Source organism: Amycolatopsis sp. NPDC026612 (genome assembly GCF_040638285.1).
GTDB lineage: Bacteria > Actinomycetota > Actinomycetes > Mycobacteriales > Pseudonocardiaceae > Amycolatopsis.
The window spans coordinates 1-115,343 of the sequence record NZ_JBEZYB010000014.1; the positions used below are offsets into that span (position 1 = coordinate 1).

At 71.5% G+C, this 115,343-nt stretch carries 91 protein-coding genes, 1 tRNA gene and 1 pseudogene (1 of these 93 running past the window's edge); 57 read left to right on the forward strand and 36 right to left on the reverse strand.

Annotated features, from left to right (window positions below; genetic code table 11):
- The first annotated feature begins 130 nt into the window (after positions 1-130).
- Genes AB0F15_RS15960 through AB0F15_RS15985 form a run of 6 tightly spaced genes read left to right on the forward strand, consistent with a single transcriptional unit; the run spans position 131 to position 33,259 of the window.
- Positions 131-9,316: an amino acid adenylation domain-containing protein gene (locus AB0F15_RS15960; RefSeq protein ID WP_360270501.1), complete on the forward strand. Its 9,186-nt coding sequence runs from the start codon at positions 131-133 to the stop codon at positions 9,314-9,316.
- Positions 9,317-9,345: 29 nt separating this feature from the next.
- Positions 9,346-9,546: an MbtH family NRPS accessory protein gene (locus AB0F15_RS15965; protein ID WP_103352220.1), complete on the forward strand. Its 201-nt coding sequence runs from the start codon at positions 9,346-9,348 to the stop codon at positions 9,544-9,546.
- Positions 9,547-9,596: 50 nt separating this feature from the next.
- The gene (locus AB0F15_RS15970) at positions 9,597-10,949 is read left to right on the forward strand and encodes a serine hydrolase domain-containing protein (RefSeq protein ID WP_360270504.1); all 1,353 of its coding nucleotides are present in this window, start codon (positions 9,597-9,599) and stop codon (positions 10,947-10,949) included.
- Positions 10,950-11,004: 55 nt separating this feature from the next.
- Positions 11,005-30,795 (forward strand): non-ribosomal peptide synthase/polyketide synthase, encoded by a 19,791-nt coding sequence (locus AB0F15_RS15975; RefSeq protein ID WP_360270506.1) that lies wholly within the window; start codon positions 11,005-11,007, stop codon positions 30,793-30,795.
- A complete protein-coding gene (locus AB0F15_RS15980) occupies positions 30,792-32,057 on the forward strand; it encodes an MFS transporter (protein ID WP_360270508.1) in 1,266 nt (421 codons plus the stop codon). The genes AB0F15_RS15975 and AB0F15_RS15980 overlap by 4 nt, the downstream gene beginning before the upstream one ends.
- A complete protein-coding gene (locus AB0F15_RS15985; RefSeq protein WP_360270510.1) occupies positions 32,054-33,259 on the forward strand; it encodes a cytochrome P450 in 1,206 nt (401 codons plus the stop codon). Before AB0F15_RS15980 ends, AB0F15_RS15985 begins: the two co-directional genes overlap by 4 nt.
- On the opposite strand, the gene AB0F15_RS15990 is transcribed toward AB0F15_RS15985, so the two are convergent.
- Positions 33,219-34,436: an MFS transporter gene (locus AB0F15_RS15990; RefSeq protein WP_360270512.1), complete on the reverse strand. Its 1,218-nt coding sequence runs from the start codon at positions 34,434-34,436 to the stop codon at positions 33,219-33,221. The two genes, AB0F15_RS15985 and AB0F15_RS15990, sit on opposite strands and share 41 nt — an antisense overlap.
- A 73-nt stretch (positions 34,437-34,509) precedes the next feature.
- Here AB0F15_RS15990 and AB0F15_RS15995 point away from each other — a divergent pair, with 73 nt between their 5' ends.
- The gene (locus AB0F15_RS15995; protein ID WP_360270514.1) at positions 34,510-35,034 is read left to right on the forward strand and encodes an ABATE domain-containing protein; all 525 of its coding nucleotides are present in this window, start codon (positions 34,510-34,512) and stop codon (positions 35,032-35,034) included.
- A gap of 100 nt (positions 35,035-35,134) precedes the next feature.
- On the forward strand, positions 35,135-35,953 hold the full coding sequence (locus AB0F15_RS16000; protein WP_360270516.1) for a hypothetical protein: 819 nt from the start codon (positions 35,135-35,137) through the stop codon (positions 35,951-35,953).
- A gap of 220 nt (positions 35,954-36,173) precedes the next feature.
- Here AB0F15_RS16000 and AB0F15_RS16005 read toward each other — a convergent pair whose 3' ends face one another.
- Positions 36,174-36,845: a lytic polysaccharide monooxygenase gene (locus AB0F15_RS16005; protein ID WP_360270518.1), complete on the reverse strand. Its 672-nt coding sequence runs from the start codon at positions 36,843-36,845 to the stop codon at positions 36,174-36,176.
- 306 nt (positions 36,846-37,151) lie between these two features.
- The gene (locus tag AB0F15_RS16010) at positions 37,152-37,274 is read right to left on the reverse strand and encodes a hypothetical protein (RefSeq protein WP_360270520.1); all 123 of its coding nucleotides are present in this window, start codon (positions 37,272-37,274) and stop codon (positions 37,152-37,154) included.
- 242 nt (positions 37,275-37,516) lie between these two features.
- Here AB0F15_RS16010 and AB0F15_RS16015 point away from each other — a divergent pair, with 242 nt between their 5' ends.
- Positions 37,517-37,813, forward strand: coding sequence for a hypothetical protein (locus AB0F15_RS16015; protein WP_360270522.1), 297 nt, complete (start codon positions 37,517-37,519; stop codon positions 37,811-37,813).
- 239 nt (positions 37,814-38,052) lie between these two features.
- On the opposite strand, the gene AB0F15_RS16020 is transcribed toward AB0F15_RS16015, so the two are convergent.
- The 5 genes from AB0F15_RS16020 to AB0F15_RS16040 form a co-directional block, all read right to left on the reverse strand.
- A complete protein-coding gene (locus tag AB0F15_RS16020; RefSeq protein ID WP_360270524.1) occupies positions 38,053-38,859 on the reverse strand; it encodes an MBL fold metallo-hydrolase in 807 nt (268 codons plus the stop codon).
- Between the two features lie 68 nt (positions 38,860-38,927).
- Complete coding sequence (locus tag AB0F15_RS16025) at positions 38,928-39,572, reverse strand: DUF3618 domain-containing protein (RefSeq protein WP_360270526.1); 645 nt, start codon at positions 39,570-39,572, stop codon at positions 38,928-38,930.
- On the reverse strand, positions 39,569-39,997 hold the full coding sequence (locus tag AB0F15_RS16030) for a phage holin family protein (protein ID WP_360270528.1): 429 nt from the start codon (positions 39,995-39,997) through the stop codon (positions 39,569-39,571). The genes AB0F15_RS16025 and AB0F15_RS16030 overlap by 4 nt, the downstream gene beginning before the upstream one ends.
- Entirely contained in the window at positions 39,997-40,764 is a 768-nt protein-coding gene (locus AB0F15_RS16035; RefSeq protein ID WP_360270529.1) for a hypothetical protein, read from the reverse strand. Before AB0F15_RS16035 ends, AB0F15_RS16030 begins: the two co-directional genes overlap by 1 nt.
- A gap of 145 nt (positions 40,765-40,909) precedes the next feature.
- Positions 40,910-41,710, reverse strand: a complete 801-nt coding sequence (locus AB0F15_RS16040) for a MerR family transcriptional regulator (RefSeq protein ID WP_360270531.1) — start codon at positions 41,708-41,710, stop codon at positions 40,910-40,912.
- Between the two features lie 109 nt (positions 41,711-41,819).
- Here AB0F15_RS16040 and AB0F15_RS16045 point away from each other — a divergent pair, with 109 nt between their 5' ends.
- From AB0F15_RS16045 to AB0F15_RS16055, 3 genes are read left to right on the forward strand one after another with little or no spacing between them, the layout of a single operon-like run.
- Positions 41,820-42,200: an anti-sigma factor antagonist gene (locus AB0F15_RS16045; RefSeq protein WP_360270533.1), complete on the forward strand. Its 381-nt coding sequence runs from the start codon at positions 41,820-41,822 to the stop codon at positions 42,198-42,200.
- Positions 42,201-42,241: 41 nt separating this feature from the next.
- On the forward strand, positions 42,242-43,051 hold the full coding sequence (locus tag AB0F15_RS16050; RefSeq protein ID WP_360270535.1) for a nucleotidyltransferase family protein: 810 nt from the start codon (positions 42,242-42,244) through the stop codon (positions 43,049-43,051).
- Positions 43,048-43,779 (forward strand): metallophosphoesterase, encoded by a 732-nt coding sequence (locus AB0F15_RS16055; protein WP_360270537.1) that lies wholly within the window; start codon positions 43,048-43,050, stop codon positions 43,777-43,779. The genes AB0F15_RS16050 and AB0F15_RS16055 overlap by 4 nt, the downstream gene beginning before the upstream one ends.
- 197 nt (positions 43,780-43,976) lie before the next feature.
- Here AB0F15_RS16055 and AB0F15_RS16060 read toward each other — a convergent pair whose 3' ends face one another.
- Positions 43,977-44,585 carry a GDSL-type esterase/lipase family protein gene (locus AB0F15_RS16060; protein ID WP_360270539.1) on the reverse strand — a complete coding sequence of 203 codons (609 nt, stop codon included), beginning with the start codon at positions 44,583-44,585 and terminating at the stop codon, positions 43,977-43,979.
- Between the two features lie 54 nt (positions 44,586-44,639).
- Between AB0F15_RS16060 and AB0F15_RS16065 the strand changes: the two genes are divergently transcribed.
- The 3 genes from AB0F15_RS16065 to AB0F15_RS16075 all read left to right on the forward strand — a co-directional run bounded on the left by AB0F15_RS16065 (position 44,640) and on the right by AB0F15_RS16075 (position 47,117).
- Positions 44,640-45,467, forward strand: coding sequence for an alpha/beta fold hydrolase (locus tag AB0F15_RS16065; RefSeq protein ID WP_360270541.1), 828 nt, complete (start codon positions 44,640-44,642; stop codon positions 45,465-45,467).
- A 130-nt stretch (positions 45,468-45,597) separates the two neighbouring features.
- Positions 45,598-46,350 carry an SDR family oxidoreductase gene (locus AB0F15_RS16070; protein WP_360270543.1) on the forward strand — a complete coding sequence of 251 codons (753 nt, stop codon included), beginning with the start codon at positions 45,598-45,600 and terminating at the stop codon, positions 46,348-46,350.
- Positions 46,347-47,117: an SDR family oxidoreductase gene (locus AB0F15_RS16075; RefSeq protein ID WP_360270544.1), complete on the forward strand. Its 771-nt coding sequence runs from the start codon at positions 46,347-46,349 to the stop codon at positions 47,115-47,117. Before AB0F15_RS16070 ends, AB0F15_RS16075 begins: the two co-directional genes overlap by 4 nt.
- A 608-nt stretch (positions 47,118-47,725) precedes the next feature.
- Here the strand turns inward: AB0F15_RS16075 and AB0F15_RS16080 are convergent.
- Positions 47,726-48,709: a hypothetical protein gene (locus AB0F15_RS16080; RefSeq protein WP_360270546.1), complete on the reverse strand. Its 984-nt coding sequence runs from the start codon at positions 48,707-48,709 to the stop codon at positions 47,726-47,728.
- 216 nt (positions 48,710-48,925) lie between these two features.
- On the opposite strand from AB0F15_RS16080, the gene AB0F15_RS16085 reads away from it, so the two are divergent.
- From AB0F15_RS16085 to AB0F15_RS16125, 9 genes are all read left to right on the forward strand, one after another.
- Entirely contained in the window at positions 48,926-49,321 is a 396-nt protein-coding gene (locus AB0F15_RS16085; protein WP_360270707.1) for a GntR family transcriptional regulator, read from the forward strand.
- A gap of 10 nt (positions 49,322-49,331) precedes the next feature.
- A complete protein-coding gene (locus AB0F15_RS16090) occupies positions 49,332-50,216 on the forward strand; it encodes an ABC transporter ATP-binding protein (RefSeq protein WP_360270548.1) in 885 nt (294 codons plus the stop codon).
- Positions 50,213-51,184: a transporter gene (locus AB0F15_RS16095; protein WP_360270549.1), complete on the forward strand. Its 972-nt coding sequence runs from the start codon at positions 50,213-50,215 to the stop codon at positions 51,182-51,184. The genes AB0F15_RS16090 and AB0F15_RS16095 overlap by 4 nt, the downstream gene beginning before the upstream one ends.
- 89 nt (positions 51,185-51,273) lie before the next feature.
- Positions 51,274-52,767 carry a trypsin-like peptidase domain-containing protein gene (locus AB0F15_RS16100; RefSeq protein ID WP_360270551.1) on the forward strand — a complete coding sequence of 498 codons (1,494 nt, stop codon included), beginning with the start codon at positions 51,274-51,276 and terminating at the stop codon, positions 52,765-52,767.
- Positions 52,764-54,947 carry a tetratricopeptide repeat protein gene (locus AB0F15_RS16105; RefSeq protein WP_360270553.1) on the forward strand — a complete coding sequence of 728 codons (2,184 nt, stop codon included), beginning with the start codon at positions 52,764-52,766 and terminating at the stop codon, positions 54,945-54,947. Before AB0F15_RS16100 ends, AB0F15_RS16105 begins: the two co-directional genes overlap by 4 nt.
- Positions 54,948-54,951: 4 nt before the next feature.
- Positions 54,952-56,367, forward strand: a complete 1,416-nt coding sequence (locus tag AB0F15_RS16110) for a VWA domain-containing protein (RefSeq protein ID WP_360270555.1) — start codon at positions 54,952-54,954, stop codon at positions 56,365-56,367.
- A complete protein-coding gene (locus tag AB0F15_RS16115) occupies positions 56,364-57,488 on the forward strand; it encodes a hypothetical protein (protein WP_360270556.1) in 1,125 nt (374 codons plus the stop codon). Before AB0F15_RS16110 ends, AB0F15_RS16115 begins: the two co-directional genes overlap by 4 nt.
- Before the next feature lie 125 nt (positions 57,489-57,613).
- Entirely contained in the window at positions 57,614-58,879 is a 1,266-nt protein-coding gene (locus AB0F15_RS16120) for an ABC transporter substrate-binding protein (protein WP_360270558.1), read from the forward strand.
- A 30-nt stretch (positions 58,880-58,909) separates the two neighbouring features.
- Complete coding sequence (locus AB0F15_RS16125; protein WP_360270560.1) at positions 58,910-59,260, forward strand: CU044_2847 family protein; 351 nt, start codon at positions 58,910-58,912, stop codon at positions 59,258-59,260.
- Between the two features lie 4 nt (positions 59,261-59,264).
- On the opposite strand, the gene AB0F15_RS16130 is transcribed toward AB0F15_RS16125, so the two are convergent.
- Both AB0F15_RS16130 and AB0F15_RS16135 read right to left on the reverse strand, forming a co-directional pair.
- A complete protein-coding gene (locus tag AB0F15_RS16130; RefSeq protein ID WP_360270561.1) occupies positions 59,265-60,119 on the reverse strand; it encodes an SAM-dependent methyltransferase in 855 nt (284 codons plus the stop codon).
- 84 nt (positions 60,120-60,203) lie between these two features.
- Positions 60,204-60,395 carry a hypothetical protein gene (locus AB0F15_RS16135; protein ID WP_360270563.1) on the reverse strand — a complete coding sequence of 64 codons (192 nt, stop codon included), beginning with the start codon at positions 60,393-60,395 and terminating at the stop codon, positions 60,204-60,206.
- Positions 60,396-60,548: 153 nt separating this feature from the next.
- Between AB0F15_RS16135 and AB0F15_RS16140 the strand changes: the two genes are divergently transcribed.
- Positions 60,549-61,331, forward strand: coding sequence for a TIM barrel protein (locus AB0F15_RS16140; protein WP_360270565.1), 783 nt, complete (start codon positions 60,549-60,551; stop codon positions 61,329-61,331).
- A complete protein-coding gene (locus AB0F15_RS16145; RefSeq protein WP_360270567.1) occupies positions 61,328-62,428 on the forward strand; it encodes a Gfo/Idh/MocA family oxidoreductase in 1,101 nt (366 codons plus the stop codon). The genes AB0F15_RS16140 and AB0F15_RS16145 overlap by 4 nt, the downstream gene beginning before the upstream one ends.
- Here the strand turns inward: AB0F15_RS16145 and AB0F15_RS16150 are convergent.
- The gene (locus AB0F15_RS16150; protein WP_360270569.1) at positions 62,425-63,012 is read right to left on the reverse strand and encodes a TetR/AcrR family transcriptional regulator; all 588 of its coding nucleotides are present in this window, start codon (positions 63,010-63,012) and stop codon (positions 62,425-62,427) included. The genes AB0F15_RS16145 and AB0F15_RS16150 overlap by 4 nt on opposite strands.
- 123 nt (positions 63,013-63,135) lie before the next feature.
- Between AB0F15_RS16150 and AB0F15_RS16155 the strand changes: the two genes are divergently transcribed.
- Entirely contained in the window at positions 63,136-63,918 is a 783-nt protein-coding gene (locus AB0F15_RS16155; RefSeq protein ID WP_360270571.1) for a DeoR/GlpR family DNA-binding transcription regulator, read from the forward strand.
- Complete coding sequence (locus AB0F15_RS16160; protein WP_360270572.1) at positions 63,915-65,132, forward strand: MFS transporter; 1,218 nt, start codon at positions 63,915-63,917, stop codon at positions 65,130-65,132. The genes AB0F15_RS16155 and AB0F15_RS16160 overlap by 4 nt, the downstream gene beginning before the upstream one ends.
- Positions 65,133-65,195: 63 nt before the next feature.
- On the opposite strand, the gene AB0F15_RS16165 is transcribed toward AB0F15_RS16160, so the two are convergent.
- Entirely contained in the window at positions 65,196-65,741 is a 546-nt protein-coding gene (locus tag AB0F15_RS16165) for an SEFIR domain-containing protein (protein ID WP_360270574.1), read from the reverse strand.
- 175 nt (positions 65,742-65,916) lie between these two features.
- Between AB0F15_RS16165 and AB0F15_RS16170 the strand changes: the two genes are divergently transcribed.
- Both AB0F15_RS16170 and AB0F15_RS16175 read left to right on the forward strand, forming a co-directional pair.
- Positions 65,917-66,075, forward strand: a complete 159-nt coding sequence (locus AB0F15_RS16170; protein ID WP_360270576.1) for a hypothetical protein — start codon at positions 65,917-65,919, stop codon at positions 66,073-66,075.
- A gap of 52 nt (positions 66,076-66,127) precedes the next feature.
- Positions 66,128-66,574 (forward strand): nitroreductase family deazaflavin-dependent oxidoreductase, encoded by a 447-nt coding sequence (locus AB0F15_RS16175; RefSeq protein WP_360270578.1) that lies wholly within the window; start codon positions 66,128-66,130, stop codon positions 66,572-66,574.
- Positions 66,575-66,742: 168 nt separating this feature from the next.
- Here AB0F15_RS16175 and AB0F15_RS16180 read toward each other — a convergent pair.
- A pseudogene (locus tag AB0F15_RS16180) lies at positions 66,743-66,886 on the reverse strand (ANTAR domain-containing protein); the annotation flags it as partial.
- 245 nt (positions 66,887-67,131) lie between these two features.
- Positions 67,132-67,563 carry an Hsp20/alpha crystallin family protein gene (locus tag AB0F15_RS16185; protein ID WP_360270580.1) on the reverse strand — a complete coding sequence of 144 codons (432 nt, stop codon included), beginning with the start codon at positions 67,561-67,563 and terminating at the stop codon, positions 67,132-67,134.
- Between the two features lie 106 nt (positions 67,564-67,669).
- Here AB0F15_RS16185 and AB0F15_RS16190 point away from each other — a divergent pair, with 106 nt between their 5' ends.
- The 3 genes from AB0F15_RS16190 to AB0F15_RS16200 all read left to right on the forward strand — a co-directional run bounded on the left by AB0F15_RS16190 (position 67,670) and on the right by AB0F15_RS16200 (position 68,790).
- The gene (locus AB0F15_RS16190; RefSeq protein ID WP_360270581.1) at positions 67,670-68,278 is read left to right on the forward strand and encodes an HSP18 transcriptional regulator; all 609 of its coding nucleotides are present in this window, start codon (positions 67,670-67,672) and stop codon (positions 68,276-68,278) included.
- A 72-nt stretch (positions 68,279-68,350) separates the two neighbouring features.
- Positions 68,351-68,587: a DUF6480 family protein gene (locus AB0F15_RS16195; RefSeq protein WP_360270583.1), complete on the forward strand. Its 237-nt coding sequence runs from the start codon at positions 68,351-68,353 to the stop codon at positions 68,585-68,587.
- Positions 68,588-68,616: 29 nt separating this feature from the next.
- Entirely contained in the window at positions 68,617-68,790 is a 174-nt protein-coding gene (locus AB0F15_RS16200) for a hypothetical protein (protein ID WP_360270585.1), read from the forward strand.
- Here the strand turns inward: AB0F15_RS16200 and AB0F15_RS16205 are convergent.
- Both AB0F15_RS16205 and AB0F15_RS16210 read right to left on the reverse strand, forming a co-directional pair.
- Positions 68,787-68,921: a hypothetical protein gene (locus tag AB0F15_RS16205; protein ID WP_360270586.1), complete on the reverse strand. Its 135-nt coding sequence runs from the start codon at positions 68,919-68,921 to the stop codon at positions 68,787-68,789. The two genes, AB0F15_RS16200 and AB0F15_RS16205, sit on opposite strands and share 4 nt — an antisense overlap.
- Before the next feature lie 50 nt (positions 68,922-68,971).
- Entirely contained in the window at positions 68,972-69,433 is a 462-nt protein-coding gene (locus AB0F15_RS16210; RefSeq protein WP_360270587.1) for a cellulose-binding domain-containing protein, read from the reverse strand.
- Between the two features lie 680 nt (positions 69,434-70,113).
- Between AB0F15_RS16210 and AB0F15_RS16215 the strand changes: the two genes are divergently transcribed.
- Positions 70,114-70,197 (forward strand) — tRNA-Leu (locus AB0F15_RS16215).
- On the opposite strand, the gene AB0F15_RS16220 is transcribed toward AB0F15_RS16215, so the two are convergent.
- The 7 genes from AB0F15_RS16220 to AB0F15_RS16250 are packed head-to-tail and all read right to left on the reverse strand — an operon-like array spanning position 70,179 to position 75,753.
- A complete protein-coding gene (locus tag AB0F15_RS16220; protein ID WP_360270589.1) occupies positions 70,179-71,933 on the reverse strand; it encodes a recombinase family protein in 1,755 nt (584 codons plus the stop codon). The genes AB0F15_RS16215 and AB0F15_RS16220 overlap by 19 nt on opposite strands.
- Positions 71,923-72,087, reverse strand: a complete 165-nt coding sequence (locus AB0F15_RS16225; RefSeq protein ID WP_360270591.1) for a hypothetical protein — start codon at positions 72,085-72,087, stop codon at positions 71,923-71,925. Before AB0F15_RS16225 ends, AB0F15_RS16220 begins: the two co-directional genes overlap by 11 nt.
- Positions 72,084-74,219: a cell division protein FtsK gene (locus tag AB0F15_RS16230; protein ID WP_360270593.1), complete on the reverse strand. Its 2,136-nt coding sequence runs from the start codon at positions 74,217-74,219 to the stop codon at positions 72,084-72,086. Before AB0F15_RS16230 ends, AB0F15_RS16225 begins: the two co-directional genes overlap by 4 nt.
- Entirely contained in the window at positions 74,212-74,910 is a 699-nt protein-coding gene (locus AB0F15_RS16235) for a hypothetical protein (RefSeq protein WP_360270595.1), read from the reverse strand. The genes AB0F15_RS16230 and AB0F15_RS16235 overlap by 8 nt, the downstream gene beginning before the upstream one ends.
- Entirely contained in the window at positions 74,907-75,236 is a 330-nt protein-coding gene (locus AB0F15_RS16240; RefSeq protein ID WP_360270597.1) for a hypothetical protein, read from the reverse strand. Before AB0F15_RS16240 ends, AB0F15_RS16235 begins: the two co-directional genes overlap by 4 nt.
- Complete coding sequence (locus AB0F15_RS16245) at positions 75,233-75,568, reverse strand: WhiB family transcriptional regulator (protein WP_360270598.1); 336 nt, start codon at positions 75,566-75,568, stop codon at positions 75,233-75,235. Before AB0F15_RS16245 ends, AB0F15_RS16240 begins: the two co-directional genes overlap by 4 nt.
- A complete protein-coding gene (locus AB0F15_RS16250; protein ID WP_360270600.1) occupies positions 75,565-75,753 on the reverse strand; it encodes an excisionase family DNA-binding protein in 189 nt (62 codons plus the stop codon). The genes AB0F15_RS16245 and AB0F15_RS16250 overlap by 4 nt, the downstream gene beginning before the upstream one ends.
- A 156-nt stretch (positions 75,754-75,909) precedes the next feature.
- Here AB0F15_RS16250 and AB0F15_RS16255 point away from each other — a divergent pair, with 156 nt between their 5' ends.
- The 3 genes from AB0F15_RS16255 to AB0F15_RS16265 all read left to right on the forward strand — a co-directional run bounded on the left by AB0F15_RS16255 (position 75,910) and on the right by AB0F15_RS16265 (position 78,320).
- Positions 75,910-76,290 (forward strand): XRE family transcriptional regulator, encoded by a 381-nt coding sequence (locus tag AB0F15_RS16255; RefSeq protein WP_360270602.1) that lies wholly within the window; start codon positions 75,910-75,912, stop codon positions 76,288-76,290.
- Positions 76,291-76,413: 123 nt separating this feature from the next.
- Entirely contained in the window at positions 76,414-77,973 is a 1,560-nt protein-coding gene (locus tag AB0F15_RS16260) for a transcriptional regulator (RefSeq protein WP_360270603.1), read from the forward strand.
- Entirely contained in the window at positions 77,970-78,320 is a 351-nt protein-coding gene (locus AB0F15_RS16265) for a signal peptidase I (RefSeq protein WP_360270605.1), read from the forward strand. The genes AB0F15_RS16260 and AB0F15_RS16265 overlap by 4 nt, the downstream gene beginning before the upstream one ends.
- On the opposite strand, the gene AB0F15_RS16270 is transcribed toward AB0F15_RS16265, so the two are convergent.
- A complete protein-coding gene (locus AB0F15_RS16270; protein ID WP_360270607.1) occupies positions 78,309-79,787 on the reverse strand; it encodes a helix-turn-helix domain-containing protein in 1,479 nt (492 codons plus the stop codon). The two genes, AB0F15_RS16265 and AB0F15_RS16270, sit on opposite strands and share 12 nt — an antisense overlap.
- A 615-nt stretch (positions 79,788-80,402) precedes the next feature.
- Between AB0F15_RS16270 and AB0F15_RS16275 the strand changes: the two genes are divergently transcribed.
- The 5 genes from AB0F15_RS16275 (at position 80,403) to AB0F15_RS16295 (ending at position 84,527) form a co-directional block, all read left to right on the forward strand.
- Positions 80,403-80,648, forward strand: coding sequence for a hypothetical protein (locus AB0F15_RS16275; protein WP_360270609.1), 246 nt, complete (start codon positions 80,403-80,405; stop codon positions 80,646-80,648).
- A complete protein-coding gene (locus AB0F15_RS16280; protein ID WP_360270611.1) occupies positions 80,645-80,998 on the forward strand; it encodes a MarR family transcriptional regulator in 354 nt (117 codons plus the stop codon). Before AB0F15_RS16275 ends, AB0F15_RS16280 begins: the two co-directional genes overlap by 4 nt.
- 1,042 nt (positions 80,999-82,040) lie before the next feature.
- Positions 82,041-82,697 carry a DUF262 domain-containing protein gene (locus tag AB0F15_RS16285; protein ID WP_360270613.1) on the forward strand — a complete coding sequence of 219 codons (657 nt, stop codon included), beginning with the start codon at positions 82,041-82,043 and terminating at the stop codon, positions 82,695-82,697.
- Positions 82,694-83,758, forward strand: coding sequence for a DUF1524 domain-containing protein (locus tag AB0F15_RS16290; RefSeq protein ID WP_360270615.1), 1,065 nt, complete (start codon positions 82,694-82,696; stop codon positions 83,756-83,758). Before AB0F15_RS16285 ends, AB0F15_RS16290 begins: the two co-directional genes overlap by 4 nt.
- A 271-nt stretch (positions 83,759-84,029) precedes the next feature.
- Entirely contained in the window at positions 84,030-84,527 is a 498-nt protein-coding gene (locus AB0F15_RS16295; protein ID WP_360270617.1) for a hypothetical protein, read from the forward strand.
- Positions 84,528-84,644: 117 nt separating this feature from the next.
- Here AB0F15_RS16295 and AB0F15_RS16300 read toward each other — a convergent pair whose 3' ends face one another.
- Both AB0F15_RS16300 and AB0F15_RS16305 read right to left on the reverse strand, forming a co-directional pair.
- Positions 84,645-86,747, reverse strand: a complete 2,103-nt coding sequence (locus AB0F15_RS16300) for a tetratricopeptide repeat protein (protein ID WP_360270619.1) — start codon at positions 86,745-86,747, stop codon at positions 84,645-84,647.
- Positions 86,748-87,136: 389 nt separating this feature from the next.
- Complete coding sequence (locus tag AB0F15_RS16305) at positions 87,137-88,501, reverse strand: recombinase family protein (RefSeq protein WP_360270621.1); 1,365 nt, start codon at positions 88,499-88,501, stop codon at positions 87,137-87,139.
- 483 nt (positions 88,502-88,984) lie between these two features.
- On the opposite strand from AB0F15_RS16305, the gene AB0F15_RS16310 reads away from it, so the two are divergent.
- Positions 88,985-89,761: an Ltp family lipoprotein gene (locus AB0F15_RS16310; protein ID WP_360270623.1), complete on the forward strand. Its 777-nt coding sequence runs from the start codon at positions 88,985-88,987 to the stop codon at positions 89,759-89,761.
- Between the two features lie 405 nt (positions 89,762-90,166).
- Entirely contained in the window at positions 90,167-91,006 is an 840-nt protein-coding gene (locus AB0F15_RS16315; RefSeq protein ID WP_360270625.1) for a hypothetical protein, read from the forward strand.
- Positions 91,007-91,740: 734 nt separating this feature from the next.
- Here AB0F15_RS16315 and AB0F15_RS16320 read toward each other — a convergent pair.
- The gene (locus AB0F15_RS16320) at positions 91,741-92,226 is read right to left on the reverse strand and encodes a hypothetical protein (protein ID WP_360270627.1); all 486 of its coding nucleotides are present in this window, start codon (positions 92,224-92,226) and stop codon (positions 91,741-91,743) included.
- Positions 92,227-92,828: 602 nt separating this feature from the next.
- On the opposite strand from AB0F15_RS16320, the gene AB0F15_RS16325 reads away from it, so the two are divergent.
- Positions 92,829-93,410, forward strand: a complete 582-nt coding sequence (locus AB0F15_RS16325; RefSeq protein ID WP_360270629.1) for a hypothetical protein — start codon at positions 92,829-92,831, stop codon at positions 93,408-93,410.
- A 16-nt stretch (positions 93,411-93,426) separates the two neighbouring features.
- Here AB0F15_RS16325 and AB0F15_RS16330 read toward each other — a convergent pair whose 3' ends face one another.
- Positions 93,427-94,440: a LacI family DNA-binding transcriptional regulator gene (locus AB0F15_RS16330; protein ID WP_360270630.1), complete on the reverse strand. Its 1,014-nt coding sequence runs from the start codon at positions 94,438-94,440 to the stop codon at positions 93,427-93,429.
- Positions 94,441-94,579: 139 nt separating this feature from the next.
- On the opposite strand from AB0F15_RS16330, the gene iolC reads away from it, so the two are divergent.
- The 10 genes from iolC (at position 94,580) to AB0F15_RS16380 (ending at position 105,299) form a co-directional block, all read left to right on the forward strand.
- A complete protein-coding gene (gene iolC / locus AB0F15_RS16335) occupies positions 94,580-95,533 on the forward strand; it encodes a 5-dehydro-2-deoxygluconokinase (protein WP_360270631.1) in 954 nt (317 codons plus the stop codon).
- A complete protein-coding gene (locus AB0F15_RS16340; protein WP_360270633.1) occupies positions 95,526-96,395 on the forward strand; it encodes an aldolase in 870 nt (289 codons plus the stop codon). Before iolC ends, AB0F15_RS16340 begins: the two co-directional genes overlap by 8 nt.
- Positions 96,392-97,213: a 5-deoxy-glucuronate isomerase gene (iolB, locus tag AB0F15_RS16345; RefSeq protein ID WP_360270635.1), complete on the forward strand. Its 822-nt coding sequence runs from the start codon at positions 96,392-96,394 to the stop codon at positions 97,211-97,213. Before AB0F15_RS16340 ends, iolB begins: the two co-directional genes overlap by 4 nt.
- Positions 97,210-99,069 carry a 3D-(3,5/4)-trihydroxycyclohexane-1,2-dione acylhydrolase (decyclizing) gene (gene iolD / locus AB0F15_RS16350; RefSeq protein ID WP_360270636.1) on the forward strand — a complete coding sequence of 620 codons (1,860 nt, stop codon included), beginning with the start codon at positions 97,210-97,212 and terminating at the stop codon, positions 99,067-99,069. The genes iolB and iolD overlap by 4 nt, the downstream gene beginning before the upstream one ends.
- A gap of 10 nt (positions 99,070-99,079) precedes the next feature.
- Entirely contained in the window at positions 99,080-100,570 is a 1,491-nt protein-coding gene (locus AB0F15_RS16355; RefSeq protein ID WP_360270638.1) for a CoA-acylating methylmalonate-semialdehyde dehydrogenase, read from the forward strand.
- Positions 100,571-100,584: 14 nt separating this feature from the next.
- On the forward strand, positions 100,585-101,526 hold the full coding sequence (locus tag AB0F15_RS16360; protein WP_360270640.1) for a TIM barrel protein: 942 nt from the start codon (positions 100,585-100,587) through the stop codon (positions 101,524-101,526).
- Positions 101,527-101,615: 89 nt separating this feature from the next.
- Complete coding sequence (locus AB0F15_RS16365; protein WP_360270642.1) at positions 101,616-103,061, forward strand: sugar porter family MFS transporter; 1,446 nt, start codon at positions 101,616-101,618, stop codon at positions 103,059-103,061.
- 2 nt (positions 103,062-103,063) lie between these two features.
- On the forward strand, positions 103,064-103,405 hold the full coding sequence (locus AB0F15_RS16370; RefSeq protein ID WP_360270644.1) for a universal stress protein: 342 nt from the start codon (positions 103,064-103,066) through the stop codon (positions 103,403-103,405).
- Between the two features lie 17 nt (positions 103,406-103,422).
- Positions 103,423-104,439, forward strand: a complete 1,017-nt coding sequence (locus tag AB0F15_RS16375) for a Gfo/Idh/MocA family oxidoreductase (RefSeq protein WP_360270646.1) — start codon at positions 103,423-103,425, stop codon at positions 104,437-104,439.
- Positions 104,436-105,299 (forward strand): sugar phosphate isomerase/epimerase, encoded by an 864-nt coding sequence (locus tag AB0F15_RS16380; protein WP_360270648.1) that lies wholly within the window; start codon positions 104,436-104,438, stop codon positions 105,297-105,299. The genes AB0F15_RS16375 and AB0F15_RS16380 overlap by 4 nt, the downstream gene beginning before the upstream one ends.
- A 99-nt stretch (positions 105,300-105,398) precedes the next feature.
- On the opposite strand, the gene AB0F15_RS16385 is transcribed toward AB0F15_RS16380, so the two are convergent.
- Positions 105,399-106,304, reverse strand: a complete 906-nt coding sequence (locus AB0F15_RS16385; protein ID WP_360270650.1) for a LacI family DNA-binding transcriptional regulator — start codon at positions 106,302-106,304, stop codon at positions 105,399-105,401.
- 146 nt (positions 106,305-106,450) lie between these two features.
- On the opposite strand from AB0F15_RS16385, the gene AB0F15_RS16390 reads away from it, so the two are divergent.
- Positions 106,451-107,062, forward strand: coding sequence for a helix-turn-helix domain-containing protein (locus tag AB0F15_RS16390; RefSeq protein ID WP_360270652.1), 612 nt, complete (start codon positions 106,451-106,453; stop codon positions 107,060-107,062).
- Between the two features lie 3 nt (positions 107,063-107,065).
- On the opposite strand, the gene AB0F15_RS16395 is transcribed toward AB0F15_RS16390, so the two are convergent.
- A complete protein-coding gene (locus tag AB0F15_RS16395; protein WP_360270654.1) occupies positions 107,066-108,379 on the reverse strand; it encodes an MFS transporter in 1,314 nt (437 codons plus the stop codon).
- A 41-nt stretch (positions 108,380-108,420) separates the two neighbouring features.
- Complete coding sequence (uidA, locus tag AB0F15_RS16400) at positions 108,421-110,205, reverse strand: beta-glucuronidase (protein ID WP_360270656.1); 1,785 nt, start codon at positions 110,203-110,205, stop codon at positions 108,421-108,423.
- A gap of 57 nt (positions 110,206-110,262) precedes the next feature.
- On the opposite strand from uidA, the gene AB0F15_RS16405 reads away from it, so the two are divergent.
- Positions 110,263-112,899: a family 78 glycoside hydrolase catalytic domain gene (locus AB0F15_RS16405; RefSeq protein WP_360270658.1), complete on the forward strand. Its 2,637-nt coding sequence runs from the start codon at positions 110,263-110,265 to the stop codon at positions 112,897-112,899.
- 9 nt (positions 112,900-112,908) lie between these two features.
- Here the strand turns inward: AB0F15_RS16405 and AB0F15_RS16410 are convergent, their stop codons facing one another.
- The 3 genes in view from AB0F15_RS16410 to AB0F15_RS16420 are tightly spaced (at most 11 nt apart) and all read right to left on the reverse strand, a layout consistent with a single transcriptional unit that may run on beyond the window.
- Positions 112,909-113,676 (reverse strand): SDR family NAD(P)-dependent oxidoreductase, encoded by a 768-nt coding sequence (locus AB0F15_RS16410; protein ID WP_360270660.1) that lies wholly within the window; start codon positions 113,674-113,676, stop codon positions 112,909-112,911.
- Between the two features lie 11 nt (positions 113,677-113,687).
- Positions 113,688-114,485, reverse strand: a complete 798-nt coding sequence (locus AB0F15_RS16415; RefSeq protein ID WP_360270662.1) for an SDR family oxidoreductase — start codon at positions 114,483-114,485, stop codon at positions 113,688-113,690.
- On the reverse strand, positions 114,482-115,343 hold the 3' portion of the coding sequence (locus AB0F15_RS16420; protein WP_360270664.1) for a family 1 glycosylhydrolase. It continues 332 nt past the right edge of the window; only the last 862 of its 1,194 coding nucleotides appear in the window; the start codon falls outside the window, past its right edge — the gene reads right to left on this strand; the stop codon is at positions 114,482-114,484. Before AB0F15_RS16420 ends, AB0F15_RS16415 begins: the two co-directional genes overlap by 4 nt.

Sequence of the window (115,343 nt, forward strand, 5' to 3'; positions counted from 1 at the left end):
CCCCGGCCCGGGGCGAAGCCCCGGTAGTCACGCCGGCTTTGCGGGGGTTCCGGGTGGCGGAGCCCCCGGCCCGGGGCGAAGCCCCGGTAGTCACGGCCTGCTGGAGTTCGTCGGCCGGGCCGACGACCAGGTGAAGATCCGCGGCTTCCGCGTCGAACTCGGCGAGATCGAGACCGCGCTGACCGCGCACCCGGACGTCAGCCAGGCCGTCGTCGTCGCGGCTCCGAGCGCCGGGAGCAAGCGGCTGGTCGCCTACGTCGTCACGAGCGGGACGCCGGACCTGCGCGAGTTCCTGCTCCAGTCGCTGCCGGACTACCTCGTGCCCGCGGTGTTCGTCCCGCTGGAAACCCTGCCGCTCAACGCGAACGGGAAGGTCGACCGCCGGGCGCTGCCCGCCCCCGACTTCGTCTCCGGGCTCGGGTACCGCGAGCCCGCCACGGACGCCGAGCGGCTGCTCGCCGGCATCTGGGCCGAGGTCCTGCGGGCGGACCGCGTCGGCGCCGACGACAACTTCTTCGAGCTCGGCGGCGACTCGATCCTCAGCATCCAGGTGGTGTCCCGTGCTCGCCGCGCCGGTCTGGACCTGATGCCCGGCCAGGTGTTCGACCACCCGACCGTGGCCGCGCTCGCGCTCGCCGCGACACCGGCCGCCCCCGCCGTGGCCGCCGACGCGGAGCCGGTGACCGGCGAGGTGCCGCTGACGCCGGTGCAGCACTGGTACCTGGACCCGCACCCGGTGCACCCCGAGCAGTTCGTCCAGTCCGTCTCGGTGGAACTGGCGGCGGAGCCGGACCCGGCGGTGCTGCGCCGCGCGCTGCGGGATCTCCAGCGGCACCACGACGCCCTGCGCCTGCGGTTCACCGCCGACGGCCAGCAGCACGCACCCGACGCCGAGGACGTCCTCGGCGCCACCATCGACCTCGAAAAGGGACCGCTGCTGCGCGCCGAGCTGTCCGGCACGACGCTGACGCTGGCCGCGCACCACCTGGTCGTCGACGGCGTTTCGTGGCGGATCCTCCTGGAGGACCTGGAAACCCTCCTGGCCGGCGGCGAGCTCGCCCCGCGGACGACGTCCTTCCGGGACTGGGGGCGCACCCTGGCGAGCCGGGCCGCCGAAGGCTTCTTCGACGACGAACTCCCGCACTGGGCGGCGATCGACGCCGACCCGGCGTTGCCGGTCGACGCGGCGGGCGAAAACACCTACGGCTCGGCCCGGTCGGTCGTCGTCCGGCTGCCCGCCGAAGCGACCCGGGCGGTGCTGCACGACGTGCCGGGGGCGTACCGGACGCAGGTCAACGACGTCCTGCTGACCGCGCTCGGCCGCGTCCTGCGGGACTGGACCGGCCGCGACCGGGTCCTCGTCGACCTCGAAGGCCACGGGCGCGAGGACCTGTTCCCCGGGATTGACCTGTCCCGCACCGTGGGCTGGTTCACCTCGATCTTCCCGGTCGAGCTGACCTCGTCCGGCGAGGACTGGGGCGAAGCCCTGAAGACGACGAAGGAGCGGCTCCGCACGATTCCGCGCCGGGGCATCGGCTACGGGGCCCTCCGCTACCTCGCCGGCACCGCGCCGCGCCTCGAACCCCGGATCAGCTTCAACTACCTGGGCCGCTTCGACCACGGCGGCAGCCTGGGCGGCGCCGCGCACCCCGGGCAGACCCGCGCGCACCAGCTCGACGTCGTCGGCGCGGTCGTCGGCGACGAGCTGGAACTGACCTGGCACTACTCGACGGGGGTGCACACCGAGGCGACCGTGCGCCGGCTGGCCGACGCCCTCCTCGCGGCGCTCGCCGGGATCGTCGGGCACTGCGCCCGGCCGGACGCCGGCGGCCGGACGCCGTCGGACTTCCCCCTGGCCCGGCTCGACCAGGCGGCGGTGGACCGGCTCGCCGGCACCGGCCGGACGGTCGAGGACATCTACCCGCTCACCCCGATGCAGTCCGGCATGGTCTTCCACAGCCTCGTCGACGGCGCGGCCGGGACCTACTTCAACCAGGTGCGGCTGCGGCTGTCCGGCATCACCGACCCCGAGCGCCTCGCCCGGGCGTGGCAGCGGGTCGTGGACGAGACGCCGGTGCTGCGCAGCCGCGTCGTCTGGGACGGCCTCGACGAGCCCGTCCAGGTCGTCGAGCGGTCCGTCACGGTCCCGGTCACCCACCTCGACTGGACGGCACTGGACGACGACGAGCGCGCCCGCGAGCAGGAACGGTTCCTCCAGGCCGATCGCGTGCGGGGGTTCGACCTGACCGCCGCCCCGCTGCTGCGGCTGGCGTTCGCCCGGCTCCCCGGCGGGGACGTGCTCCTGGTGTGGACCTTCCACCACGTGCTGCTCGACGGCTGGAGCGCGGCGCAGGTGTTCGGCGAGGTGTGCGCCCGGTACGCCGGGTCTGCGGGTTCGGGCCACCGGCCGCCGTTCCGGGAGTACCTGCGCTGGCTCGGCGAGCAGGACACCGCGGCCGCCGAAGAGCACTGGCGCGAGCAGCTTTCCGGCCTCCGGATGCCCACGCCGCTGCCCTACGACCGCCGCCCGGTGGAGGCCCACCGCGCCCGGTCCGCCGCGTCGGTCCGGGTGTCGGCGCCCGCCGACGGGCTGCGGGAGCTGGCGCGCCGCGCCGGCCTGACGCTCAACACGATCGTGCAGGGCGCGTGGGGCCTGGTGCTGTCCCGCTACAGCGGGGAATCCGACGTCGTCTTCGGCACCACCGTGTCGGGGCGGCCCGCCGACCTCCCGGGCGTCGAGGCGATGGCCGGGCTGTTCATCAACACCCTGCCCGCACCGGTGACCGTCCACGACGGACTCACGGTGGCGGAGTGGCTGCGGGACCTGCAGACGGGCCAGGCCCGCTCGCGCCGGTTCGACTTCGTCTCACTGGCCCAGCTGCAAAGCTGGGTGGGCACCACGCTGTTCGACAGCATCCTCGTCTTCGAGAACTACCCGTTCGACGCCGAAGCCGTGGCCGCGCACGGGATCGGCCTGCACGAGGAAGGCGAGCTGCAGCCGACGAACTACCCGCTCAGCGTGGTCGTCGCGCCTGGCGAACGGCTGACGGTGACGTTCGACCACGACCCGGACCTGTTCGACCGGGCCACCATCGACCGGCTGGCCGGACAGCTGCTCCTGGTCTTGGACCGCATCGCCGCGGATGCCGGTCAGCGGGTGGGCGAGCTCGGCTTCTTGACCGGCGACGACCGCGAACGCGTGCTGCGGACGTTCAACGCCACCGCCCACCCGGTGCCCGAAGCCACGGTCGTGAGCCGGTTCGCCGAGCAGGTCCGCCGGACGCCGGACGCGCCCGCGGTCGACGGGCTGACGTACGCGGAGCTCGACGCCCGCGCCGACCGGCTCGCGCACCGGCTGATCGAACTGGGTGTCCGGGCCGAGGACCGGGTCGGGTTGCTGCTGGAGCGGTCGGCAGGCGTCGTCGTCGCGGAGCTGGCCGTGCTCAAGGCCGGCGCCGCGTACGTGCCGGTCGACCTGCGCGCGCCGGCGAGCCGGATGCGCCTGGTCCTGGCCGAAGCGGGCGTCTCCGTGGTGATCACCGACCGGTCCGTCGTGGACGTCCACAGTGGATCGACCGTCCGGGTGGACGAGGCCGGTGCCACCGACGGTCCGGTGACCGTGCCGGTGCAGCCGGGGAACCTGGCGTACGTGATGTACACGTCCGGGTCGACCGGGACGCCGAAGGGCGTGGCGGTGACCCACCGCGACATCGTGGGCCTGGCTTCGGACCGCTCCTTCGCGGGCGAGGCGCACCACACCGTGCTGCTGCACTCGCCGCAGGCGTTCGACGCCTCGACCTACGAGGTGTGGGTGCCGCTGCTCAACGGTGGCCGGGTGGTCGTCGCGCCGCCGGGGGACGTAGACGCCGACGTCCTGCGCGGACTCGTCACCGGACGGGGCGTCACCGCGCTCTGGCTGACCGCCGGGCTGTTCCGCCTGCTGGCGCAGGAGGATCCCGCGTGCCTGCGGGGCGTCGGCGAGGTGTGGACCGGCGGTGACGTCGTCCCCGCCGCCGCCGTCCGCCAGGTGCGGGACGCCTGCCCCGGGCTGACCGTCGTCGACGGCTACGGCCCCACCGAAACCACCACCTTCGCCAGCCGGTACTTCCTGGCTCCCGAAGACGCGGTCCCGGAGGCGATGCCGATCGGGCGGCCGCTGGACAACATGGCCGCCTACGTCCTCGACGACGGGCTGCGCCCGGTCCCGCCGGGGGTGACGGGCGAGCTGTTCGTCGCCGGCACCGGCGTGTCCCGCGGGTACCTCGGCCGGCCAGGGCTCACCGCGGAACGCTTCGTGGCCAGCCCCTTCGGGGCACCGGGGGAGCGGATGTACCGCACCGGGGACGTCGTCCGCTGGACCGGCGACGGCGTGCTGGAGTTCGTCGGCCGCGCCGACGACCAGGTGAAGATCCGCGGCTTCCGGATCGAGCTGGGCGAGATCGAGACGGCACTGGCCGCCCACCCGGACGTCACCGAAGCCGTCGTCGTCACCCTCGACCGGCGGCTGGTCGCCTACGTCGTCACCACCGCGGCCACCGCCGACCTGCGCGCGTGCCTGCAGCGGGACCTGCCCGACTACATGGTGCCTTCGGCGTTCGTGACGCTCGACGCCCTTCCCTTGAGCGCCAACGGAAAGGTCGACCGGCGGGCACTGCCGGAGCCGGCCGCGGAGCCGGCGGCCGGGTACGTCCCGCCCCGCACGGACACCGAACGCGTGCTCGCCGAGGTCTGGGCCGACGTGCTCGGCGTGCCGGGCGTCGGCGTCGAGGACAACTTCTTCGAGCTCGGCGGCGACTCGATCCTCAGCATCCAGGTCGTCTCCCGCGCGCGGCGCCACGGCCTCGCCCTCACCCCGCGGGACCTGTTCGCCCACCAGACCGTCGCGGCGCTGGCCGTCGCGGCGGGCTCGGCCGCGGTGACCGTGGCCGAGCAGGGGCCGGTCAGCGGCGCCGCCGCGCTGACCCCGATCCAGCGCTGGTTCTTCGACGGCGGCTTCGGGGACCCGGACGCGTTCACCCAGTCGGTCCGCATCGAGCGCGCCGAGCCGTTCGACGTCGAGACCCTGCGCGCGGCGCTGGCCACGCTGGCCGGGCACCACGACGCGCTGCGGATGCGGTTCACCGGGGAGAGCCAGGAAAACGCCCCGGCCGAGCCCGCCGAGATCCTGGGCGCCACGATCGACGTCGCCGACGGGCCGCTGCTCACCGCCGACCTGCTCGACCCGGCGACCCTGCGGCTGACGGTCAACCACCTCGTCGTCGACGGCGTCTCGTGGCGGATCCTCCTGGAAGACCTGGAAACCGCCTACCGCGGTGGTCCGCTGCCGCCGAAGACGACCTCGTTCCGCGACTGGGCCAACCGGCTCGCCGCGCACGCCGAGGCCGGCGGCTTCGACGACGAACTGCCGTACTGGCGCGACGCGCTCGCCGTCGACGGCTCCCTGCCCGTCGACGGGGACGCCGCGGCCGAGGGCACCGCCACGGTGACCACGCGGCTGGACGCCGAGCTGACCCGCGCGCTGCTGCAGGACGTCCCCGGCGTCTACCGGACCCAGGTCAACGACGTGCTGCTGGCCGCGCTGGGCCGGGTGCTGACCCGCTGGACCGGCCGCGACCGCGTGCTGGTCGACCTGGAGGGCCACGGCCGCGAGGACGTGTTCGACGACGTCGACCTGTCCCGCACGGTCGGCTGGTTCACGTCGCTGTACCCGGTCGCGCTGCGGATCGACGACGACTGGGGCGCTTTGCTCAAATCGGTGAAGGAGCAGCTGCGTGCGGTGCCGCGCCGCGGCGTGGGCTTCGGCGCGCTGCGGTACCTGACCGGGACCGCGCCCACGCTCGCGCCGGAAATCAGCTTCAACTACCTGGGCCGGCTCGACGGCGCCGCCGGCAGCCTGGACTCGGCGGTCGGCGACGGCGCGGGCCGGGCGCACCTGCTCGACGTCGTCGGCCGCGTGGACCGGGAAACGCTGGAGCTGACCTGGTACTACTCCCGCGACACGCACACCGCCGCCACGGTGGAGAAGCTGGCCGCCGAACTGGTGGCCGCGCTGGGCGAAGCCGTCGCGCACTGCGCCACGCCCGGCGCGGGCGGCCGCACCCCGGCCGACTTCCCGCTGGCCCGGCTGGACCAGCGGCAGGTGGACCGGATCGCCGGCGACGGCCGCGCGGTGGCCGACATCCACCCGCTGACCCCGATGCAGGCCGGGATGGTCTTCCACGGGCTTTCCCAGGAGTCCCAAGGCGTCTACTTCGAACAGGTCACCGCGGTCCTGGACGGGGTCACCGAGCCCCGCGTGCTGGGCGAAGCCTGGCAGCACGTGGTCGACCGGACGCCGGTCCTGCGCGGCAGCGTCGTCTGGGAGGACGTCCCCGAGCCGCTGCTCGTGGTCCACCGCGAGGCGCGGGTGCCGGTCACCGAACTCGATTGGCGGGACCGCGACCGCGAAGAGGCCCTGCGCGAGCTGCTGGCCCAGGACCGCGCCCGGCCGTTCGACCTGGCGACCGCGCCGCTGGTGCGGGTCACGCTGGCCCGCCTGCCGGACGACGCCGTCCAGCTCGTCTGGACGTTCCACCACGTCCTGCTCGACGGCTGGAGCGTCTTCCAGGTGCTCTCCGACGTCTGCACCGCGTACGCGGCCCTGCGTGACGGCACCCGGCCGGCGCTGCCGCACCGCCGGCCGTTCGCCGACTACGTCACCTGGCTGAGCGGCCAGACCGCCGACGGCGCCGAAGAGTACTGGCGCCGTGAGCTCGGCGGCGTCACCGAGCCGACGCCGCTGCCCTACGACCGGATCCCGGCGTCCGCCCACGGAGCGAGCTCGTCGACGTGGGTGGGCCGCGACCTCGACGAGGAGACGACGGCCCGCCTGGCGGCGTTCGCCCGGCGCGAGCGGCTCACCGTCAACGCCGTCGTGCAAGGTGCTTGGGCGCTGCTGCTGGCCCGGCACAGCGGCGAGGACGACGTCTGCTTCGGCGCCACCGTGTCCGGCCGCCCGGCCGGGCTGGCCGGCGTCGACGACATCACCGGCATCTTCATCAACACCCTGCCGGTGCGGGTCACCGCCGACCCGGCGGCCCCGGTCGCCGGGTGGCTGCGCGGACTGCAGGCCGCCCAAGCCGAGTCACGCCGGTTCGAGCACGTCCCGCTGACCGCGGTCCAGGCCTGGAGCGGCGTCGAGGGCGGCCGGAACCTGTTCGACAGCATCGTGGTGTTCGAGAACTACCCGGTCACCGCGGACGATGTCGCCGCGCACGGGGTGCGGCTGCGGGAGCTGCAGGCGATGGAGACGACGAGCTACCCGCTCAGCGTCGTGGCCGCGCCCGGCCCGCGCCTGTCGCTCGGCATCGGCTACGACCCGGCGCTGTTCGACGAGGCGACCGCGCAACGGCTCGCCGGGCAGCTCGGGCACCTCCTGGAAGCGCTGGCCGAGGACCCGGCCCGGCCGCTGCGGGACCTCGACGTCCTCGGCGCCGCCGAACGCGAGCAGCTCCTCGTGGCGTTCAACGACACCGGGCACGAGGTCCCGCCGGTCACCCTCACCGAGCTGATCGAGACCCAGGTGGCCCGCACGCCCGACGCCGTCGCCGTGGTGTCGCCCGGCGAACGGCTCACCTTCGCCGAACTGGACACGCGGGCGGACCGGCTGGCGAGGGTGCTGGCCGCGCGCGGTGCCGGTCCGGAGCGGATCGTCGCGCTCGCCTTGCCGCGCTCGGCCGAGATCGTCGTCGCGCAGCTGGCCGTGCTGAAGACCGGCGCCGCCTACCTGCCGGTCGACCCGGACTACCCCGCCGAGCGGATCGCGTTCATGCTCGCCGACGCGAAGCCGGTCGTCGTGGTGACCAAGCCGGGGACGCCGCTGCCGGTGGCCGACGTGCTCGTGCTCGACGGCTCGGAGGCCCACGGACTGTGCTCAACCGGGGCTCCGCTCCGGGCCGGGGGCTCCGCCACCCTGAACCCCCGAAAAGCAGGGCCGGCCACCCCGCTCGGCCGGTCGGTGCCGCTCACGGCGCCCGCGTACGTCATCTACACCTCCGGCTCGACCGGCACGCCCAAGGGCGTCGTCGTCACGCACGCCGGCCTGGCGAGCTTCTCGGGCGCCGAAATCGCCCACTTCGACGTCCGGCCCGGCGACCGCGTGCTGCAGTTCTCCTCGCCCAGTTTCGACGCTTCGGTGCTGGAGCTGTGCATGGCGTTGCCCGCCGGGGCCGCGCTGGTCGTGCCGCCGCCCGGGCCGCTGCTCGGCGACCACCTCGCCGCCGTGCTGCGCGACGAAGGCGTCACCCACGCGCTGATCCCGCCGGTGGCCATGGCGAGCGTGCCGGACGTCGAGCTGCCCGCGTTCCGCACCCTGGTGGTCGGCGGCGACGCCTGCCCGGCCGACCTGGTGGCCCGCTGGGCACCGGGCCGCCGGATGATCAACGCCTACGGGCCCACCGAAACCACCGTGGTGGCGACCTGGAGCGAGCCCCTCGAACCCGGGGCCACGCCGCCGATCGGCCGTCCGATCCGCAACACCCGCGTCCGCGTTCTCGACGCCGAACTGCGGCCGGTGCCGATCGGTGCCGCGGGCGAGCTGTACGTCTCCGGCACCGGGCTCGCCCGCGGGTACCTCGACCGGCCGGGCCTGACCGCCACCCGGTTCCTCGCCGACCCGTTCGGGGCGCCGGGGGAGCGGATGTACCGCACCGGCGACCTGGTGCGGTGGCGCGCCGACGGCACGCTCGACTTCCTCGGCCGCGCCGACGACCAGGTCAAGGTCCGCGGTTTCCGGATCGAGCCCGGCGAGATCGAGGCGGTACTGCGCAAGCATCCGGACGTCCGTGACGCCGCCGTCGTCGCGCTCGACCAGCGGCTGATCGCCTACGTGGCCGCCGATCCGGGCACCGACACCGTGCTGCGAGAGCACGTCGCCGCGACCCTGCCGGCGCACTACGTGCCCGCCGCGTTCGTCCGGCTCGACGCGCTTCCCCTGACGGCCAACGGAAAGCTGGACCGGCGGGCGCTGCCCGCCCCGGCGGCACCGGCGGAGAGCGCCGGGTACGCGGCCCCGGAAACCGAGACCGAAGAGGTCCTCGCCGCCATCTGGGCCGAGGCCCTCGAGCTCGACCGGGTCGGCGTCGAGGACAACTTCTTCGCCCTCGGCGGCGATTCGCTGCGCAGCCTGCGGATCACGTCGATGACGAAGTCCGCCTTCGACGTCGAAATCACGCCCAAGGACGTGCTCACCGCCGGCACCGTGCTGGCGCTGGCCGAGCTCGTCGAAGAACGGGTCCTGCAGGACCTCGAACGGCTCGCCGCCGGCCAAGACCACTGAACGAACCCCGATAGGAAAGGTGAAAGCACATGCAGGACGACGCCGAATTCCAGGTACTGGTCAACGACGAGGGCCAGTACTCGCTGTGGCCGCTGGCGAACGAGGTGCCCGCGGGCTGGCGCGCCGACGGGTTCCGCGGCGGCCGCCAGGAGTGCATGGACCACGTCGACGAGGTCTGGACCGACATGCGGCCGCTGAGCCTGCAGCGGCAGATGGCCGCCGACGGCTGAGCCGGTCCTCCTGCCGTCCCCACCCCACCGACGCGGAAGGTCTCCCGCCCATGCCCTCTCCTTCGACGTTCTCCCAGATCCTGCCGGTCCCGGTCCGGGACCTGCGGCCCCCGGCCGACGGGCGGCTGCAGCGGCTGCTGACGGGCCTGGCCCACCAGCACGGGGTGCCGGCCGCCCAGCTGGTCGTCCACGAGGGCGGCCGGACGGGCTCCGCCGTGGCCGGCGGGATCGCCGCCACGGCGAAGTTCCCGGTGGGCTCCATCACCAAGGCGTTCACCGCGGCACTGGCGATGCTGCTCGTCGCCGACGGCGACCTGGACCCGGACGACCCCCTCGCCGAGCACCTGGACGGCCTCGGCCCGCTGGTCGGCAGACCCACCATCGGCCAGGTGCTGAGCCACACCGGCGGGCTGCCCGCCGGGCTCGGCGCCGCCGCCGACGGGGCAGGGTCGGCCCGCCGGTACGTGCGGGCGTGCCGGGACGCCGGGCTCGTCCAGCCGCCCGGGCAGGGCTTCTCCTACTCCAACGTCGGGTACGTGCTGGCCGGCTACGTCGTCGAGGCCATCACCGGGATGAGCTGGTGGGAGGCGATGGACACCCTGCTGCTCGACGAACTCGGGATCGCCGCGGCGTTCGTCGTCGAGCCGGGCGCGCGGCGCCGGAGCGGCGCCCACCTCAGCGGGCACGCCGTGCACGCCGCCACCGGCCGCGCCCGGCCGGTCGCCCAGACCCTGGCCACCGCCGAGGCCGCGGCCGGGGCGCTCGCGCTGAGCGCCGAAGACCTCGCCGCCTTCGGCCGCATGGTCTGCGGGGGCGACGGGCCGCTGCCGGCGGCCCTGGCCGAGCTGATGCGCCGTCCGGTGCCGGGGGCGGAGCCGTTCGGCCTGGCCGACACCTGGGGGCTCGGCCTGGCCGGTTACCGGGGCGCGGACGCGGACTGGGCCGGCCACGACGGCACCGCGGACGGCACCTCCTGCCACCTGCGGGTGGACCCGGAGCACGGCCGGGTCGTCGCGCTCACCACCAACGGCAGCACCGGCTCGGCGCTGTGGACGGACTTGGTCGCCGCCCTGCGCGCCGACGGCCTGCCGGTCGGCGACTACGAACTGCCCCGCACCCTCGACCGCGCCGCCCGCCCGGCCACCGACCTGTCGGGCAGCTACACCAACGGCGACCTGGAGTACCGGATCGACGTCCGCGCGGACGGCGGCACCGTCCTCGTCGTCGACGGCGAGGTCTACCCGGAGCTGGCGCTGCTGCGCGACGGGTCGTTCTCGGTGCGCGAACCCGGCACCGGCCGCCGGATCATCGGGGGCCGCTTCCTGACCGACCCGGCCACCGGCGCCGTCAGCGCCATGCAGGCCGGGGGCCGCGTCGCCCGGCGCCACCGCCGGGCGTCCTGACTCCCGCTCCGCGTCCCGGACCACCCGAACTCCCGCTCGTAAGGAACCGAAAGCAATGACCACCTCGAGAAAGAGCCGCATCGACGCGCTGCCCGCGGACCTGCGGGAGACGCTCAAGCGCCGGCTGGCCGGCCGGGCGGAGCGGTCCGACGTCATCGGCCGGGCGCCGCGCGAGGAGGCCCTGCCGCTGTCGTTCGCCCAGCAGCGCCTGTGGTTCCTCGACGAGTTCCGCCCGGGGGACGCGGAGTACAACAGCGCCGTGGCGCTGCGGCTGACCGGCCCGCTCGACACCGTGGCGCTCACCGGCGCGCTGGCGCGGCTGGTGGCCCGGCACGAATCCCTGCGCACGACCATCGACGACGCCGGTGGCACCCCGGTGCAGGTCGTCCACGCCGCTCCGGAGATCCCGGTGCGGACGGTCGACCTGACCACCGACCCCGCGCTGCGGCCCGCCGACCTGGACGAGGTGCTGGAAGCCGAATACGGCCGGTCGTTCGACCTCCGGCGCGGCCCGCTGGTGCGGCTGCTGCTGGTGCGCGTCGCCGAGGACCACCACGTCCTGCTGATCACCGCCCACCACATCGTCACCGACGGCGAATCGATGGGCATCCTGGTCGGGGAGCTCGGCACGTTCTACGCCGCCGCCGTGCGCGGCGAACCCGTGGTGCTGCCCGAGCCGGCGGTCCAGTACGCCGATTTCGCCGTGTGGCAGCGGAACCGGCTCGCCGGGCCCGCCCTCGACCGGCACCTCGCCTACTGGACCACCCAGCTGGCCGGCGTCGAACCGCTGGACCTGCCCGCCGACCGGCCCCGGCCCGCCGTGCGCACGACGGCCGGTGCGGTGCACCGCTTCCGCGTCCCGGCCGGGGTCGCGGCCGGGCTGGCCGAGCTGGCCCGGCTCCACGACACCACGCTGTACACCGTGCTGGTCGCGGCCTGCCAGGTGCTCTTCGCCCGCTACACCGGCCGGTCCGACATCGCCGTCGGGACCGTGGTTTCCGGCCGGAACTCCCCCGAGCTGCAGCGCACGGTCGGCTTCTTCGTCGACACCGTCGTCATCCGGTCCACTGTGGACCGGACCGCGCCGTTCGGGACGTTCCTCGACGCCGTCCGCACGACGGTGCTCGAGTCGTTCGACCACGCCGAAGCGCCGTTCGAAAAGCTCGTCGAGGCCCTGCGCCTCGAGCGCGACGCCAGCCGTACCCCGCTGTTCGACGCGATGGTGCTGCTGCACGGCAATGCGGGCGGCCCGGCGGACTTCGCCGGGGTGACGGCCGAGCCGGTCGAGGTCGCCCGCCGGGCCGCCAACTTCGACCTCACCGTCGAGTTCCAGCTGTCCGCGGACGCGCTCGAAGGATCGCTGGAGTACAACACCGACCTGTTCGACGAGCGGACCGCCGTCGCACTGGGCGGGCACCTCACCGTGCTGCTGACCGCGATCGCCGCCGACGCGCAGCGACCGGTCGGCGAGCTGCCGCTGCTCACCGGCGGTGAGCAGCACCGGCTGCTCACCGAGTGGAACGGCACCGCGCTGGACGTGCCCGCGGCCACCGTCACCGAACTGTTCGAGTCCCAGGCCCAGCGCAGCCCGGACGAGACCGCGCTCGTCGCCGGGGCCATCGCGCTGAGCTTCGCCGAGCTCAACGCGATGGCCAACCGCCTGGCCCGCCACCTCGTCACGCTGGGCGCCGGCCCCGAGCGGGTGGTCGCGCTCGAGTTGCCGCGTACCGCCGAGGCGATCGTGGCCTTCCTCGCGGTGCTGAAGGCCGGCGCGGTCTACCTGCCGATCGACCCCGCCCTGCCCGCCGACCGGAAGGAGCTGCTGCTGCGGGACGCCGGCGCCACCCTGGTCCTCACCACCGCGGAACTCGCGGCCGCGCCGCAGGAGTACTCCGCCGCGGACCTCACCGACGCCGACCGCGTCGCGCCGCTGCGGCCGGACAACACGGCCTACGTCATCTACACCTCCGGGTCCACCGGCCGCCCGAAGGGCGTGGCCGTCCCGCACCGCAACCTCACCAACCTGCTGTTCAACCACCGCAACGACTTCGCCCCTCCCGGCCGGCGGCTGCGGGTCGCGCTGACCGCGACCCTGTCGTTCGACACGTCGCTGGAGGGCCCGTTGCTCATGGCCGACGGCCACGAGCTGCACCTGGTCGGCGACGACGTCCGGCTCGACGCCCACGCCCTCGTCGACCACATCGCCGAGCACCGGATCGACTTCCTCGACCTCACCCCGACCTACCTGCGCCGGTTGGTCCCCGCCGGGTTGCTGACGGACCCGCGGCACCGCCCGAAGATCCTCATGCTGGGCGGTGAAGCGCTGGACGACACGCTGTGGCGCGAACTCGCCGCCGCGGAAGTCACCGTGGCGCACAACTTCTACGGCCCGACCGAGTACACAGTGGACGCGGTGTCCTGCCGGGTCGGCGAAGCCGCGCGTCCGGTGCTCGGCCGTCCGCTGGCCAACACCCGCGCCTACGTCCTGGACCAGGACCTGCGTCCGGTGCCCGCCGGGGTGCCCGGCGAGCTGTGCCTCGCCGGGGCGCAGCTGGCGCGCGGCTACCTCGGCCGCCCGGGCCGCACCGCCGGCAGCTTCGTCGCGAACCCCTTCGGCGAGCCCGGCGAACGCATGTACCGCACCGGCGACCGGGTCCGCTGGACGGCCGACGGGCAGCTGGCCTACCTGGGCCGCCTCGACGACCAGGTGAAGATCCGCGGCTTCCGCGTCGAGCCGGGCGAGGTCGAGGCCGCGCTGGTGCGCCTGCCCGAGGTCACCGCCGCCGCGGTCGTCGCGATCAAGCCCGAAGAAGGCCACGCCCGCTTGGTCGCCTACGTCGTCGGGGCCGAGGCGGTCCCGCCCACGGCGGACGCCCTGCGCGCCGCCCTGCGGGCCACCCTGCCCGACTACCTGGTGCCCTCGGTGTTCGTCCCGATCGACGCGATTCCGCTGACGCCGCAGGGGAAAGTCGACCGCCGGGCGCTCCCGGCCCCGGACGCCGCGCCGGACGGCGGCCAGGCCTACGTGCCCGCGCGGACCGCCGTCGAGCACCAGCTGGTGGCCATCTGGTCCGAGGTGCTCGGCAACGACCGCATCGGCGTCGAGGACAACTTCTTCGGCCTCGGCGGCGACTCGATCCTCAGCATCCAGGTGGTCGCGCAGGCCCGCCAGGCCGGCCTGCGGCTCACCTCGCGGGACATCTTCCTGCACCAGACCATCGCCGGGCTCGCGACCGCGGTGCAGACGGCCGCGGCGCACGCGCCCGCCGCGGCCGGCCCGGTCGCGGGCCCGGCGCCGCTCACCCCGATCCAGCACTGGTTCTTCGCCACCCACGGGCCGCTGGACCACTTCACCATGTCGCAGCTGCTGGAGCTGCCCGCCGACGTCGACCCGCAGGCGCTGCGGACCGCCCTCGACGCGGTCGTCGCCCACCACGACACGCTGCGGACCCGGTTCTTCACCGTCGACGGGCAGTGGCGGCAGGAGGTCACGCCCACGCCGCCGACCGGGATCCTGCGGATCCGGGACCTGTCTTCGCTCGGCGACGCCGGGCAGCGCGCCGGGATCGAGGCCGCGGCCGCCCAGGTGCGCGCCGGACTGGACCTGGCGACCGGCACCCTCGCCGGCGCGGCCCTGCTCGTCCGCGGCACCCGGCCCCCGCTGCTGTTCCTGGCCGTGCACCACCTGGTGGTCGACGGGGTGTCGCTGCGGCTGCTGCTCGGCGACCTCGAAACCGCTTACGGCCAGGTCACCGCCGGGGCACCGGTCCGGCTCGCGGCCACGGCCACGCCGTTCACCCAGTGGGCGCACCTGCTGGAACAGCACGTCCGCGCGGGCGGGTTCGACGACGACCTCGAGCACTGGACGCGCGTGGCCCGCCGGGTCCCGGCCGCGCTGGCGGCCGACCACACGGGCGCCGGCACCACCGGCTCCACCCGCACGCTGACCGTGACCCTCGGCGCCGCAGACACCGACGCGCTGCTGCACCGCGTCCCCGCCACCTACCGGACCCAGGTCAACGACGTGCTGCTCAGCGCGCTCGGCCGGGCACTGGCGGACCGCACGCAGCAGGACGGCGTCCTGATCGCGCTGGAAGGCCACGGCCGCGAGGACGTGCTCGACGGTGTCGATCTCTCGCGCACGGTGGGCTGGTTCACCACGCAGTTCCCGGTGGCGCTCGACCTGCCGCCGTCGGGGGACTGGGGCGCCACGCTCAAGGCGGTCAAGGAGCAGCTGCGGGCCGTCCCGCGCCGGGGCCTGAGCTACGAGGCCCTGCGTCACCTCGGCGGACCCGGGGCGCCCGGCCACGTCCTGCAGAACTTCCCGCTGCCGCAGATCTGCTTCAACTACCACGGCCGCTGGGACGCCCAGGCCGGTGACCACGGGCTGTTCCGCGGACGGCACGACAGCCCGGGCGCCGACATCGCCCCGGACGAGGCGAGCACCTACCAGCTGGACGTCACCGGCGTCGTCGAGTCCGGCGCACTGTCGTTGACCTGGTCCTACTCCGACCAGGTCAACGACGAAGACACCGTCCGCGAGCTGGCCGAGGCGATGCTGACGGGGCTGCGGGAGATCGTCGCGCACTGCGCGCGGCCCGGCAGCGGCGGCCGCACGCCGTCGGACTTCCCACTGGCCCGGCTCGACCAGTCCACTGTGGACCGAATCGCCGGCGACGGCCGCGAGGTCGACGACATCTACCCGCTGACCCCGCTGCAGGCGGGCATGTTGTTCCACAGCCTGCTCGATCCCACCGCCGACGCCTACGTCGACCAGGCCCGGATGCTCCTGGACGGTGTTCGCGACCCCGACGCGTTCGCGCAGGCCTGGCAGCAGGTGGCCGACCGGACCCCGGTGCTGCGGACCGAACTCGTCTGGGACGGCGTCGAGGAACCCCTGCAGGTCGTGCGGCACCGGGCGGTCGTCCCGATCACCCGCCACGACTGGCGCGGGCTGTCCGAGGCCGAGCAGAACGCCCAGCTGGACCGGCTCTCGGCCGACGACGCCGCCGCCGGGCTGGACCTGGCCACCGCGCCGCTGATGCGGCTCGGCATCGTCGCGCTCAGCCACGACCGGGTGCTGCTGATGTGGACGTCGCACCACATCGTGCTCGACGGCTGGAGCCTGGCGCAGATCTTCACCGAGGTGTGCGAGCAGTACGCCGCGATCACCGAGCACCGGGTGCCGCGGGTGCCGGCGCACCGCCCGTTCCGCGACTACCTCGGCTGGCTGGCCGCGCAGGACGCCGCGGCCGCCGAAGACCACTGGCGCGCGGTGCTGTCCGGGTTCGCCGCCCCGACCCCGCTGCCCTGGGACCGGCCACCCGCCCAGGCGCACCGGACGCGCTCGTCGCGGACCGTACGGGCCTCTTTGTCCACAGAGGACACCGCCCGGCTGCGGGACGTCGCCCGCCGCCACGGCTTGACCGTCAACACCCTCGTGCAGGGGGCCTGGGCGCTGCTGCTGGCCCACTCCAGCGGCGAGTCCGACGTCGTGTTCGGCACCACCGTCTCCGGCCGCCCCGACGACCTGCCGGGCGTGGAGACCATGATCGGGATGTTCATCAACACCGTCCCGACGCGCGTGCACGTCGACAGCGGCGAACCGCTGCTGCCGTGGCTGCAGCGGCTGCAGGACGAGCAGAACCAGGCCCGGCGGTACGACTTCGTCGCACTGGGGCGGCTGCGCTCGCTCAGCGACGTCCCGTCGGGGGAGAACCTGTTCGACAGCATGGTCGCGTTCGAGAACTACCCGTTCGACGAGAACGCGGCCGCGCAGGCAGGCGTCACGTTGCGGGAGGTGACCGCGCTCGACGCCACGACGTTCCCGGTCACCCTGCGCGCCTTCGCCGACCGGCAGCTGGGCTTCGAGCTCGGCACCGACCCCGACCTGTTCGACGAAGACACCGCCACCGCGCTGGCGGCCCGGCTGGAGACGCTGCTGCTCGGGATCGCCGAGAACCCGGACCGCCCGATCGCCCGGCTGCCGTGGCTCTCGGCCGCCGACCGCGCCCGGCTCGCCGTGGAACAGACCCCGTCCTTGCCCGCTCCCACCATCACGGAGCTGTTCGCCGCCCAGGTCGCCGCCCACCCGGACGCGATCGCTCTCACCGGCGACGGCACGTCCCTGACCTACGTCGAGCTCAACGCGCGGGCGAACCGGCTGGCGCACCGGCTGATCGCACTGGGCGCCGGCCCCGAACGGTTCGTCGCCCTGCGCCTGCCGCGCTCGCCGGAACAGGTCGTCGCCATCCTCGCCGTGCTCAAGGCCGGGGCCGCGTACCTGCCGATCGACCCGGCCACGCCCGCCGAACGCGTCGACCGGATGCTGGCCGACACCGATCCCGTCACCGTCCTCGCGCCGGAAGACGTCGACGTGGCGGCGGGCCCCCAAGCCGACCCGCCGCTGCGCTGCGCGCCGGAGCACCCGGCCTACGTCATCTACACCTCCGGCTCGACCGGGCTGCCCAAGGGCGTGGTGATCCCGCACCGCAACGTCACCCGCCTGCTCGCCGCGACCGCCGGCCGCTTCGGCTTCGGCTCCGACGACGTCTGGACGCTGTTCCACTCCTACGCGTTCGACTTCTCCGTGTGGGAGATCTGGGGTCCGCTGCTGCACGGCGGCCGGCTCGTCGTGGTGCCGCACGCCGTGTCCCGCTCGCCGCGGGAGTTCCTGCACCTGCTGGCCGACGAGCGGGTCACCGTGCTCAACCAGACGCCCTCGGCGTTCTACCAGCTCGTCCGGGCCGGCGAGGACGACCCCGAAGCCGGCGCCCGGCTCGCGCTGCGGTACGTCGTCTTCGGCGGCGAGGCCCTGGAAACCCGCCGGCTGGCCGGCTGGTTCGCCCGCCACGGCGACCGCGCGCCGCGGCTGGTGAACATGTACGGCATCACCGAGACCACCGTGCACGTCACCCACCACGACCTCACGTCCGATGTGGACGGTGCGACGGGCCTGATCGGTGCGGTGCTGCCCGACCTGCGCGGGTACGTCCTCGACCCGGACCTGAACCCCGTCCCGGCCGGGGTGCCCGGCGAGCTGTACGTGGCCGGCGACGGCCTGGCCCGCGGCTACCTCGGCCGGCCGGGGCTGACTGCCGCCCGGTTCGTCGCCGACCCGTTCGGCGCGCCCGGCTCCCGCATGTACCGGTCCGGCGACCGGGTTTCCCGCACCGGTGACGGCGCCCTGCGCTACCACGGCCGCGCCGATCAGCAGGTGAAGATCCGGGGCTTCCGGATCGAACCGGGCGAGATCGAGGCCACCCTGCTCGCCCTGCCCGACGTCGGCTCGGCCGCGGTGCTGGCCCGCGAGGACGAACCCGGCCGCAAGCGGCTGGTCGCCTACGTCGTCGCGGCGTCGCCGGACGCCCCGCCGAGCGCGGCCCGGTTGCGCGAGCACCTGGCCCGGTTCCTGCCGGAGTACATGGTGCCATCGGCGTTCGTCACCCTCGACGAGCTTCCCCTGACCCGCAACGGGAAACTCGACCACCGGGCGCTGCCGGCGCCCGCCGCGACGGGCATCGAGGCGGCGGCGTTCGTCGAACCCCGCACTGATGCCGAACGCACGGTCGCGGCGGTCCTGGCCGCCACGCTCGGCCTGGAGCGCGTCGGGGCCGACGGCAACTTCTTCGAGCTGGGCGGGGATTCCATCCTCAGCATCCGGTTCAGCTCGGCGCTGCGCGAGGCCTTCGGCGCCGAAGTGTCCCCGCGGACGGTGTTCGACCACCCGACGGTGGCGGGCCTGGCGGCCGCGCTGCCCGCTGCGGTGGCCACCCCGCTCGCCGCGGCGATCACGCCGGTGGACCGCGACCGCGAGCTGCCGCTGTCGTTCGCCCAGCAGCGCCTGTGGTTTCTCGACGACTTCGCCCCCGGCAGCACCGACCACGTCACCGTCTTCGGCGTCCGGCTGCGCGGGGACCTGCGGCCCGGCGCCCTCGCCCGGGCGCTCACCGCGCTGATCGCCCGGCACGAGTCGCTGCGCACCACGTTCCCGGCCGTCGACGGACGGCCGCGCCAGGTCGTGGGCGAGCCGTGGCAGCTCGCGCTGCCGGTCACCGACCTGACCGGCTCGGCGACGGCGGCGGAGGACCTGCGGCGGCTGCTGGCCGAGGACCTCACCCGGCCGTTCGACCTCGCGCGGGGCCCGTTGCTGCGCGCGCGGCTCGTCCGCGTGGCCACCGACGACCACGCGCTGGTCCTGTCCCTGCACCACATCATCACCGACGGCTGGTCGATGGGCGTCCTCGCCGGCGAACTGGCCACCCTCTACGGCGACGAACGCGCCGAGCTGCCCGCACTGCCCATCCAGTACGCGGACTTCGCCGCGTGGCAGCGCGAGCGCCTCACCGGCGACTTCCTCGACGACCAGCTCGGCTTCTGGCGGCGGGAACTCGACGGCCTGCGCCCGCTGGACCTGCCGACCGACCGCCCGCGGCCGGTCACCCGGACGTCGAACGGCGCCGAACACGAGTTCACCCTCGGCGCCGAGGCCCTCGCCGCGCTGCGCCGGCTGAGCCGTGCTCGCGACACCACCCTGTTCACGGCGCTGGTCGCGGCCTGCCAGCTGGTGCTGCGCCGCTGGTCCGGCCAGGACGACGTCGCCGTCGGCACGGTGACCTCCGGCCGGGACCACGCGGAAGTCCAGGACCTCGTCGGGCTCTTCGTCAACACCGTCGTGCTGCGGTCCTCTGTGGACGGACAGCGCAGCTTCGGGGAGCTGCTCGGCGCCGTCCGGCGGACCGTGCTGGACGCGTTCGCCCACCAGGAAGTGCCGTTCGAACGGATCGTCGACGAGCTGAGCCCCGACCGCGACCCCAGCCGCACCCCGCTGTTCGAGGTGCTGGTGACCCTGCAGAACGCCGGCAACCGCCTGCCCGCCCTCGCCGGGCTCACCGCCGGCGAGCTGACGCTGCCGATGACCACCGCCGGGTTCGACCTCAGCGTCGAGTTCGAGGAACACCCGGACGGGTTGCGCGGCCTGCTCAACTACAACACCGACCTGTTCGACGCGGCGACGATGCGACGGTTCGGCGACCACCTCACGGTCCTGCTCACCGCCGTCGCGGCCGAACCGGACCGGCCCGTCGACGCGCTGCCGCCGCTGCCCGCGGCCGAACACGACCTCGTCGTCCGGACCTGGAACGCGACCGGCCGGCCGATCCCGGACACCACCGTCGTCGAGCTGTTCGACGCCCAGGCCGCCCGCACCCCGCACGCGACCGCCCTGGTCTGCGGCGGCACGACGCTGACCTTCGCCGAGCTCGCCGCCCGGGCCAACCGGATCGCCCGCGTCCTCATCGCCCGCGGCGCCGGGCCCGAGCGCCTGGTCGCCGTCGCCCTGCCCCGCTCGGCCGACCTGGTCGTGACGATCCTCGCCGTCCTCAAGACCGGCGCGGCCCACCTGCCGCTGGACCCGGAGCTGCCCGCCCGGCGCCGGGAAGCACTGCTGGCCGACGCCCGGCCGGTGCTGGTGCTCACCGAACCGGTCGCCGCGGCGGAAGGGGACGCGACCGTCACCGACGCCGACCGGCTCGCCCCGCTCACCCCGGACCACGCCGCCTACGCGATCTACACCTCCGGCTCCACCGGCACCCCGAAGGGCGTGCTCGTCGGCCACCGCGCGCTGGCCAACCTGGCCGTCGACCACGGGGGCCGGCTCACCGCCGCGGCCGGGAAGGACCGGCTGCGGGTCGCGCTGACCGCCGCGTTCACCTTCGACGCGTCCTGGGAAGCCGTGCTGCTGATGCTCACGGCCGGGCACGAACTGCACGTGATCGACGGCGACACCCGGTTCGACCCGGCCGTGCTCGCCGGCTACGTCGCCGAGCACCGGATCGACCTGGTCAACTCGACGCCGTCGTTCGTCCGGCACCTCCTGGAAACCGGGCTCGGGGACCACCGCCCGCCGGTGCTGCTGCTCGGCGGGGAAGCCGTCGGCGAGACGCTGTGGCGGGACCTGAGCGACCTCGACGGCGTCACCGCGTTCAACCTCTACGGCCCGACCGAGTGCACGGTCGACGCGACCCTGTGCCGGATCGGGGAAACCGGGCGCGAAGTGATCGGCCGCCCGCTCGGGAACGTGCAGGCCTACGTCCTGGACGACCGGCTGCGCCCGGCGCCGATCGGGGTGCCCGGCGAACTGCACCTGGCCGGCGTCCAGCTGGCCCGCGGCTATCTGAACCGGCCGGGGCTGACGGCGGAGCGCTTCCGCGCCAACCCCTTCGGGCCTGCCGGCCGCCGGATGTACGCCACCGGCGACCGCGTCCGCTGGACCGCCGACGGCTACCTGGAGTACCTCGGCCGCGTCGACGACCAGGTCAAGATCCGCGGCTTCCGGATCGAGCCCGGCGAAGTCGAAGCGGCGCTGCGCGGACTGCCCGAGGTCGCCGACGCGGTGGTCGTCGCCCGCCGCGACGACGGCCACGCGCGGCTCGTCGCCTACGTCGTCGCGGCCGACGGCTCGCCGGCGGACCCGGCGCGGCTGCGGACGGCGCTCAAGGCCACCCTGCCCGACCACCTGGTGCCCTCGGTGTTCGTCCCCCTCGAGCGGCTGCCGCTGGCCACCAGCGGCAAAGTCGACCGCCGCGCGCTGCCGGCCCCCGCCGTCCACCCGGCCCCGGCCGAGGGCCGCACCGCGGCGCGCACGGCCACCGAACGGCTGCTCGCGGAGATCTGGGCCGACGTCCTCGGCATCCCGGAGCCGGGGGTGGACGACAACTTCTTCGCCCTCGGCGGGGATTCGATCCTCAGCATCCAGGTCGTCTCCCGGGCCCGGCGGCACGGCCTGCGCCTGACTTCCCGGGACGTCTTCCGCCACCAGAGCGTCGCCGAGCTGGCCCGCGTCGCCGGCGCCGAAGCGGCGGCCGAGCCCGAAGCCGCGTTCACCGGCGCGGCGCCCCTCACACCGATCCAGCGGTGGTTCTTCGAGACCGGCCACCACGACCACTTCACGATGTCGACCCTCGCCGAACTCGATCCCGACGTGGACGTCCCCGCGCTCGAAACCGCGATCACCGCGGTGCTTTCCCGGCACGACGCCCTGCGCACCCGGTTCACCCGCACCGGCGACGGGTGGCGGCAGGAGTTCCGGCCCGACGCGGAAATCCCGGCGCTGCGGCACGTCGAAGCGTCCGATGTGGACATCGCGGCGATGGCCGCCGAAACGCGCGCCGGGCTGCGGGTCGAGCACGGCCCCCTCGTCGCGGCGGTGCTGATCACGTCGCCGGAGCGGCCGCCGCGGCTGCTGCTGGTCGTCCACCACCTCGTGGTCGACGGCGTGTCCTGGCGGATCCTGTTCGACGACCTGGAAACCGCCTACCGCCAGGTGGTCTCCGGCCGGCCCGCCGAGCTCGGCCCGGCCCCGGTCAGCTACCTCCGCTGGGCGGACCGCCTCGCGGGGCACGCCTTCGAAACCGAGCTGCCGTACTGGACCGAGGTGCTCGACGGCGTCGTCCCGGAACTGCCCGTCGACGCGGCAGGGGAGAACACGGCCGGAAGCACCCGCACGGTCACGGTCGGCCTGGACCCCGAAACCACCGACGCCCTGCTGCACCAGGTCCCCGAGGTCTACCGCACGCAGATCAACGACGTCCTGCTCAGCGCGCTCGGCCGGGTGCTGGCCCGCTGGACCGGCCGCGAGCGCGTCCTGATCTCGCTGGAAGGGCACGGCCGCGAAGAGATCTTCGACGACCTCGACCTCTCCCGCACGGTCGGCTGGTTCACCGCCGAGTTCCCGGTCGCGCTCACCCTCCCCGCGGGCGACGGCTGGGGCCCGACGCTGAAGGCCGTCAAGGAGCAGCTGCGGGCCGTCCCCGGCAAGGGCCTCGGCTACGGCGCCCTGCGCTGGCTGACGCCGGACTCGCCCCTGCACGACGGCCCGGTGCCGCAGATTTCCCTGAACTACCACGGGCAGTGGACCGCCGGCGGCGACGCCGACGGGCTCTACCGCGGCTGGGGCGGCGACCTCGGCGCCGACGTCGACCCGGAACGGCCGCGCACGGCCCTCCTGGACGTCGTCGGCATCGTCGACGGCGGCCGGCTCGAACTGGCCTGGACCTACGCACCCGAGGTGCACCGCGAGGACACCGTGCGCGGGCTCGCCGAGCAGGTCCTCACGGCCCTGCGGGAGATCGTCGGACACTGCGCCACCCCGGACGCCGGCGGCCGCACGCCGTCGGACTTCCCGCTCGCCCGGCTGAGCCCGGCCGAGCTGGACACCGTGGCCGGCGACGGCCGCGCGGTCGAGGACGTCTACCCGCTCACCCCGCTGCAGGCCGGGATGGTGTTCCACACCCTGCTCGACGACGGCTCCCCGGCCTACTTCGAGCAGGTCCGCATCCGGCTCGCCGGCGTCGCCGACCCCGCGGGCCTCGCGGCGGCCTGGCAACGGGTGGTCGACCGGACCCCGGTGCTGCGCACCCGGCTGGTCTGGACCGGCGTCGAAGAGCCCGTCCAGGTGGTCGACCGCGCCGCGACCCTGCCGGTCACCCACCACGACTGGCGCGGCCTCGGCCCGGCGGAGCGGGAAGCCGCCCTGCGGGACCTCCTGGAAGCCGACCGCGCGGTCCCGTTCGACCTGACCCGGGCGCCGCTGACCCGGCTGGCGATCGCCGCGCTCCCCGGTGACGAGGTCGACCTGATCTGGACGTCCCACCACCTGCTGTTCGACGGCTGGAGTTCCGCGCAAGTCTTCGCCGAAGCCTGCGAGCAGTACGCCGCCACGACCGCCGGGGTCCGGCCCGCCCTCGTCACCCGGCGTCCCTACCGGGACTACCTCGGCTGGCTGGCCGACCGCGACCAGGCCGCGGCGGACGCCTTCTGGCGGGACACCCTGGCGGGCTTCGAAGCGCCGACGGCGTTGCCCTACGACCGCCCGCCGGCCGAAGCCCACCAGTCCCGGTCCACCGATTCGGTCCGGATCGAGCTGCCGCCGGCCGCGACGCTGCGGCTGCGGGAGTTCGCCAGGACCCACGGCCTCACCGTCAACACCGTCGTGCAGGGCGGCTGGGCGCTGCTGCTGGCGATGCTCTCGGGCGACCGCGACGTCCTCTTCGGCACCACCGTCTCCGGCCGCCCGGCCGACCTGGCCGGCGTCGAGACCATGATCGGGCTGTTCATCAACACGATCCCCACCCGCGTCCGCGTGGACGGCACCCAGCCGGTCGCGCGGTGGCTCGGGCAGCTGCAGGCCGCCCAGAGCGAGGCCCGCGACCACGACTTCGTGTCGCTGGCCCGGCTGCGCCCGCTCAGCGACGTCCCCGCGGGGCAGAACCTGTTCGACAGCATGGTCGTGTTCGAGAACTACCCGATCAGCGAGCCCGCCACCGCGGGCGCGCCCCGGGTCGTCGAGGTCTCTTCGGCCGACGCGACGAACTTCCCGCTGTGCCTGCGGGCTTCCCTGGACGGAGGCCTCGCCCTCGACCTCGCCTACGACCCGGCGCTGTTCGACCCCGGCACCGCCACGGCCCTGACCGGCCGGCTGGCCCTGCTGCTCGACGCCGTCACCGCGGACCCGGACCGGCCGCTGGCCCGGGTGCCGTGGGTCGACGCCGCCGAACGCGCCCAGGTGCTCGCCGACGCCCACGGCCCGGGTGCCGCCGGGACGCCGGCCACGGTGCCCGCGCTGTTCGCCGACCAGGTGCACCGGCACCCGGCGGAGCCCGCCGTGCTCGCCGGGCCCCGGACGCTCACCTACGCCGAACTCGACGAGCGTGCGAACCACCTGGCCGGGCAGCTGGCCGACCTGGGTGTGGCCGTCGAAGATCGGATCGGGCTGCTGCTGGAGCCCTCGGTCGAGCACGTCGTCGCCGAACTCGCCGTGCTCAAGGCGGGCGCGGCCTACGTGCCGCTGGACACCCGGGCGCCGCACGAGCGGCTGCGGGCCGTGCTCGCCGAGGCCGGGGTCTCGGTCGTGGTTTCCGGCGACACCTGGGTGCCGACCGCCGAAGCCGTCCATAGTGGACCGGTGCTGACCGTGGGCGAGCAGCGGTCGCGGATCGCACCGGAATCCTTGGTGGTGCCCGAAAACCTCGCCTACGTCATGTACACCTCCGGCTCCACCGGCGTCCCCAAGGGCGTCGCCGTGCGCCACCGCGACATCACCGCGCTGGCCCAGGACAACCGGTTCGCCGGCGGCGCGCACACCCGGGTGCTCGCCCACTCGCCGCTGGCCTTCGACGCGTCCACCTACGAGCTGTGGGTCCCGCTGCTCACCGGCGGCGCGACGGTCCTGCCCGACGGGCCCGACCTGACCGTGGAATCGTTGCGGCGCGCGGTGTCCGAGCACGCGGTGACGGCGGCGTGGCTCGCCGCCGGGCTCTTCCGGCTGCTCGCCCAGGACGCCCCGGACGGCCTGCGCGGCCTGCGCGAGGTGTGGACCGGCGGCGACGTCGTCCCGCCCGCCGTGGTGCGGGCCGTCCAGGCCGCGTGCCCCGGCCTCGTCGTGGTCGACGGCTACGGCCCGACCGAAACCACCACGTTCGCGACGTCGTTCCGGATGACCGGCGAGGCGGGCGTGCCCGAGCCGGTCCCGATCGGCCGCCCGCTCGACGGCATGCGCGCGTACGTGCTGGACGCGGAGCTGCGCCCGCTGCCCGCCGGGGCACCCGGCGAACTGTGCCTGGCCGGCGCGGGTCTGGCGCGCGGCTACCTCGGCCGCCCCGGCCTGACCGCCGAGCGGTTCGTCGCCGATCCGTTCGGCGCGCCGGGGGAGCGGATGTACCGCACCGGCGACGTCGTCCGGCGCGGCCCCGGCGGCGAACTCGTGTTCCTCGGCCGGTCCGACGACCAGGTCAAGCTGCGCGGGTTCCGCATCGAGCTCGCCGAGGTCGAGGCCGTGCTGGCCGCCCACCCGGCGGTCGCCCAGTCGGTCGCGACCGTGCACACGGACTCCGGCGGCACGGTGAAGACCTTGCTCGCCCACGTCGTCGCCGCACCGGGGCGCACCGCGGACCCCGGCGAGCTGCGCGCGCACGCCGCCGCGGCCCTGCCCGAGTACATGGTGCCCGCGGTCGTGCTGGTCCTGGCTGCGCTTCCGTTGAACCGCAACGGAAAGGTCGATCGCCGCGCCCTGCCCGCGCCGGACGGCCCGGTGTCGTCGCGACGGCCCTACGCCGAGCCGGCCACCGCGACCCAGCGCGCCGTCGCCGCCATCTGGCAGCGGCTGCTCGGGGTCGAGCGGGTCGGGGCGAAGGACAACTTCTTCGAGCTCGGCGGCGACTCGATCCTCAGCATCCGGCTGGTTTCCCGGCTGCTCGCCGAATGCGGCGTGTCGCTCTCGCCGCGGGCGGTGTTCGCCCACCCGACGGTGTCCCGGCTCGCCGCCGCGATCGAAACCGTCGGGGCGACGGCCCAGGACCCGATCCCGGCGGTGCCCCGCGACCACGAGCTGCCGCAGTCCTTCGCCCAGCAGCGGCTGTGGTTCCTCGACGAGTTCGAGCCCGGCGGCACCGAGTACGTCACCAGCTCCGCCGTGCGCCTGCGCGGCGAACTGGACGTCGACGCGCTCGCCGGGGCGTTCACCGCCCTGGTCGCCCGGCATGAGCCGCTGCGCACCACCTTCGGCTCGGCCGACGGCCACGGCGTCCAGGTCGTGCACCCGCCGTCGCCGGTGCCGCTGCCGGTCGTCGACGCCTGTGAGGAGGAGCTCGCGGACATCCTGCGCGCCGACGGCGAACAGCCCTTCGACCTGAGCGAAGGCCCGCTGCTGCGGGTGAAGCTGATCCGGCTCGCGCCGCGGGAGCACGTGCTCACCGTGGCGGTGCACCACATCGTCACCGACGGCTGGTCGAACGGGCTGATCGCCGAGGAGGTCGGCGCGTTCTACGCGGCGGCGCTGCGCGGCGAACCGGCGGACCTGCCGCCGCTGCCGGTGCAGTACGCGGACTTCGCGGCCTGGCAACGCGGCCGGCTCGCCGAGCGGGTCCTGGCCGGGCAGGCCGGCTACTGGACCGAGCGCCTGCGCGACCTCACCCCGCTGGAGCTGCCGACCGACCGGCCCCGCCCGCCGGTGCGCACGACGCGCGGCGCGACGCGGGAGATCGTCGTCCCGGCGGCGGTGACCGCCCGGCTCGAACAGGTGAGCCGGCAGCGGGAGACGACCCTGTTCACCACCCTCGTCGCCGCGTGCCAGGTGGTGCTCGGCCGCTGGGCCGGCCAGGACGACGTGGCGGTCGGCACGGTCACCTCCGGCCGGGAACGGCCCGAGCTCGAGGGTCTCGTCGGGTTCTTCGTCAACACCCTGGTGCTGCGCTCCCGGGTCCGCCCGGACCTGCCTTTCACGACGTTCCTCGACGTGGTCGCCGCGGGCGTCCGGGAGGCGTTCGACCACCAGGACCTGCCGTTCGACCGGGTCGTCGACGCCGTGCAGCCGGGCCGGGACCCCAGCCGCACCCCGCTGTTCCAGGTGATGGTGGTGCTGCAGAACAGTCCTCGGGAAGCGACCCGGCTGCCCGGCCTCGAAACCGAGGAACTCCCGCAGCCGGCAACCGCGGCGAACTTCGACCTGACCCTCGAGTTCCAGCCGGACGGGGAAGTGCTGCGGGGCGCCCTGACCTACAACACCGACCTGTTCGACGCCGGCACGATCGACCGGCTGGCCGCGCATCTGGGCGTCCTGCTCACGGGCGTCGCGGCCAACCCGGACCGCCCCCTGTCCCGGCTCCCGCTGATCGGCGCGGCCGAACGCGACCTGGTCCTGGGCGCCTGGAACGACACCGCCCGCGAGGTGGCGCCGGCCACGCTGCCCGAGCTGATCACCGCCCGCGCGCGGCGGACGCCGGACGCGGTCGCGGTGGTTGCGGGCGAATCCCTCACCTACGCCGAACTGGACGCCCGCGCCGCCCGGCTGGCCCGGGTACTGGCGGGGCACGGCATCGGCCCGGAGCGGATCGTGGCACTGGCGCTGCCGCGATCGGTGGAGATCGTGGTGGCGCAGCTGGCGGTGTGGAAGGCCGGTGGGGCGTTCGTGCCGGTCGACCCGACTTACCCGATCGAGCGCATCACGTTCATGCTCGCCGACGCCCGCCCGTCCCTGGTCCTGACCCTGGACGGCCTGGCCCCGCCGGTGCCCGACGGCGTACCGGTGCTGACGCTCGATGATCCTGCGCTGTTCGGCACCGGCACCGCCGAGCCGTTCCCGCCCGTCGCGGTCCGGCCCGAACACCCGGCGTACGTGATCTACACCTCCGGCTCCACCGGCCGTCCCAAGGGCGTGGTCGTCACCCACGCCGGCCTGGCCGGGTTCGCCGCCGCCGAAGCCGAGCACCTGCGCGTCACCGAAAACGATCGCGTCCTGGCCTACTCCTCACCGAGCTTCGACGCCTCGATCCTGGAGCTGTGCCTGGCGCTGCCCGCCGGGGCCGCGCTCGTCGTGGTTCCGCCCGAGCCGCTGCTGGGGGAGCCCCTCGCCGAGTTCCTCGCCGCCCACCGGATCACCCACACCCTGATCCCGCCCGCCGCGCTGGCCACCGTCCCGGCGGCCGAGCTGCCGGACCTGCGCACGCTCGTCGTCGGCGGGGACGCCTGCCCGGCGGAGCTGGTGGACCGCTGGGCGCCGGGACGCCGGATGATCAACGCCTACGGCCCCACCGAGTCGACGATCGTGGCGACCTGGAGCGAGCCCCTGGTCCCGGGCACGCCGCCGCCCATCGGCCGGCCGATCCCGAACACCCGCGTCCACGTCCTCGACGCCGCGCTCGAGCCGGTGCCGATCGGGGTGGCGGGCGAGCTGTACGTCGCGGGGCCGAGCCTGGCCCGCGGCTACCTCGACCGGCCGGGCCTGACCGCCGACCGGTTCACCGCCAACCCGTTCGGCGCGCCGGGGGAGCGGATGTACCGCACCGGCGACGTCGTCCGCTGGACCGCCGCCGGGCAGCTGGAGTTCGGCGGCCGGGCCGACGACCAGGTCAAGGTCCGCGGCTTCCGGATCGAACTCGGGGAGGTGGAGGCGGCGCTGACCCGGCACCCCGGGGTCGCCGCCGCCGTCGCCGCGGTCCAGCAGGACGCCTCCGGGCACAAGCGCCTGGTCGCCTGCTACGTCGCCGAGCCGGGGGCGGACCCGGTCGACGCCGCGGGGCTGCGGGAGTTCCTGGGCCGGTCGCTGCCCGGCCACCTCGTGCCTTCGGCCCTGCTGGAACTGCCCGCGCTGCCGCTCGGGCCGAGCGGCAAGGTCGACCGCCGCGCCCTGCCCGCGGTCGCCGCCACGGCCGAGCCCGCCGCCCGGCACGTCGAGCCGGTGACCCCGGCCGAGCGGGCGCTCTGCGAGATCTGGGCCCAGGTCCTCGGCCTGGAGCGGGTCGGCACGCAGGACAACTTCTTCGAACTGGGCGGGGATTCCATCCTCAGCATGCAGGTCGTGTCCCGGGCCCGCCACGCCGGGCTGCGGTTGTCCACAAAGGACATCTTCCTGCACCAGACCGTCGCCGCACTGGCCCCCGAAGCCGGCGCGGTGACCGAGGAAGCGGCGGCGGACGGGCCGGTCGTCGGCGACGTGCCGTTGACCCCGATCCAGGACTGGTTCTTCGCCACCCACACCGTCAACCCGCACCACTTCAACCAGTCGATGCTCCTCGAGCTGGCCGACGGCTTCGACGCCGGCGCGCTCGAGCGGGCCCTCGGCGCGGTGTGGACCCACCACGACGCCCTCCGCATGCGGTTCACCCGCACCGAAGAGGGCTGGCGCCAGCACAACGCCGACGTGGAGCCGGTGCCCGGGCTGCGCCGCGAGGACCTGACCGCCGTGCCCGAGGCCGACCGGGAGGCCGCGCTGACGCGGATCGCCGACGCCGTCCACGCCGGGTTCGACCTCGCGCAGGGCCCGTTGCTCGCCGCCGTCCTGGTCACCGCCGATCCGGCGTGGCGGCCGAGGCTGTTCCTGGCCGCGCACCACGTCGTGGTCGACGCCGTCTCCTGGCGGATCCTGCTCGACGACCTCGACACCGCCTACCGGCAGGCCGCCCGGGGCGTCCCGGCCGACCTCGGCCCGCGGACGACGTCGTTCCGGGACTGGGCGCACCGCCTGCGCGACCACGTCCAGGCCGGCGGGTTCGCCGACGAAGTGGACTACTGGACCGGCCTACCCGCCTCGGGCGAGCTGCCCGTGGACCACGAAGGCGGTGGTGTCGGCGACACCGGCACGGCGGAGGTCACCGTGGTGCTCGGCCCCGACGACACCACCGCCTTGCTGCGCTCGGCGCCGTCGGCCTACCGCACCCGCGTCAACGACGTCCTGCTCGCCGCCCTCGCGTGGGCACTGGCCCGCTGGACCGGGCGCCCGGACGTGTCGATCGCCCTGGAAGGCCACGGCCGGGAGGACGTGCTCGACGGCGTCGACCTCAACCGGACCGTCGGCTGGTTCACCACCCTGTACCCGGTGGCGCTCTCGGTGACCGACGCCGCGGACAGCCCGGACTGGCGGACGCTGGTCAAGTCCGTCCGCAAGCAGCTGCGGTCCGTGCCGGGCAACGGGTTCGGCTACGGCGCCCTCCGCCACCTCGGCCACCCGGACGTGCGGCAGCGGCTCGCCGGGACCGGGCCGCAGCCGCAGATCTCGTTCAACTACCTCGGCCAGTGGGACGGTTCCGGCGCCGCCGGGGCGGCGGCGTCCGACGGCCTCTACGCCGCGGTCCGCGGTTCGCTCGGCCGCGACCACGACCCGGCCGAGCACCACCCGCACCTGCTCGACCTGGTCGGTGCGGTCCAGGACGGCGAGCTGGTGTTCTCCCTGATCCACCAGCCCGGCCGCCACGAGCGGCGGACCGTCGAAGCGGTGGCCGGCGACTTCGCCACCGCCCTGCGGCGGATCGCCGCCGACTGCCAGGCGCCGGCCGACCGGAGGGAGCGGCGGTGACCACCCGGCTTTCCCGGAACCGGAACTACCGGCTGCTGTGGGGCAGCCAGGCGCTGTCGGAAGCCGGGTTCAGCGCGTCGATGATCGCGTTGCCGCTGCTGGTGCTGACGGTGACCGGCTCGCCGGCGTTGTCCGGGCTGGTGCTCGGCGTCGACGCGATGGCCCAGCTGGTCGCGGGGCTGCCCGCGGGGGCGCTGGCGGACCGCTGGGACCGCAAGAAGATCCTGCTCGGCTGCGAGGCGGTGTACGCGCTCGCGGTGGCGAGCCTGGTGGCGGCGATCTGGTGGGAGGTCGTGCGCGTCCCCCACCTCATCGCGGTCGCGGCGGTGCTGGGGTGCTGCCGGTCGCTGTTCGGGCCGGCCGAAGGCGCGATGCTGGCCGGGGTCGTCCCCGCGGGCCAGCTCCCGACGGCGGTGGCGATGAACTCCGCGCGCGGCGCGCTCGGCCAGCTGTCGGGCACCGCGGTCGGCGGGTTCCTCTACGGCCTCGGCCGGGCCGTCCCGTTCGCGTTCGACGTGCTCGTCCACCTGGTCTCGCTGATCGCGCTGACCTTCGTCCGGGCGCCGCGCCCCGAGGCTGCGCCGCCCGTCGGCGGGCACCTCGGCAAGGAGATGGCCGAGGGGCTGCGCTGGGTGTGGAGCGAGCGGCACGTGCGCGTCACGGTGGCGTGCGCGGTGAGCCTGAACTTCTTCTTCAGTGCCTACTACATCGTCATCATCGTGCTGGCCAAGGAACGGGGCGTCACCTCCGGCGAGATCGGCGTGATGGCCGCGATGCTCGGCGTCGGCGGGGTCACCGGCTCGCTCATCGCGCCCTACCTGCAGCGGCGGCTCAGCCCCTACGTGTCGATCATGAGCGTGTTCTGGGTGCTGACCCTGCTGACCCCGCTGGCGGCCGTCATCCACGACGGCTACCTGCTGGGGGCGCTGTTCGTCGCCATGGCCCTGCTCCCGCCGACCGCCAACACGACGATCGGGACCTACCAGCTGCTGCTCACGCCCGACCGGCTGCGGGGTCGGCTGACCAGCGTGATGGGCGTGATCGGCGGGGTGTCCGCGGCGACCGGCCCGGCCTTCGGCGGCCTGGTGGTGCAGGCGTTCCCCGGCACGGACGCCGTCCTGCTGTGCGCCGCCGGGATCGCGCTGGTGACCCTCGTCGTCACCATCAGCCCCACCCTGCGCCGGTTCCCCCGCGCCGACTCGCTCACCCCCGCCGAACCCGAACCCGAACCCCAGCCGACGACCGAGGAGAAAACGTCATGACCACGCAGGAGCCCGATCTCGCTTTCGCCTTCGAAGACCTGCTGGCGCGGTCGGCCGAGCTGCGCGAGCGCGGCGCGGTGCACCACGACGAAGAACGGGGGCTGTGGCGGGTGCTCGACCACCCGTCCGTCGCGCGGGTGCTGTCCGACCCGGCCACGTTCTCGTCGGACTTCAGCGGGCTCACCCCGGTCCAGGAGGACTTCGAAACCTTCCGGAAGGGCAACTTCGTCGGGATGGACCCGCCGGACCACCGCAAGCTGCGCACCCTGGTCAGCCAGGCGTTCACCCCGCGCGTGGTGGCCGGGCTCGAACCCCGGATCCGGACCATCGCGGGCGAGCTGCTCGACGAGGTCGCCGGGTCGTCCCGCTTCGACCTCGTCGACGCGCTCGCCTACCCGCTGCCCATCATCGTGATCGCCGAGCTGCTCGGCGTCCCGGTGGCGGACCGCCCGCTGTTCACCCGCTGGGCCCAGGTGCTGTTCGGCGGCGACCAGCTGGGCGAGTCGGCCGACATGGCCGACATCCAGCGCGCGCTGGACGCCATCGCCCCGACGATCCGCGAGATGAACGCCTACATCCTCGACCACATCCGCCACCACCGCGCCCACCCCGGCCCCGGGCTGACGAGCAGGCTGGTCGAGGCCGAGTTCGACGGCGAACGGCTCGAGGACCAGGAGATCGTCGGGTTCGTCGCGCTGCTGCTGATCGCGGGCCACATCACGACGACCGCGCTGCTGGGCAACGCCGTGGTGACCTTCGACCGGAACCCCCTCGCCGCGGCCGCGCTGCGGTCCTCGCCGGCCGCCCTGCCGCCGGCGCTGGAGGAAGTGCTCCGGCTGCTGCCGCCGTTCCCGGAGCTGGGCCGCCGCACGACGAAGGAGGTCGAGCTCGGCGGCCACACGATCCCGGAGAACGCGATCCTGATGGCCGACCTGGCCGCGGCCAACCGCGACCCGGCGCTCTTCGACCGGCCGGACGTGTTCGACGCGGCGCGCAACCCCAACCCGCACCTGACGTTCGGGCACGGCATCCACTTCTGCTTCGGCGCGCCGCTGGCGAGGATGGAGGGCCGGATCGCGTTCGAGGTCCTCTTCGAGCGGTACCGCGACCTGGCCGTGGCCACCGATGACGAGGTGGTGTTCCAGAACCCGGCGGTGATCGTCAGCGTCCGGCACCTTCCCCTGGACGTGGAACCGGCCTGAGCGGCCGCCGCGCACCCGCGGGCTCTCGCGGGTGCGCGGCGGCCGACAGCTTCCGGTCCACCATCGCCGCCACCACCGCCGAGCCGGTCGCCGCCGCCGCGCCGAGCAGGAGGACCTGGCCGCCCAGGCTGCTCGCCGCGCCCGCGAGGGCCGCGCCCACCGCCGCCATCGCGACCTTGAGCGCGGCGCTGGTGACGAACACCTGCGCCTGGGCGCCGGCCGGGGCGTAGCTGCCGCGGGCCGTCAGCGTCGCGGTGAACGAAGTCGCGTTCAGCAACCCGAGCACCCCGAACCCGGCGAGCGCCACGGCGTAACCCGGCGCGAACGCGCACACCGCCGTGGCCACCGCCATCGCGGCGAACAGCCGCACCGCCAGCACTTCGGGTTCGCCGCGCAGCGGCCACGCCGTGACCAGCGCCGAGCCCAGGAGACTGCCCGCGCCGTAGGCGACGATCAGCGTGGCGCCCGCCGCGGCCGTGCCGTGCAGCTCCGTGCCGAACCGCACCGCCACCACCGGCAGCGCCCCCAGTTCGAGCGCCCCGAGCAGCGTCAGCACGGTCACCCGGCGCAGTGGTGGCCGGCGCACCAGCACCGCCGGCCCGGCACGCAGGCTCACGGCTTCCCCCGGCGCCGTCCCGCCGGCGAGGGGCAGCGTCACGACCAGCGCCCCCGCGGTCACGGCCGCGCCCGCCAGCCCGAGGACGGCGTCGAGCGGGCCGGCCAGTGCGGTGAGCGCGGCGGCCGCCGCGGGGCCCGCGGTGCCGCCGATGCCGTAGGTCAGGGCGTCCCAGCCCCGGAGGCGGCGGCCGGAGCCGAGGTCACCGAGCACGCTGCTCAGCCCGCCGGTCAGCAGCGGTCCGCAGCACCCGGCGACCGCCACCGCGGCGATCGCCGCCACCCCGGGCAGCCGTCCCAGCGCGAGCGCGCCCGCGGCCAGCGCGAAGCCGTACCCCAGGTACGCCGTGGCCAGGAGCCGGCGCCGGTCCCGGGCGCGGTCGAGCCGGGCGGCCAGCCACGGGCCCACCAGGTGCGGCGCGTTGAGCGCGGCGACGAGCAGCCCGCCGGTGGCCGCGGACTCGTGCCGGTCGGCCGCGAGCAGCAGGAGCCCGACCGTCGCGCCGCTGTCGGCGCCGCGGACCAGCACCGCGGCGGCCAGGTACCGCGCCAAGCCGGGCATCGCACCCCCTCGTCACCCCACTGTCCGGTGACGCCAGCTTGGCAGCGTCCCCGTCACCGGTCAATATGGTGACGTGTTCACCTTCCTCGGCGGCCGCCCCTGCCTGGACCTGACGACGACGCTGCAGGTCCGCCACCGCGAGCACCCGCGTGAGCTGCTGACGACCCCCGCCGACGTCACGCGCTGGCTCGCCGAGGCCGGCTACGGCACGGGGATCGCCGTCGACGACGCCGGGCTGCGCCGGACCGTCGCCCTCCGCGAAACGATCGACCGGCTGTGCCGCCACCCGAGCCGCGAGACCGATCGGGAGGAGCTCAACGCCTTCGCCGCCGGGCCGCCGCTGGTGCCGTACTGGACGGGCGCGGCGGTCGAATACCGCGGCGATCTCGGCCAGGCGCTCGCCACCCTCGCCCGGGACGCCATCGACCTGCTCGCCGGTCCGCACGCCGGCCGGATCCGGGAGTGCGCCCACCCGGACTGCAGCCGCCTCTTCCTCGACGCCTCCCACGCCGGCCGCCGCCGCTGGTGTGACATGACCGCCTGCGGCACCAAGGCCAAATCCGCCGATTACCGGCGGCGCAAGAGCGGTGGTTCGTGACGCCGATGGGGGGCCGACGTTCCGGACGGCCTCCCAGTGGGTAGCCCCCAGGTGTGAGGTGAGCAGGCGATGCCTGCTGCGACGAGTGAGAGGTGATCACATGAGCCAGGGCGACGCCCCGGTCGGGCGATCGGTGAAGACGGCGGCGGCCGGCGTACGGGACCTCGCCGCGGAGGCCGCGCGGGTGGGGGCGGTGGCCGCCGCGCGGGCGGTCGAAATCACCGATCGGAAGCTGGCCGAAGGCAAGGACGAACTCGCGAAGGTCGGCCGGGCGGCGACCAAGGACCTCGACAAGAGCACGCGGTCCTCGCGCCGGGACGTGCTGGCGAACTCCGGTGCCGCCCGCGACGAGGTGCTGGCCCGGGCGGTGAAGCTGCGCGATCCGGGCCGCAAGGCGGCGCAGGCCGTCGCGACCGTGGTCGGCTCGGCGGGGGAGTCCGGGCGCCGGCGGCGGAAGACCGTCTCCACGGCGAAGCGGGACTTGGCCGTGGCGCTCCAGGAGGCCAAGAACGTGGCCCGCGGTGAACGCACCAAGCGTGCTCGCTGGCCGTGGCTGGTGGCGTTCGGTGCGGTGGCCGCCGCGATCGTGGCGGTCGTGCAGATCCGGCGTCCCAACCCGCTGGCGGAGGCGGAAAAGAACGTTTCGGGGCAGCCGGGCGACAAGCCCGCGACGCAGCCTGCCGGGACCACCGGCACGCTGCCCGCGGAAAAGCCGGCCACGCCGCCGACCCCGGCCACGCAGCCGGCTTCGGCCGCCAAGCCGGCCACGCCGCCGACCCCGGCCGTCAAGCCGGCTACCCCGGCGGCAGCACCCAAGCCGGCGCAGTCCGGTGAGAAGGTCGCGCAGCAGGCGGGCAAGGCCGCCGACGGCGCGAACGGCCGCCCGCCCGCGGGCCGCGGTCAGGACAAGACCCACTAGCCAGGGTCCCGGTGCCCGCACCCGAGGTGATCACGGGTGCGGGCACCGGCATGCCCGGATCCGGGTACCTCCGGGCGGTACGCGCCGCGGGAGCCGTGGTCACGCGTCTTCGGTTCCATGCCCTCGAAGGCACGTTTTTCATTACGATCAGATTAGGTAACGTAACTGACGTCGCAAGCGGGGCCGCGACGAGCGCCGCCGCGGCCCCGGAGTGGGGCGGTCAGCGTCCGGAGAAGTTCACGTCACTGCAGAAGTAGTACGACTGGTCGAGGTGGCTCGCCTGCCAGATGGTGTAGACGACGTGCCGCCCCGTGCGGGCGCCGGCGTTCACCGCGACCTGGTACTGCCCGGCGGGGGCATAGCGGCCCGTCTGGGCGACCAGCTCGAGGTTGCCCCAGCCCAGTGGCTGCGTCGCGGGGTCGAAGCCCTGCTTGGTGATGTACACCAGCAGGTAGTCGGCGCCGTGGTGGGCCTGGTCGGTGATGGTGAGCGTGAACCGGTTGTCCTTGTTCGCCGTCTGCCACGCGCCGACCGTGTCGAGGGCGTTGTACCGGGGCGCCTGCGTGCGGCCGCCGCTGCACAGCGTTCCGTCGGGGATCGCGCCCTGGTGGTTGCCCTTGACCCCTTCACGGTAGAGGCCGTTCCAGTTCCACATCGCGTTCGGGTCGGCCTGCCAGGCCTGCCAGCACATCGGGTCCTTGGTCGCCATCGCCGGGTTCTGGAAGTCGCTGCCCCAGCGGTTCCAGCACCCGTAGTTGCGCGACGGCGGATCGGTGGCCGAACCGTGCGCGTCGGCGACGCCGGTGAGCACGCCGCCCAGCAGCACGGCGGTCACCGCCGTCACCAGCAGGGAAAGCAGGGTCTTGCGGGGGCGAATCCGTCGGGGAACCACGCTGTCCTCCTTCGTCGGGGCCGGATGGGGAGCGCTCCCAAGGTGGCGACCATACGCGGCGGCCCCCGGCCCGGCCACCAGCCGATCACCGGAAACCCTTGCGGTGCCGCGATTTCCGGCACCGCGGCGGACTGAACGGTTCCTGAACAGCGGACGACCCCGGATGCCGGGCCGCCCGATCGGTCCTGTGCCGCGAGACGCCCGGTGAGCGCGTGCCGCCGCGGCTGCTCCGCACGGGTGCATCCGGAAAAATTGTCACGGGAGGACTGGGAAGCGGCGGGAATCCCGTCCCCGGCGACAATGCCGTCACGGCCGATCGGGTGATCCATCGGCGTCGATCGGCGAAGGGGCCGCGACGCGCCTGAAGTCGGCAGGCACGAACGTTGCCGACGCATTCCCCGACCGGATGCGAACCGTGGTGGTGATCATGACTCCTCCTGTGCCGGAACCCGGCGAAAAGTGGCCGATCAGGCGTCGGGCCGTGCTCGGCGCCGCCGCAGCGATCCCCGTTCTGCTGGCCTTGGGCAGCCGCGTTCCGGCCCGAGCCGTGCTGGCGCGCGGGCTTTAGGTCCTTTGAGGACTTGAAGCGATCATCGCCGGGTGCTATAGAAATAGTGCAGCGCAGGACATGACCTGGTGACATCGCGAGACGATCCGGGGAGCGAACGACGATGCCGGACAAGATCGCCCGTTCGGCCGCGGCCGGCGGGTTCACCGAGCTGGTGCTGGCCGACCCCGAGTGGGTCCGGGCGGAGTTCGACGCGATCGTGGCCGCGAACTTCGACCCGCCCCCACCACCGGTTCCCGCCGCCCGCCGCCGGCCAGGGGGGCCGCGCCCCGCCGCGGTCGCCGGCCTGCCGCGGCGTCGCCCGGGTGCCCGGCTGCTCGCCGCGAAGTGTCCCCGCCGGGAGCGGTCCCCTCCGCGGGCCGGGCCGGAAAGCGAACGGACGCAGGGGAAAGGGGAGTGATGCCGTGACGGCCCCCGGATTTCCCACGGCGCCGGCGTGCGCTGCCTGCCCCGACAGCGGCCGGTGGGATCTCGGTCCTGGCCACCGCGCCTCCAGGCGCACCCCGCGGCAGCGACGCCCGGCGTACCGGGAGCCGTCGGAGTTCGCGAACACGGACAACGGTTTCGACACGCTGGTTCCTCCGCAGGTCCCGGTGCCCACGGACGGCACCGGGACCGGGCGGAGGCGGTGAACCGGCGTCACAACGAAAGGAATTCGCCCCGCTGCAGCAGGTGCACGCGCGTCGGCGGCCGGCGCCGCCGGACCTCCTCCAGGAAGTTCGACACCGGCGAGTGGAACAGGCCGTAGTCGTCGAAGTGCACCGGGACCGCGCGCCGGGGCTCCAGCAGGTTCAGCAGGTCCACTCCGCCGCGGTGGTCGAGCGTGACGAGGACGCCGAACGCGCGCGTGCCGCCCAGGTGCACGACCGCGAGGTCGAGGTCGGGGAAGCGGTCCCGGATGGTCCGCAGTTCGTCGTGCAGCACGGTGTCCCCGCTGAGGTAGATCCGCAGCGGTTCGGCCTCCGGCGTCGCCCGGTACTCCAGCACGCTGCCCATGACCGGCGGGAGCAACCGCCGGGCCGGGCCCGGAGCGTGCCGCGCGGGCACGGACGTCACCGTCAGCCGCGCGTCCGCGTCCGAGAAGGTTTCCGTGGTCCACGTCGGCAGCGGGAGCGGCGCGTGGAACCCCCGCCGCAGCAGGCGGGTCGCCGCGTGCTCGGTGGTGAGGATCGGGGCGTCGCGGGGCAGTTCCCGCGAGGCGATCCGGTCGAAGTGGTCGCCGTGCAGGTGGGAAAGGATGATCGCGGTCAGCGGCGGCAGGTCCGCCGGCTGCAGCGCGGGTTCGGTGCGCCGCCGGGAGAACAGCCCCTGCCCGAAGTAGGACCATTGGCCGCGGTGCAGGAAGTTCGGGTCGGTGAGCAGGGTGAACGGACCCAGCCGGAGCACCGTGGTCGCGGTTCCGACGAACATCAGGGAGTCGCCGCCGGGCGGGTCGAACGGAGGCATCGGGGTCCTTTCCCGGGCTTTCGGGGTTCCGGGGCGCGGCCGGGCGGGCCGCGCCCCGGACTGCGCGCTCAGCTTTGGGAGCGCACGTTTTCCCTCGCCTCCTGGGCGCGATCGGTGACGTCGCCGGTCGCCGACTGCGCTTCGCCTTTGACGGTCGACGCCGCGTCGGCGGCTTCGGACTTCACCGAGCCGGCCGCCTGCTGCACGGGTTCGCGCAGGTTCTCCTTGAGCTCTTCGGCCGCGTGCTGGGCGACCGGCGCCACGTGCTCGCGGGCGAGGTCGGTCGCCTGGCCGGCGAGCCGGCGCTCCGGCTCGCTCGCGGGCAGCAAGGACGAGACGAGCCACCCGGCGCCGAAGGCGATCAGGCCGGCGGCCAGCGGGTTGCCTTGCGTACCACGGCGGATCGACGCCGGTGCCTCGCCGACGGCGTCGGCGGCGGAGCTCACCTTGTCCCCGGCGGTCGAGGCGACCGAACTCGCCCGATCCCCGGCGGTCGAGGCGACCGAGCCCACCTTGTCGCCCGCGGTCGACCTGTGGCCGGCCGCCGTGCCCATCACGCGATCCCGCGCGTTGCCGAACACCGTGCGCACCCGGCCGATGCGGCGTTCGACGATCCGGCCCGGGGTCACCTTCTCGGTGAGGGCGTTCACGTCCGTGCTGAGATTGCGTTGCGTGCCTTCGATTTCGCGGCGGATCCGCTCCGGTTCGGTCATGGTCGTTCGCCTTTCAGTGCGTCGGGGACCTGCTGCAGGGTCTCGACGGTGCGTTCGGGTTTCGGGTTGATCCGGCCGACTTCGCGCCGCCCGGTCGCGTAGAGCACGGCGCCGGCGATCGCCCACACCACCGCGACGATCAGGGCCGCCCAGCCCGCGTCCATGACGTTCGCCAAGCCCTGCCACAGGGCGATGGAGAGGAACAGCAGGACCATGTAGCCGGCGAACCCGGCCCCGCCGAGCATGCCCGCGCCCTTCGCGGCCTTGCCCGCCTCGGCCTTCACTTCGGCCTTCGCCAGCTCCACCTCCTGCCGCACCAGGGTGGAGAGGTCCTTCATGACGTTGGACATCAGTTCGCCGACCGAGGAGTCGGCGACGTCGACGGGTTCGCCGGTGCGGGGACCGGGGCCGGGTGCCTGGGTCATCACGGCACCTGCCCCGGCGCGGAGAACCGGGGGCTGGGCTGCGGCAGGGCGTCCGGCGGCTGGGGGGCGGTGTACCCGCCGGGGGCGGCGGCCGGACGGCTCGGCTGCGGGAGGCCTTCCCCCGGCTGAGGCGCGTTGTAGCCGCCGGGTGCCGTCGGGTACCCGGCGGCACCCGGTTGCGGCACCGGCGGGGTCGCGGCGGGGCCGGCGTGCGGCCGCGGGGCGCCCGCCTGGCCGTTCGGGGAGCTTTCTTCCTTCTGCTGGGCGACGACACCGCGGGTGAGCCGTCCGACGAGGGCGCCGGCCACGGCCGCGCCGACCAGGAACGTGCCGGGACGGCGGCGGGCGAAGCGCCGGACCTCGTCGAGGAGGTCGCCCGGTTCCCGGTGCTCGAGCCAGTCGGCGACCGACCGCGTCCGGTCCGACACCTGGCGCGCGACGTCGACGGCGATGCCGGGGGAGTCGGTCTGCTCCGCCATCCGCTCGAGCTGACCGGCCAGCTGGTGGAGGCTCTCGGCCGCCTTGCGCTGGCCGTCCTTCGCCTGCGACTGCAGCTGTTCCCGGCCTTCGCGGACCAGGTCGCGCGCTTCGCGCTGGGCGTGCTCGGCGACGTGCTTCGCTTGGTCCGCAGCGGTTTGCGCGACCTGGCCACCCCGGTCGGCGGCGGTCGAAGCGACCTCGCGGGCTTCGCCCTTCGCGGTCTCCGGCATCGACGGCGATCCGCTGTTCTGCTGCGGCGGTGACTGACCGCCGGGTCCCTGAGTCATCTCGACCTCCTGCGGGAGAGGCACTTCCGCGCCTTGGTGGTGCCGATGGCGACCATCGGCCTGTAGGGCGGCTGGCTACCCGGGTGGTCCGGGGATAAACCGGACGGGCGGCCCGTCCGGCACGGGACGGTTCACTCCGTGGTGGTCAGCAGGGAACAGTGGTCAGCAGGGACACCGCGTCGCGGAGGGTGTCCGGACGCCCGGTTTCCGGGGGCCAGCCGGGACCGGCCAGGACGAGCCGGGGCACCGGGATCCCGGCCGGAGCCTCCGCCGGGAGGCTGCTCCACAGCACGAGCGCGGCGGGCCGGGCCCGCTCGACGGCGTGCCGGAGCGCGGTTTCGGGCACCGAAGCGCCCAGGAACAGGGCCGCGCGGCCGCTCTCGGCCAGCGCCGCGCGCAGTGCTTCCAGTGGCAGCGTGTGCCGCTCACCGTCCACACAGGCCAGCAGGATCGGCGGCCCGGCCCCGGTGGGGGTGGGAATGCGGTGCAGGGCGGCGGCGATGGCCCAGGCCAGCCCGTGCACCAAATCGATGCAGCGGTCGGCGTCCGGCCCGCAGAGGTCGTCGAGCGCCGGACGGCAGAGCTCGTCCCAGGTGGCCGGCACGCCGCGGTCGGCCAGGTGCGTGTCGAGGAGCGCGGCCGCGGTGTCGATCTTCAACCGCCGGACGGCGGCCAGCAGGGTGCCCACCTCGGTCCGGCTGCCGGGGCGGAACGCCCGCGCGGCCGCGGTCTCCGTGCTGAGCCCCTGCTCGATCAGGTGCTTCATCCGGAGCAGCGCGTCGATGTCCGCGCGTCCGTAGCGGCGGTGGCTGCTCGTCTGCGGAGTGGACAGCGGGAGGTCGTACCGGCGGTGCCACGCGCGCAGCGTGGACGCCGGCAGGTCCAGCATCCGCGCGACCGCCCCCGCCGTCCAGGTCACGGCGGGAGTGGTCGCGGGCTGGCCCATCCACCCATGATGGACCCCGGCGGCTTGGTTCGCTCGGTTGCTGAGGCACAAATCGATGACAAAACGATGCAACCCATCTAGTGTCGGCTGCAGAACGGAAGGAGCCCCCGTGACCGACTACCGGACGCCCACACTGACCGTGCGTGTCCGCGAGGTTCCCGAAGCCGTCGTCGTCGCGGCGGCCGGCGACCTGGATCTCGGCACCGCGCCGATACTGCGGGCGCGGGCGCGAGCCGCGCTGGCCGGGCGGCCGGACGGACTCATCGTGGACCTGGACGGAATCACCTTCTTCGGCTCGGCCGGCCTGCAGGTCGTCGCCGAGCTCGTGACGGCGACGACGGTCGCCGACCTGCCGTTCGCGGTCGTCGCCGGGCGGCGCCCGGTGCTGCGCACCCTGCAGATCACCCGCCTGGACGCCACGCTCGCGCTGCACCCCACGGTGGACGGCGCCTGCGCGTGGATCCGGCAGCAGCCCGACGGCGCCCGATGACGGGCGGTTAAGGCCGGCCCGGTGGCGGGTAGTCCTCCGCCATGGAAGCGGAGGCGTTGCTGCAGAGCCTGACCCGGGTCGTCACCGTGCTCGACGGCACGGGCATCCGGTTCGCCGTCGCCGGTGGGCTGGCCGTGTACGCCCGCGGCGGCCCGCCGTCGGACCACGACGTCGACCTGTTCCTCAAGCCGGGCGACGCCGAACGCGCGGCGGAGGTGCTCACCGCCGCGGGCCTGCGCCGCGTGCACCCGCCGGAGGACTGGCTGACGAAGGTCTACGACGGCGACATCCTCGTGGACCTGATCCACGGACCCAACCACCGCCCGGTGACCGACGAGCTGCTCGACCGCGCCGCGCTGATGCGGGTCGGGTCGACGGCCGCGCCGGTCGTCTCCGGCACCGACCTGCTCGTGGACAAGCTGCTCGTGCTGAGCGCGCACCGGTGCGACTTCGCGCCGCTGCTGCGGATCGCCCGCGACCTGCGCGAGCAGGTCGACTGGACCGAGGTCGCCGTGCAGGTGTCGGCCTCCCCCTACGCCCGGGCTTTCCTGACCCTGCTCGGCGACCTGGCCGTGATCGACCCGAAGGAGGCACTCGTGCCCGAACCACCGCAGTACCTCGTCGCCCGGCTCAGCCGGGCACTGGCCGAAGATCCCCGCACCGCCGAACTCGGCGTGCACGTGACCGTGCGGGGCGAGCACGTCCACCTGACCGGCGAAGTCACCTGCCCCGCGCGGAAGGCGGAGGTGGACGCCGTCGTCGGGGAGTACCTGACCGGGGAGCTGGTGCACAACGACGTCCGGGTCGCCGACGTCCGCGAACCGGCGAGCGCGGAGGAGATCGGCCGATGAGGATCGCCGCGGTCGGGGACGTGCACCTCGGCGAGGATTCCCGCGGCCTGCTCCGGCCGGCCCTGGAACACCTGGTGGGCACCGCCGACGTCCTGCTGCTGGCCGGGGACCTCACCCGGCACGGCACCGTCGAGGAAGCCCGCGTGGTGGCCGACGAGCTCGCCGGGCTCGGCGTACCGGTCGCCGCGGTGCTCGGCAACCACGACCACCACAGCGACTCCGGCGAGATGATCACGAACCTGCTCCGGGAAACCGGGGTCGAGGTGCTGGAAGGCGACGCGGTCCGGTTCGACCTGCCGGACGGCTCCCTCGGGGTCGCGGGGGTCAAGGGCTTCGGCGGCGGGTTCGCCGGCAAGTGCGCCAGCCGGTTCGGTGAGCGGGAGATGAAGGACTTCGTCGACCACACGATCGCGTCCGCGGATTCGCTGCGCACCGCGTTGCAGACGCTCGACACCGACGTCGTCGTCGCGTTGACGCACTACTCGCCGATCCCGGGGACCCTGCACGGCGAGCCGCCCGAGATCCACCCGTTCCTCGGTTCGTACCTGCTGTGCGAGCCGATCGACGAGGTGGAGGCCGACCTGGCCCTGCACGGCCACGCCCACTTCGGGTGCGAGCAGGGCGTGACCCCCGGCGGGGTGCGCGTGCGGAACGTGGCGCAGCCGGTCATCAGGAAGGCGTACGCGCTGTACGAGCTGCACCCGGCCGAGCTGTCGGCGCGCGGCTGACGGGTCACTGCGCCGAGGCCAGGCTGGTCCGGGCCTGCTCGGCCGGCAGTCGGAAGCCCCCCGTTCGGCGGCGTGCAATGCGGTCCCGGCGACGTCGCTTTCGTCCACTGTGGACAATTCGATCAAGGTGCTGATCCCGCCGCGGAGGTAGCCGTACCCCAGGGCGCGGCCAAGCCGGGCAAACCCCGGTTACCGCCTCAGGCGGCGCGCTCCGCCGCCGCGGCGAGCAGGTGCGGGGCCAGCGCGTCGGCGATCACGGCGTACCCGGCGGACGACGGGTGGAAGCGGTCGGCCGAGAACAGCCCGGGGTCGGCGGCGAAGCGGGCGGCGAGCTCGGGGCCCGCACTCGCCACCGCACCCCCGGCCCGGACGGCGGCTTCGGCCTGGGTCTGCGCGTAGTGGGCGCTCGCGGCCGAGACGAGCTGCCGGTAGGCCCCGGGCACGCGCGACACGATCCCGAGGTCGGGCGCCGGCACGACGATCACGCGGGCGCCGGCGCCGACCAGCCGGGCCACGGCGTCGTGCAGCTGGCGCGCGCCGACCGCGGGGGAGACGAACCCGGCGAGGTCGTTGGCGCCGATCACGATCAGGGCCAGATCCACGCCTTCGCCGAGGGCGACGCCGACCTGCCGCTCGAGGTCCGCCGAGCGGGCCCCGGGCACCCCGAAACCGCGCAGGCGGACGGGGTGGCCTGCCTCGCGCAGCCGGCGGGTGAGCCGGCGGCCGAGGGTGTCGTCCTCGCGGGTGCTGCCGACGCCGGCCGCCAGCGAGTCACCGAGGACGCAGAATCGCAGAGGTGGAGTCATCAGGACGTACAACGTGGCCGCGGCGCCGTTGTTTCCCGCGGGGATACTCGAGGGGTGGACGTCACGTTGACCAGGACCGCGGTCGTGCGGGTGGTGCTGGTGGCCGTCGTGCTCGTGGTGCTGCTGACGGCCGCGCTCTGGGCGCTCCAGCGGCGGCTGATCTACCTTCCGGACACCACGCCGGTGCCCGCCGCCGCGAGCGTGCTGCCCGGCGCCGAGGACGTCCGCCTCCGCACCGCCGACGGGCTCGAGCTCGGTGCCTGGTACGTCCGGCCGCCCGGGCGGGAGCCGACGGCGACGGTGCTGGTCGCCGGCGGCAACGGCGGCAACCGGGCGGGGCGGGCTCCGCTGGCCGCCAAGCTCGCGCAGGCAGGGCTGGCCGTGCTGGTGTTCGACTACCGGGGGTACGGCGGCAATCCGGGCGACCCCAGCGAGGACGCCCTGGCCCTCGACGTCCGCGCGGCCCACCGCTTCCTGACCGAGGAGCGGCGGATTCCGCCCGGGCTGCTCATCTTCTACGGCGAAAGCCTCGGCTGCGCGGTCGTGACGGAGCTGGCCCTCGAACACCCGCCGGCGGGGCTGCTGCTGCGCTCCCCGTTCGTCGACCTCCCGGCGGTGGGCGCGGAGATCTACCCGTACCTGCCGGTGCGCCTGCTGCTGCGCGACCGGTTCCCGGTCAAGGAGGAAGCCGCGCGCCTGCGCGTCCCGGTGGTGGTGGTCGTGGGCGGCCGGGACTCGATCGTCCCGCCGGCCCAGAGCCGCGAGGTGGCGGCCGCCGCGTCGGCCCGGCTGGTGGAGATCCCCGGCGCCGACCACAACGATCCGGTGCTGCTCGAGGGCCGGGAGCTGGTCGAGGCGGTGCTGGCGCTGGTTCCACGCTGACCCCGGCGCGTCGGCGCGGCGCCGGTGTGACGTGTGTCCGCCTTGAGACCCCGGCCGCATCGCGCATAATGGCCACTGACCGACTGCTTGGTATGTGCCGGGCACCACACCCCGAAGGAGACACACTGCCGTGAACTCGTTCAAGGATCGCGTCGCGATCGTCACCGGCGCCAGCCGGGGCATCGGCCTCGGGATCGCGAAGACGCTCGTCGAGCGCGGCGCCAAGGTGTGCCTGACCGCGCGCAAGCCGGAGGCGCTGGAAGAGGCCGTCAGCTCCCTCGGCGGCCCGGACGTCGCCATGTTCGTGGCCGGCAAGTCCGACGACACCGACCACCAGGACGAGACGGTCGCCAAGACGATCGAGACGTTCGGCCGGCTCGACTACCTGGTCAACAACACCGGCATCAACCCCGCCTACGGTCCCGCGCTGGACATCGACCCCGCCGCCGCGGCGAAGATCCTCGCGGTGAACGTGCTGGCGCCGCTGGCCTGGACCAGGCGTGCCCGCGACGCGTGGATGGGGGAGCACGGCGGCGCCGTCGTCAACGTCGCCTCCGTCGCCGGCCTCGGTGCCTCGCCGGGCATCGGCATGTACGGCGTCAGCAAGGCCGCGCTGATCCGGCTGACCGTCGAGCTCGGGGCCGAGCTGGGGCCGAAGATCCGCGTCAACGCCGTCGCGCCGGCCGTGGTCAAGACGAAGTTCGCCACCGCGCTGTACGAGGGCCGCGAGGAGGAGGTCGCCTCGGCGTACCCGATGAAGCGGCTGGGCGTGCCGTCCGACATCGCGGGCGCCGTCGCGTTCCTGCTGTCCGACGACGCGGGCTGGATCACCGGGCAGACGGTGGTCCTCGACGGCGGCGTGACCCTCGGCGGTGGCCTGTGACCGGCGTCGTCGTCACCGGGGGCGGCGGGGGCATCGGTGCGGCGCTGGCCCGCCGCTTCGCCGCCGGCGGCGCCCGGGTCGTCGTGGCCGACCTCGACGGCGACAAGGCCGCGGAGGTGGCGGCCGAAGTCGGCGGGACGGCGTTCGCGGGGGACGTCGCCGGCCCCGAAGGCGTCGCGAAGCTGATCGACAGCGCGCGCGGGACGCTCGGCGAGATCGACGTCTTCTGCGCCAACGCGGGGATCGCGCCCTTCGGCGGCGCGGAAAGCACCGAGGAGGTGTGGGCGCGCACGTGGGAAGTCAACGTCATGGCGCACGTTCGCGCGGCCACCCTGCTGCTGCCGGCGTGGCTCGAGCGCGGCAACGGCCACTTCGTCGCGACGGTGTCCGCCGCCGGCCTGCTGACCAGCCTCGGTTCGGCGCCGTACTCGGTGACCAAGCACGGCGCACTGGCGTTCGCCGAATGGCTGTCGGCGACCTACCGGCACCGCGGTATCACCGTGCAGGCGATCTGCCCGCAGGGCGTGCGCACGGCGATGCTGGAGAACACGGGCACCGCGGGACAGTTGCTGATGGGCGCGTCGGCGATCGAGCCGGAGCAGGTGGCGGACGCGCTGTTCGCGGCGATCGAGGACAACCGGTTCCTGGTGCTGCCGCACCCCGAGGTCGCGGGCTACTACGCGGCGCGCGCCACCGACACCGACCGGTGGCTCGGCGGGATGAACAAGCTGCAGCGCAAGGTCGAAGAGGCCGTCGGAGAGCTGTGAGCCGGCAGCCCGAGGGCGCCGAAATCACCCGGCGGCGCGAGCCGGCCGAGCGGATCGACGCCCTCGTCGATCCGGGCACTTCAATGAGATCGGCGCGCCGGCCGGCAGCGTGTCCTATGTGGACGAATTGCTCGAGTCGTTCACCCAGGCCGACTTCGTGCTCGGCACCGCGCGACTCGACGGCCGCAGGTGATTTGTCCGCCGCGTGTTCAGTTGGTGGGCCGTCCTTCGTGCGGTATGCGGCCGTAGGGACTTGAGCTGACGCCCATGCTCGCAGCAACGCTCACACCGGAGCCGTTACGCCCGATCTGTGATGAACGTGCGTTCGATTCTCGGGTAGTTTGAAGGTATGTCCAGCGACGCGATCCAGCGAGCCGATGCGGTGGCTTTGGCCGACCGTATCGGCTGCTGGTGGAAATCGAGCAGCGGGGCGTGCTGGAGCTGTTCGGGTACCGGTCTGTGGCCCGGTTGCTGGAACATCTCGGTGATGTCCTGAAGCAGGCCGCCGCTGCCATTCGCGGCCTGAGGTAGGGGAAGGCCCGCGGCCCAACGGCTACGGGCCTACACCCAAGCGCCCGCGTCCTTGCGGGGGCGACCAACAGCCACCTCTAGCCACGCAACAGAACTCCCGAGGTGCGTTCCCGCTCGAAGAACGTCTCCGGCCACTCGATCGAATCCGGCGGGGCGTCGATCGCCGTGGCCCGGCGGCGGAGCTCGGTCAAGTAGTCCGTGTCCAGTACCGCCCTGGCCGACAGCGGCTCGCGCAGCAAGAGATCGGCCGGACCCTCGTACAGGTAGGCATCCACGCCCGGGTAGCCGCGCGTGCCCGGCGGGTAGTCGCGGTTCACCGGGAAGAACGTCGTGTCCAGCGAGCCGAGCCACGAACCCTTCAACGGCACCAAAGCCGGCCACGGTCCCAGCTGCTTCTCGAGCCGGGCATTGTCCGAGGTGAACCCCCGGTGGTCCGCGACGACGTATGCCGCACCCGGGTATTCGCGCTCCAGCTGGGCCACCGCGCCGCTGCCGCCGTCGTGCGTCAAGTGGCCCAAGCCGAACAGCATCAGTGCCTTGCGATGCCTCTGCAGCACCTGCGTCTTCACCACCGACACGATCGATGCGTCCCGGTCCAGGAACGGCTCGAGGTCCGCCGGTGCGTGCACCCGGCTCCAGTCCACCGGCGGGTCGGACGCCAGCACCCGGATCTTCCGCGCGGCCGGCAGTGTGGTGTTGACCTGCCGGACGAGCGCGAAAAGCTGCTCGTAGAACGTCGAAAACCCGCAGCTCGGCTGCGTTGTGTCGCGCCAGATGCTGGTGATCCGCGGGACGTCACCGCCGGCGATGTACGCGTCCAGGAGCGGCTGGAGACGCGCGTTGCCGCACTCCACCGCTATGTCGTTCACGCGGGCCGGGAAGCGCGGGTCGCGGATCAGGTCGAACACGAACGTCCCCACGTCCGGGCTGGACTTCGCGACGATCGCGTGGTCGTCGAACGCTGCCAGCAGCGCGCCCGCGGGATCGGGACGCTGCTGCCCCGCGTCGGCCGGGGCGGCGAACACCACGGCGGCCGCCAGTACGGCCAGGAAGAGTCGCATCGGAGCTCCTGCGATAGTTTACCCACTGTCTTACGCATGTAAGACAACTCGGCCAGCATCCAGTCCGGCCGGGGCTGTGTCAAGGCTGGATCAGTGCCGGGTGGAACGCCGTCGCCAAGCGCCGCCGGCAAGGCGTCCAGACCTGGGCGCCGATCTTGACAGCGCCGCACCCGAGGTGTTGTCTTAATGTCGTAAGACAATAGGAGGGTGGGCAGGGTGATCGAGTTCGTCCTCGACGGCCGCTCGCGGGTCGCCACGTACATGCAGCTCGTCGTGCAGGTCAAGCAGGCGATGCGCGTCGGCCTGCTGCGGCCCGGCGACCAGCTGCCGAAGGTGCGGGATGTGGCCCAGGCGCTGGCGATCAACCCGAACACCGTGCTCAAGGCCTACCGCGAACTGGTGCTGGAAGGGCTGGCCGAAGGCCGCCCGGGGGTGGGCACGTTCGTCACCGGCAGCCTCGCCGGGCCGTCGCTGGGCAGCCAGGGGCAGCTGCGCGACGAGCTGGTGGCCTGGCTGGGGCGTGCGGAAGCCGCGGGGATGTCGGCCGACGACATCGCCGCCCTCATCGAGACCACGATCCGCGGCACCCGGGTGCCGCACAACCTGTCGTAGGGAGTCCGGAATGGAACTGGCGGTGGAAGCCCGGGCGCTGGGCAAGCGCTACGGGCGCACCTGGGCGTTGCGCGACTGCGCGCTGGAGGTGCCTGCCGGGCGGATCGCCGCGCTGGTCGGGCCGAACGGCGCGGGCAAGACGACGCTGCTGCACCTGGTCGTCGGCCTGCTGAAACCCGACGCAGGTGAGGTGCGCGTCTTCGGGCGGGAGCCGCGGGCCGCGCTCGCCGACATCGGGTTCGTCGCGCAGGACACCCCGCTGTACCGCGACTTCACCGCGGCGGAGCTGGTGACCATGGGCGGCAAGCTGAACCGCCGCCGCTGGGACACCGCGCTGGCCCGCGATCGGCTGGCCATGCTCGGCATCCCGCCGGACAAGCCGGTGGGCAAGCTGTCCGGCGGGCAGCGTGCCCAGGTCGCGTTGGCCTTGGCGCTGGCCAAGCGGCCACGGCTGCTGCTGCTCGACGAACCCATCGCCAGCCTCGACCCCCTCGCGCGCCGCGAGTTCATGCAGACGCTGATGGGCGCCGTCGCCGACAGCGAAACGACCGTGCTGCTCTCCTCGCACCTGCTCGCCGACCTCGAACGCAGCTGCGACCACCTGATCCTCCTGCAACAGTCCCGAGTCCGGCTGGCCGGGCCGGTCGACGAGCTGCTCGACACGCACCGCACGCTGACCGGCCCGCGGGCCGGCAGCGAGTCCATCGCCGGGGTGGCGGAGGTGGTCCGCGCGAGCCACACCGAACGCCAGTCGACGCTGCTGGTCCGCCGCGGCGACGGTTCCATCGATCCATTGTGGACGGAGCACGAAGTGACCTTGGAGGACGTGGTGCTGGCCCACCTCGCCGAAGCCGGAACCCGCGTCCCGGCGTCCGCGTGGGAGGTGCCGGCATGAGCTGGCTGATCTGGCGCCAGCACCGCAAGCAGGCGCTGTTCACCCTCGCCGCCCTGGGCGCGCTCGCCGCCCTCATGGTGCCCACGGGGCTGACGATGCACGCGAAGTACGACAGCCTCGGCCTCGGCGCCTGCCGGGCCGCGCTCGGCAGCGCGTCGATGATCACGCAAACCGAGGCGGTGGCGCGCTGCGAAAGCCTCGGCCACCAGCTCCAGCAGGAGTTCGGCGGCATGGTGTTCATCGCCGTCCTGTTCGTGGTCCTGCCCGTGCTGGTCGGCGTGTTCTTCGGCGCGCCGCTGGTCGCCCGCGAGGTCGAGCACGGCACCCACCGTCTGGTGTGGACCCAGGGGGTGACCCGCCTGCAGTGGGCGCTCGCCAAGTTCGGTCTGGTCGGGGCGATCACCGCCGTGCTGGCGGTCGGGTACGCGCTGGGCGTGTCCTGGTGGTTCGAGCCGCTGGTGAGCACGAGCGTCGGCCGGCTGACCTACCTCTCGTTCGACGTCCAGGGCGTCGTTCCGATCGCGTACACCCTCTTCGCGCTGGCCCTGGGCGTCTTCGCCGGGACCTACTGGCGGAAGGTCCTGCCCGCCATGGGGATCGCCCTGGTCGGGTTCGCGGCGGTCCGCGTCGCGGTCGAGGTCCTCGCCCGGCCGCGCTACCTGCCGGCGCGGACCCTTTCGTTCTCGCCGGACGGACGGCAGACGCCGAATCCCGCGTCCGGCGACTGGGTGCTGGACCTCGGCGTCCGCAACGCGGCCGGGGAAATGGTCCTGCCGAACGCCCAGATCGGCCCCTGCCCACCCGGCGGCTGCGGCGACACCTCCGCCGGCCCCGGGGCGGCCAACTGGCTGCAATACCAGCCGGGGGACCGGTTCTGGATCTTCCAGGGCATCGAGACGGGGCTGTTCGTGCTCCTCGCGGCGGCACTGGTGTTCTTCGCGCTCCGGAGGTTGCGCACGATCGCTTGACCGGCGTGGCTCGGCCGATCGGGTGATCTGCCGGGGTAAGCGGGCGAACCCTCCCCGCTGTGCCGTGCACCGTCGTAAGGTCGCTCCCGGTGAGGGAGCACAACGGTTTTGCCGCTGGGCGCGCGGGGGATCCGGAATCGTGGCGGGTGTGCCTGCTGGACTCGTCGGGCCGGGCACTGGGCGCCGGGATGCTGCTGGGCGAATCCACCGTGCTCACCTGTGCCCACGTGGTGCAGGCCGCCGGGGAGGAAGCGCTTTCGGGCTCGTCCTTGCTGGTGCGGTTCGTCGGCGTGGACGGGATGCCGGAGACGCTCGCGGCCGTGCGGCCCGGCTGCTGGGTGCCGCCGTCGGCGGACGGCCGGGGTGACATCGCGCTGCTGGACCTCGCCGAAGCGTTTCCCCACGTGCGCGGCGCCCCGCTGGTGAGCCTCGGCGCCGTGCGCGACCGGGTGGTCCACACCTACGGCTTTCCGCACCCGCACCGCTACGGCGTCTGGGTGAACAACGCCGAATTGGCCGGCCCGGCCGGCGCCGCCGGGGAGTGGATCCAGCTCAATTCGCCGCTGCCCGGGGAGCGGGTGCGTCGCGGCTTCAGCGGCGCGGGCGTGATCGACAAGGCGACCGGTGCGGTGCTCGGCATGGTGGTCACCGAGTACACCGACGAACGCGCCGGCCTCGCCTACCTGATCCCGGTCGAGGTGATCGTCCGGCACGTACCGGACGTCGCCCGGTGGGTGGGCGAGCCGCCGCGGCCGTCGTCCGGTCCGCTGATCGTCCTGATCGGCGAGCGCGACTCGGCCGTCCGGGAGGACTTCCGGGCCCTCGGCGAGCGGCTCGCCGCGGTCGTGGACGCCACCGGCAAGACCGCAGGCGAGGTCGCCGAGCACGTCAGCGCCGGCATCAGCACCGGGCCGGCCCCCACCGTGCTGGAGACCAACCCGGAGGACGTCGCGGTGGCGGTGACCAGCGTCGAAGCTTCTCGCGCACCGGAAGAAGTGCTCACCGGAGTGGTGAAACCGTTGATGGACCGGGGAGCGACCGTGGTGCTCCAGTTCAGCGGCCCGGACTCGCCCGGCGCGCACCTGGCCCGCCGCTGGGAGAACGAGCGGAACGCCCGCCGCCTGGCGCGGCTGGCGCTGCTGGTCGACATGGTGGCGCACGAGGAAGAACGCACCCGGGCGCACGCCGGACGGCTCGGCTGGCGCGTGCCGGTGCCCGACCGCTCCGCGGACCTGCGGCTGCGGCTGGCCGCGCTGAAGTCGGCGGACGAGCGGGTCGAACCGGGTCGCGTGCGGCGCGCGCTGGCGGTGACCGAACGCGACGCGGAAGCCGCCCGGCTCGAGCTCGTCCGGCTGCACGCCGACCTCGACGCGCGAGCCGCCCGGTACCAGGAACTGCGCGGACGGCTGCGCGGCTACAACGCGAAGGCGACCGACTCGGGTTTGATGGAGGACGAGGAACTGGGCGAGCTGTACCGCGCGGCGATGCTGGCGCTGACCACGCGGCCGGACGAACCGGAGGCCGCGAGCGAGCTGGTCGAGCGGTACGTGCGCGCGGTCCGCCGCAGGCTGGAGGGAACGTGACGGCCGAACCGTTGTGGTGCCACGGGAAGCCGGTTCCGGCGCACGGCTACTGCGAGACCTGCGGCCGCCGCCCGGTGCCGGCAGAACCCCCGGCCAAGAGCAAGCCGGCTCCGGAGAGCACCCGGCGCAGCGTCGAGCTGTGGGGCGGCGAAGCCGACTTCCACTCGCTGCCCGCGATCGAGGTGCCGGACCCCGAAGAACTCATCCTCACCGACCCGGACTACCCCGAGCACCACCGGTTCTGCGGCCACTGCGGGGAACCCGTCGGCCGCGCGTACGCCGGCGAGCCGGCGTACGCCAAGGGGTTCTGTGAAAACTGCGGCGCACGCTTCAACTTCCTGCCCAAGCTGACGAGCGGGGAGCGGATCGGCGACCGCTACGAGGTCATCGGCTGCTTCGCCCGCGGCGGCCTCGGCTGGGTCTACCTGGCCACCGACACCGCGCTCGGCGGTTACGTCGCGCTCAAAGGCGTGATCGACAGCGGCAACTCCGTGTTGCGCGCCCTCGCGCGGGTCGAACGCGATGTGCTCGTCCGCCTCGACCACCCGAACATCGTGCGTATCAACGACTTCGTCGAGCACCCGGTGCCCGAGGGCGGCGAGCCCGACACCTACCTGGTGATGGAGTACGTCGGCGGGCGGTCGCTGCGGGACCTCCTGAAGCAGGGCCCGTCGCTGCAGGTGGAGCACGTGATCGTCTACGGCAGGGCGATCCTCGCCGCGCTGGACTACCTCCACGGCGAAGGCCTGCTCTACTGCGACATGAAGCCGGAAAACGTGATCCACGGCAACAACCGGGTCAAGGTCATCGACCTCGGCGCGGCCCGCTCGATCGGCGACGCGGCGAGTCCGAGCGTGGGCACCGAAGGGTTCCAGGTGCCACCGCACGAGCTCACCCACCCCGGCCTGACCGTGCGCTCGGACCTGTACACCGTGGGCCGGACGCTGCAGGTGCTGCTGGAAGCCACGAGGGAGGACCCCGAGCGGGACCGCATCGCCGGTGGTCTCGACTCGCTGGACCGGCTCCTCGAGCGCGCGGTCGCGCCGTTCGAGCGGCGGTTCTCCACCGCGGCCGAAATGGCGGAGCAGCTCGACGGCGTGCTCCGGGAAATCCAGTCACTGCGCCACGGACAGCAGCACCCGCAGCCGTCGGCGCTGTTCGAGGACACCGCCGAACTGCTCGACAACGGCCTCGGTGCGGTGCCCGGGCTCGACTACTGGGTCACCGGCGAGCGCGCCGGTGGCCCGCTGGACTTCGGCCTGCCGGACGCCGGCTCCGGCGCGGGCCGGCTGCCGATCCCGCGGGTCGCCGCGGACGATCCGGCGGCGGACTTCATCGCCGCCGCGGCCGCGCCCGGCCCGCGCAGCTGGCTGGCCAAGCTCGCGAAGTTCGGCGAAGGATCGATCGAGGTCGCGTTCGCCCGGACGCGGGCCCGGGTCGCGCTGCAGGAGCCCGACGCCGCGGCCGAGGCCCTGTCCGAGGCCGACAAACTGCTCGAGGCCGAAGCCTCGCGCGACTGGCGGGCAGCCTGGCACCACGGATTGCTGGCACTGGCCCGCGGCAACGCCGAGGAGGCCGCGACCAAGTTCGACCAGGTGCACCGGAGCCGGCCCGGCGAGATGGCCCCGAAGCTGGCGCTCGGGTTCTGCGCCGAGCTGCGCCGGCAGACCGAGTACGCCGAGCGCTGCTACCGCTCGGTCTGGTGCCGCGACCACAGCCAGGCCGGCGCCGCCTTCGGCCTGGCCCGCTGCTACCTGCGGACCCAGGGCCGCGACGCCGCGATCGCCGTGCTGGACGCGGTACCGCCGATTTCGCGCCACTACGACGCCGCGCGGATCGCCGCCGTGCGGATCCGGGCGGGCCGCCTGCCGTCCGGGGCGCCGGGCCTCGACGACTTCGCCGACGCGGCCCGGCGGCGGCGCGACCTCTACCTCGACCGGGAGGCCCAGGACGGGCTCGAAGCGGTTGTCCGCGACGCCGCGCTGGCCGCCTTGCCCGGCCTCGGCGGTCACGAACGCTGGAACGGCGGCGAGCTCCTCGGCGAACGCGTCACCGAACGCGGCCTGCGGTCGCTCCTCGAGCATTCCCTGCGCCGCCTCGCCGAGCAGGCGCGCGACCGGAACGAGCACGGCGTGCTGGTCGACCTCGCGAACTCCGTCCGGCCCAAGACGAGAAGGTGATCGGATGTCCGACCGGGACCGCCCGTCGTTCACCCTCCAGCTGAGCCAGAACAAGTACCTGGCTCCCGCCGACGACCGGATGGACGTCGTCCTCACCGTGCGGGTGGGCGACGCCGGCGCCACCGCGGCCGCGCCACCGCCGACGGCCGAACTGCTGCTGGTGGACTGTTCCAGCTCGATGGACTGGCCGCCGACGAAGATCGAAGCCGCGCGGCACGCCTGCCGGGCGGCCATCGGCTCGCTGCGCGACGGCGTGCTGTTCGGGGTGGTGGAATGCACCGGCCACGCCCGGCTGGTGTACCCGGCCGCGCCGCCGCTGGCGGTCGCCGGTGAGCGGACCCGCCAGGAGGCGAAGGCCGCGGCCGCCGGGCTGATCGCCGGGGGCGGCACCGCGATGAGCACGTGGCTGGACCTGGCCCTCGACCTGTTCGCGCAGACCCCGGCCGCCATCCGGCACGCCGTGCTGCTCACCGACGGCAAGAACGAGTCCGACCGCACGGGGGCGCTGGAAGCCGCACTCGAGCGCTGCCGGGGCCGATTCGCCTGCGACGCCAGGGGAATCGGCGACGACTGGGAGCCGCGGGACCTGCAGCGCATCGCGTCGGTCCTGCGCGGCAGCGCGGACGCCGTCCTGGAGGACGCCGAGCTCGCCGGGGACTTCCGGCGCCTGGTCGAGCAGGCGATGGGTCGCACGGTGCCGGACGTCCGGCTGCGGATGACCACGATGCCCTACAGCCGGCTGCGGTTCGTCAAGCAGGTCTTCCCGACGGAGGTGGAGCTCACTCCGCAGTGCCGAACCCAGGAGCGCGGCGTGCTCGAGCTGCCCACCGGGGCGTGGGGTGACGAACTGCGCGAGTACCACCTCTGCCTCGACGTCGAGGCCGGTGCGCTGGCGCGGTACGAGGACCGGCTGCTGGGCACGGTCACCCTCTTCGCCGGCGCTGACGAGGCGGTCGGCGAGCCGCGGGCCGTCGTGGGCTACCTGACCGACGACCTGGCGCTCTCCAGCGTGCCGGACGAACGCGTCGCCCACGTGACCGGGCAAGCGGAGCTGGGCCGCGCGGTCTTGGCGGGCTTCGAGGCCTTCGAACGCGGCGACCGGACGGAGGCAGTGCGCCACTGGGGCAGCGCGTTCCGGATGGCCACCGAGCTGGGCAACACGGAAAACCTCAAGCGGCTGGGCCGGGTGATCGACGTCCGCGACGACGGCGTGGTGGCGATCAGGGAAGGTCTGAGGCCGCGCGACGTGTTCTCCGCCGTGCTCGGTTCGAGCATCTCCACCTACGCGGAGCCCGCCGCCGCCGTCCCGCCCGAAAGCGGGGCACCGCGCAAGTGTGTCCACTGTGGACACAAAGCCTCGCCGACGGCGAATCTGTGCGGGCACTGCGGCGAGCCGTTCGAAGCGGGTGCGCCTTCGTGACCGCGACCAGCACCACCCGGCAGACGCTGTGGTGGCTGCGGCTCGGGCTGGTGGCCGGCAGCGTGCTGGTGCTGGGGACCGCGTTGGCGACCTTCCTCGGCGTGCGGGCCAGCATCGCCGAGGTGCGGGAGCGGACCGCGCCCGCGGTGCTCGAGGTGTCGCTGGCCAAGGAAGCGATCGTGGCCGCGCACGGTGCGGCGGTCGACGCCTTCGAGCACGAGCAGGTGCGCCTGACCGGGCCCAGCGAGCAGTACGAGGACGAAATCGCGCTGGCCGGTCAGCAGCTCGCCCAGGTCGCGGAGCACAACGCGGCCGGGGAACCGGGCAGCCAGACGCTGCGGCTGATCGAAGGGCTGCTGCCGGCGTACAACGGCTTCATCGGGCAGGCCGACGCCCACTTCCGCCAGGACGGGGGCGGCCCGCTCGCCGCGAGCAACCTGCAGTCGGCGTCGGACCTGCTGACCGCGCCGGACAACGGCATCCTCGCGCGGCTCGACACGCTCGAAGCCGCCCAGCGCGCCGCACTCGACGACCAGCTCGGCACCGACTGGCTGGACCCCGCGATCACGCTGCTCTGGGCCGGCCCGCTGGCCGTCCTGCTCGGCACGCTGGCGTGGACCCAGCGGTTCCTCGCCCGGCGGTTCCGGCGCACGGTGAACACCGAACTGCTGGCCGCCACGGCGGCGTGCGTGCTGCTGGGCGCGGGAACGGCACTGCTGCTCGGCATCCAGTCCGACGCGAGGGACAGCGGCGCCGCGCTGGAGCGGACCGTGGACACGCGCTCCGCCGCCACCGCGGCCGCCGCCGACCGGGCGAGCTCGGCGCTGGCCCACGTGCTGACCGCCCAGTGCGGGCCCGGGGGAGCGGCCGGGTGCGGGGACACGGTGGCCGCGTTCGCCGCCGCGACGGCCACCCCGCCCGCCGCCCCGGCCACGCCGCCGGGCGACGTCGGCGAGTCGGCACTGCTGGGCCCGGGGCTCACCGAACCGGGCTGGAACGGCGTCCTCGGGTACGGGATCCCCGTGCTGGCCGCCGGGATCGGCGTCCTGGCGGTGGGCGGCCTGCAACCCCGCCTCGACGAATACCGGTTCCGCGCGACGAGAGGCCGGAGAGAGCCGTGAGGCTGTGCCGATCATTACCAATCCGACCGCAGTCACGGCCGAATGACTTCGTGGCAACGGTTACGTGCCGCGTGGGGGTCGGCCTGCTTTTGGCCGGATCGGTAAAGCGATGCGCCGCCTGGGCGATGGCCGTCGTCCTGCTGCTGTCCGGGTGTTCCGCCGGGAGCGGCACGGCGCCGGTGACGGTACTGGGGCCGTGGACCGGCGACGAGCAGGCGGCGTTCCAGCGGGTGCTCGACGGGTTCACCCGGGAGACCGGGATTCCCGTGCGCTACCAGGGCACCCGCGCGCAGAACCAGGTGCTGCGCGGGTACCTGCAGCAGGGCACGCCGCCCGATGTGGCGGTGCTGTCGAACCCGGCCGAACTCGCCGGGTACGCGCGCTCGGGCGAGGTGAAGGCCCTGGACGCCGTGCTCGGGGCGAAGGCGACCGAGGCGTACAGCCCGCAGTGGCTGAAGCTGCAGCAGCTCGGCGGCAACGCGGTGTACGCGGTCGCGGTGAAGGCCGACCTGAAGAGCATCGTCTGGTACACCCCGAAGACCTTCACCGAACCCGTGCCTGCCACGTGGGACGAGCTCGTGGCGACCTCGCGGCGGCTGTCCGCGGCCGGGCAGCCGCCGTGGTGCCTCGGCATGGGCGCCCCGCCGAACTCCGGCTTCCCCGGCACCGACTGGCTCGAGGACATCCTGCTGCACCGCGCCGGGCCGGCGGTCTACAGCAGCTGGGCGGCGGGCCGGCTGCCCTGGACCGACCGGGCGATGGCCGACGCGTGGCGGAGCTGGGGCACGCTGGTCCTGGCACCGGGCGCGGTCCGGGGCGGCAGCACGGCGGCGCTGCTCACCTCGTTCGCCGACGCCGGCCGCGCCATGTTCGCCGACCCGCCCGGGTGCGCGCTGGAGCACCTCGGCTCGTTCGCGATCGGCGGGTACAGCGCGCTCCGGCGGCCGGGCGGGCCGCCGGTACCCGACCGGGACTTCCGGTTCTTCCCGTTCCCCGGCGCCGGCGGCGCCGGGCCGTCCGAGGTGTCGGCCGACCTCGCCGGGCTGTTCCGCGACACCCCCGCCGCGCGCCGGCTCATGGTCTACCTGGCCGGCGAAGAGGCGCAGCGGATCTGGCCGTCCGGCGGGACGACGTTCTCGGTGCACCAGGGCCTGGTCGACCAGGGCGTCTACCGCAGCGACGTGACCCGCCGGATCGCGACGACCCTCGCCAGGGGCGGCGACCTGTGCTTCGACGCGTCGGACCTGATGCCCTCGGCGATGACCAGCGCGTTCTACCAGGCCGTCCTGGAGTACCTGGCCCGCCCCGACCGGCTGGACGCCCTGCTCGCGCAGCTCGATCAGGTGCGCCGGGGCATCGCCCTGGACCAGTGGCTCGACCTGCCGTGCTGACGGCAGACCGTTACCGGAGAAGGAGATCGGGTGCAGGAGTTGGTGCGTTTCCCGCTGGCCGACGGCGGATCGGTGGTCGTCGAGGTCGAGGGGGAACCGGGTCTGGAGCAGGCATCGGTGCCCTCGGGCGTGCTCCGCAAGGCGACCACGACCTTCGAGCACGCCCTGAGCGAGGTGCGCGCGGCCGCTTCCGCCGCGCTGGCCCAGTTCCGCGACCTCGGCCCGGACGAGGTCGAGCTCAAGTTCGGGGTCAAGCTCGACGCCCAGGCTGGGGCCGTGATCGCGCGCACCGGGCTGCAGGGCCAGTTCGAGGTCAAGCTGAAGTGGCTGCGTGACGGGGCGGCTTCCGCCGAGGAGGCGGCCGAAGAGCCGGAAGGCTGAGGCGCTACGGCTTGTAGCCGACGATCCCGGCGACGCACCTGGCCGAGTCACTGAGCGGGGTGAGCCGCGGGCCGTCCGGCCACCACTCGTCGCAGACCGCCATGCCCGGCCCGGACGTCGCGTTCGGCTGGACCAGTTCGAGGCCGTCCAGCATCGCTTCGATCTCCGCGCGGGTGCGGAAGCGGCCGGCGCCGAGCGGGCCCTGGACGAGGATCTGCTCGATGCGCTTGGCGATCGCGGTCAGCTCCGGCACTTCGGGGTCGAAGAAGTGCGACAGCACCACGTACGAGCCCGACGGCAGCGCGTCGATGTACTCGCGCATGATGTCGGCGACGCCGTCGCCCTCGAAGTGGTGCATCGTGCCCACCTGCAGCAGCGCGACCGGCTCGGAGAAGTCGATGTACTGCACCACCTCTGCGTGCCGCAGGACTTCCTGGGGCTGGAAGATGTCCGCCTCGACCATGTGCGTGAAGTCGTTCTCGACGAGCAGCGCCCGGCCGTGGGCGAGGACGACCGGGTCGTTGTCCAGGTAGACGACGGTGTTGTCCTTGTCGATGCGCTGCACGATCTGGTGGGTGTTCTCGGCCGTCGGCAGCCCGGACCCGCAGTCGAGGTACTGGCGGATGCCGGTCTGGCCGGCCAGCATCCGGAGCGCGCGGTTGTGGAACCCGCGGTTGCCACGGGCGATGTCCACCGCTTCGGGAACCGCCGCCCGGATCTTGTCCATCACCACGCGGTCGACTTCGTAGAAGTTGTGGCCGCCGAGGAACCCGTCGTAGATCCGCGCGATGCTCGGCCGGGCGGGGTCGACGCCCACCGGCGTCTGGCTCGGGGACAGCGCGGACGGGGTGTCGGACATTGGCGACCTCGCAGGACTGCGGCGGGTGGCGTTGGGCCACCCAGCGTAGTAGGTCGCGTCCGTGCGGTGAACGCGAGGGGCCGGTCAGCCGCTGCGGCGCAGCCGCTGGTCCGGGATTTCCGCCGCGCGCCGGGCGCGCTCGCGGCGCAGCTGTTCGAGGTGCTGCTCGATCCGCCGGTCGAGGTCTCGTGCGGCCTCGGACAGATCCGTCAGGTCGCGACGGGACACCGGGTGTCCGATCGCTCCCGTGTCCGTTTCGTCCCTTGCCCTGTCCACTACCGGCACCTCCCCGGATCGACCCCTGGCCCTCTTGGCGCTACTGCCCCATTCGGCCCAAGCCAAAACCCCCGCCCGTGAACCCGGGCCCGCGGGCACCGCCGGGAAAAGTCCTGGTCACAATTTTGACCAGGTGGTAGAAATTGAGGAGCCGTGGCGGACGGCCGCCACCGGGACCTGGAGGAACTGGCGATGAGCGTGCCTTCCGTGCAGCTGTATTCGGTTCGCGACGCCTTCGCGGCCGATCCCGCCGGCACCCTGCGCCGGCTCGCCGCCATCGGCTTCACGCAGGTCGAGCCGTACGGCGTCGTCGAAAACGCCGAAGCCCTGCGGGCCGGGCTGCCCGCCACCGGCCTGACCGCCCCGACCGCGCACGCGCGCCTGCTCGGCGCCGATCAGCACGCCGTGTTCGCCGCGGCAGCCGAACTGGGCATCGGCCTGGTGATCGAGCCGCTGGTACCGCCGGAGCAGTGGCAGGACGCGACCGCCATCGCGGCCACGGCGGACGCGCTCAACGCCGCCGCCAAGCTCGCGGCCGAGCACGGCGTGCGCGTCGGTTACCACAACCACTGGTGGGAACTGGAATCCCGGATGGACGGCCGCAGCGCGTTCGAGGTGTTCGCCGCGCAGCTCGACCCGGCGGTCGCCCTGGAGGTCGACACCTACTGGGCCACCGCGGGCGGCGAGGACGCGCCCGCCCTGCTGCGGCGGCTCGGCGACCGGGTCCGGGCCATCCACGTCAAGGACGGCGATCTGGCCACCGACGCCACCGGCCAGGTCCCGGCCGGCCAGGGCCGGGTGCCGGTCGCCGACGTGCTCGCCGCCGCGCCGGACGCGCTGCGCGTGATCGAGTTCGACGCCTACAGCGGCCCGGCCGGTGACCTCTTCGACGCCATCGCCGCCAGCCACGCCTTCCTGACCGGCGCCGGCCGGTGACCGGCGGCCCGGTCGGCGTCGGGATCGTCGGCGCCGGCGTCATCAGCGGCACCTACCTGGACAACCTCACGAGCTTCCCGGACGTCCGCGTGCTGCGGGTCGCCGACCTCGACACCGGGCGCGCGGCGGCTCGCGCGGCCGAGTACGGCGTGCCGCGGCCGGGCACGGTGGCGGAGCTGCTCGGCGACCCCGAAGTCGAGATCGTCGTCAACCTGACCGTCCCGGCCGCGCACGCCGAAGTCGGGCTCGCCGCGCTCGAAGCGGGCAAGCACGTCTGGACGGAGAAGCCCTTCGCGCTGGACCGCCGGACCGGCCGCGAGCTCCTCGATCGCGCCCGGGAGAAGGACCTCCGCGTGGCGAGCGCCCCCGACACCGTGCTCGGCGCCGCGTTGCAGACGGCGCGGCAGGCCCTCGACGCGGGCCGGATCGGCCGTCCCCTGACCGCGCTGGCGCTGTTCCAGGTGCCGGGCCCGGAACTGTGGCACCCGGCGCCGGAGTTCTACTTCCAGGCCGGCGGCGGCCCGCTGCTCGACATGGGCCCGTACTACCTGACGGCGCTGGTGCACCTGCTGGGCCCGGTCCGGCGGGTCACCGGGGCCGGCGGGCGGGCGCGCGACACCCGGGTCGTCGGGTCCGGGCCGCGGGCCGGGACGGCGTTCCCGGTGACGGTGGCGACCACGGTCACCGCGCTCGTGGAGTTCGAGAACGCTTCCGCGCAGCTGGTCCTGAGCTTCGACTCGGCGCTCAAGCGGACCGGGCTGGTCGAGCTGACCGGCACGCTCGGGTCCGCCGTGCTGCCGGACCCCAACCGGTTCGACGAGCCGACCCGGTTGCACCTGCTCGGCCACGACGAGCCGGAAGAGCTGGCGCCGCAAGGGCATGCGGCTTCCCGCGGTGTCGGCACGCTGGAGCTGGCCAGGGCGATCCGGGCCGGCGTGCCGGAGCGCGCGTCCGGCGAGCTGGCCTACCACGTGCTGGACGCGATGCTGGCCATCGACGAGTCCATGACCCGTGGGCAGAGCGTGGACGTCACGAGCACCGTCGACGTCCCGCCGCTGCTGCCGGCGGGGTGGGACCCGTACGCGAAGACCCTCTAGAGCGGGACGGTGAGCAGGTTCTGCAGGTAGAAGCGCAGCGAACCGACCAGGTCGACGTCGCCGGGCACGGTCAGCCACTGCACCTGCAGGCCGTCCATGAGCGCGATGAACGTCAGCGCCGCCATCGCGGGCTCGACACCCTCCCGCAGCTCGCCGCGGGCCGCGAGGGCTTCGAACGACTCGTGCACGCCCGCGCGGGCGGCGGCGTAGTGGCGCACGAAGTAGGCGTGTGCCGGGTGATCCGAGGCGATCGCCTCGGCGGCCAGCCGCGAGTAGAGGTCGACGATCCCGGGGTGGCGGACGTTGTGCTCGGCGAGCGCGACGAAGTGGCGCAGGACCGCCAGCCCGGGTGGCACGGTCAGCTGCTCGCGCTCGGAGTCGTCGGCGTCGCGGCGTTCGAGCACGGCAGCGAGCAGGGCTTCCTTCGTGGGGAAGTAGTACAGGAGGCCGGCGTGCGAAATCCCGACGCGCTTGGCGATCTCCCGCAGCGACGAGCCGTGGTAGCCGAGTTCGCCGTACGCCGCGGCCGCCGCCGTGATGATGTCTTCGCGGCGGATCCGGCCCTTCAGGTAGCCCCCGGTCACGGGGTCGCGGTGGTCTCGGCGGCGTGCACGGCACCATCATGCCGCAACGGTAGTTCGCACAAGTCACGTGATCGAACGAACAAATCAATTGTGCGACCGCGCGCGGATTGCGAGCATCGCGACGTGAAGAGCGCGGAACGGCACCAGATCATCGTGGAGCGGCTGCGCGACGCCGAGCTGGTGGGCGTCGCCGACCTGGCCGAAGCGACCGGCGCGTCGGAGATGACCGTCCGCCGCGACCTCGGCCACCTCGCGTCGCGCGGGGTGCTGCGGCGGGTGCACGGCGGGGCGGTCCCGGCGTCGCCGTCGGGGATCGAACCCCCGTTCGCGGCGCGCGCGACGGCCGCGATCGCGGCGAAGCGGGCCATCGCCGCGGCGGCGGCCGAGCTGATCCGCGACGGCGAAACGGTCGTCCTCGACAGCGGCACGACGGCGTTGGAGCTGGCGCGGCTGCTGCGCGGACGTTCGATCACCGTGATGCCGCTGTCGCTGCACGCGGTCCGCGAACTGGCCGAGGCTCCCGGCGTCCGGCTGCTGCTGCCCGGCGGCGAGCCGCGGGCGGGCGAGCAGGCCCTGGTGGGCCCGCTGACGCTGGCGTCGCTGCGAGCCCTGCGCTTCGACGTCGCCGTGCTGAGTCCCTGCGCGTTCGGCCTCGACTCCGGGTTCACCGCCTTCGACCTGGGCGACGCCGAGGTGAAGCGGACCGCCCTCGACGTCGCGGCCCGGTCGATCCTGCTCGCCGACGGCGCCAAGTGGGGCCGGGCCGCGCTCGCCTGCATCTGTCCCGCCGACCGCGCCGACGTGGTGATCACCGACCCGGGAGCGCCCGAAGACCAGCGCGCCGCGCTGGCCGATCGCGGCGTGCTCGTGCACGTCGCCGTCCCCACCCCCACGGAGAGCCGATGACGACCGTCCCGTCCCGTCCGCGCGCCGCCCGGTTCGCGACCTTCATGTTCTTCGGCCTCAACGGGTTCGGGATGGGCATGTGGGTGGTGCACATCCCGGAAATCGAGCGCGCGACGGGCATCTCGCACAGCACGCTCGGTGCGCTGCTGCTGGTGCTCGGCGGCGCCGCGTTCGCCGGCATGCAGGTGGCCGGCCCGCTCGTCGACCGGCTCGGGCACCGGCGGATGGTGCCGGCCGCGGGCGTGCTGCTCGGGCTCGCGCTGTGCGCGCCGGGGTTCGCGAACTCGTGGTGGACGCTGGGGTTGGGGCTGGCGGGGTTCGGCTTCGGCAACGGCGCGATCGACGTCGGGATGAACTCGCACGCGGTCGTCGTCGAACGGGCCTACCCGCGCCCGATCATGGCGGCCTTCCACGCGATGTGGTCGATCGGCGGCGCGATCGCCGCGGTCATCGGCGCGGCGACGCTGGGCGCGGGCGTGCCCACCGGCGTGACGCTCACCGGCACCGGCCTGTTCTGCGTGCTGCTTTCGGTGGTCACCGCGCGGTTCCTGATGGAGCCGGCCGCTGTCCCGTCCACTGATGCGTCATCTGCTGCTGTGCCGTCCGCTGAGCCGGAGCCCGTCGCGCGCCGCCGGACGCCGGGCCGGACGGTCTGGCTGCTCGGCCTGCTGGCGCTGGCGCTGATGCTGTCGGAGGGCGTGGCGAACGACTGGGCCGCGCTGCACATGGAGAAGGTGCTCGGCACGTCGGCGTCGACGGCGGCGCTGGCGTACGGCGCGTTCGCGGTGGCGATGACGACCGGCCGGTTCCTGACCGACCGCGTCGCCGCGTGGGCGGGCCCGGCGGCGATCGTCCGTTACGGCGCGACGCTGGCGGCGGTCGGCCTGACGACGGCCGCGGCGGCCCCGTGGGTGCCGCTGTCCCTGGTCGGCTGGGCGCTGTTCGGCCTCGGGCTCTCGGGCGGTGTCCCGCAGCTCTTCACGGCGGCGGGCAACCTGGACACCCGGGCGTCGGGCGCGTTGATGGCCCGGGTGGTCGGCCTCGGGTACGTCGGATTGCTGGCCGGTCCGGCGCTCATCGGCGGGCTGACGCGGTGGATGCCGCTGAACGTCACCTTCGGGGTGCCGGTGGTGCTCTGTGTGCTGGCGGCGGTGTTCGCCGGGGTGCTGAGCCCGAAGCCGGAACCGGCCGAGCAGCCGATCTCCGCTTCGTAGTCGATCACGGACGCGACGCTGGCGAACGGCACCGACAGAATCCGTGCGTCGGCTCGACGGGGATCAAGTGCGCTTCGAAGCCGGCCCCGACCGCGGCGGAAGGACCGGCTGCTCGCCGAGCGGAGGCAGGAGATGACGCGGCTGGCCGGTGAGGTGGCGGAGCAGCTCGTCGGTTCCCTCCGGCGTGATGGATCCGATCACGTAGTGGTCGGCGGCCCGGGGCTGCAGGAACTGGGGGATCTCCTCGACACCGTGGCCGGGCAGGACCACCGGGAGCAGCTTGCGCGTCCAGTCCTGCCGGTCGCCCAGGAGGAGGTCGCGCAGCGTGGCTGCTTCCGCCTGGCCGCCCGGGTTGCGGTCGTTCGGGCCGTAGCCGTCGCCCATCCGCCGGTAGCCCTCCGATGCCACGACGATGACGAAGTCCGACTCCAGGATGTTCTTCGTCGCCCAGGCTTGCCAATCCTGCCGCCGGTCGCTCACCCATTGGTCGAGGACGACGTCGATGCCTTGCCCGGACCGGAGGAACGTCGCGAATTCGCGGACGCTCTCCAGGTGCTCGGGGCTGTCATGGGTGTAGGAAACGAAGACCTTGGGGTGGTCACGCGGCATCGGAATCCTGTTCGCCCTGGCCGCGACGGCGGCGTCGTTCCGGCGAAACGATAGCGACGACCCGTCTCGGCCGGGCGGCTCCCGGCGGGAGGGTTTCCCCGGGCCGCCCGAGCGGGTAACCCCACGTGATCGCCGTCCGAAACGCGGGCGGCGCAGCGTGGCGGAGGGAAACCCGATGTCGACCGCACCCCCGGTGCCGCCCGAGCCGATCCAGCCCGCGCCCGTCGGTCCCGACCCGGGTCCGCCCGGGCCGGGCCGGCCGCTCCCGGAGCCCGGTGTCCCCGTGCCGGACCCGGTGCCGCCGGAGCCGAAGCCCGGTCCCGAGCACGAGTAGCTATGGATTACACATCATATGACTTTCATATGATGTGGTGTACTGTCGCGGCATGACAACAGCGCAGAACTACCGCCGGATGGTCAACGCCGGCAACAAGATCGTCGTGGGGCTGCAGCGGCTCGGTGTCGCCTTCGGCCCGATGCAGCTGCTCACCGTGCCCGGACGGCGCACCGGCGTCCCGCGCACGTTCCCCATCGCGGTCATCCCCATCGACGGTGACCGCTACATCGTCCAGGCCTATCCGAAGGCGGCCTGGGTGGCGAACGTGCGGGCCGCGGGCGAGGTGACGCTCACCCGCGGCCGGCGTTCGTCGGCGGCGCGGCTGGCCGAGCTGCCGGTGGAGGAGCGCCGTCCCGTGCTGCGCCGGCTGGTCGAGAAGAGCCCGTCCAGCGTGGGGAAGCGGTTCGTGACGACCGGCCTGGCGGAAGCGCCGACACCGGAAGGCGTCGCGGCGGCCGCGGACCGCATCGCCGTCTTCCGCGTCGAACGGACCTGAGACAGCGGCGGTCTCCTTCGAGCGCGCGCAGCACCTGGCCGGCCGCGGGGCCGGGGTGGACCGTGCGGTCGCCGTCCGGCTGCTCGCCGGTGCCCCGGCGAGCAGCTCCACCAGTGCGACAGCGAGCTCGCGGACCTTGACGTTGAACTCCTGGCTCGCGCGCCGCAGAGCCGTCCACGCTTCGTCGGGGGTGCAGCGGCGCAGGGCGATGACGATGCCCTTGGCCTCCTCCAGCGCGGCCCGCGACTGCAGGAGCTCGAGCATCTGGCCGGTCCGGTCCGGCTGGGCCGCTTCGGCGACGACCAGTGCCATCGCGGCGAGCCGCTCGTGGCCCCGCAGCACGTTCACCGTTGCTTCGGTGGCGGGCCGGTCGAGGGCCACCGACAGGACGAGCGTGCCGTCGGCGGCCCACTCGGCCGCGATCCGGTCGAGCAGTTCCTGCAGCAGGGAGGTCACCGGGGTTTCCCTGGACGTCGTGCGTGCTCCGGTCACCGCAAACCCCTCCTCGGCGCGGTGGCGGCGGGGCCGGGCGCGTACCCGGCCCCGCCTCGATCGGGTCAGGCCTTGAGCTGCTGTCGATCGGCGGCGCCGCCGATTTCGATGCGCCGCGGCTTCGCCTTCTCGACGATCGGGATGCGGACGGTCAGCACCCCGGCGTCGTAGTCCGCGGTGATGTGCTCGCTGTCCAGGGTGTCGCCGAGGAACAGCTGGCGGGAGAACACGCCGAGCCGCCGCTCGGAGACGTGCATCCGGACGTCGTCACCGGTCGGCAGGGGCCGTCGTTCGGCCTTGACGGTGAGGACGTTGCGCTCGACGTCCAGCTCGACGGCGCCGGGATCGACGCCGGGGAGATCGAAGCACACCACGAACTCGTCGCCGGCGCGGTAGGCGTCCATCGGCATCGCGGCGGGCTTCGACCAGGTGCCGGCGCCGAAGACCTGCTGGGCGAACCGGTCGAGGTCGCGGAACGGGTCGGTGCGCATCAACATCGGGATCCACCTCCTGGAACTTGCCAACTCTGGTGTCAACACGCGATGCTGTTCTAGCATGTCGTCAAAACGATGACAAGGCATGGGTCGTCGAAAGGATGACGTGATGGACGGAGCCGATCCGACCGGCGCGCTGCGCCTGATCCAGGAGGTGGTCGCGGCCGCCCGGGCCGGTCTGGTGGACCCGCAGCAGGTGCTGGCCGCGTTGTCCGGCCTGCGCCTGCTGCGGGACGAACTCGCAAGCTGGGAACCGGAGCTGATCACGGCGGCCAGGGCGGCCGGCGCCAGCTGGGTGGCGCTCGCGCCCGCGCTGGGCGTCGCCAGCCGGCAGGCCGCGGAACGGCGCTACCTGCGGCTGCAGCCGTCGCGCAGCGGCGAGAAGACCGGCGAGGCGCGGGTCGACGCGGAACGCGACCGGCGCGCGGGCGAGCGGGCCGTCGCCGACTGGGCCCGCCGCAACTCCGCCATCCTGCGCCGGCTCGCCGGCCAGGTCAGCGCGCTCGACGGGCTCGGACCCGCCGGGCAGGCCAGCGCCGAGCGCCTCGGCGCGGCGCTCGGCGACGACGACCCGGCGACGCTGCTCCCGCCGCTGGCCGCCGCCCGGCCCCACCTGACCGGCGCGCACGCCGGGCTGGCCGAACAACTCGGCGAGATCTCGGCCCAGACCGACCGGCTCCGCCGCGACGCCGCCGGCAACCGCCGCTCCCGGGACTGAGCACGGGGGCGCGGGTTTGCCCGGCCGCTCGCCGGGCACCCGCCGCGGAAGCGACGGAAGGACGGTGCCGCCATGACCGCCGAACCCCCGGATCCGGACCCCCGCCGGACCCCGGACCTCGAAGCGGGCGGCGGGGTGCCGCCGGGCAGCACGCCGCCCGACTCCGCCCAGACGTCGGGGTTGTCGCACCCCCAGCCGATGCCGTCCAAGACCATGCCGGTGCTGTGGCTGATCCTCACCGGCGTGCTCGTGCTGATGGTCGCCGCGCTGGTCGTCGCGCTCGCGTTCGGCTGGCTCCGGGGCGTCTGAGAGCCCGCGAGAACGGGTATCCGCCGTGCATGGACGACACCCCTGACCGCACCGAAACCCGCGCCGAACTGCTGCCCGAAGAGAAGGCCGTCGACAGTGCGGACCCCGAGGCCCAGGCCCGGGAGGTGCTGCGCGACTCCGACCGCCGGACCGAACACCCCGAAGCAACACTGGGCCGCCGCCGGCCGGAAGACACGGTCTAGCCGTCGCCGCGCAAGTCCTCCTGCGCAGCCGGGCGGGCTTCTTCGTCTTCGTCCTCATCGCGGTGGGGCGGCGCACCGACCGGGTTCCCGCTCGAGTCCATTTCGCCGGTCTCGTCGTGGGGTTGCGACATTCGTGCCTCCTCGGCTGGCTGGTCGCGTAGCAGTGTGGTGCGGTGCCCGGCTAGTTCGTCCCGCAGCGGACGCCGTTGAGGGTGAACCCGCCGGGCGACGGGTTGCCGTGGTCGAAGGCCCCGTTGAAGCCGATGTCGACGGTCGCGCCCGGAGCGAGGGTCAGGTTGTAGGAAACCGCTTTCATGGTGACCCGCGAGCCGCTTTGGCTGTAGTCGCCGTTCCAGCTGTGGGTGACCCGCTGGCCGGCGGTGAACGTCCAGGTGGCCGTCCAGGGTGAGAGCGTCCCGCTGCCGGTGTTGGTGACGGCGACGCCGGCGGTGAAGCCGTTGTTCCACTGGTCGGTGACGGCGTAGTGGACGGTGCACGAGGCGGTCTGGACGGGCGGCGGAGCAGGCTGCGCCGAGGTGGTGGTCCCGGGCGCGGACGAGCTCGCCGACGCGGAGGCGGAGGTCGAGGTCTGCCGCAGCACGGTGGGCACCGGAGCCGGGCTCGTCGCGGAGGAACCGGCCACGGTCCGCGGAGTGGTCGTCGCAGGAGCGAGCGGATCGGGCGGCAAGGCGGCTTGCCGCCCCGGCGAGCTTTCGGAGGTGACGGCGATGATCACGAGACTGGCGCCGACGACAAGGGCACCACAGAGAGCAGAGACCCACCGAATCCGCCGCCCGGCCCGCTGCTGAGCGGCGGCGGCCTCGCGGGCCCGCTGCTCGAGCCGTTCCCGGTACCCCGCACCGGTGTCGTCTTCGCGAACCCTCGCAACGGGAGTGGTCCCCGCATCGAGCGACCGCGGCATGGCCCCGGTTTCCCGAAGCAGGTCATCGACCGAAATTTCATCATCCGGCCGCCCGGCGCGCGCCATACCGGAACCTCCAGTCCCTGAGGGCGCTCGAACGCGCTGGTTTGCCCGGCGAATCCTAGGAAGCCAAGACGGTCTTGTAAACCGTCAGCCCGCAACGGCGTTTCGTCGACAGGTAACCGGATCCGACGCCTGAAGGGTGCCCCGTGACCGCCGACGTAGGTCATTGCCCCAGTGTCCCTCGTGCGGCCGTCGGTTGTTGCTTGCTTCCGAGGTCGGAGAGCCTGGATCGATGCAGCTGACGCGAAACTTGCTGATCATGCCAGAGCTGCCGGAGGTGTCGATCTGCACCCCCCTGAACGAGGGAGCAGGGTGGCCGTATACTCTTTCTTCAGCAGGTCCGAGTGGCGGAATGGCAGACGCGCTAGCTTGAGGTGCTAGTGCCCTTAACGGGCGTGGGGGTTCAAGTCCCCCCTCGGACACACGCACTATCTACACCCGGGCTGGTCGTCGCATAGACGGCCAGCTCTTTTGGTTCATAGCGTAGCTCCAGGTTCAGCGCGCGATACAGGCGGCTCATGCCAGCCGTGGTCGCGTCGGCCAGTGTCCCGCAGACATCGCCGAGAGCATCGATCCTCGCGTAGATCTCGGCACGCGTCACAGTCGCATCGGCCGGAACGCTCTCGATCTGTGCTTTCGCGGCGGCTCGCTCGGCCTGTGCCTGGTTCATCGGGTCGACGAGTGCTTCGGGCTCGACGCCGGCTGCGATCGCGGCCTGATACCGCTGAAGCCTCGCCTCCGCGTCTGCCAGCCGGTTTCGCGCCGCTTCGAGTGGACCACCGTTGGCCTGACTGCCGTCCGACCCGAGTAGCGCGGCCGCCGTTCGGTCGCGGTTGTCCGGGTGGAACAGCTCGTGAAGCCATCCGTTGATCGCCCCGACGACCACACCCTCGCGCAGATTGACCGTCTTCGGGTGGTCCGCCAGCTTCGGTGAGCCGGGCGCCATGGTCCGTGAGGTACAGCGGTAGTAGGCGCCTTTCCTGATCGTGGCGCCTTGCATTTTCCGGCCGCACACCCCGCAGCGGAGCAGACCGCGCAGGAGATACGCCCGCGCGGTCTTCCGGCCGCCGCGCTCGGCCTTGCGCGCCGTCTTCAACCCGCCCGCCGACTTCGACCGGCGGAGGAGTTGAGCTTGCGTGAACGTCTCCACGGACACGATCGCCGGATGTGCCTGCACGCGCGACCGTACGATCCGGTCGGGAGAAGCGCGCTTGAACCGCACCACGTGGCCCGCTGCGACGTCCTCAGGGTCGAGCAACGTCTCATGCTTCGTCCAGCGCCCGAAGATGGCGTAGCCGGTGTATCGCGGGTTGTCCAAGATCGCTCGGACTGAGCTGCCTTGCCAGCCGTCGGCAAGCCGGTGCCGGTTCTGCTCCCGCCGATGCGCGGAGGGACAGGGAATGCCGTCTCGGTTGAGGATGTTGGCGATCGCTCGATCGCCGTTGCCGTCCAGGTACTCGGCGAAGATCCGGCGCACTACGTCCGCTGTCGTCTCGTCGAGCGCTAACGCGCGCAACTTGAACCCTTCGGCCGCCTTCCGCGGGTTCGGGTGGGGTCCACTGTCGACGACGACATACCCGTACGGCGCCCGGCCGCCCTGGTGCCGTCCTTCGTTGATCACCTGCGCGTCCATCGCTGCACGGACGCGCGCTTGAACGTGTTGCCGCTCGGACTCGCTCATCCCGCCGAGCACGCTCATCAGCATCTTGTGGGACGGGTTCCGCGGGTCGTACTTCCCGCCCAGCTCCGGCACCCACAGATCTACGCCATAGGCCGCAAACTTCGGCGCGATCAGGGAGAACTGGTTACCGAACCAGCAGCGGGTGCCTTCACCGACCACGATGGCATTCCACCCACGGCGCGGATTCTTCAACTCGGCGAGCAGCCGCGCACTCTCGGTTCTCCGTTCCCACGGGACGGAGCGCGACTGGCCAATGTCGAAGAACTCCGCCACGATCTGCCCGCCGAGCGGTTCGACGAACTTGCGCGCGTTTCCGAACTGCCAACCGCGCGAGGTCTCCGGGTCCTGGTTGTCCTCAGTCGAGCACCGGCCGTAGCCCGCCAACGCCCCGATCCCGTCGTCCGCCACGTCGGCGACCTCAAGACCCAGAATGTCGTCCAGGGTCGACCACGGGTCGCTGATGATTTCAGCTGCCACGGTTCACCTCCTCCGCCGGAACGTCCAGCACCGGCACCTCAGTAACCTCGATCAGAACGGCCAGCAGTGCACGCGCGACAGCGGGCGTCAGCTCGGGCAATCCCGCAGGTAGGATAACCCGGATCGGCGGATCTTCGGAACGAGCGGCGCTCATCGCTGACCGTCCTCGTCTGCCGCCCCGGTGTCAGCGGTCGCGCGATCGATAGCGCTCCTGATTTCAGCCGTGAGGTACCCGCGTACCTGCCGTGTCTCGCCGTCTTCGCTGGTCACGCGGTCTCGTGTCGGCCGGCATCCCGCGCCGGTCATCTGCTGCGCGAACGTCTTCCGGTCGATCTCCAGAGCGCTCAACAGCTCGGCTGTTGGTACGAAGTCCCTGCCGTTCGGGCTCAGGTCGTCGCCCAGATACTCGACGAGCGACGCGAGCACCTCGGGCAGCTCACCGCGTGACTGAACCGTGTCAACCGCGTGACCTGCACCGATTGCCTTAACCGCGGCTGCGTGGTCGAGCACCGGCATGGTGTCCTGTCCGGCCGCGTGCCCGGCGAGCGTCCCAGCCGCTTCGCGCAGCGTCCGGCCCTGCTCGCAGATGGTCCTCCAGTCCTCGTTCGGCATGTAGTACGTCCGAACCGTCATGGCCAGCACATCGGCGCCAGCCGACGTGTCGCCGTCCGGCCGCAGGATGCCCACGCCCTTGTGCGAGGGCAGCAGCCTGGAGGAGTCGAACCCGCGCGTGTTCATCTGCTCGCCGAGCACGATGTTCGAGTCGCGCCAGTCCATCACCCGCAGCGCGAACCGCGACCCGAGCACCGCACGCAGCCCGGACGGGATCGTCTTCGAGTCCGGCCGCTGTGTCGCCAGCACGAGCACGATCCCGGCGGCCGGTCCCTTCTTCGCGAGCCACGTCAGCAACTCGCCGATGTACTCGCCTGCGGTGAGCTTCTTCCCTTGCACGTCAACGGGCGTACGGTCCTCCAACGGAACCTGGACCTCATCGATGAAGATGGCCGTGATGGGCATGTTCAGTGCCTTATCGCGTGACATCTCCGGCGTGACCTTCGATTCCGGACACGTGAGGTCGTCCAGGTCGCGCATCCGCCGGAACCGCGTCTGAACCTCGCCGACCAGCTCAATCAGCCAGCCCACGAGCGCCAGAACGTGTTCGGGTTCGTCGCCGGACATGAACCGGTGAGCCACCAGGCCGGCCGCGTCCCAGTCCTTCCCGGCTTTGAAGTCCGCTACGTACAGCCGCACCCAGGCGTCCAAGATGAGTCCAGCCGCCGCGAGCCGGGCGGCAAACGTCTTGCCCTGCCGCGGAATCGCCCCCACAAGCAGCGACGTCCACACCAGCGGAAGGTCGATCCGCCGGTCTCGCGCGTCCCGTCCGAACGGGATCGGCCGCCACGCGTCCCACTGCGTCACGCCGAGCAGCGGCGTCCGCAGCGGCGGCGAGCTATACGGGTCTTCATCGGCCACCCACATCGATACCCGCCCAGCGTGCCCACCGTTCCCGCGCACCCGTTCGACGATCAGTTGGACCTCATCGACGGCGAGCGCCGATGCGAGTGCATCCCGGTTCTTCACCACGTCAGCCGCCTTGCGGGTGGCCGGAAGGTCGACGGTGACCGCCCAGCCATCGCCGACACGCGTCGCGCGCTCGACCAGCCGCAACACCTCGTCCTTGCCGATCAGCTTCGCGTCCCGGAACGCGTCCACCAGTACCTGCGGGTCCATCGTCCAGGTCAGGGTCCGCGGCCCGGCGAGCGCCGGCTTGCGGCCGGGACTGCCGTCCTTCTTGCGCCCGAGGATCGCGAGTGCGAGAGAAGCTGCCGCACCTCCGATCCACAGAGGATCGTTGCCATATACGAGATCCACGACAGCCACCGTGACGGCCGCAACGACCAGGACGGCACCGGTCACCTTCCAGCGGAACAGCGTGAGTGCCCGAATCTCCGTGAACTTGTCGGCCAGCTTCTCCGACTCTTCGGCCGCAGTCCGGTAGTCCCGGACGGTGACCCACCCGCGCCACCACCGCACCCCGACGACCAGGCCGCGAACGACCGCACCGACGTACCGCCACGGCGACTTCACCAGCCCGACGACGGCGTCTTTGCCCGCTTGGATGGCCTGTGGCTTGCTCTTCAGCCACAACGGCACACGCGGCGAATGCCGCCACCACAACACGAAGCGGTTCGTCTTCGGCTCCCGCCGACGCGGTTGAGGCAACGTGTCATCCACCAACTCGCCGTCGAGCACGGGGTCAGCTTTGACCGGCAATGAGTCAGCCATTGCCCACCTCCGACCGGAGGGCCCGCGCCAGCCGGGGCGAGAGACCGCGCGAGCAGCCGGTAGCCCGCCGCACCCACGCTGGCGTGATCTCGACGTCCGGTGTCCAGCTCTCCCGAGCGATCGCAAGGTAATCGGCGAACAGCACGCGCCGACCAGCTTTTGCCGGCTCCTGCTGAACGGCTTGCCGTTCAGCAGCTACCAGGACGGCATCGGTGAGCTTGTCCCGCAGGTCGGTGATCGCTTCGACGGCGACGAACACGACGAGCGGCGGCACGGAGTGCAGCACGATCGCCGCCGGCTCCCCGGCCGCGAACGACGCCCAGGTGTTCATGACGTAGGTGGCCGCGAGCGTGAACCACTTCGCCCGCCGCACCCAGACGCCCGTCCGGACCTGGTATCGCGCGGTCACCTGCTCAGCCCGCAGGATCGCGAGCAGTACAAGTGAGACGGTCGGGTCGAGCACCCACGCGGCGAGCCATGGTAGCGACCCCGGCCGTGTCCCGGTCGACGCGAAACCCTGGATGTTGGTCATCGTGAACGCGAGCCCGAGCACGATCCCGGACCAGCACATCCAGTCGACCTGCCGCCGCACGCGCTCGATCCGCAGCGCGACGACATCCGGATCGGTCTGGTAGGCGCGCACCTCCGCGGCCTCGGCCGCGTCCTGCGCGAGCCGTTGCGCCCGGTTCATCGCCGACCACCCCGCTTCGAGGTGTCGACCGTGGTCACGGTCATAGCGCGAGTCAGCGCATAGGACGCGAACAGCGCCGGCAGCCCGAGCACGGCGAACAGCAGCCACGGGCTACCTGGGTGGGCGATCACGACCCACTGAACAGCGACGATCAGTCCGGCGTTGAACAGCACTCGCCCGACCAGCGACACGAGCCGCGCCCCGCTGCGAGCAGCGTCGGCGGCAGCCTTCGCCCGGCGGGAACCGGCCCGCCAGACCCAGAACAGCACGAGCAGCACGCCGACACCGGCGAGGATCTGCGTGGGCGTCACGGTGAGCCCGTTCATCGCGCACCCCGATCGGTCCGCTCGCCACGACGCAACCAGAGCGGGTGCAGCGCACGCCGGTCGTCGTCGGTCATCCCGCCCCAGACACCGACCGTGTGGACTCCGGCCGTCCGCAACTCCAGCTCCAGGCACTCGTCCCGGACGGGGCACCCGCCGCACAGCCGATCGGCCAGCTCCCCGTCGCTGCCCGCGTCGGGTGGCCCGTCGTCCGGCGGGGGCCACATACAGACTCCCTCGCTGGTCACGACGTCGGTCAGGACATCGGTGGGCACCCAACGCAGCCGGTCCAGCCGCCAGGCGATCCCGATCAGTCGAAGGTCGTCGGCGTTCATGCGGCACCTCCGACCTGACGCGACCCGAGCAGACGGGTCAGCTCGGTCGACGACACGCGGAGCCCGGAACGGCAGCGGGTGGCGCGCACCTCGCGGGTCCGGATCGCCCGGCTCACCGCAGCGCGGGACACGCCGAGCAGCCAGGCCGCTTCTCGAATGGTGTGAAAGGTGATGTGCGAGTTCATGAGAAAGACCAATCTGATGATTTCAAGACTATGTTGTTGATTTCAGCTCTTGGATGGACGCGTTTGTCCGACGCGCCGCCAGCGAAGCGCTAGGCGACGTGGTGAAAGCGCGAAGAACCGCTAATCTCGGCGCTGAGGCGGAGCGCGGAGGAATACGTGACGGAGGACTGGGCGGCAGTCGCCAAGGCCATCAACATGCGTGTGAACGAACTCGGCTGGCGACAACGCGAGCTGGCCGAGCGATCGCACGTGTCGCAGGCGATCGTGCGCGAGCTCCAGCACCACACGGTCGAGCGCCGCCGGAGCGCGCGCACGCTCGAAGCGCTGTCGACGACGCTGGGCTGGCACCCGCAACATCTGCTGGCAGTGCTGCAAAGCCGCACGCCGCCGCATCCGGACGAGCCGGCCGACGACGGCCACGAACTGTGGTCGCGGCTGGACGCGCTCGAACAGCGCCTGGCGGAGATCACCGACCGGCTGGAAGAGGTCCAATCGAGCCTTGCGACGGTCGTCGAGCACGTCCGGCCGAAGCGTTAGCGACTTGGTGAGCGAGGTGTTTTCCATGCCTCTAATTCAAGGCCGGAACGGCGTCGCAACCCATGCACAAGCACCGCAGCGCCACTGCACAAACACTGCAGATCGCCGACATTTGGGAGAGCAATGAGTGCGGCCGGGGGATGGACGGGGCGCGCAGCGGTCGCGTTGCAGTCGGCATTGCGGCTCAGTCAAGAGCGATTCGCCGAGCACCTCGGAATCAGCGCGCGCACGGTCGCGTCCTGGCACAAGAAGCCGGACCTGCGGCCACAGTCGGAGATGCAACAGGTCCTGGACACCGCGCATGAACGGGCGTCTGACGCCGAGCGCGCCCGCTTCGCCGAGCTGATCGGCGAGGGGCTGGCGGTCGACACGGCGCCGGACACGACCGAGGCCGACCGCCGGCTCGCCGCGGACCCGCACATCGGCGCGGCACTCGAATGGCTCGACCGCCACGCCCACTGGACGCCCGGCACCGCACGCCGCGCCGTCGCCGAGCGAATCGCGAGCGTGGACGTCCAAGACCTCCACGACCGCGGCACCCGCCGCGGGTGGGTCAGCCAGCGCGACGTCGCGGCCGCGCTGGCCACCTACTACGGCAGTCGGCTCGACGACCACGGCCTGTACACGGCGCGGTGCGACGATCTGACCATGAACACCAGCGTCCTGACCTGCGAAGGCTGGCTGGACCTGGACTGTGAGCTGCGCCCGCCGTACGACCGGCTTCGGGTCCCGAGCGCGCAGGCGGAAGCCGACCTGGACTTGGACGACCACGCGGCCGGCCGCGCCGTTCAGCGGCTCGCCGAGACACTATCCATGAACACCCGGCTCACGGACAGCCCGATCTACCGACTGTTGAGCACTGACATCCGTGAACACCAGCTCGGCGGCACGTTCGGCACGTCCCAGTTCGTGCACTACGCGCTGACGGTCGACCTGCTCGAAGGCGAACTGGTGGATACCGTGGCCGCCGGCTCGACCGCCATGCCGCTCCGAGACCGCTACCTGCCGGACCTCCGATCGGTGCTCAGCGTCGGCGACCGCCTGTGCGCGGGTGGCGTCCTCGCGCTCACGGCGATTGCCCGGCCCGCGGACCCGTACCGCGGCGAGGCGGACTACCTGCTCTTGGTTCAGGAGCGGTCCGGCCACGTGCTCAACGCCGCGCGCCGGCTGGCCGTGATCCCGAAGGGCTTCCACCAACCGCTCACGGACGTCCGCCGAGACGCGCAGGTCGGGACCACGCTCCGCCGCGAGATGGAAGAGGAGCTGTTCGGCCGCCCGGACATCGACAACACCCGCGGCGACATCCTGGCGGCCGATCCGCTGCACCCGACCAGGCTCACCGAGCCGATGAGTTGGCTCATGGCCGAGCCCGGCCGCCTGCGGATGGAGTGCACGGGGTTTGGCCTGAACCTGGTCAGCGGGAACTACGAGTTCGCCAGCCTGATCGTCATCGACGACGAAGAATTCTGGGTCCGCTACGGGGGAGTGGTCGAAGCAAACTGGGAATCCGCGACTCTTCGTCAGTATTCGACTACCGACGCGGAACTCGTCGCCGAGTTGTTGGGTGATGTAGCGTGGAGCAACGAAGGACTGTTCGCCATGACGCAAGGACTTCGACGCCTTGCGGAAATCGGCGGAGAGCGCGTGAAACTGCCCGCGATTGAATGGGAGATCAGCCAGTGAACGACGGTTGGACCGCCGGTAACGCCAACGAAGACGCGGTCGAGACGCGCGGCTGGCTGGTAGGCCACTTCATCGACCCGTCGCAGGGCGTCCGCGCCACGAAGGACGTAGAAGTCAAGTGGGCGAACCATCCTGCAGGCGACAAGCGTCCAGAGTGGACGTCCGACGACCAGCGAACCACTCTCGTGATGCTGATCTCCGGCGAGTTCCGGGTGGAGGTCACCGGCGGTGGCAAGATTATGACGCGTCAGGGTGACTATGTGATGTGGGGGCCAGGAGTCGACCATTCCTGGGAAGCGTTGGCGGATTCGGTCGTCTTGACTGTCCGCTGGCCATCAGCAACCTAATTCGACCGCCGGAACTCTCACTCGATCGCCGTCGATCTCGGCAAGTCGACGCAATCCCTGGAGAAACGCGAATAGCCCCTCGCTGCTCCAGGTTTCGTCGCCGATCAGTTCAGTGATCAAGTCACCGTCCAGCGTCGAGTACTGCCGCAGCCCGGCAGCCTCCCAGTTCGCTTCGACGTCGCCGCCGAACCGCGGCCAGAACTCCTCATCCTCGATGACGACCAGGCTGGCGAACTCATAGTTCCCGCTGACCAGGTTGAACCCGAACCCGGTGCACTCCAACCGCATCCGCCCCGGGGCGGTAAGCCAGCGCATCGGCGCCGACAGCCTGCTCGGGTGCATCGGGTCAGCCGCCCGCTGCGCGCCCGCCGTGTTGTCGACGTCGGTGCGCCCGAACAGCTCCTTTTCCAGCTCGCGTCGCAGCGTCGTCCCGATCCGTGCGTCCGCCCGGTGGTCCGCCAACGGCCGGTGAAACGCCTTGGGGATGACTGCCAACCTGCCAGTCGCGTTCAGCACCCGCCCCGATCGCTCCTGGACGAGTAGCAAGTAGTCTGGTCCGCCGCGATGCGGGTCAGCTGGCCGCGCGATCGCCGTCAACGCGAGTACCCCGCCCGCACACAGGCGTCGATCCAGATCGAGCACCGCCGCGAAGTCGGGCAAGTACTTGTCCCGCAACGGTGCGTCCCCCGGCCGCAGGTGCGTTCCCGTCGCCAAGCTGTCGATCAGCTCGCGCTCAAGCAGATCCACGCTCAATGCGTACTCAACGAAGGGGACCAATCCGACCTTGCCCACGACGGCGTCCTGCCGCGTCGCGATAGCCGATAGCCGGTAGATCGGCACGTCCGCGATCCGCACGTCATCCGCCGCAGCTTCCACGAGCCGCCGGACTGCCGCGTTCTCCTCGATGCCACGGCGCGGCCGCTCGACCTCTGGCACCAACGCAAGCCGGTCGGTCTGAAACGTCAGAGGACACGCCAATTCCGTCCACTCCGGACGGGTCAGGATGCTGGTTTGTGCCTCGACCCCGGCGCAGCGGACCTGGTACATCGAGTGTCCGGCAGGCGGATCACCGTAGTAGCCCGCCAAGGCGTCTGAGAGGTGGCTTCGGCCGACCGGCATCCGGACGCGCCGACCTGTCGGTACTCGTGCTTCCACGCGCTCGCGTGTCGTCCCCGGGCTCCAGCCGACCTCCCGATCCAGCCAGCTGAACGCGGGCTCAAGCGCCGATCTGAGCAGCGGCGTACCGGCGGCCGGACGCACGCCGATCAACTCGCGCAGCTCCTCGGCAGAGCGGCCGAGCACCTTGGCCAGCTTCGGCCACTGGTACGGCTGTGGCGCGTAGTCGCCGGCCTCCCACCGGATGACCGTTGATCGGTCGACGCGCATCACTTCGGCGAGCTGCTCTTGAGTCAGCCCGGCCGCCTTCCGAGCTGAAACAAGCTCATCGCGTCGACGAACACCGACCACCTGAACACCTCGCTTTGGTTGGCGATGATCGCAGCCTAGCAGGCATATCAGCAGGTGAGCGCGCCCTGTGCCACATCTGCGCAACGAAACTTCGACGTTTGCGCTCTGGGCTCTGCCGGGTGCTCTGGATTGGATGATTTCAACACATCCGACAATCGGAGGGGCGACCGTGACGAGCGGCGAGCACAGCTCACGACCGCCGCGTCTCTACGTGACCTGGTACCGCTGCGTCGCTGACGACCTGGACCACGCCGTCACGGATGAGGCGTTCGCGCACGGCGTCGCCCTCCACGAGGGTCGCTACCGCGCACTCTGCGAACACGAAGTCTTCATTGACTCGTGTCTCGTTCCGCCCGGTCGCCCGTGCGTCGCCTGCTTCGCCCTGATTCGTCTCCGCAACCGCCCGGCTGACGCCGAGCCTGCGCGCCATTTGGGGCCGTCCCGTTGGCGTCGCCTCTTCGGCCGCCTCCAGGCTCCGGCCGTCCTGCCACCGCGTCCGCCTCAACGCGTGCGGCTCGTTCCCGAGCAGGCCGGCCGGCCCACGACGTCGGCGGGAACGGGCGGCGCCCCGACCGCGCCCGTTCCCGCCGATCACCACGCGCGGCGAGGCACCCCATGACGGCCCGCCTGATCATCGCGCGCCCGCTACCCGGCACAGTGGGCGAAACCCGCCGCGTCGTGCACGTCTTCCCGCTCCCGCCGGAGGAGGCCGCGCCGGAGCACTTGACCGCGTACTGCGGCGAGACCTTCGGCCCCGGCGAACTCGAATTGCTGGACCGTCCGGTCGGGATGCCCTGCGTGACGTGCCTCCGCCGTTCGCCCGGACCCGGTACCGCCGAACTGCCGGCGGGGGAGCGGTGACGCCCGGCGAGCGGCCTGGCGTGCCTGCCTTTCAGCGGGAGCTTGACCCGCTGCTGCTTCTGCCGGTGCGGCTGTTCGTCGCGTGCCTGCTGGCAGACATGCGCTGGTGCGAAGACGTCGCCGTTCGGGGCGCGTTGCGCCTTAGCGGGCGGAGCTTCGCGCAGCACGTCGAGAGTCTGCGCGCGGCCGGGTACCTGGAGACCCGGACTGAAGGACGTCCTACGAAGCTCCGCCTCACCACGCTCGGGCTCGACCGGCTGACCGAGCACGTGACTGCGCTCCAGACGGTCGCGCGGACGGCCGCCGAACTCGTCGCCGCACAGCGCGCCGACCTTCGGCCGCCGATGTGACGGGTGCCTGCCTCGGACTCGAAACCGGCGCCGCAGAAGCCCATACGTGACGGCTGTGACGGGTTCCGACGAACCCGTCACAGCCGTCACAAGCAACATCTGTGCAGGTCAACTGGTATCTTAAGCCGTCACGGCAAGTGTGGCGGCGTGACGGCTCGCGGGCGGGTTTGTGACGGCCAGATCCGTGACAGGTCGGTTTGCTCATCCCATCGTCGTCACGAAATATGTCACGAAAGCTGGGGATCAGCATGGCCGAGCCGGTGTGCGCGGGCTGCGGCAAGACGTTGCCTCGTCCCGGCGGGCGGGGGGCGCCCGGCGACGTATCATGGCCCAGCATGCCGCCAGCGCGCCCGCCGCGCGCGGCTCGCCGCCGATCCCGCCTGTACCGACCTGCTGCTTTGCTCGACAGGGCCGGATGGGCCGTCGCCGTCGCGCGCCGCGCCGCGACATCCAGCGGCGACCCACAGGTCGCATCCGCCGAGTTGGCCGCGGCCGCCGAGCTAGCCGGAGCCGCTCAGGCAAACGAAATTGCTGCCGCACCTCCTGCGGAGGTCGAACGCCGTCTCTACCTGTCGCGGAACCGGCGACTGTAACGAAACCTGCGGCGCCGAAGGTGTGGCCGGTGACGCGCGAAGACGTCATCGATGTCGACACGGCCCGGGTCGAGCGCGGCGAGAACTCGATCCTGCCTTGGTTACCTCAACCGCGACCAGCGTCGACGCTGGGGAAGCGCGGACGGCGGCAACGACGATGACCGCACCCGGCGGACCCTGGCGCGTATCGACAAGACCCGCTCGTCGGACTGCTCCTTGGCGGCGGAGTTCACATCAAGCGATAACGTAACAAGGCAAACCACGCCTTCCGTTAAATGGTCACGCAAGATCAATGTTGATCAGCCAGCTCCGAGATCTGGAGCGGTCACAATTTCGTTGCATTGCGGATTATCTGTAACGGGTGCCACCAATCAGACGATGCAATATGCAGACCGCAGCTCTTGTCGCCGCGGCATGCCTGCAACCTCAATACCGAAGGAGTCGAAAACTTGTCGAAGTACACGATTGACAGTGTCGGGCTTGGGGCGCTACTGACTCAGCGCCGTTTCGGTGTCCCTACCTATCAAAGGGCGTTCGCATGGGGGTCGGGCGAGGGAAGAGATGAGGTTGAAGACTTCTGGAAAGATCTCGAGCAAGCTGTGGCCTCTAAGTCTGATGAAGCATATTTCTTGGGGACCGTTGTCCTGTCAGACTCGTCGGATTATGTTGAAACTCTTTCCGCGTCTGGTAGGTCGTTCATAATTGACGGGCAGCAGCGGCTAACGACGGCCTTCTTGCTGATACTTGCGATTCGTGACGCATTCAGAAAGAGAGGAGATAGTCGGGGTGATGATATCGAAAAACGGTACATTGCATCTCGCGACTTGCGGACACGGGAGAAGGAGTCGCGGCTTCGCCTCGGTGCGACCGACAACGACTTCTTGCAAAGTCTCATCGAAGGTACTCGTCGGTCGTTGGACCGACGCGCTCCACAAAGTCATCGACTTTTGGCAAAAGCGATGGATTTCTTGAGTGGTCAAATAGAGGTGCACACGGCGAGTATGGGTGACAAATGGGCGGACCGACTAGTTGACTGGGTTGACCTCATTCATGAGCGAGCACTAGTTATCACCGTTACGGTTCCACCGAGTCCGACGCTTTCTTGATTTTCGAGACTCTAAACGATCGGGGAATCGATCTAACTATCGCTGACCTGACAAAGAATTACATCTATAGCCGCGCAGCCTCTCGCTTGAGTGAGTGTCATGATCGTTGGGTAAGTACTACCGCCTATATCGAACAAGCGACTGGTACCGGGAGTAAATTCACCGACTTCCTACGATATTACTTCACAAGTCAGCAAGGACCAACGCGGGAACGTGAAATTTTTGTCCGGGTGAAAGAGCGGCGCTTGACCACTCCGTCGGACGCCGTTTCTTTCAGTGAGGAACTGAAAGTTGCGGCGCAGGCGTATAGTCGCCTCTTGGGAGCGGATCCCGCGTTTTGGCCAACCGTTCAATCCGGTGCTTCTGAGAACGTGGAAGCATTGCGTACGCTGGAGGTTGAACGGCTGCGGCCGATTCTGCTGGCGGCAATGCTAAACTTTACAAACTCGCAACTAGCCCAACTGTTGAGGCTGGCTGTTTCGGCAGCAGTGCGAATGCGAATTTCTCGCACAGCTGAAGGGAGCAAGGCTGAACGAGTAATCGCTGAGGTGGCAAGAGCTATCTCCGAAGGTTCGGTAACAACCGCCAAGAAGGTCATTGGTGAACTCGCCACAATCCTGCCTTCGGATGAGCAGTTTAGAAAAGACTTTTCCACTGCAGTTGTCCGCCGGCCATCGTACTCCAGATACTATCTCCGGTCTCTTGAAATAGAAAACCGTCGCCCTGGTCAGTCTCCGGAGTTTGTTGCTAACCCAAACACGCGCGAACTCAACCTAGAGCATGTCCTGCCGCAGTCGGCCACCAAAGAATGGGATAAATCAATTCCATCTGACCGTCAGACTGAATATGCATATAGGCTCGGTAATCAAGTTCTTCTGCGCGCCGGCGAAAATAAGACTATTGGGAATGCTTCCTTTGTGGAGAAGAAGCCAATTTTAGGTGCATCGACTCTTTCTCTGACTATGATAGTTGGAGAAGCGCAAGAATGGAACATGATCAGTATTGAGGAAAGGCAACGCAAGTTGGCGGACCTTGCAGTTAACTTCTGGAAAATGTCATGAAGGCGGATCTGTGGCTCGGGATCGCGGGGGCATCATGATGTCAAAGACGCGACCTGAATGCGCGTCAGCCGGTTCGTAATTCAGTCAAGGCGGCACCTCTGATGCAAGCGGCCGCCTTCCTGTTATCTTGTTGCTTTGTTGACGTCTTTGATAACCGCAAGGCGCCGGGTGCGACTATCGCGCGTTCTAACTCGGTCACAGTCCTGGTTGATCTGTTTCCCGAGCATTGCGGCGATTGTTATGGTCTGGTTGGCGAAGTGGAGGAGTGAGGATGTCACTGCTACAGCTTGCAGGTGCGATAGCACCGATAATTTCAAGTTTAATCGTGATGATTTCCGTTGGCATTGCGACCCTTCAGTTTAGGCTTGCAAATCGAGCAAGATTGGCTGAGGCTCTGAACAAAATGTTTCAAGAGTTCCACTCGCCGCAGGCGTGCTCGGATAGAGATACGGTCCTTGAATCTACCGCTAATGCATCAACGAGTTTAAGTACAGAAGAGCGCAAAGCATTTGGCAGTGTGATTGAATTGCATGAACGCGTCGCCCTGCTGGCACGGCGTGGCCTTGTGCCGATAGGAATTTTATTGGATATGTATTCCGGTCTCTATGTTCGTTCTTGGGATAAGCTTGAATGGTATGTAGGAGATTTTCGAGTGACCACTGACCTCGTCAATTACGGCGAGAATTTCGAACACGTCGCTGGAGTTGCCAGAGAGTATAGGCGACAGAATTTCAAGGCCGCCGAGCAGTCGAATGATTTGAAGGGGTAGGCGGCCGTCGGCATTCGACCCCGAGATCTATAAGCAGAGCCACGCGGTGGGTGCGGCATTCAACCGACTCAAACGCCACCGCGCCGTGGCCACTCGTTACGACAAGCTCGCAGTCCGCTACGAGCCACCGAGGGCAGCTTCGGCTGCCTCGATGCGGGCTCGGACCTCGGCGGCACGATGGGGCCGGTTGTAGCCGTCGAATAAGGTCGCTGCTTCGCGCCAACATTGGACTGCATCGGCGCAGCGACCAGTCGAGTGTAACGCTATCCCGAGCGTGTCAAGAGGTTCGGCGACTGCCTGGGGAGTGTAGTCAACAGTTCGGCCATCAGCTATTGCGTCCCGACACAACGCAATGGCCTTCCGGTGTTGACCTAGTCCTTGCCAGGCTCGCGCCAGCCAATACATGGCATAAACCGCACCAGCCAGATCGCCGGCACGGCGACGCAAGATAAGGCCGTGTTCACCGTGTTCAAGTGCCTGCTTGTAGAGGCCAAGACCCGTAAATGCAGAGCTTAGATTGCCCTGGATTACCGCCTCGAGACGGCCAGTGTCGACACCTCGACTCAACGGCAATGCCTCATGAAGATAGGGCAACCCCTCTTCGAACTGCCCCTGTAGGCAGCGAAGTAGGCCGATGCCGTTGAGCGCGTTGGCCAGTTGGCGGTTTACGGGGATATCTCGAGCCAGGGTCAATGCATGTTCAAGATTTTCAAGTGCTTCATTCCATCTTTCTGCTGTAATTAATACCTCGCCTAACCAGTTGCGAAATCGTGTTTCAGCCACACGATCACCGGAGCGCTCAGCTGCGACCAGGCCAAGCTGGGCACCTCGAAGCTCATCGACCCATCTGCCGTGTCGGCTGAGGAATCGGCTATTCTGCGCCAGATGTACTGCCTGTGCATTTAGTTCATTGTCCACGGCCTGCTGAAGGGCGGGCAGCATGGTTGCACGTTCGGCTTCGAGCCAGGCCAGTGCTTGTGTCGAGTCTTTGATTTCCGGTGATTGATGACTAGAACATTTGTATGTCCGCTGGGTCCGAGGGTGGGCAGGATATAGCAGCTCATCGCATCTATATGCAGTGTCACCGTACCAGTTGAGAAAGCGTTCAACGGCGTAGCTTCGGTCCTCGTTGGTGTCGAATCGGAGGGCCTGGTCGCAGGCGTAGGTGCGCAGCAAGTCATGGAATCGGTATCGGCTTCCACTTACCGGTTCAATTAGGTGAGCGGTGGATAGGCTCTCCAGTTGTCGGCGAACTTCAGATAGCTTAAGGTCGGCGAGTGCGGCGGCGGCATGGAGGCTGAGGTCAGGGCCAGGATGCAGGCCCAACCGCCGGAACAGCCGCGCTTGTACCGGCATCAATTGCTCGTAGGACCAATCGAAGACTGCGCGCAACGCCGCTCGTTCATCTCCGTTGCGGCTGAGTACGTCGAGCCGGTAGCGATCGTCGGTCAGTTCGTCGACCACTTCGGCCACGGTGGTTTGCGGGCCGATGGCGACCCGTCCGGCGGCGATCCGTAACGCCAGCGGCAGCCGGGCGCATAGCCGGACAAGTTCCGCCAGTGCGTCGGGCTCGGCCTCCGCACGCAACGCGCCGACGATACCCGCTACTAACGCCATGGCCTCGTTGAGGCTGAGAAGATCGAGCGTTAGCCTTGTCGCACCTTCGGTGACGACAAGGCCGGTGAGGCTGTCACGGCTGGTCACCACGACGACCGAGCCAGCTGAGGCCGGAAGCAATGGCCGGACCTGCTCGGCACTCTTGGCGTTGTCGAGCACAACCAAGACTCGTCGCTCCGCAAGCAACGACCGATACAGCCCGGCCTGTGCCTCGACGCCTGGCGGCATTCGTTCGGCCGGAATCCCCAACGCGCTGAGGAATCCGCCCAAGGCCTCACCGGGGGTGGCGAGTTCACCCGGGCCGTAGCCACGCAGATTGACGTATAGGGTGCCGTCTGGAAAATGATGTTGCATCTGGTGTGCCCAGTACACCGCCAAAGTTGTCTTGCCGATGCCAGCGGTTCCGTCTACTGCCGAGATCACTACCGCACCGGACGGCGGCGCGTCGTCTTCTCTCGAGATCAGCGCATCCAACGCCGCAAGGTAGTCGGTCCGGCCGGTGAAATCTCGAACCGTCGAGGGCAACTGCCGCGGTACGCAATCCGAACCGACCTTGTCCGCGTCTCGCACCATGCACATCAGTGTGTCGTCCAGCAGCGTCACCCCAGTGGCTTCCTCTGCAGCTCCACCCTCACGGAGCACAGCCGACACTGTGTGTGACCGTGCGTTCGCGCCACGGCAGAGTCGGTCGCTGTTCATGAGAACGGTCTTCGGTGTGCGGTCACGAACAGGTCTGAGTTCCGAGGGGCAAGGGCGCCAATGTGGTGCTGACCTGCTGAAACGTGCTCGATCAGCGTGGCGAAAGCGTTGTGGTCAACATGCAAGCCCGTCTTGGGCACATCATCGCCCCATAGCAGAAGCTCGGCCAACCGCAACAAACGAGCGTAAATCAACCGAGGAACAGCCGTGTAGATAGTGAGCAAGATCGTCCTCGGACACAGTATTACCCCACGGATCGCGAAACGCGATCTTGGAACTGGGGTGCTCGAGGCCTAGCTCGAATCGATCTCTTTCAGGCGCCATCCGGTGCCGTTGTAGACGATGATCTTTCCTGAGTCGCGCAGTGTTGCTGCCACGTGTCTGTGTCGTGTTCGGTCAGGCTCGAGCCTGGTGCAGCCGTCGCTGATCTGGCCTCCAAGTCTGATGTTGATCTGATCGATGAGATGGTCTTCGCGGATGTAGAGCGTCTTCGGTCGCTCTTGGCTCGCGCGTTGGGTGCTGGTGTGGCCGTGGCGGCAGCGGTAGGTCGGGCGTCCATGGTTCCAGTGCGAGTCCAGCCGCCGGTCGCAGACACCGCAGTGGATCAGGCCGGCCAAGGCGAACCGGCGAGCCCGGCCGTCACTGGCCGGTCGCGCCGCTCGGATCTGCTGGGCGGCGATGAAGTCCTGTTCGGTGACGAGCGCCGGATGGGCGGCCTTCGCTGACAGGGCCGGCGTTGCGGCTGGGCCGCTGGTGTCGGTGGCGCGGCGGTTCCAGGTCTGGCGGCCGGTGTAGCGCGGGTTCGCCAGGATGACGGCGACGGTGCGCAGTGTCCAGGCGTCGCGGGTCCGATGGCGGTTGCGGTCCGGGTCGGCAATGGACGGGCAGGGGACACCGCGCTCGTTGAGATGCCGGGCGATGCTGGCGACGCTGTGCCCAGCGAGACGTTGCCGGAACATCCAGCTCACGTGCGGCGCGGTTTGGGGATCGGGAGCGAGGCGTTGCAGCCGTCGGCCCCAGCGGGCGTCGGCGGGGTTGGGATGCGGGCCAGCGTCGACGAGACGGTAGCCGTAGGGCGGTCGGCCACCGAGGTAGCGGCCCTGCTGGGTGGCTTGGTTGTGCATCGCCGCCAACACCCGGTGCCGGGCGCGGAGCACTTCGCGCTGCGACTGGGTGGCCAGCAGCGACATCAGCGCCCGATGATCGGAGTTGCCGAGATCGACCGGGCCCCCGGTTTCGGGCAGCCAGAGCTGAATACCGTGCCGGGTGCACCAGGCGTAGAGGGTGCTGAACTGGGTGCCGGTGAAGGCACGTTCGTACTCGCCAACCACGATCGCATCGATCATGGATTCTGGACTCGACGCCTCGGTCATCAGCTGGACAGCCTGCGTTCGCTGTCGCCATGGGACTCGGCGTGAGGTGCCGGCGTCGAAGTAGGCGGCGACGACCTGGCCGTGGCCCCCGACCAGCTCATCGGCCATGTCGCGTTGCCAGCCCTGTGACGACACGCGGTCTTGATGGCGGGTGGTCGAGGTCCGGCCGTAGAAGGCGAACCGCAAGCCACTGCCGTGGTCGGGGCGGGCAGTAGTGGTTGTCGGCTTCTTGCTTTTCATCCACTGCGCCAGCAGGTCGGCCGTGCCGGCGAGTGGTGCGGTCACGTAACGCGGGGGCGGGTGCGGTGGGATCACGTTGGACGGATGTCGCGGCCGTTGGGTCATGACGGCGGGCTCTGAGTGGTTCATCCGATCAGCGCAGTCAACGCGTCATCTAGCCCGCGGCGCTCCCGACGCACGCGTTTTCCGCAGCTCCGGAGGTGAGGGTGGGTCGTCGTCTCGCAGGCTCGCCACCAGCCAGTGACAGTAAGCGCTCATGTCGTAACTCAGCTCGGGGCGACGTCCCACGTCTCCTCTTGCGCCGAACGAGTGAACTTGAAGTTTCAATTTATTACCCTAGGTAACGGTGGTGAGTCAGTCGCTCACTGCGGTCACCAGCGGAAATGATCGTGAACATCGTCGGCTGAGTCCTTTTCGTGACCGGAGGCGGCTTTCGGGCACTGTTACGCGCGGGATGCGGATGTCGACGAATGCCACAGAGCGTGACGCGTTCCGTTGCGTCGCCGCTGGACTGAAAGAGGCAGCCCCGTGTCTTACGCCCCCATGCCGCCGTCGGTGCCGATGCCGGTGGCGAACCAGCCCAAGAACGGCCTCGGCACGGCCGGGTTCGTGCTCGGCCTGATCGGGTTGATCTTTGCGTTCATCCCGATCATCGGGATCGTCGCGTGGCCGCTGACGATCCTCGGGCTGATCTTCGGCATCGTCGGGACGCTGCGCGCCAACCGGGGCCAGGCGAGCAACAAGGGGCTGGCCATCACCGCCGTCGTGCTGTCGGCGATTGGGCTGGTCATCTGCGTGCTCTGGACCGCGGCCTTCGGCAAGGCGGTCAACGACGCCGCCAACGGGATGCCCGCCGCTGCCCTGACCAGCTCGGTCGCCGCGCCCGACCACGTTCAGACCACCAGCCCCAACCTGAACGACGCCGCCGCTTCGGCCGCGGCCACTGCTCCGGTCGAGCCGTCGGCACCCACCACGAGCGAAGCACCCAAGTTCCCGCCGCAGGTCGAGCAGGCCCGCGCCTCCGCCCAGAACTACCTGAGCTTCACCGCGTTCTCGCGCAACGGCCTGATCCGGCAGCTGTCCTCGTCGGCCGGCGACGGGTTCCCGAAGGATGTGGCGACCCAGGCCGTCGACAGCCTGTCGGTGGACTGGAACGCGCAGGCGGTCAAGTCGGCGGAGAACTACTTGAGCTTCACGTCGTTCTCTTGCTCGGGGTTGAAGCAGCAGCTGTCATCGTCGGCGGGTGACGGCTTCACAAAGGCCCAGGCCGCCTATGGGGCTGGCCAGACTGCAGCCTGCAAGTAGATCCGCCGCAACCAACGGGAGTAACGGAAGTCCTCACCCATACGACCTGTCGCGGAATTGGTCGCCGATCGTCGCCGAGCACGGGAGTCGAGCGTCTCGCGCCGGGAAGCGGGTAAGGCGTTCCAGCAACGCGGCCGGCGTCTTCTATGGGGGCGCGTCGCGTTGACCATCGCCTGATGCGTAGCCGGAAGTAGCGGGCGGGGTCCTCGCGGAGGCCTCAGGTCACGGCGACGATAAGTGGACCAGGTTATCGTCCATGACCGCGTGGAAATGCGAAACGGGCAAAGGAATCTGTGGTTCAGATGCTGTGGTGCGTGCTGACAGCCGCCCGGAGTTGGATGCCGTGAGCTGATCCAGATCGCCGATGAGATCGCCGCGCGCTCCGATACCCGTTCACCTAGGGAAGTGGCCGACGATGCAGCGCGGCAGGCTGGCATCTCCCCAGACGTCCCAAGCCGAGTGGACGACGTCTTCGCCGAGGCCGAGCTAGAGGCGAGCGCGCTCGTCGCCGCAGCGTTCGACGGAGACGGCATTGCTGTTGATGAGATGACAGCTGATCCGTTCGCAATGATCGCCCGGCGCCTCCAGCCCGACGTGATTGTCGAGCGAATCGCTACTCGGCTGCGTACGGAGTTCGCTGGGCAGCCCGGAGCCGAGCTGTACGTCGCGGCGTACGTCGCCGCAACCCTTCGCCGTCCGCGCAAGCCACTCCTGCTGCGAGCATTGCTTGCGGCGATCTGCGGTCACGTGGAGGTCTGCATCCTTCGGATACTGCGGCGCGAACTGATGACCCGGGATCGCTACTCCGATATCAGCGATCCACAACTGGAGACCGATGTTCGGAAGCTGATGGTGGGCGGTCTCCCGGCGTGGCGTTCCCACCTCGACAGCTTACTGGGAGTCGACGTCACGGCAGGAAGTGCGGAATGGCCGGGTGTGGTCGAGCCGTTCGAGCGTCGTCATCTGCTGGTTCACCGGGAAGGACTGGTCGATCACCGCTACCGGATGCGGGTGTCCGATGCGCCGCCGGCTGATCATGGACGGCGTGTGCGACCGGTTCCGCGCCTACCGCGACGTCCTGGACGTCGGCACGTGCGTGCCCTGGTACTGGAGTTGTGTGATGGCGGTCAGCCAAGGTGCCTTCCCCTCTCGCTTGCGGATGCCGTGCGTGTTCTATACTTTGACGCTATTCGGCGGATGCGCCCGCCGGTCCACACCGGAGCCACCCACGCGGCTCATTGGTGAGGGGCGAAGGTCACGGACTGGCGCACCGGGCTATCCGATCCAAAGGCTCTCGCGCACCCGGGCATGGTGAGTTCTGTCCGTCGTCTCGAGTCGGCGGGTGATGCGTGGGCGCCTGCTGGAGCGAGAGTCATTGTGCATGGTCGCCGCATCCCCAAAACCGCTGTCCGCGCCCGCATGGCCGAGACCGGCGAGACGTACCAGCAGGCGCAGACCGCGCTGAGCAGGGTAGTGCCTCGTCACTTCGTAATGCCGCCGGCCGATGACGAGCCGTGCGTCGGCAAGTGCCAGTCCGAGTTTTCGCTCGCCGGGGAAGCCGGGAGTGATGGTGGATCGATGGTCGCCTGCGGTCGCTGCCCGGGATCGGTCTGTGTCGCATGCGGCTGCCGTCCGGTGGCGGAGCCGTTCGCGCGTTGTGAACGTTGCGAGGAAGAGGTCGGCGGCTGGGAAACGGCCGAACGGCTCCGGGAGCGGTGCGCGGGTCGCCGGTGCGTCTCGCGGGCCAGGGCCGGCACCTCCGATTCCGATTCGGCGAGCAATATCTGCGACTCCTGTGACGAGGCGATCTGCTGGTGTGGTGAGGAGGCGGTCGAGGACATATTCGACTGGTGCGGCCGTTGTTGGTCCTCTGAGCCGGACTTGTACGACGACGACCAGGACCGGCGCGAACTCGAGGAGGCGTTTCACTATGCCGCGGGTTTGATCGTGAAGCTGGGTGGCGGTACCCGCCGACAGGTCTACGCCCAGCTTTGCCGGTCTATGCGGGTGAAAGTCGGAGACGCGACCGTTGACCAGCTCCGCGACGGTCTCTCCCACGCTGACCAATGGGAACGGCGGCTCCGCAGATAGACGCGTGTGCACCAGGTGTGGAGGGTGGCGAATTGTTTGCCGGTGAAGGCGCGTTCATACTCGCTGACCACGATCGCATCGATCGCGTGCTCTGGGGCGGAGATCGTGGCCATCAGTTGAGAGGCTTGGGGTCGCTGCGACCAGGGGATGCGTCGTGAGGTGCCGGAGTCGAAGTAGGCGGTGAGGATCCGGCCGTGTCCGGTGATGAGGTCTTCGGCCATGTCGCGCTGCCAGCCCTGTGATGACACGCGATCTTGATGGCGGGTGGTCGAGGTGCGGCCGTAGAAGGCGAACCGCAACCCGCCACCGGGCTGCGGTGGGGGAGAGAGGCGGGTAGCTCTGCCGGTGATCATCCACTGCGCGAGGAGGTCCACCGTTTCTGTAGCTGACTCGGGGAGTGGTCGAGGGGGGATCACTCTGATCGGATGCATTTATCCTGGGGTCATGACGGTGAGCTTCGGAACGTTAGCCCGAACAGCTCAGCCGAGGTGTCGTCGAGATTACGGCGTATAACGCTCTATTCCCCGGCGCTTGTGGTCTGTAACCCTCACGTTGCCAGAGTGGTCCGAAAGACTGGGGCAGGTATCCGTGAGAGCGCCTCATGCGTTTGCCTGCCGAGCCGTTCGATCTGGCCAGGGACCAACCGGTCGACTTCGTCGTCGTGGCGCAGGTGCCTGCCGACGAGAGCGATGCCGATAACGCCGCAGTCTGGCTCCGTGAAACGCCAGCAGGCTCAGGATCGACTAATGATCACCAGATCGACGTGGCCGGGAGGTGCTGATGGACGCAGCAGCCGCAGCCCTGTTGGGTGCGGCCATCTGGCTGACCGGTACCGCGGTCGCGCCGATGGTCACCGCCTATCAGGCAAGCGAGCGAAGAGTCAGGACTTCATGCGCGAGGCCTACGCGTGGGTTTCGTGCCTGACGAAATACCACGCTGCGAGACAGTCGAGGACCATCGGAAGCTCCGCGACAAGATGCTCGACGCATTGGCGCATATCGAAATCTTCGGCACGAAGGCGACCAGCGACCTGTGCAGCAACGTCGTTGATGCGTATGAGGCTTGGAAGATCAAGGCCACGGCAGCGAACACCGACTTCGCCGCGAGCGCGAAGAAATTCGAGGCCTCGGCGCGGTCGGACTTTGACTCGAACGACGCCATGGGCGCCTCGACGCCGCAGCAAGGGCGGTTGTGGGCACGGCGGCGTTGCCTGTCGCACGCGAGCGTGGCTTCGAGGTCGGATTGCTTGACTCCGCTGGCGTTGCGCAGCCGTGAGGCGTCGTCGAACACGCAGATCACTACGGAGAACGCCACGCTTGAGCAACGCGTCCGTCGGTTCGCTACAGACAACCGCGCCATTGCGGAGCGCCCGCAACTCACCAAGGCGGGCGCGGTCCCGGCGGGACTGGCCGCGTTCATGGCGCGCCGCCGCGACTGGGTCCGGCTCGTGGGCGACACCAGCCTGCGGTTGATGGAGCTGGAGAACAGTGGCGCCTCCCAGTGGGAATCGGCTCCGCTGCGGATGGCCGCGATGGCCGGACCCGTCCGGCCGTACTGAGCGCGGCCCGGCCGTGTCAGGGCGGGGGCGGGCCGGTCGTGCCGCGGACGACGAGCTTGGGATCCAGGACGATCTCCGCCGGGGCGCGGGACTCGTCTTCGAGGCGGCTCGTCGCGGCGTGGACCGCGGCCTGGGCCAGCCCGGCGGCGTCCTGGTGGACCGTGGTGAGGTCGATGTGCGAGAGGTGTGACAGGTGGTTGTCGTCGAAGCCGACGATCGAAATGTCGCGGGGGAACTCGAGGCCGGCCCGGCCGAAGGTGTGCATGAGCCCGATCGCGCACCGGTCGTTGCCGGCGACGACGGCGGTCGGCAGCGAGTCCTCGCTGAGCAGCTGCCGCGCCGCGGCCATGCCCGCTTCTTCGTCGTGCGCGCCGGGCAGGACGCGGTCGGGCAGTTTGTGCCGCCGCACGGCGGCGCGGTAGGCCCGGCGCCGGTCGGCCGAGCCCGGCTCCTTGCCGCCGTCGACGTGCACGATGTGGCGGTGGCCGAGGTCGACGAGGTGGTCGACGGCCTGCCGGATGCCCTTGGTGTCGGCGGTGTGAATGCTGTCGACCCGCACGCCCGGCAGCCGGCGGCCCACCACGGCCACGACGGCGCGGCGGCCCAGTTCGTCGAGCGCTGAGCGCTCGGCGTTCGGGCCGAGCAGGATCAGCGCTTCGCAGCGGTGGCTCAGCAGGGCCTCGACGGCCTTGGCCTCGTCCCGTGTCGGTGCCGTCGCCGACAGCAGGACGTCGTAGCCGAGCCGCTCGGCTTCAGGGTAGATGCCTTCGACCAGGTCGGCCTGGAACGACTGGTGCACCGTCACCATCACGCCGAGCGTCCGGCTGCGTCCGCGGGCCAGCAGCCGGGCGGCGTTGTCGGGGTGGTAGCCGAGTTCTTCGGCGGCGGCGAACACGCGGTCGCGCGTCTCCTGGCTCGCCCCGGGCTGGCCGCGGAACACCAGGGACACGAGGGCGCGGGAGACACCGACCTTCGCGGCCACGTCGGCCATCGTCGGCTTCGACCTGCTCGTGAGTTCGCCCTCGCGCACGCCCGCTCCCGCCTCTGCTCCAGTCGGGGCCCGATTGTTCCAGGCCCTTGACATCTTCGGATGCCACCCAGCATAGTCCCAGTCACTAGAGCGCGCTAGTAGAGCGCGACAGTAGCTGCGACGCGGTGGAGGTGCGCGGGTGGAACCGGAGTTCGAAGTCCTGACCATGGGGCGGATCGGGGTGGACGTCTACCCCCACCAGATCGGGGTCGGACTCGAGGACGTCACGTCGTTCGGCAAGTTCCTGGGCGGCAGCGCGACCAACGTCGCCGTCGCCGCCGCCCGGTACGGCCGGCGATCCGCGGTGGTCACGAAGGTCGGCGCCGACCCGTTCGGCCGGTTCGCCCGCAAGGCACTCGCCGGTTACGCCGTGTCGGACCGGTTCGTGGGGGAGTCGGCGCACCTGCCGACGCCGGTGACGTTCTGCGAGATCTTCCCGCCGGACCACTTCCCGCTGTACTTCTACCGCGCCCCCAAGGCACCGGACCTGGACATCACGCCAGACGAGGTGGACTTCGACGCCGTTCGCGCCGCCGACGTCTTCTGGGTCACCGTCACCGGGCTGTGCCAGGAACCGAGCCGGACCGCGACCCTCGCCGCGCTGGAAGCCCGCGGCCGCCGCGGGACCACCGTGCTCGACCTGGACTACCGGCCGATGTTCTGGACCTCGCGCGAAGAAGCGCGGCAGTGGGTCGGTCGGGCGCTGGAGCTGGTCACCGTCACCGCCGGGAACCTCGACGAGTGCGAGACCGCGGTCGGCCTGCGCGACCCGCACGAGGCCGCGAAGGCGTTGCGGGACAGGGGAGTTTCGCTCGCGGTCGTGAAGCAGGGACCGCGCGGTGTCCTGGCCGTCGACGACGACGGCGACGTCGAGGTGCCGCCGGTTCCGGTCGAGGTCGTCAACGGACTCGGCGCCGGCGACGCGTTCGGGGGCGCGCTCTGCCACGGCCTGCTCTCGGGCTGGGACACCCGCCGCACCGTCGAGTTCGCCAACGCCGCCGGCGCGCACGTCGCCGGCGAGCTGTCCTGTGCCGACGCCATGCCCACCGAAGCCCAGGTGCTGGCCCGGCTCGCGGCGGTGGCCGGTGTCTGACCGCATCCGCCACCTCGTGACCACCCGGGTGGAGAACCCCGGCGCCGTCGCCGAAGCCGCCGCGAACCGCGTCAAGGCCAAGTCCGTGCTGGGCGACACCGGCCGCGCGATGATCATCGCCGCCGACCACCCGGCCCGCGGCGCGAACGCCGTCGGCGGTGATCCGACGGCGATGGCCGACCGCGGCGAACTCCTCGACCGGCTCTGCACCGCCTTGGAGCGCCCCGGGGTCACGGGTGTGCTCGGCACCGCTGACATCCTCGAAGACCTGCTGCTGCTCGGCGTGCTCGACGGCAAGAGTGTCTTCGGCTCGATGAACCGCGGCGGGCTCGCGGGCTCGGCGTTCGAGATCGACGACCGCTTCACCGGCCACGACGCCGCCACGATCGCCGGGCTCGGGTTCGACGGCGGCAAGATGCTCACCCGGATCGCCCTGGACGACCCGGCGACCGCGTCGGTGCTGCAGAACTGCGCCCGGGCCGTCGACGAGCTCGCCGACCGGCGGCTGATCGCGATGGTCGAGCCGTTCCTGTCCCGCTGGGACGACGGCCGGGTCCGCAACGACCTGTCCCCCGAGGCGGTGATCAAGTCGATCACCATCGCCTCGGGGCTGGGCCGGCGCAGCGCTTACACGTGGCTGAAGCTGCCCGTCGTCGAGGACATGCCGCGCGTGCTCGCCTCGTCGAGCCTGCCGGTGCTGCTGCTCGGCGGCGAGGTGGCCGACGCCGAAGCCGCCTTCGCCGCATGGCGCAAGGCACTTGCCCAGCCGACGGTCCAGGGCCTGGTCGTCGGCCGGTCCCTGCTCTACCCGGCCTCCGGCGACGTCGCCGGCGCGGTCGACCGGGCGGTGAGCCTGCTGTGAGCAAACACCACCTGCCCGCACTGTCCACCTGCGACGGTCCCTTCGCGACGGTCGTGACGCCGGAGTCGGCCGGCTGGGGCTACTCGGGCCTGCGCGTCCTCGAGCTGCCCTCCGGCGGCTCGGCGACGATCGAGACCGGCGACGCCGAGCACCTGGTGCTCCCGCTGTCCGGCGGCGCCCGGGTCGGCTGCGACGGCGAGACGTTCGAGCTGGCCGGCCGCGCCGGGGTGTTCGACGGTGTCACCGACTTCGCCTACCTCCCGCGGGACGCCCGCGCGACGATCACCAGCGACACCGGTGGCCGCTTCGCGCTGCCGTCCGCGCGGTGCGAGAACCGCCTGCCCGCGCGCTACGGCCCGGCCGCCGGCGTCCCCCGTGAAGCCCGCGGCGCCGGGAGCTGCGCCCGCCACGTGCACAACTACTGCCTGCCCGCCACATTCGACGCCGACCGGCTCCTGGTCTGCGAGGTCCTCACCCCGGGCGGGAACTGGTCGTCCTACCCGCCGCACAAGCACGACGAGCACAGCGACCACGAACGCGAGCTGGAGGAGATCTACTACTTCGAGGTCGACGGCGGCGGCGTGGGCTACCAGCGTGTCTACGGCACCGAAGACCGCCCGATCGACGTGCTGGCCGAAGTCCGCTCCGGTGACGTCGTGCTCGTGCCGCACGGCTGGCACGGCCCGTCGATGGCCGCGCCTGGCTACGACCTCCACTACCTCAACGTCATGGCCGGCCCCGGCGCGGACCGCGCCTGGCTGATCACCGACGACCCGGCGCACGCCTGGATCCGCGGCACCTGGGAGGCCACACGATGAGACTGACCACCGCCCAGGCCCTCGTCCGCTTCCTGGCCAACCAGTACAGCGAACGAGACGGTGTCGAGCAGCGCCTGATCCCGGGCTGCTTCGGCATCTTCGGCCACGGGAACGTCGCAGGTGTCGGCCAAGCCCTGCTGCAGGCCGCCGAGACCGGCGAGGCCGACCTGCCGTACTACCTGGCCCGCAACGAACAGGGCATGGTCCACGCCGCCGCGGCCTACGCCAAGACCCGCGACCGGCTGGCGACCTTCGCCTGCACCGCGTCCACCGGCCCCGGCTCCACCAACATGATCACCGGCGCCGCGCTGGCCACCACCAACCGCCTGCCGGTGCTCCTGCTGCCCAGTGACATGTTCGCCGGCCGCGGCCCGGATCCGGTGCTACAGCAGCTGGAGGACACCCGCGCCGGGGACGTCACGGTCAACGACGCCTTCCGCCCGGTGTCCAAGTACTTCGACCGGATCACCCGCCCTGAACAGCTGATCCCGGCCGCTCTCGCGGCGATGCGGGTCCTCACCGACCCGGCCGAGACCGGCGCCGTGACGCTCTGCCTGCCCCAGGACGTCCAGGCCGAGGCCCACGACTGGCCGGCGGAGTTCTTCCGCCGCCGCGTCTGGCACGTCGGCCGGCCCGTTCCCGAACCCGACGCCGTGGTGCGCGCCGCCGAGGCCCTGCGGACGGCCCGGAAACCGCTGATCATCGCCGGGGGAGGGGTCGTCTACTCCGGGGCCACCGAGCAGCTGCGCGCGTTCGCCGCGGCCACCGGCATCCCGGTCGCCGACACCCACGCGGGCAAGGGCACGGTGCCGGGGGACCACCCGTGCGCGGTCGGCGGCATCGGCTCGACCGGCACCGCGGCCGCCAACACCCTCGCCGCGGAAGCCGACGTCGTGCTCGGCATCGGCACCCGCTACAGCGACTTCACCACCGCGAGCCACACCGCCTTCGGCGACCCGGTGTTCGTCAACCTGAACGTCACCCGCCTCGACGCGGTCAAGCATTCGGCGATCCCGGTGCAGGCCGACGCCCGCCTCGGCATCGAAGCCCTGCGCGAAGCCCTCGACGGCTGGCAGGTCGACGACGCCCACCGCACCCGCACCCGGCTGCTGGCCGAGGACTGGCGACGCACCACCGAGGCTTGCTTCTCGGCCGGTCATGGACCGCTGCCCGCGCAGACGGAGATCCTCGGCGCGTTGCAGGACGTCCTCGACGACCGCGACGTCGTGATCAACGCGGCCGGCTCGCTGCCCGGTGACCTGCAGATGCTCTGGCGAGCCCGCGACCCCAAGTCGTATAACGTCGAATACGCCTACTCGTGCATGGGCTACGAGGTCGCGGCCGGGCTCGGGGTCAAACTCGCGGCGCCGGACCGCGAGGTCGTCGTCCTCGTCGGCGACGGGTCCTACCTGATGATGGCCCAGGAGCTCGTCACCATGGTGTCCGAGGGGCTCAAGGTGATCGTGGTGCTCGTGCAGAACCACGGGTTCGCCTCCATCGGCTCGCTGTCGGAGTCCCTGGGCTCGCAGCGGTTCGGCACGCAGTACCGCTACCGCGGCGACACCGGCCGGCTCGACGGCGGCGTGCTCCCGGTCGACCTGGCCGCCAACGCGGCCAGCCTCGGCGCCAAAGTGCTCGGCGCGTCCACAGTGGACGATTTCCGAGCTGCCATGGTCCAGGCCAAAGCTGCGCGCGAGACGACCGTGGTGCACGCCGAAACCGACCTCTACGGCCCGAACCCGCCGGGATCCGGCTGGTGGGACGTCCCGGTGAGCGAAGTGTCCGAACTGGACACCACCCGCAAGGCCCGCGACGACTACGCCGCCGCCAAGCGCGGCCAGCGGCACTACCTCTAGGAGAGATCACGTGAAGACCATCGAACACCGGATCAACGGGACCGCCACCGGCGGCGGGTCCACTCGCACCGCCCCGGTGTACGACCCCGCGACCGGGCAGGCGCAGGCCGAGCTCCTGCTGGCGGAGAAGTCCGACGTGGACACCGCCGTCGCCGCCGCGGGCAAGGCGTTCGAATCCTGGGGCGCTTCCTCGCTGTCCCAGCGCGCCCGGGTCATGTTCGCCTTCCGCGAGCTGCTGGTGAAGCACGAAACCGACCTGGCGAAGATCATCTCGACCGAGCACGGCAAGGTGCTCGACGACGCCCGCGGCGAGATCGTCCGGGGCCGTGAGGTCGTCGAGTACGCGTGCGGCATCGCCGACGCGCTCAAGGGCGGCTTCTCCGACCAGGTCTCCCGCGACGTCGACGTGCACAGCTTCCGCCAGCCGCTGGGCGTGGTCGCCGGGATCACGCCGTTCAACTTCCCGATCATGGTCCCGCTGTGGATGCACCCGATGGCCATCGCCACCGGCAACACGTTCGTCCTCAAGCCGAGCGAGCGTGTCCCCTCGGCGTCGAACCTGGTGGCCGAGCTGTACGCCGAGGCCGGGCTGCCCGACGGCGTGTTCAACGTCGTGCACGGCGACAAGGTCGCGGTCGACGCGATCCTCGGCCACCCGGACATCGCGGCGGTGTCGTTCGTCGGCTCCACCCCCATCGCCAAGTACGTCCACGAGCGCGCGACCGCGACCGGCAAACGCGTTCAGGCCCTCGGCGGGGCGAAGAACCACGCGGTCGTGCTCCCCGACGCCGACCTCGAGTACGCGGCCAACCACCTCACTGCCGCGGCGTTCGGCTCGGCCGGGCAACGGTGCATGGCGATCTCGGTCGCCGTCGCCGTCGGGGACTGCGCGGACGCGCTGGTCGCGACGCTGGCCCCCAAGGCCCGCGAGGTCAAGGTCGGACCCGGGGACGACCCGGCCAGCGAGATGGGCCCGGTCATCACCGCCGCGGCCAAGGACCGCGTCGAGAACGCGGTCGCCACCGCCGCCGCGCAAGGCGCGACCGTGGTCGTCGACGGCCGGGACCTGGCGATCGACGGGGACGGCTTCTTCACCGGGCCGTCGCTGGTCGACCACGTCCGGCGCTCGATGGACGTCTACCGCGAAGAGGTCTTCGGCCCGCTGCTCGCGGTCGTACGCGCCGACTCCCTCGACGAGGCCATCGCCCTGATCAACGCCAACCCCTACGGCAACGGCACCGCGCTGTTCACCGCGAGCGGCGAGGCCGCGCGGCGGTTCCAGCGTGAGGTGCGGGTCGGGATGATCGGCGTCAACGTGCCGATCCCGGTCCCGATGTCCTACTACTCCTTCGGCGGCTGGAAGGACTCCCTCATCGGCGACAGCCCCATCCACGGCCCCGAAGGCGTCCGCTTCTACACCCGGCCCAAGGTCGTCACGACCCGGTGGCCGCGCGTCACCCGGTCCGTCGAAGCCGCCTTCCACTTCCCGACCTCGTCCTAGAAGGGACCCAGCCCGTGACAACGACGTCCGCCCGCACCGTCGCCGGCAACCTCTGCCTCGGCTCCGCCCCCGACTCCTGGGGAATCTGGTTCCCCGAAGACGACCACCAGGTGTCTCACACCCGCTTCCTCGACGAGCTCGTCACCGCCGGCTACACCTGGCTGGAGCTCGGCCCCTACGGCTACCTGCCGACCGACCCGCGCGAGTTGGCCGACGCGCTCGCCGCCCGCGGCCTGCAAGTCTCCGGCGGCACCACCTTCGGCGCGCTACACCGCCCGCAGGACTGGGACGCGATGCTCGCCGAGACCCGCCGCGTCGCCGAGCTGACCGCCGCGGCCGGCGCGCACCACCTGGTGTTCATCCCGCCGATGTACCGCGACGAAAAGACCGGCGAGTACACCGAAAGCCCGGAGCTGACCGCTGAGCAGTGGAACTCCCTCGGCGGCCGCGCCAACGAGCTGGGCCGGATCCTGCTGGAGGACTACGACGTCCGGCTGTGCCTGCATCCGCACGCCGACAGCCACATCCAGACCCAGCCCGAGATCGAGCGCTTCCTCAACGAGACCGACTCCCGCTACGCCAACCTGTGCCTCGACACCGGGCACGTGGCCTACGGCGGAGGAGACAACCTCGACCTCATCCGCCGGTTCGGCGAGCGCGTCGAGTATGTCCACATCAAGCAGATGAACCCGGACGTCCTCCGGCAGGTCGCCGATGAGAAGCTCGGGTTCGGGGAGGCCGTCAAGCGCGGCGTCTGCGTCGAGCCGCCCGCCGGCGTGCCCGATCCGGCGGCCATCGTCGACGCACTGTCCACACTGGACGCGGAACTGTTCGTCATCGTCGAGCAGGACCTCTACCCCTGTGCCGCCGAGGTGCCGCTGCCGATCGCGGTGCGCACCCGCGAGTACCTGGCCGGGTGCGGCCTGTCCGGCCGCAAGCGGCCCGCCGCCCGCTGAACCGCCCGACGCACCAGGGATCCACGGGGAAACCACACCAATCCGCGCCGGTGGGGACCGGCGCACCACTCCTGCACAGGAGCACACCCATGGCACACAGCCCAGCAACGAAGCCGCCGGCTGTTCCGCTCGACACCAACGGCCCGCACGGGCGCCGGCTCCGGCTGGTCACGATCATCGCCACCTTCGGTGGCCTGCTCTTCGGCTACGACACCGGCGTCATCAACGGCGCCCTGCCCTACATGGCCACCGACCTCGGGCTCACCCCGTTCACCGAGGGCCTGGTCACCAGCTCGCTGCTGCTCGGCGCCGCGCTCGGCGCGGTCGTCGGCGGGCGGCTGTCCGACCGGCGCGGCCGGCGCAAGAACATCCTCATGCTGGCCGTCATCTTCCTGCTCGGCACCCTGACCTGCACCCTCGCCCCGACCACCGCGGTGATGGTGCTCGGCCGGTTCGTCCTCGGCCTCGCCGTCGGCGGCGCGTCGGTCACCGTGCCGACCTACCTCGCCGAGGTCTCGCCGACCGAACGGCGCGGCCGGCTGGTCACCCAAAACGAGCTGATGATCGTCACCGGTCAGCTGCTCGCGTTCACGTTCAACGCGATCATCGGCAACGCGTTCGGCGAATCCGGCGGCGTCTGGCGCTGGATGCTGGTCATCGCCACGATCCCGGCGGTCGTGCTGTGGTTCGGGATGCTCGCCATGCCGGAGAGCCCGCGCTGGCTGGCGTCGAAGGACCGCTTCGCCGACGCGCTGAGCGTGTTGCAGCAGGTCCGCTCGGCGCAGCGGGCGCGGGCCGAGCTGGCCGAGGTCGAGCAGCTGGCGCTGGAGGACAAGAAGTCCCAGACCGGTGGCCTGCGCGACCTGGCGACTCCGTGGATCCGGCGGCTGGTGCTCGTCGGCGTCGGGATCGCGATCATCCAGCAGATCACCGGCGTCAACTCGATCATGTACTACGGCACGCAGATCCTGAAGGACGCCGGGTTCTCCGCCGACGGCGCCCTGACGGCGAACATCGCCAACGGCGTCATCTCGGTGCTGGCCACCTTCGTCGGGATCTACCTGCTGGGCAAGGTGAACCGGCGCCCGATGCTGATCGTCGGCCAGATCGGCACGACCACCGCGTTGCTGCTGATCGGCGTGTTCTCCCTGCTGCTGCCCACCGGGACGGGCCGCGCGTTCGTCGTGCTGGCGCTGACCGTGACGTTCCTGGCGTTCCAGCAGGGCGCGATCTCGCCGGTGACCTGGCTGATGCTGTCGGAGATCTTCCCGCTCAAGCTGCGCGGGTTCGGCATGGGCATCGCCGGCCTGGTGCTCTGGCTGACCAATTTCGCGATCGGTCTCACGTTCCCGATCCTGGTCGACGCCCTGCACATCTCGAACACGTTCTTCATCTTCGTCGTTCTCGGTATCGGCGCGATCACCTTCGTGGCCAAGGCTGTCCCGGAGACCCGGGGCCGGTCGCTGGAACGCCTGGAGACCGAACTGCACACCCGGTACACCCGGGAACCCGTCACCGCAGGAAAGGCGGCCTGACCATGGCGATCCTCGCGGCCGTCACCGATTCCGAAGAGGGAGACCTCGCGCTCGCCCGCGCGGTCGAGGAGGCACAGCTTCGGAAGACCCCGCTGCTCGTGGCGAACTTGCGGCTGGGCGCGCTCGACGCACCCGCCGACGCGAAGGTCCTCGAACGCCCGCCGAACACCGACGTCGCCGACCACGTCCTGGCCCTGCTCGACGAGCACGCCGGCGAGGTCGACCTGCTGGTCATCGGCATGAAACGCCGTTCGCCGGTGGGCAAGGCCGTGCTGGGCAGCCTCGCCCAGCGCCTACTGCTCGCCGCGAACGTGCCCGTCCTGGCCGTCAAGACGGCCGGCTGAGAGAGGAGAACCCCGCCGTGACCGTACGGGTGGGAGTGATCGGGGCCGGCATGATCGGCCAGGACCACGTCCGGCGCCTGACCGAGGTCGTCACCGGCGCCGAGGTCGTCGCCGTGACCGACCTCGACGCCGCGCGGGCCGCCGAGGTCGCGGACCGCGTCGGCGCCCGGGCCGCGGCCACCGCGGCCGACCTCATCGGACAGTCCGATGTGGACGCCGTGCTGGTCACGTCGTGGGGGCCGACGCACGCCGAGCACGTGCTGGCCGCGATCGCCGCCGGCAAACCAGTGTTCTGTGAGAAGCCCCTCGCCACCGAAGCGGCCGACTGCCTGCGGATCGTCGAGGCCGAGCAAGCCGCCGGGCGGCGGCTGGTCCAGGTCGGTTTCATGCGCCGCTACGACACCGGCTACCGCGAGCTGAAGCAGATCCTGGCGGCCGGTGGGATCGGTGCGCCGCTGATGGTGCACTGCGCCCACCGCAACCCGTCCGTGCCCGATTCGTACCACTCGGCGATGGCCGCGCAGGACACTGCCGTGCACGAGATCGACGTCCTGCGCTGGCTGCTCGACGACGAGATCGTCGCCGTCCAAGTGCTGACACCGCGGCGGTCCGGCCATGCGCACGCGGAGCTGCAGGACCCGCAGATCATGTTGTTCGAAACAGCAGCCGGGATCCGGATCGACCTCGAAGTGTTCGTCAACTGCCAATGGGGCTACGACATCCAGTGCGAGACGGTGGGGGAGACCGGGCTCGTCCGTCTCCCCGAACCGGCCCGCGCGGTCGTCCGCACCGTCGGCGCGACTCGCACGGCCGTCCCACAGGACTGGCGCGAACGGTTCGTCGCCGCCTTCGACGTCGAGTTCCAGGAGTGGATCGACGCGGTCGCGGTGGGGGAACCCACCGGGCCGTCGGCCTGGGACGGCTACGCCGCCACCGTGATCACCGACGCCACCGTCGAGGCCTTGCGGTCGGGCCGGGTCGTCGGCGTTGACATGAAGGACCGCCCCGCCTTCTACGCCGGAGGAACTCGATGAAGATCGCCCTCGATCCGTACATGCTGCGGAACCTGCCGATGGCCGAGATGGTCCGCACGGTCGCCGACATCGGCTACGAGTACATCGAGCTGTCACCGCGTGCGGAGTTCATGCCGTTCTTCCTGCACCCGCGGGCCGACGACGAGAAGGTCGTCGAGCTGAAGAGGGTGCTGCGGGAGACCGGCGTCGCACTGTCGAGCGTGCTGCCGCTGTACAAGTGGTCCAGCCCGGACGAGACCGAGCGGCAGGCGGCGGTTCGGTACTGGAAGCGGATGATCGAGGTCACCGCCGAACTCGGCTGCGAGCTGATGAACTCCGAGTTCAACGGCCGCCCCGAGCGCGCGGCCGAGAGCGAGGCCGCGTTCTGGCGCTCGCTGGAGGAGCTGCTGCCGGTGTTCGAGCGGGAGGGCATCGCGCTGAACCTCGAAGCGCACCCGGACGACTTCTGCGAGGTCAACGACCCGGCTGTCGACCTCGTGCGGGCAATCAACAAGCCGTGGGTGAACTACCTCTACTGCGCCCCGCACACGTTCCACCTCTCGGGCGATGACCCGAGCGCGGACGTCAGCCGGATGCTGCGCTACGCGGGTCCGAAGCTCGCGCACCTGCACCTCGCGGATTCGTTCAACCACAAGGGATCATCCGGGCTGCGGTACATCATGAACCCGCCCGGCACACCGGCGCGGATCCACCAGCACCTCGACATCGGCCAGGGCGAGGTCGACTGGGACGCGTTCTTCGGAACCTTGCGGGAGCTCGAGTTCGACGGCGTCGCCACGGTGTGCGTCTTCGCGTGGGAGGAGCGGGCCGTCGAGTCCTCGAAGTTCATGCTCGACCGGGTCACCAAGGAGCTCGCCTGACGGCGCGGATCCGAGCCGCATGTCATCGCCTGCCGGCCAGGAGGGAGTGGTCACTGGCCGTAGGCGGTGGCGAGGGCAGCGTCGAGGTCTGTGATGAGGTCATCCGGACCTTCGAGGCCGATTGCGAGCCATGCCCGGTCGGTCGTGGGGCGCGGCCGTCGAGTGGCGGACGACCAGCCGGGCCGGGAGGGCGGTGGCGAACCGGCGTGGCCGGGGTTCGCCGTCCAGTTGCCGTTGCAGCTTGCGGAAAGCCTCGGAGCCCATCGCGTGCAGTGGTGCGGCGATGGTGGTGAGGGGTGGGACGCAGAAGTCCGCGTAGTAGGCGTCGCCGAATCCGATGACGCTGAGCGCGTCCGGGACAGGGACGCCGGCCTCGGCCAGCGCTCGGATCAGGCCGATCGCCAGAAGGTCGTCGCCGGCGAGCACGGCGGTGGACGTCCGGCGCAGCACCTCCTCGGCGGCGGCGCGCCCACCGGCCGCGGTGGGTGGGAGGGGGCCGATCCGGTCGAGCTCGATGCCCCGTTGCTCGGCCAGGCCGGGCAACATGCGCTGCCGCTGTCCGTCCACCCAGGACAGTACCGGGCCGGTCAGGTAGGTGATGGACCGGTGGCCGAGGTTCCGGAGGTGGTCCAGCGCGTGCCCGGTGGCCGCCGCGATGTCGGGCACCACACCGGCCACTCCGGGGACGATCCGGCCGACGGTCACGACCGGGCGGCGGGCGGCCAAGGCCTGGACCGTTTCGTCGGGCGGCAGGGGACCGGCCAGCACGAGCCCGTCGGCGGCGGGCAGCAGCCCGTCGGCGGTCGCCGGATCCACGGACGTCGGCTCGCCGGCGAGCAGCATCGTGCAGCCGGCGGCGGCCGCGGCCGCGCCGACGCCCCGGATGACGTCGAACGCGGCCGGATCGGTCAGGTTCGGCACGACCAGCGCGATCGTCGCCGCAGGACCGCCGAGCCGGTGCCCGGCGACGTCGTCGATCGCCGGCTGACGGGCCACGTCGCTCATGTTCTCGCCTCTCCGGCACGCCGCCGACGCCGCACCTCAAAATTAGCCACGTGGCATATTTTGTGTCGTCGAGCGTAAGATCCCGGTTGGCCCGCCCGGAAGAGCGCAGGCCGGGCGTAATCAGACCGTTATCGAGGAGGGGTGCCGTGGTCCGGCCGGCGGTACGAGGGTCGTACGCGAAGTCGACGGCTCGGCGGGCCGCGATCCTGCGGGCGGCGCGCGACAGCTTCGCCGAGCGGGGGTTTTCCGGTTCTTCGTTGCGGGACATCGCGGAGCGGGCCGGGACGACGCACGCGGTGCTGCAGCACCACTTCTCGAACAAGGACGAGCTGCTCGCGGCCGTGCTGGCCCAGCGGGACGAGGAGGAGCACGAGGCGGGGCTGGCGGAGGTGCACGGGCTGGAATCGCTGGGGCCGTACCTCACCGATCTGCTGCTGCGCCACCAGAAGGCCCCCGAACTCATGCGGCTGTGGGCGGAACTCGCCGTCGCGGCATCGCGCCCGGATCACCCCGCCCACGAGTACTTCGTCGAGCGTCAGGAGCGCCTGCGCAGGGTCCTGGGGGAGCCGATGCGCGACCTGGCGGCCCGCGGAAAACTGGCGGAGGGGCTCGACCCGGACAGCGCGACCCTGCTGTTCTTCGCCGTGCTCAACGGTCTTCAGATCCTGTGGCTGCTCGACCCGCGGCTGGACATCGCCGGGCCGTTCACCCGGTTCCTGGAGCTCGTCTTCCCGCCGGATGGCCGGCGGGAAGACTGACGCTCAGCGCACGGACTTGACCTTCAGCAGGATGATCAGCCCGCCCAGCAGGGCGAACACCCCGCCCACCAGGTAGAGCAGGGTGTAGTTCTTCAGGCTCCCGACCGCGCCGATCGTGATCACGAGCGGGGCGATGAGCGGCGCGATCGCGCTCGGCAGCTTCTGTGCGAACTGCACGACCGACATGTACCGGCCGGCCTCGGCCCGGTCGGGGAGGATCGCCATGACGATGGCCCCGTCGACCGCGCCGAACGCCGCCAGGGAGAGGTTCATGACCACCGAACCCACGACGAGCACGGGCAACGAGTACGCGTTCGCCTCGATCAGCGCGCCGCCCGCGAACAGCACCGCGCCGACGAGCACGAACAGCTTGCGTCGTTGCAGCTTGTCGGACAGCCAGCCGCCGCCGAGGGCGCCGGCCGCGGCGGCCACCACCCCGAGCAGGCCGACGATCGCGACGATCGCGCCGACTTCCGCGACGGACACCTCCAGGCGCTGGGCGTAGAAGAACGTCCCGAACGTCGTGTTCAGGTACAGGCCCATGAAGAAGGCGAACCGGCCGAACCAGTTCCAGCCGAAGTCGGGGTACTTGCGGGGGTTGAAGGCGTAGCTGGCGAAGACCTTCTTGAGCGAGATCCGGTCGGCCGGCAGGGCGAGGAGGCGGGAGTCCGGGTCTTTGCCGAGGAACACGAACAGCAGCGTGAGCGTCACGCCGACGGCTCCGGGCACGAAGAAGACCAGGAAGGTGCTGGTCTTGATGAAGGCGGAGACGATCCCGATGCCGAGGACCGGTGCGACCTGGGCGGACAACCCGGTGAGCCCCGAGATCCGGCCGCGCTGTTCCTCGGGCACGAGGTCCGCCTGCAGGAACACGATCGCCGAGCCGGTGTTCGACCAGCCGAACATCGCCACGACCCAGCCGACCATGAGCACCGGAACGTTCGGCGCCAGCGCGATGACGACGAGCCCGGCCATGCCGAGCGCGATGCCGCCGACCATGAAGGGACGGCGGCGGCCGAGCCGGGACCGGGTACGGTCGCTCCAGATGCCGACGAGCGGTGCGGTCACGATGAACACGGCCTGGGCGATCCCGGTGGCGTAGCCCAGCACCTCTTCGTGCCCGGGCACGAGCTGCTGGATGCGCAGCGCGAGCGAAAAGGACAGCGGCACGATGTAGGCCATCGAGACGCCGAAGTTGGCGAGCGCCATCCAGAGGATGAATCCCGTGCTCACCCGCTCGGCCGGCCCGGCGGCCGGAACCGGCCGGATCGGGCCGGCCGGTGTTTCCTCGGTGGCCAGGTCGTCGTTGAGGCTCATCGTGCTCGACTCCTTTGTGAGCGACGGAGGGAACGGGAAGGTCAGTCGGAGTCGCCGGGTTTGCGGCCGGCCAGGCCGCGCCACCGCTCGCGGAGGGCGAAGGCGGCGCCCTTCGGTTTGCGGTCGCGGGTGAAGACGCCCTTCTTGTTGCCGTCGACGCGGTGGATGCCGGCCGAGGTCTGGAAGTCGGCGAAGTTCCACACGTGCTCGCCGACGAACTCGGGGACGCGGTCGAAGACGCGGTGGTTCATGGCGAGGTAGTCGCGCTGGTACTCCTCGCTCCACGGGGTGTCCCAGACCGAGTGCACGCCGGGCATCGTGTCGGCGCCGTACTCGGACATCATGATCGGCTTGCCGAACCGGCCGGCCCAGGCACGCAGATCGCCTTCCAGGTACTGCTCGGCGGTGGCGAGATCGCCGGTGGCGAGGTACCAGCCGTAGTAGCGGTTGATGGAAAGGACGTCGAAGAGGTCGGCGATCTTGTCGTTCTCCGCGGTGGCGAACATGACCGCGGAATAGGTGACCGGCCGGGTGGGATCGAGCTTGCGGGTCAGTTCGACGAGCGGCTCGAAGTACTCGCGTGCACCGTCCTCATTGGACGCCGGTTCGTTCGCGATCGACCACATGACCACGCTGGGGTGGTTCTTGTCGCGGGCGATGAGCTCGCGCAGGTGCTGCTCGTGCGCGTGACGGGTGGCGCCGCCGAAGTTCTCCGGCGCGAAGGTGGGGGTCGGCGGGGTGCCGGTGAGCCCGCCCAGGACGCCGAGGTTGAGCCCGACTGCGGCGGTTTCGTCGATGACGACGATGCCGTGCCGGTCGGCGAATTCCAGGACTTCTTCGGCGTAGGGGTAGTGCGAGGTGCGGAAGGAGTTCGCGCCGATCCAGTCCAGGAGCTGGAAGTCGTGCACGAGGTAGGCGTCGTCGTGGCCCTTGCCGCGCACCGGGGTGTCTTCGTGTTTTCCGAACCCGGTGAAGTAGAAGGGTTCTCCGTTGATGAGGAACTCGGTCCCGCGCACCTCGACCGTGCGGACGCCGAACGGTTGCGTGTAGGTGTCCACCACGGTGTCGCCGTCGACGATCTCCGCCACGAGGTCGTACAGGTACGCCGCGCCGGGGCGCCACAACGTGACGTCCTCGATGCGGAGCCGCCCGCTCGCGGCGGTCGCCTCGGCGACCGGGTGCCCGGCCTCGTCGAGGAGCCGGACCCGCACGTCGGCGGGCGAACTCGTCGAGACCGCGTAGTCGACGACGCCGTCGATCTCCGTCGTGATCGTGATGTCGTCGACGTGCGTCTTCGGCGTGCTGTGCAGCCGCACCGAACGCGCGAGCCCGGCGTAGTTGAAGAAGTCGTGCAGGTAGCTCTGCGACTGACGTCCGTCGGGACCGGTGGTCACGGTGCCCGGCGGGATCGTCAGGTTGGTGAGGCGGTTGTCGACGCCGACGGTGAGCCGGAATTCCCCGCCCGGCTCGACGATGCCGGTGAGGTCGGCTTCGAACGGGGTGTACCCGCCGGTGTGCTCGGCGACGAGGGTGTCGTCCGCGTAGACGGCGGCGGCGTGGGTCGCGGCGTCGAAGCGCAGGACGACGCGCCGGCCCGTCCAGCCGCGCGGCACCCGGACCGTGCGCTGGTACCAGGCGATCCCCACGTGGTTGCGGATGGCCGGGTCGGTGAACAGGTCGTTGTAACTCGCCGGGACGGCGGCTTCGAGCCGCGTCGCCAGCCGGCCCGCCCAGGGTGTCGCACCGGCGGTGGTGTCGAGGGCGAAGCGCCAGAGGCCGTCGAGGCTGACGAGTTCGCGGGTCGCGGTGGCCTGAGGTTTGAGCATGGCGGAAAGTAGAACAGGGTTTGTGCTGGATGGCAATCGGTTGCCATACTGCTTTTCATGGTCAGCTCAGTGCCTCATTCCTTGTCGATCGACTTCGGTGGCGACCGGTTCCCGGTGTCCGGGCCGCGGCCGCGGCTGTCGTGGAAGCCGCCCGCGGAGGTGCCGCCGGGCGCCGCCTACGACGTGGAGATCCTGATCGGCGACGGCGGGCGGGAAACGGCCCGCACCCGGGAACACCGGTGGGTCGCGTGGCCGGTCCGTCCGCTGCGCAGCGGTGAACAGGTGCGCTGGCGGGTCCGGACGGGCGCGTCGCCGTGGAGCGAGTGGCACGCCTTCGAGGCCGGGCTGTTCGACGAGGACTGGACCGCGTGGTGGATTTCCCCGGTCGAAGCCGGGGAGACCGAGCCCGGAGCCCGGCCCGCACAGATCCTGCGTGGCTCGTTCACCGTGCCCGCGGGGGTGACCCGCGCCCGCCTCTACACGACGGCGCTGGGCGTCTACGAGGCGTTCGTCAACGGCGAGCGCGCCGGAACCGCCGAGCTCACGCCTGGCTCGACCTCCTACGACCGCACGCTCTACGCGCAGGCGTCGGACGTCACCGCCGCCGTGCGGCCCGGGGCCAACACGATCGAGATCGTCCTGTCGGACGGCTGGTTCCGCGGTCAGGTCGGTGCCTTCCGCGAACCCGCGGACTGGGGATCGCGCCTCGGCGCCCGCCTCGAGCTCCACCTGGCTTTCGCCGACGGCTCGACCCGCGTCGTCGGTACCGGCGAGCACTGGACCGGCGGCCCCGGCCGGATCACCCGCGCCGACCTGATGGCCGGGCAGACCACCGACTTCCTCGCCCCGCGCGGCCCGGAACGCTCGGTGCTCCTCGACGCGGTCACCGCCCCGCCGATCGACTGGTCGCCCGCCCCGCCGGTGCGCCGCGTCGAACGCCGGCCGGCCGTGTCGGTCACGCAGTTGCCCACCGGCGCCTGGATCGCCGACTTCGGCCAGAACGCCTCGGGCTGGGTCACCCTCACCGACCTCGGCCCGGCGGGCACCCGGACCGTGCTCGACTACGGTGAGCACCTCGACCCGGCGGGCGATCTCACGACGTCGCACCTGGACGCGACCCGCCCGGGCGAGCCGCCAGTCCCGTTCGTGCAGCGGGACGAGGTGGTCTCGTCGGGTGCGGCAGGAGAAGTCTTCGAGCCGCGGCATACCGTGCACGGGTTCCAGTACGCCCGGCTCGATCGCGGCGGCGTGCCGCTCGACCCGGCGGGCATCGTCATGCAGGTCGTGCACACGGACCTGCGGCCCACCGGGACTTTCGCCTGCGGCGACGACGACCTCAACCGGCTGCACGAGGCGGCCCGCTGGAGCTTCCGCGGCAACGCCGTCGACGTGCCGACCGACTGCCCGCACCGGGAGCGGCTGGGCTGGACGGGCGACTACCAGGTCTTCGCCCCGACCGCGGTGCGGCTCTACGACGTCGCCGGGTTCACGCGCAAGTGGCTGCGCTCGGTCCGGGACGACCAGCTGCCCGACGGCTGCGTCGCGAACTTCTCCCCGGACGGGCGCCGCATCAAGGAGCACCCCGACGTCCTTCTCGCGATGATGACGGGCTCGGCCGGCTGGGGCGACGCCATCGTGCTCGTGCCGTGGCTGCTGTACGAGACCTACGGCGACCGCGAGGCGTTGGCCGAGAACTGGGACGCCATGGTCCGCTGGGTCGACTGGGCACGGGAAACGGCGCGGACGTCGCGGCACCCGTCGCGGGTGGAGCGATCGGCCGAGCCGTTGCCCCACGAGGAGTTCCTGTGGGACGGCTCGTTCCACTGGGGCGAATGGATCGAACCGAAGGCGCGCGCCGAGGATGGGTCGCTCATCGACCCGGTGCAGGCCGATCCGGCTGCCTGGTTCACCGCCGACAAGGGGGAGGTGGGGACGGCCTACCTGGCCCGGTCGACGGCGACGCTGGCCGCGACCGCGCAGGTCCTCGGCCGGGCGGACGACGCGGCTCGCTACGCGGAGCTGGCGGACCGGGTGAAGGACGCGTGGCGCACCGAATTCCTCGACGACAGGGGGCGCGCCGCCGCCGACACGCAGGCGAGCTACGTCCGGGCGCTCCACTTCGGACTCGTGCCCGAGAACCTGCGCACGGCGGCCGCGGCGCGGCTGGTCGAACTGGTCCGGGAGGCGGGCACGCACCTGGGCACCGGGCTCCTGTCGACGGCCGACCTGCTGCCCGTGCTCGCCGACCACGGCCACGCCGACGTCGCCTACGAGGTGCTGTTCCAGCGCACCTACCCGTCGTGGCTGGGCATGCTCGACCGCGGCGCGACGACGATCTGGGAGGACTGGGACGGCGTCGACGCCGACGGCACCGCGCACGCGTCGCTCAACCACTACAGCAAGGGCGCGGTCGTCCGGTTCCTGCACACCCACACCCTCGGCCTGCGGCAGGCCGAGGGCTCGGTGGCGTGGGAGTCGTTCGTCGTCGCGCCGGTTCTCCACGCCTCGATCACGTGGGCGCGCGGCACGTTCGACGGTCCGCAGGGGCTCATCACGGTCGAGTGGCACGTCGAGAGCGAGGAGCTGCTGATCATCCTCGACGTGCCGCCCGCGTCCACGGCGACCGTCGTCTTCCCCGGCGGCGAGGAGGTCACCGCCGGGGAAGGCCGGTTCGCGGACCGGCGGAAGCTGTGACGCCGTCCCTCAGACGGCCGACCAGCCGTCGTCGACCGGCAGCACCACGCCGTTGATGTCGCCGGCGGCGGGGGAGGCGAGGAAGGCGATCGCCGCCGCTTGCTCCTCCGCCGTCGCCATCCGGCCCATCGTCGCGCTGATGAGCCCGCCGACGACCGTGGGACCGTGGGCATCGGACCGGGCGTCGACCTGGATGCCGGTCAGCGTGGGACCGGGCGCGATCGCGTTGGCGCGGATGCCCTTCCCGCGGTACATGACCGCGAGGTTCTTCACCAGGCCGACCACCGCGTGCTTGGACGCGGTGTAGGCGGCCCCGGCCGCGCCGCCGCGCAGCCCGGCTTCGGACGCGGTGAAGACGATCGCGCCGCGCCCGGCCGCCAGCATGTGCGGCAGCACCGCGCGCGTCAGGCGGAACGGGGCCGTCAGGTTGACGCCGATGACGCGTTCCCACTCCGCGTCGTCGGTCTCGCCGAGCGCGGACATCCGGTCCATCACCCCGGCGTTGTTCACCAGCACGTCGATGCCGCCGAAGGTGTCGACGGCGGCCTCGGCGACGCGGTCGATCGTCTGCTGGTCGCTCAGGTCGCCGACGACCGCCAGCGCGGTGCCGCCTGCCGCCTCGATCGCCGCGACGACCTCCTTGGCCGATTCGGCGTTCAGGTCGGCGACGAGGACGTTCGCGCCCTCCGCGGCGAACTTCACGGCGGCCGCGCGCCCGATGCCCGAACCGGCTCCGGTGACGATGACCGTGGATTTCTCGAAAGCTTTGCCGTTCACGTGGTCCTCTCTCAGGCCGTGTCGCCGCCGTCGGCGAGCAGGGTGCTGCCGGTCATGAACGCGGACAGGTCGCTCGCGCAGAAGAGCACCACGCGGGCGATGTCGTCGGGGACGCCGACCCGGCCGATGACGCTGTTCTGCATCAGGGACCGGGCGGCCTCCAGCGTGACCCCGGCCTCGACCGCGGCCTGGATGTTGCCTTCCGTCGGCACGTACGTCGGTGCGACGCCGAGCACGCGGATGCCCCGGGGTGCGAACTCCAGCGCCAGCTGCCGGGTCATGCCCCGGACGGCGTGCTTCGAGCCGACGTACGCCGCGAGACCCGGCGCGGTTCCCCGGAAACCGGCCGTCGAGACGACGTTGACGATCACGCCGCCCCGCATCCGGGACGCCGCTTCGCGCGAGCCGACGAACACGCCGCGGGCGTTCACCGCGAACACCCGGTCCCACGTCTCGTCGGTCAGCTCCGGCACGAGGGCGGCCGGGAAGATCCCGGCGTTGTTGACCCAGATGTCGATTCCGCCGAGGTCGCCCACGGCGCGCTCCGCCGCCGCCGTCACGCTGTCGGTGTCGGTGACGTCCATCCGTGTGCCCACGGTGGTCACCGGGTAGCGGTCACCCAGCTCGGCCGCCGCCGCGACGGCGAGATCTTCGTCGAGGTCGCCGATCAGCACGCTCGCGCCGGCTTCGGCCAGGCGCAGCGCGATCGCCTTGCCGAGTCCCCGCCCGCCGCCGGTCACGACGGCGCGCCGCCCGGCGAGCGAGATCAGTTCGGCCAGCGACCGGGACGAAACATCGGGGATGGTCACCGGGTACCGCCGCGGGCGATCTCGCCGAGCCACGCGAGGCTCGGCTTGGGCCGGCGTTCGAACGTCTCGCGGTCGACGGCGACCAGGCCGAAGGTCGGCTCCCAGTGGCCCCACTCGTAGTTGTCAAGGAGGGTCCAGTGCAGGTAGCCGCGCACGTCGGCGCCGTCGGTGATGGCTTCGCCGAGGTGGCGCAGTGCCTCGCCGGTGTAGGCGATCCGGCGGGTGTCGTCGTGGGTGGCGATGCCGTTCTCGGTGACGAGGACCGGCAGCCCGGTGACCTCGGCGGTGTGCCGGACCGCGATGGCGAGCGCGTCGGGGCGGTAGGCGGTGCCGACGAGGGTGTTGTCCGGGTGCGGCGGGTGCGGCTCGACGCCGTCCTCGTTCACCCACTGGCTCGAGTACGACTGCACGCCGACGAAGTCGTCGCCGTTCGCCGCCTCGAGGTAGAGGTCCTCCCAGATGTATTCCAGCTCCCGCTTCTTCGCCTCGGCGCCGGGCCGGGCGACGAAGGCGCGGTTGGCCACCGACCAGCCCACCTTCGCGCCGGTCCGCTCGCGCACCAGGTCGCGCACGGCGTGGTGCGCTTCGGCGAGCCGCTTGCCGATTTCGACGTCGGGGGCGGGCAACGGCGGCCGTGGCCCGTCGACCGTCGGGCTCTGCCACTCCTTCGCCGCCTCCGGATCGGCCGCGAGCCGGGCCATCCCGGTCATGATCGCGAGCATGTTCGGCTCGTTCATGGTGACGACCCAGCCGACGCCGTCGAGGATGCCGGTGACCGCCTCGGCGTAGTGGCGGAACCGCTCGACCGCCGTGTCGCCCAGCCAGCCGCCCTCCTCGGCGAACCACCGCGGGTTGGTG

Coding starts and splice junctions, on each gene's coding strand:
- AB0F15_RS15965 (WP_103352220.1), top strand. CDS start 9,346: ATGCAGGACGACGCCGAATTCCAGGTACTGGTCAACGACGAGGGCCAG.
- AB0F15_RS15970 (WP_360270504.1), top strand. CDS start 9,597: ATGCCCTCTCCTTCGACGTTCTCCCAGATCCTGCCGGTCCCGGTCCGG.
- AB0F15_RS15975 (WP_360270506.1), top strand. CDS start 11,005: ATGACCACCTCGAGAAAGAGCCGCATCGACGCGCTGCCCGCGGACCTG.
- AB0F15_RS15985 (WP_360270510.1), top strand. CDS start 32,054: ATGACCACGCAGGAGCCCGATCTCGCTTTCGCCTTCGAAGACCTGCTG.
- AB0F15_RS15990 (WP_360270512.1), bottom strand. CDS start 34,436: ATGCCCGGCTTGGCGCGGTACCTGGCCGCCGCGGTGCTGGTCCGCGGC.
- AB0F15_RS16000 (WP_360270516.1), top strand. CDS start 35,135: ATGAGCCAGGGCGACGCCCCGGTCGGGCGATCGGTGAAGACGGCGGCG.
- AB0F15_RS16010 (WP_360270520.1), bottom strand. CDS start 37,274: ATGATCACCACCACGGTTCGCATCCGGTCGGGGAATGCGTCGGCAACG.
- AB0F15_RS16015 (WP_360270522.1), top strand. CDS start 37,517: ATGCCGGACAAGATCGCCCGTTCGGCCGCGGCCGGCGGGTTCACCGAG.
- AB0F15_RS16020 (WP_360270524.1), bottom strand. CDS start 38,859: ATGCCTCCGTTCGACCCGCCCGGCGGCGACTCCCTGATGTTCGTCGGA.
- AB0F15_RS16025 (WP_360270526.1), bottom strand. CDS start 39,572: ATGACCGAACCGGAGCGGATCCGCCGCGAAATCGAAGGCACGCAACGC.
- AB0F15_RS16030 (WP_360270528.1), bottom strand. CDS start 39,997: ATGACCCAGGCACCCGGCCCCGGTCCCCGCACCGGCGAACCCGTCGAC.
- AB0F15_RS16035 (WP_360270529.1), bottom strand. CDS start 40,764: ATGACTCAGGGACCCGGCGGTCAGTCACCGCCGCAGCAGAACAGCGGA.
- AB0F15_RS16040 (WP_360270531.1), bottom strand. CDS start 41,710: ATGGGCCAGCCCGCGACCACTCCCGCCGTGACCTGGACGGCGGGGGCG.
- AB0F15_RS16050 (WP_360270535.1), top strand. CDS start 42,242: ATGGAAGCGGAGGCGTTGCTGCAGAGCCTGACCCGGGTCGTCACCGTG.
- AB0F15_RS16055 (WP_360270537.1), top strand. CDS start 43,048: ATGAGGATCGCCGCGGTCGGGGACGTGCACCTCGGCGAGGATTCCCGC.
- AB0F15_RS16060 (WP_360270539.1), bottom strand. CDS start 44,585: ATGACTCCACCTCTGCGATTCTGCGTCCTCGGTGACTCGCTGGCGGCC.
- AB0F15_RS16080 (WP_360270546.1), bottom strand. CDS start 48,709: ATGCGACTCTTCCTGGCCGTACTGGCGGCCGCCGTGGTGTTCGCCGCC.
- AB0F15_RS16090 (WP_360270548.1), top strand. CDS start 49,332: ATGGAACTGGCGGTGGAAGCCCGGGCGCTGGGCAAGCGCTACGGGCGC.
- AB0F15_RS16095 (WP_360270549.1), top strand. CDS start 50,213: ATGAGCTGGCTGATCTGGCGCCAGCACCGCAAGCAGGCGCTGTTCACC.
- AB0F15_RS16110 (WP_360270555.1), top strand. CDS start 54,952: ATGTCCGACCGGGACCGCCCGTCGTTCACCCTCCAGCTGAGCCAGAAC.
- AB0F15_RS16120 (WP_360270558.1), top strand. CDS start 57,614: ATGGCCGTCGTCCTGCTGCTGTCCGGGTGTTCCGCCGGGAGCGGCACG.
- AB0F15_RS16130 (WP_360270561.1), bottom strand. CDS start 60,119: ATGTCCGACACCCCGTCCGCGCTGTCCCCGAGCCAGACGCCGGTGGGC.
- AB0F15_RS16160 (WP_360270572.1), top strand. CDS start 63,915: ATGACGACCGTCCCGTCCCGTCCGCGCGCCGCCCGGTTCGCGACCTTC.
- AB0F15_RS16165 (WP_360270574.1), bottom strand. CDS start 65,741: ATGCCGCGTGACCACCCCAAGGTCTTCGTTTCCTACACCCATGACAGC.
- AB0F15_RS16170 (WP_360270576.1), top strand. CDS start 65,917: ATGTCGACCGCACCCCCGGTGCCGCCCGAGCCGATCCAGCCCGCGCCC.
- AB0F15_RS16175 (WP_360270578.1), top strand. CDS start 66,128: ATGACAACAGCGCAGAACTACCGCCGGATGGTCAACGCCGGCAACAAG.
- AB0F15_RS16185 (WP_360270580.1), bottom strand. CDS start 67,563: ATGTTGATGCGCACCGACCCGTTCCGCGACCTCGACCGGTTCGCCCAG.
- AB0F15_RS16190 (WP_360270581.1), top strand. CDS start 67,670: ATGGACGGAGCCGATCCGACCGGCGCGCTGCGCCTGATCCAGGAGGTG.
- AB0F15_RS16195 (WP_360270583.1), top strand. CDS start 68,351: ATGACCGCCGAACCCCCGGATCCGGACCCCCGCCGGACCCCGGACCTC.
- AB0F15_RS16200 (WP_360270585.1), top strand. CDS start 68,617: ATGGACGACACCCCTGACCGCACCGAAACCCGCGCCGAACTGCTGCCC.
- AB0F15_RS16205 (WP_360270586.1), bottom strand. CDS start 68,921: ATGTCGCAACCCCACGACGAGACCGGCGAAATGGACTCGAGCGGGAAC.
- AB0F15_RS16225 (WP_360270591.1), bottom strand. CDS start 72,087: ATGAGCGCCGCTCGTTCCGAAGATCCGCCGATCCGGGTTATCCTACCT.
- AB0F15_RS16230 (WP_360270593.1), bottom strand. CDS start 74,219: ATGGCTGACTCATTGCCGGTCAAAGCTGACCCCGTGCTCGACGGCGAG.
- AB0F15_RS16235 (WP_360270595.1), bottom strand. CDS start 74,910: ATGAACCGGGCGCAACGGCTCGCGCAGGACGCGGCCGAGGCCGCGGAG.
- AB0F15_RS16240 (WP_360270597.1), bottom strand. CDS start 75,236: ATGAACGGGCTCACCGTGACGCCCACGCAGATCCTCGCCGGTGTCGGC.
- AB0F15_RS16245 (WP_360270598.1), bottom strand. CDS start 75,568: ATGAACGCCGACGACCTTCGACTGATCGGGATCGCCTGGCGGCTGGAC.
- AB0F15_RS16250 (WP_360270600.1), bottom strand. CDS start 75,753: ATGAACTCGCACATCACCTTTCACACCATTCGAGAAGCGGCCTGGCTG.
- AB0F15_RS16260 (WP_360270603.1), top strand. CDS start 76,414: ATGAGTGCGGCCGGGGGATGGACGGGGCGCGCAGCGGTCGCGTTGCAG.
- AB0F15_RS16275 (WP_360270609.1), top strand. CDS start 80,403: ATGACGGCCCGCCTGATCATCGCGCGCCCGCTACCCGGCACAGTGGGC.
- AB0F15_RS16295 (WP_360270617.1), top strand. CDS start 84,030: ATGTCACTGCTACAGCTTGCAGGTGCGATAGCACCGATAATTTCAAGT.
- AB0F15_RS16325 (WP_360270629.1), top strand. CDS start 92,829: ATGCTCGACGCATTGGCGCATATCGAAATCTTCGGCACGAAGGCGACC.
- iolD (WP_360270636.1), top strand. CDS start 97,210: ATGAGACTGACCACCGCCCAGGCCCTCGTCCGCTTCCTGGCCAACCAG.
- AB0F15_RS16365 (WP_360270642.1), top strand. CDS start 101,616: ATGGCACACAGCCCAGCAACGAAGCCGCCGGCTGTTCCGCTCGACACC.
- AB0F15_RS16370 (WP_360270644.1), top strand. CDS start 103,064: ATGGCGATCCTCGCGGCCGTCACCGATTCCGAAGAGGGAGACCTCGCG.
- AB0F15_RS16380 (WP_360270648.1), top strand. CDS start 104,436: ATGAAGATCGCCCTCGATCCGTACATGCTGCGGAACCTGCCGATGGCC.
- AB0F15_RS16385 (WP_360270650.1), bottom strand. CDS start 106,304: ATGAGCGACGTGGCCCGTCAGCCGGCGATCGACGACGTCGCCGGGCAC.
- AB0F15_RS16395 (WP_360270654.1), bottom strand. CDS start 108,379: ATGAGCCTCAACGACGACCTGGCCACCGAGGAAACACCGGCCGGCCCG.
- uidA (WP_360270656.1), bottom strand. CDS start 110,205: ATGCTCAAACCTCAGGCCACCGCGACCCGCGAACTCGTCAGCCTCGAC.
- AB0F15_RS16405 (WP_360270658.1), top strand. CDS start 110,263: ATGGTCAGCTCAGTGCCTCATTCCTTGTCGATCGACTTCGGTGGCGAC.